We start from the raw sequence: 86,799 nt of genomic DNA on the forward strand, positions 1-86,799 counted from the left end.
GCGCCGCTACGTCGGTGGCAACCAGCACGTCCACCTTGCCGTGACGGAAAGCCCGCAAAGCCCGCTCTCGTGCATTTTGACCCAAGTCACCGTGAATCGCGCCGGTGGCGAAGCCCCGTTCGGAGAGATCGTCAGCCAACCGTTGGCAAATCCGTTTCGTGCGGGTAAAGATAATCGTCAAGCCGCGACCTCGAGCTTGCAAAATCCGGGCGACGACTTCTGTCTTGTTCAAGGAATGCACCCGGTACACGACTTGTTTGACCTGCCGCACGGTCTGTGAAGAATCAGTCGGATCGGCGGCACGGATATGTGTGGGCTGGAACATGTAACGCCGCGCCAGAGCCACCACCGGGCCGGGCATAGTGGCAGAAAACAGCATGGTGTGGCGGTGCGAGGGAATCTGGGAGATGAGTTTTTCCACGTCAGGCAGGAAACCCATGTCCAACATTTCGTCGGCCTCATCCAAAACCAAGGTCCGCACCCGCCCCAGTTTCAAGGTGCCCTGATTCATCAGGTCAATCAGACGTCCCGGAGTGCCCACCACTACCTCGACGCCCTGGCGCAGCGCGTCGACCTGGGAATCGAATCCGACCCCACCGTAAATCTCTAGGATTCGGGCAACTCGATGGGTCGCTGCTGCCCGGATCTCCGCCGCGACTTGCTTCGCCAGTTCGCGGGTGGGCAGAACCACCAAGGCTTGCGGGGCTCCAGAATCCGGAATCTCGTCCCAGCCTTCATCGCCGGGACCGATAATGTCGTGCAGGATCGGAATGGCGAATCCAAGAGTCTTACCGGTGCCGGTTTTGGCCTGACCGATAATGTCCTGGCGGTTCAACGCGACCGGCAAGGTCAGGGCTTGAATCGGAAACGGATGAATGATGCCTTGATCACGCAAAGCCGCAACGATTTCGGGTTCCACATCAAAATCGGCGAAAGTTTTGTCTTGGTTCGCTTCCAAGTCATTAATACCGGTGATGTCCGCCGCGGCTTCCTCGTCAGTTCCCGCGGTTTCCAAGGTATTTTCGCTCCTCAATGTGTATCTTCCTTATCGTTGTCAGTGCTCAAAAGTCGTTTGCCTATATCTTTCATTGTAAACCGAGCCGGCTGGAGGATGTGGTTTTCCTGCCTGGTTCACCATTTCGCAGGCAAAAGCCTAGAACTCGGTGACGTTGTGGTTGACATAGTCTGGCCATTCCAGCGCGCTGTGTAAGGTTTCTTCACAGATTGCGGCATATCCGCCCAGAGCAGTTACTTGGAAGGCGTTGAGTTTCGCCAAGGTGTGCATGGTATTTTTGTCCAGGGCTCCGCATCCGCGTGGCACCAGCAAAATTGGCCCGTTGTGCAGGTGCCCTCCCGAAACCGCGTCTGCAAACACGTCTCCGCGAGCTAGGTAGGCGTGGGTTGAGGGCTGCAGACGTGCGGATTCCAAAGCGATTTCCCGCGAGGTTTCGTAGCGGTTCTGGCCTCCCAGACGGGTTGTCGCTTTGCCATTGGCTACGTTTTGCAATACCGCGTCCGACACGGCCCCTGGCCCGCCCAGGGCCACTACCCGGTCTACCTGCAGGTCTGTCGCCAGTTGACGTATAGTGGCGATAGCGGGGGAGGACGAATCGACCAGGACGATAGGTCCGTCTCCCAAGGCGGCTCCGGTCAGTGCGTCCGGTGAGACACTGCCGCCCGGTCCGTAGGCGTTGGCAATATAGAGAGAATTTGCTTTTGAAAAGGCTCGGCGGGCAATCATCACGGAAGTATCGACTCGATTGGCTCCGCCAATCCTCAAAGCGGCGTGCCCCCCGGCGAGTTCATAGAGCCGAGCGTCCGAAATAGCGCCGGTTCCCCCCAAAGCCGCCACTTGCTTGGGTCCCAGAGCGCGCAGAGTCTCGGAAATGACCGGGGACACGGGAGAGGTGTCGGGAGGGACCAACAGTACCGGACCGTCCTTGAGAACTCCGCCAACCAGGGCATCAGCGAAAACATCAGACCGAGCCAGGTAAACCACCGCGGGGCGTGAGTTTGATAATTTGGCGATGGCAGCGGAAGTTTCGAATCGATTGGCTCCGCCAATCCGGTCAGCGTGCAGGTCAGGGATGTGCGGGTGGGGATCCAGCGAGTTAATCACCCCGTCTTGATCTGCGTCGCCGTTGGGGTCGGCGGGCCAATTGGAGTTAAACAGGTTTATCTGGTAGCTGGTTGAGGACGGGACCGGTTGACAGTTTGGAGCGGTGCGGATGTTAGAAATACTGACGGTATAGGGCGCCACATTGTAAAAGTCGGGAATAATCAGCTGATTCAGGGGAACTTTGAATAAAATCGTATCATATCCGCCGTATTCCCACGGCGTTAGATTGGGGTCGACCCCGGGTTCCGAACGGTGAATGACCTGCAGCGGAATATCTCCCGCGGGGCCGCTCACACGGACCTCGGCAGCCCGCAAATCGGCGCACTGACCCGAGTAAGACCAGCGGGACACGTTTTCGCCCGCTCCGGTAGGCAGGATACGGGAAGGGAAATACCCCGCCGCCGGCCACGCGATGCTCGGCGGCTGGTGATTCGTGGAATCCCAAAAACTGGGGTGGACGGGCCTTCCGGCGGCCTCATAAGTCGTGTCGAAAAGCTGGATAGAAGTGGCGGTAGGGCCGGAGGTTCCGATAGAAACCGCTCCGATAGCAGCGTTTGCCTGAACGGGCGAAAACATCTGGAGCCGATGCCCCAGGTTGTCATTGGTGTTCGCGGTCGAGGCTTCGGTGATATATCGCAAGACTTCCGTGGCCGGGGTGACGATACCGTCCAACCGGGCAATGACCCCCGAACGTGAGGCGAGTTTCACGTCCTCGTTGAGGCACACCACGCCCGGAACAGAGTCGGGGGCTCCTGAGGCGATTGGGCCGGCCGCAGCGGTGAGGGCTGCTGCTTGTGCTGGACCTTGTGGAGCGTAGTGGGCAGGCAAACTGACCGGGGCGAGGCGATTGAGCGAGCGGAAATAGTTCCAGGTCGAGAGCATTTTTTGGACAGCCTCAGGCTGTGCAGTGCCGGGGGTACACGAAGAGATGACCGTCCCGGAAGAAAAGGGGGTGACCTTGTCTGCTAAGTCCCACAAGGCCTCAAACTCGGAGCGAGCCACCGTCTCACTGTTCCCCGGTGCCGCTTGTGCCGCGGCAGGCTGGCCCGGCACAAAAGTTGCTTCGGGACTACCCGCTGCCAGCCCGGTCGCGGCCAGCCCCACAACTGCCAGCGTCACGCCGGCCCGCCGCCGCAGGCGGCTATCGCCCCAAAAGCGAGCGGCATACCGATGACGAGCCCCGGCTGGTTCCAAGTTCAGAAAAAAAGAAATCCCCATTCCCCTATTTTGACAACTTTTCTAGGCACTGTCTTGAGTTTCGCATACCCTACCGCAACGCAGCGCCTAGAATGAACCTATGGAAATTTCGGAAGAACGCACGGCACACATGCTGGGTTTGGTGGCTTTCACGCGAATTACGGCGTACGCGAGGCTGGCTCGGGATGTGTCCCAGACCACCGATTTTGCTGATCAGTTGGCGTTGGCGCGGATGGGGGTTTCGTTTGTGACCGCCATCGATGATTTGGAAGCGTTTGCTAACCGGCGGGGCTTAGATTTGGCGGATTTGACCCAGCCGTACGTGGGATTTTTTGACGATATGGAGCTGCGAACCCGCCCGCGTGACTGGTGGGAACGCATGGTGAAAAGCTACATTTTTGTGGGGATTTTAGCGGATATGGAGGATTTGGCAGCCCAGTTCGTCGGGGCTGATATGATTGAAATTTTGGGGGTTTCCGGGTCTGCTGGACTGACCCAATGGGTGCGGGCGCGGCTGCGTGACGGAATCGCGGCTGACCCGACGGTAGAGTCGCGCCTGTCAATGTGGGGGCGTCGCGTTGCGGGAGAGGCCGTAGCCGGGGTCAAAGCTATCCTGGATGCTTACCCGCTGCTCCTGCCCGCAGGCGTAGAGGTCAACGACAAGGTCGAGGAAATCCAAAAGCAGCATTCCCGCAGGATGGAAGACTTAGGTTTGACTTTCTAGAGGAAATCAGATGGCGAAGCCAATCCGGTTTTGACGCTCCGGAGCAAACTCGACATAGGCGATGCTGCCCGCATTGATGAGGGTGTGCGACTCGCGCTTGTCCACCAAATCAATGATTTCCCCTGTGGCGATGGCATCTTTGAGCAGTTTTTGCAGTTCCTCGGGGGATTTGTCAATATCGAGGGAGATTTCGCGGGCTACGGACTTCATTCCGATTTTGATTTCCATTAATTTTCCTTTCCGACTGTCCTTTCATTCTAGGGGTTTTGCCCGGCGAGCGGGAATTATGCGCTCGAAGAGAGAGCGAGTTTGATAGTCTCCAATTTTCGCCTTCGGGGGTGCTGATACTCTCAGGGTATGGAGATTATCGATGACTTATCGCGCCGAGTTCGCCACTCGCTTAATGACGGTGAATCTGTGCTTGTGGCAGGGGTTCCGGCTAGCGGGAAAACCACGCTTTTAGCCCAGATGCTAGTGGATAATCCCGGAATGTTGGTGTTGAGTCCGAACGCGGGTGCCGCCCGCCGGTTGAGCGAGCGAGCCTTGGAGATTCGGGCGCAATCTGAGAATCCGCACTGTCCCATGGGTGCCAGCAAAAGTTTCGTGGCGGAAATCTTTGCACGTTTCAATCAATGGCGTAGAGAGGGAGGACTGCCTGAGGTTAGACTGGCCACCGATGCTGAGGTGATGGTCCAAATCCAGGATTTTCTGGCTGAAATGCCCCTCGAGGAGGAACTGCGTTCAGCCCTGGAAACCCAAGGTTTCCGCAGCGATTTGGTGGACGGGATTTTCCGCGTCCGGGCGTTTGCTGGTGGAGCCTCATCAGACCCCGCACCACCGGCGGTTCATCCGCTAGTGACCCGGCTCATTCAGGCCATGCAAACCGACCGGGAGGCCCAACGCCTTCAGGCTCGCCAATCTGCTTGGCCCCTGGACACGGCTTCACTTTTTGAGGAATACCTATTGGCGGTGAATGCGGGAGCCCCGGTTCCAGAACTTGTGGGAGTCGATGATCTGCAAAACTTCAACGGGCTGATGATCGACATCCTGTCTCTCTGGGCGACGCATGGAACCGCCCTCGTGGCCTGTACCCTGCCGGAAACCTGCGTGAACACCTATCGCGGGGCCAGTCCGCACTTGTGCGAGAGGCTGTGGCAACAGTTAGAGACGATTCCCGGCAAACCCGTCACCGAGATTCTGCTGAACCGGGAACATGTCCCTGCACCGTTGCGCCGAGTGTGGCGTACAGCCGTGAACCGCTTGGGAGTACACGGCATCAGCGCACGCTTGTGGAACGCTGCGGGGGAGTCCTCCCCGGACTCGGCACAGCCAGAATCAACCTGCGTTTCGGACTGTCAAGACCACGTTATCTTGGTGGAAAAGCCCACCGACACGGCCCAATACCGAGAAATCGGAACGCTCCTGCAAGACGCCCATATTTTCTCGGCCCACCCTCTGAATTATTCTCAGATGGCAGTTCTGACCCGTTCTTCCCTGGAAGCCCGGCAAGTCGCGGAAGCCTTGGAGAACATGGACATACCGGTGGCAGTTCCGGGGGCCGGAGCCCAGCTCAATGAAGGGCGTCTAACCCGCTGCCTGCTTCAGATGATACAGGCAGTTTGTGTGGAAACCCCTGACCAGGTAGAGCTTTCGGACCTGGATTTGGTCGGATTACTTTCTTCTGCCCTCGTGGGCTGGGATGTGTGGCGAATGCGGCGACTCGACTCTTTCCTGCACGACCTGACATTGCTGCCTCCGGGGGAAGTCGGGGACGGTGAACAGCGGTTCCCCTCCGCAATGGAATCCGAGACTGTTGCTGATGATGAGCAAAGCGCGTCCGACACAGTTGGAATCCTGCCTTACATCCGTCAGTTTTTGCGTACGGTGATTTCCGGTCAGGATTTCGCGGGGCGCACACTGGCTGAGATTACTTCCGAATCTGCTGATGCGAACCAGCTTGTTGACCTGGGGCAAGCGCTCCAAGCGGGATGGCAGCAATGGAAAGCCGATCCGGGATCGGTGCAGCTGCTGCTGTGGAAACTGTGGGATGGTCTGGGACGTGCCGAAATCCTCCAGGCTCGAGCCCTGCAGCCCGGTTTGGTGCCCATGGTGCGTTCCACCCTGCAAATTGACCTGGATTTGGTGATGGATTTGTTCAAAGCGGCGGACTGGTTCGAGGCTCGAAATCCAGGCCAAACCGCGGCGGACTTCGCACAGGGGATGTTGGCTCGCGATCTTCCAACCGGCACCGTTGCTCCTCATCATCTGGTGCGAGACGCGGTCACTGTCATGTCAGCCGCAGCCGCTGTCTCACAGCACTGGCCCCTGGTGGCAGTGGTGGGACTGACCGACGGAATCTGGCCGACGTTGCATTGGCCGGGTTCAATTTTGGGTACTTCCATGTTCGAGCTGGATAATCACGGCGACCCCGCAAGCTCCAGCAGTGCCGGTTACCTGTGGAACTGGCAAAACGAATACCGGCATTTCTTTACTGCCCTGACACGTTGCACTGAACGTTTAATTTTGGGCACCACCGTTCAAGACGGAGTAGGACGTTCCACCTTCCTCACGCCGCTGGTACAAACTTTGCAGTTGGAGCCGAAACAGCATCGGCATCTGCCCACGAACCTGCGTGACTTTGTGGCTTACCTGCGCGCGGCCTGCTTGGGTGGGGAAACCAGTTGGGGAACTCCCACTATAGATGCCCCTACCGCCGCGGGGCTATTGGCGAAATTGGCAACGGGGGAATGTCCTGCCGCTCACCCGTACAATTGGATGGGCGTCTTGCCGGTTAGCGGAACCACTCCGGAATCCACCGAAGTTTACATCTATGCCTCAGGCCTGGAACGTGCCTTGGCAAATCCTTTGGATAATGTGCTGAGCTGGTCAGGCTACTCTAACGACGAAGATGACCCTTACGCGTCGAACAAAATCGGAAACATTGTTCACGAAGCAGCCGAAATTCTGGGACGCAGATACTGGTGGAAGGACCACGGGCCGCGGGACGATCTGGAGTATGACCAGGTCCTGACCGAACTGCGCGAGGAGACGCGTCGTCTGCTGGGACCCCTGACCGGAGACACCTGGATGGAATGGAACTTCCGTCGCCGAGTCGAAACCTGCCTGGTGCCCCTGGCGACTTTCTTGGTCAATCATCAGTATCCGTCTCTTTTTGAGGTGTGTTATCCCGGTCGGTTGCCAGCCAGTTCCGGGGCCGGCGCCCTGGTGTACAACGCCCGTATCGACCGGGTGATGTTTGCGCACGGGCAAGTCATCTTAATCGACTATAAGACCGGAGCTCATTCTAAATTCAGTGCTGCAAAGGTGGCCGGCAATCTGCAGTTAGCTCTCTACCAGGCGGCCTATAACGCCTCTGCGTTAGGCCAGCAGCATCCCTGTAATCTGGCGGAAATTGTCGCCCTCCTGGTGCCGCCGGACTCGAAAAAGCCGCTCACTCCCCAAGTCATTGAAGAGCCGCGAGACCCCATAATTTGGGTCCAAAAAGCCCTGGTGCCGGGAACAGAAACGATTACTCTCCCCAAACGGTTCTCCGCTGAACAGCGCCAGATTCTGCTCGATCCGCTGGCCTGGCTACGCGGTGAAGCTCCGGGAGCGCCCGATCCGGAAACCATGCTGTTGAAAGACTATTTACAAGACCGTGTGGACTTAGCGGTGGCGGCGTTCAGTGGACCGAATTTGTCCCGAGTTGAATTCCTCGACGCTTGGGGCGAAGGGGATCCTCTTGGAGTGGAAGTGAGAAAACAATGACTACGTCCAAACAAGTGAAAGAACTGTTCTCAGCGGCTGACCTGGCTGTTTTGACGGGGGCTAATCCGCCGACCGAGGAACAATCCGCGGTAATTACGGCTCCGCGGGGACAACTCCTGGTGGTAGCCGGGGCCGGCAGCGGGAAGACGGAAACCATCGCGAACCGGCTGGTTTACTGGGTCATCAACGCTGGTATTGTCCCTGAATCCATCCTCGGTTTAACTTTTACTCGCAAGGCAGCGGGGGAAATGGCGGCCCGTTTCGCGCTGCGTCTGGAACGCTTCGCGAATCTCATGGAGTCAGTGCAAAATCGGCAGCAAACTGCGGAGGTTACTGCGGTGTTAAACGCCGCAGACTTTGACCTTGACCAACTGCGCCAACGTTTCGATACCCTCGCTCAGCAGGGCATGACCCCAGAACTGCTGCGCCACCCGGTCAGTGTCTCGACCTACGATTCCTACGCGGGAACCCTCCTGACCGAATTCGGCACGTTAGTCGGGCGTGAATCGGGTTTCACCACCATAACTGACGCCGCCAGGTACCAAATCATGACTGACGTGGTGCAAAGCTGGACGGGCGCGCTGGGGGTGAAACGCGAAGGTGAAAACACTAAACATCTGATAAAAAATCTGCTGTCCCTGGCTAACGACACGAATTCGCATCTCGTAGATTTGGCTGAGATGAAACAGACCTACCGTTCCTATCTGTCTGTTGCCGAACACCTGCGTGATTCCGAAGGTTCAGAGCTCAACAGAACAGCGCTCGATCGTTTGAATGCCATCCTCAGCGCTATGGAATTCGGACGTAACGCCACAGGCGTCATCCAGGCTTTCAACGAACGCAAACAGGAACTCATGATGGCAGACTTTTCTGACCAAACTCGGGAAACGGTCCGTTTGGTCGAGCAACTGCCGGTCGTCGGGGAAAGCCAGCGGGAACGCTTCCAGCTGGTGTTCCTGGACGAATTCCAAGACACCTCGGTGGCTCAGATGCGTTTTCTCTCGGGAATTTTCCGCGATTGCGCGGTTACCGCAGTGGGCGATCCGAACCAAGCCATTTACGGTTGGCGAGGGGCTTCCGCAGCTTCGATGGAGGACTTTGGCGACATATTCTGCTCGAATCCGCAACAGCTGCTCACCCGAACCTTGTCGACTTCATGGCGCAACGACGAAGTCATCCTCAAAGTCGCTAACCGCATTTCTGCCGAACTGACCAAGGCCCCTTCCCCGGGCGCGAGTGGGAAAGCCCGCCGGAATCAGGGTCTCCAGCCCACCGCCAGTAAACCTCTGCGGGCCCGACCGGGAGCGAGCCCCGGCATCGTCTACGGAATCCAGACATTGACCGACATTGAGCAAAGTCAAGCGGTGGTGAACTTTTTTCGATTATGGCAAGCCCAGCGAGTCAAGCTGCAAAGTGAGGGGACACCCACCGAGAAGTTGCCTACTGCCGCCATACTATGCCGCGCGAAAAACGCTATTCCTAACTTGGCTGAGGCACTGCGCCGAGCTGGAATTCCTTATCAAACCAGAGGCATGCAAGGTGTCTTGGAAGATCCGGGGGTACGCTTGGTGCGGGCCGCTTTGGAAGTCACTGATGATCCTGAAAAAGGTGCCAGCCTGCTAATTTTACTCGATAGATACCGATTGGGATTGAGCGATATACAGGCGATGGGGCGAAATCCGCGCCATTTCACTCCTTACCAGATTGTGATGGAGGGCGGTGCTGAAGTCTCCGCTGAGGCTGCCATTCGATTGGAAAAACTGCGTGGAATTCTCACGGAACTCAAGGAGAACGCCGCGTTCGCAACCCCCTTAGTGTTGACGCGTTTGGCGCATCGACTGCTTGATTTGGATATTGAGCAACAGCTGCCTGGCTCCCCGTGCCAAGCTGGGGCTTATGTTGAGTTCTTAAACCTGGTTCGTGATTTTGGGCGGATTCCCGGGGCAACGTTGAGCGGATTCCTCAACTGGCTGAGTGCCGGTGAACAAGAGGAAGCCAGCTTCGCTGACCTGGACTTCGAGGTTGACAATGCGGCTGTTCAGATTATCACCATGCACGCCGCTAAGGGCCTCGAATGGGATTGGGTGGCCGTCCCGAACCTGAACAAAAACACTTTCCCCTCCAGCAAAGGCGAAATATGGGCGACACGACGCGACGTCCTGCCCTATCCGCTGCGCAGTGACCGGGCTCATCTGCCCGAGTTGGAACTGAAAACCCAAACTGTTCTGACCGCGAAAGGAAAAGTGTCATCGAAAAAAGGTCTGCTGGAGTCGTATCAGGAAGAGGCTGTCCAATACACCCTGCGAGAAGAGTCCCGGTTGGCCTACGTAGCTTTCACCCGCGCCAAATCACGGCTCCTGCTGGGACACTGCTGGTTTGAGCGGCAAACTAAGACAGAACGTTTGCCCAGCAAGTTTTTCCTGGTGCAACAGGATCCGCATCAACGCCTCTTCACCGATGATGATGTAGCGGGCGGGGTGGACGGGCCGGACGTCATCCGACAAGACCCATCCGCTGCGCCGGGCGTGCAGACTTCGGGGGAAAGCGCAGCTGAAGCCCAAAACCTGCTGACCCCATTCAACGCTGAGACGTTTGCACAGGAAGCCACCCGATTGGGAATTGCGCTCCCCAGCGTCGAATGGCCTGAAACCGAAGTCACGTCCATTCCTGAAAAATCCGAAAATCCCAATCGGGACCGGTTCGAGGGCGGCGTTTGGCCGGCCCTGCCGTGGACCCAGACTCGCCAGGACCTGGCTCATGCGTATCAAGTTACCGAGGATGCTTTGGCCAGCGGCAAATTTGCTGACGGAGTCAGTCAGGACGCCGCTGAAGAAACAGAACGCCGCTTGAGTCAACTGCTGCACCAGCCGCAAACGCGCCTGGGAACGGGCGATTTGCTGGGACGAATTTCCGCTACCGGGATGGCGCGTTTGGCACAAGACGGCGAGGGTTACCTGCTCCAACGTCTGCGTCCCCTACCGCAGGAGCCCAGTGCGGCGGCTCGTTTGGGAACCTATATGCACGCGTGGATTGCCAGCCAGCTCGAAAACGAAGACACGCTCATTTTTGATGCCGGAATGGAAGACGGGTTCACTCCAGACCAGCGCAAACTGCTGCACAAATGGCAACAGCATTACGCTGACCTGGAACTGCTACGCCGCCTGCGCCGTCCACAAGTCGAATTTGACGGTGAACTCTACGTTGGGGAAGGGGTTGGCGCCGTGATTCCGCTGCGAATCGACGCGCAGTTTGAGGAGGCGCAAACCGGGAAAATCTGGATTCTCGACTGGAAGACCGGCCGGCGCCCGACCCCGAAGGACTATTCTCAGTGGCTGCACCAGCTGGGAATCTATCGCCTTTACTGGTTACAGGCACATCCCCAGACCCCCGCGGAGGACATCGTATGTGCCTACGTGTTTCTCAATGAGGATGACCCGGAGCGCCAATTGCTCACCCTTCAGGACATCCTCGACGAGCTGGGCATAGCCGACTACAGTCAGAATCTCTTGGTCAGTAACTTGACGGACCGTGGAAAGGAGGCCGACGAAGTTTTAGAAAAGTTTGGATATTGAGGCCGCCGCCGGATTGCCCTAGACGCGTGCCGTCCCCGGCTTCGCGGAGGAGGGGACGGCAGAAGGGTGCGGGTCCGCCCCGGTCTCGTGCCACTCTGGGTATAATGCCACCTGAGAATGAGAAAGGGACGAAGTCCTGTCCCAGTCTCGCGGCGTTGAGGAACGGTAGAGAAAGGCTGGTCAGGACGGTGTCTAGGGCAGTTCGTCCCGGCGTTGCAGGAAAACCGAATTTACCCGGCCCTAGGCTTCATCCGGGGGCAGCGAGGAAACCTGGGTATCTGACTCCGCGGCAATCTCCGCGGTACTCTCGGAGGGGGTTTCGCTCCCTTCCGAGCTACGGTCAGGAATGCTGGTGGTCTGGTCCTCGTAGAGAGGGCGGCCCGTTAGTGACAAATCTCCCTCCAACCGCTCCAGCTGCTCGTTCAACAGGTCTTGGGCATCGGCAATTATCGAGGCATCTCCCTGGTCGACCCCCCAATTGAGCCAATTGACCAGAGCCAGTTCAATATACAGGTCGGTACGTTGACGCAAGAACGGGTCTGACCCCTCCGCGCGTCCCAAATGGTAGGCGTCAAAGACTAGGTCCACGGCCTCATCCGTCAGCTCAGAAGCTACCCAGGACAAATCCTGCGAGGGGTCGCCCACGCTGACCTCGGCAAATCCGGAAATCCCCAAAATTCGGGAATCCGCGACCAGGACATGCTGGGGCTCCAGGGAGCCGTGGACAAACGTGGGATGGAAATGCCACCAGGCATCTTCGTCAAGGGCTTGTTCCCAACGAGCCTGCAGAACCGGGGGAACCAAACCGGTCGCGACCGCTCGGGAAAGGTTTTTGCGCAGGTCCGCACGGATATCATCTACGCTGGGGGTGGGGAAGCCCACATGAGCAACCAGGTTGGCGGGAATCTCGTGTAGCGCCGCGATGGCTTTGCCCAAGGCGCGCAGCAGGTCCGGATCCTCTGCCAGCTCGTTGAACTCCAAGGGATTGCCCGGCAACTGGCGATAAACAAAAATAGAGGTCCCGTCTTTCGAGGTGGCGCTACCTTCGATACGGGGAACATCAAAAGGAAGTCGGTGCGCATCGCGGTAATTGGCCAGCATGGTTAAAATCTTTTGCTGCTTGTCCAGAGCCACCTCCGCATCCACATGCTTAGCGCCGACGATACTCCACCGGGCTGAGTGATTATCGAGGACACCGACCCAGCGAAAATCAGTGTCTTCGCCCAGCGGTGGGCACAGGGACTCAACCTCAAGGTCTGGAACTGCCACGGTGGCCAAAGCCGCCAAGGTCAGAAAATCGGTATCGCTCATCTCTCAATTTTATGTCACCCTGGGGGACAAACCGTCAGACCGCTCCGGAAAGCCGGAAATCTGGCCATTTAAAGCCCCGCCTGGGGCGGGGTGCGTGACCCAGCCGGGAAACCTACGTCGATTTTTGGCAAAACTATGGCAAACCTCAGAAAAACCTGAAGATTACATGAATGTAAGATGAGAATTTACCGTTTTGAACGGGGGCCCTTGCACTATAGCAGTAAAAAAAGCGTTTAAACTGACCGTAATTGTATTGGCTCTCAGACGCGAGGGAGTTGTCGACTTGGGCTTAAGTTACGGGAAGCTGCAGCCGCTGATGGACGATCCGGCGGTGGAAGAAATCTGGCTGAACAGTCCTTCCCAGGTGTTTTGTTCCCGCGATGGACAAGCCCACCTGACCAACCTGTTGCTGGCTGAAGACGAGGTGGAAGCCCTGGTGGAGAGGATGCTGAGAGCTTCGGGGCGGCATCTGGACTTTGTCAACCCCTGCGTGGACGCCACCTTGGAAACCGGAGAACGTTTGCACGTTGTCATTCCGCCCGTGACAGCCACCTGGTCTATCAATATCCGTAAGCACAGTGCGAAAGCGGTGCGGGTGCGGGACCTGGTCCGGCTCAACATGATGCCCGCGTGGATGGCTCGTTTTCTGGCCGAAGCGGTGCGCATCGGCCTGAATATCGTGGTGTCCGGGCCGACCCAATCGGGGAAAACCACCACGGTCCGCGCCCTGTGCGGGGAAATCCCTCCTGACCAGCGCGTCATCACTTGCGAGGAAGTGCTGGAACTGAATCTGAAAGCCCCGGACGCGGTGGCGATGCAAACCCGGAACGCTTCGATTGAAGGCCAAGGCGAGATTACTCTGCGAGATTTGGTTCGAGAAACCCTGCGGATGCGTCCCGACCGGCTCATTATCGGGGAGGTCCGCGGTGCTGAAAGCCTGGACATGCTCATCGCTCTGAACTGCGGAATCCCCGGCATGTCCACGATTCACGCCAACACCGCCCGCCAGGCGATTACGAAACTGTCGACTTTACCGCTGCTGGCGGGAGAGAATGTGACCGCAGCATTCGTGGTGCCGACCGTGGCGGGAGCCATCGACCTGGTAGTTCAGTTGCGCGGAACCTGGCAGGGCAGCCGGGCGGTGACGGAAGTGTTGGCTTTAGACGGGACCCTTCGCGATGGCCAAGTCGCGGTGCACCCGCTTTACAGTGCGCCACCCGATGGCGCTCAGCCAGCCAAGAACCCCGCGGATTTCGATTTTATTTCCGCCTTCGGTTCTCGAGCCAGCCAGTTGGCGGCTATCTGGCGGGAGGCTCCCCATGACTAGCCCCTTACTGACTCTGGTGGCAGCCTTCAGCGCGGTTTCCGGGATTTTCCTGGTGACGTTGGCACCGAGACGGCATTCGGCGCACCGAGAGAGCTCCCTGAAACGCTATTGGGCACAGTGCCGTACCCGCTTCAACGACATCACCGCGGTGAGCGGAACACGCATTGGGTTGGAACAGTTCCTGGCGCTGTCCCTCCTGGCGGGGGTGTCAGCAGGGATTTGCCTCACCTTGGTCACCGGACTGGTGATGGTTGGGTGGTTGGCTGGGCTGCTAGCCGCGTATCTGCCATTTTTGGGACTGCAGAGCAAACTGCATTCCGTGCAGGGTCAGCGCGGCAAAGCCTGGCCGAACCTGGCGGATAATCTGGTTTCCGGGGTGCGGGCCGGGCTGAGTTTGGGTGAAACGCTCCTGGAAGTCGCCGCGAGAGCCCCAAAGTCGCTGCGGGTGCCTTTTGCCCATTTCGCGGCCGATTATCGGGCGGGCGGCAACCTCGATGCCTCCCTAAAAATCTTGAAGCATGAACTGGCCGATCCGGTGGGGGATCGTATCGTCGAAGCACTGCGTTTAGCTGCACAAGTGGGGGGCAACGACTTGGTGGTTCTGTTGGAGGATTTGGGTGCTATGCTCCGTGCAGAGGAACGAACTCGTGGGGAAGTGCTGGCACGCCAATCTTGGACCGTGACCGGGGCGCGGCTGGCTGCCGCTTCTCCGTGGATTATCTTGGCACTGCTGTTGAGTCGTCCGGGTACGTTAGAGGTGTATTCCACATCGGTCGGCTCCATGATTTTGCTGGTGGGGGCGTTAGTTTCGGCGCTGGCGTACATTTTGATGCTGCGGCTGGGACGCCTCGAAGTCAGTCCGCGCACGATGCGGGAGTAGACCGTGGAGAACTCTTTGACCTGGATTATCGGCAGCCTCGCTATCATTGCTGGGAGTGGGCTTATCGGGGTATGTCTGGGGCCCTGGATTGGTCAAGGATCCTTTCCGACTTGGCGAATCACTCCTTATGTTCAGGCCGACCTGACTGTTATGGCGGCTTCTCGCGGTGATGGATTGCCGGATGGCCCTTTTCTCCATAACAGCATGACCAGGTTTCTCACGTTTATCAGCCCCTCCAAAGATTCTGTCGAGCGCAGGCTGCAACTGGCGGGTTTGCCCGGGGACGTGCGCGGATTTCGTCGCTCCCAACTGCGATGGACCCTGTCACTGGGAGGCGTGGCGGTGATTGTCAGCCTCCTGGGAGTTTTGGGGAAAACCTTGCCGATTTTTGGGGCTTTCGTGGTGTTGACCTGTTTTGTGTTGGCGGGATTGCTGATTCCCGATTACAGGCTTACGGGCGCGGCGCGGCGTCGCCAACTGCATTTGAATCAAGAACTGCCCGACGTCATCGAGCTGTTGGCGCTGGCGGTGGGAGCCGGAGAACCTCTCTATGGAGCTTTGCACCGGGTATCCGCCCGATGCACCGATGTCGCCGGTCAGGAGTTGGAAAAAATCTTGGCCGCGGCCGATAACGGAGATTCTTTGGCTCCCAGTTTGACTGCAGCTCGAGCCCGCAACGATTCCGAAATCCTCGCGCACCTCATTGATGCCATTGTTTCCGCGTTGGAACGCGGTTCTCCCTTGGCGGGCGTGCTGCGTTCCCAAGTGGCGGATTCACGAGCGGTGGCGCGAACCCAGTTGCTCACGGAGGGTGGGAAGAAAGAAGTCCTCATGATGGTGCCGGTCGTGTTCTTAATTTTGCCGCTCACCGTGGTTTTCGCCCTCTATCCCGGGTTGGTAGCTCTACAGCTGTAAATAGTCAAAATAACAATCGAAAGGAAAAAACATGCAAAAACTCCGCGCTTTGCGAAACTTTGTATACACCCGTCTGCAGGCCGAAGACGGCGACGTTCCCGGCTGGGTGATGGTGACCCTGATGACCGCGGGGCTGGTGGTGGCCCTGTCGGCGGTAGCCTTGCCCGCTTTAACGAATCTGTTTAACGATGCCATAGCCCATGTCTCGGCTCTCTGAGTGCCGAGTATCCCGCAGTCAGCACTTGTGGACGCGTTGGCGGGGGGAGTCCGGTTCGGAGCCGGCCAGTTTCGCTCTCGTCATGCCGCTGGTACTGATTCTGGTGCTGGGGTTGATGCAGCTGGCGTTGGCCCTGTGGGTGCACACGACTTTGATTGATGCGGCCGGGGCAGGGGCGCACGCGGCAGCGCTGGCGGGTGCCCCTGCGAGCGCCGCCGATGACACTGTGCGCAGTGTTCTGGCCTCGACTTTAGGTCCCGACTACGTGCATACGGTCAGCGCCGAGCGCGTGACTCTGACGACGCTCAGCGGCCCCTACTCCACCTCGGACCTGGAAGTAATGGAGGTACGGGTAAAGGCTCCTATGCCGGTTATTGGCCTGTTCGAAGCGGGGGACTTGACCGCGGTGGGTCACGCGGTAATAGAGGAGGGGCCGTGAAGCGCTCATCCAACCGAAACCGGCCGAAGTTCGTTTCTCGCTTGGCTCGTGAGGAATCTGGCGAGGCCACCTTGGAGTTTGTGGGTATCACCATGATGCTCCTGATACCGCTGGTGTACCTGATTTTGGCTTTCTTTCAGATTCAATCTGGTCTGTACGCGGCCGAGGCCGGAGCAGCCGGAGCAGCGCGTATCCTCACGTTGCATCCCGAAACGGGGGTTGACTCAGCCAGTTTGGCGGTGCAAATGGCGGCCGCTGACCAAGGTTTACCGGCGGGGCAGGCACAGTACACTCTGGACTGCGTGACTGGACCGTGCCCTGCCGCGGGTTCGCGCGGTATCGTCCACGTTAGTGTGGAAGTCCCCCTGCCGCTGGTGGGAACGACGCTGCAGGGTTCCTTTCCCGCTTCCTTGCCGCTGAGCGCGGATCATCCGATTCAGTGGGGCGAGCATGGGGCTTAGGAAATGGCACAAGGGAGGGACAAAGTCCCATCGATTTGCCCCCCGGTTCGACCGTCTTGGTGGTGAGGACGGCCGCATCATGCTGTTGGGGTTGGCCGCTTGCGTGCTGCTCTGTGTGATTATCCTGATGAGCATGGCGCTGTCCGGGGTGTATCTGGAACAGCGGCGCTTACAGCGTCTGGCAGACCAGACCGCATCGATGGCAGCTTCCAACATCGCGGATGCTGCCTACTATCAAAATGGAATTGTTGACGGCGTCCCTCTGGAAATCGAACCGGATCACGCCTCGGAACGCGCTGCCGAATACCTCTCAGGGGCGGCAATAGGCACGAACTCTGGCTTGCAGGGAATTGACCTGGTAGATGTCAACGTGGAATCGACCCGGGTACAGGTAACTTTGCAGGCCACCGGCAAAATTCCGCTGGTGGTTCCGCTCATCAGTTCCCTGACCCAGGTCGAACTCACAGCTACCGGGGCGGCCTCGCTGAAGGCCAGCTTCGGCTAGCCGCCCCACCTTCAGTCGTGAGCCAGCGCCTCGACCGGCGTGACCCGCGCTGCTGCCCGCGCCGGACCAATCGAAGCCAACAGCGCCACCACGATGGTCAGCGCCGCAGCCGCGATAGCTAACGGGGGTACCACAATAACTTGTGCGGAGGCCAGTTCCGTCACCGGCAGGGCATTGATGCCCGCTATGGCGTAACCCAAACCGGCCAATACGCCTACGACCAGTGCCCCGAGAGCCGTCAGCAAGGCTTCGATGGCGAGCATTCCTTGCAGGCGTCCCTTCGTCATGCCCAAGGCTCGCAACATCCCATTTTCTCGCCGGCGTTCCATCACCGAGAGAGCCAAAGTGTTCGCCACCCCAACCAGCGCAACCAACACGGATACTCCCAGCATCGCGAAAGCGCCCCACATCAATCCTTGTGTTATCTGGGTAAACATGGCTCGGTCGGGTGCGGAACCAGTGATGTAGGCATCCTGCTCAGAGGCAGCTGGAATATCCGAAGCGAGCTGCTCAATGTCAGAAAAGCTGCAATCCGGGGAAATCCGCATCAGCAGAACGCGAGGCGCCAGCACCGTGGCATTACGCTCAAGTTCCTGGTCAGCGTGGGTTTGTGCGGGGCGGACCACCTGGGTGGAACTGGCTAGGCCAGCCAAATCCTGAGGGTTCAGGGAGATGAAATCCAGGGGAGTTTTCTCAGCCGTGAGTTTCAGCACCTTATCCCCGCTACGGACGGCATAAGGCTTGCCTACTTCCTCATCGCTCAACTGCGGAATGCCTACATGACCTGGAGCAATTACCGGAATTTGACTGTGCGAAATGGCCGAGAAATCTTTAGATTCCAATAGAAGCTCCCGGTAATTTGCATCCGGTTCACAAGGTTCGCTCGTCGCGGCAATGACGCAGCCTCCGTTTTCATCCTGAGTCAGCTTTTCTGGCTGAGACAATAATTGCTGGGCTTTTTCGTATTCTCCCCAGGGGAAAGCGCTTCCCAACAGCCCATTTACGGCGATGGTGTGTTCCAAACCGGAAGTGGCTTTCACGTTGGCGATGGTGGTTTGACTCAACGGTTCGCCCTCCGAAACGAGCTGCAGGTCTACCGGAGTATGTTCGTCGATGAGTTTTTTGCCGGTAGCGTCTACCGAGGCCGCCCCGACCAGCAGCAGTACCATCAAGGTAATACCTAAGGTCAAGGCCGCGCCGGTAGCTCCGGTACGCCGCGGGTTACGCCCCGTATTCTCCGCCGCCAAACGCCACGTCACCGCCGCGGGGGAACTGAACACACCCAAAGCGGAAGTTACGTAGGGCAAAACGATGGAAGTCAGCATGACCAGCCCCAGGAAGGAAATCATTCCGGCAAACATAGCTGTCAGGAAGAAGTTGGAGGTGTAGGTATCCATGTCTCCCTGCTCTGAGACGCTCATCATCAACCGATGGTTCTGGAGGGTGGCGTAGACCATGGTGGCAGTGCCGCCAAAGAACAGAATGGAACCAAAAATGGCGCGAACCGTCCGGTGCTTGCGCCGCCGACTGAGCTTGTCCTCCGTCGCCAGAGCCTCAATCGGGGTGACCTGGGCGACCCGGCGGGACGGGGCAAACCCGGCCAGGAAAGAAATCACGGTACCACAGAGGAATCCCGCCAGCAGGCTTTGCCAGTTCAAAACGGTGAAAGCCTGACCCCAAGTGTCGGCGAGGTTGGCAATTCGGCACGCTATGGCCGAAAAAATCACACCTGCCAAGACTCCGAGAACCGCGGAAACGGCTCCTACCAGTAATGTCTCGCGGGCCACCAGGGAACGGAGTTGACCGGAGGTAGCACCGACCGCCCGCAACAGAGCCAGTTGGCGCCGTCGGCGGGCAAACAGCACGTTGTAAGTCACCGACACGACAATAATGGCGGTAACGCCAGCGATAAGCGGGAACACCAAGGCCAACACGAGCAGGACGTCCTGTCCGCCCACCATGGTATCCACGGCACGATCCAAGTATTGATCCGCGGTGAACACCTCATAGTAACCCGCGTCAGGAATGTGGGAGATCAACTCTTTCAGTTCGGCCTTGGCTGCATCCAGGTGTGTGGCGCCGACCCCCGAAATCAGCACAATATTAGCCAAATAATCGTCCCCAGCCCAAGCCTTCACCAGGGAATCGGTAACGTAGCTGGTGGGGAACGCGCCGGGACGGGCTTTATAGATACCGCTGACCTTGAGCGGCACCGTCCTGGTGTCATCTGTGGCAGAATCGTAAATTTCCGCGTTGAGCGTATCCCCGACTTTAACCCCGAGGGTCTTGGCATTGGACTGTTCGATACCGATTTCAGTTTCAGAGCTGGGCCGCTTTCCCTCCACGACCGAGCTGGGGTCGAACACGGGATTGCCCAGCCCCAATACCGAGGCAGACACGGTTTTGCGATTTGCGGACAAATCCAGGCTCATGGCGGACCGAGTCAGGATTTTCCACTCCGGGTGGGCCTTATGGGCTTGGTCCGCGACCTTTTGCAGGTAGTCCGGTTCGGGATCCTCACCGTCGTAGGGAACTCCGTTGGGAGTCGAGACAATCAGGTCAGCACCGGCAGCTTCCTCCGTAAGGTTGCGAGACAAAGTCATCTTGAGCCCCTCGGTCAACCCTAGGCAGGTCAACAGAAACGCTACGGCCAAGGCAATCGCCAAGGCAGTGGCGGCGTAGCTTTTCACGTTCTTGCGCAAATCTGCGCGCAGAATTCCTTTCATCTCTCACGCCACCTTCGCGATGTCTGCGGGTTCGGGGTGATGCAAATCGTGCACAATCATTCCGTCACGGACAATCAAGACCCGGTCCCCGGTCGTGGCGGCGTGCTGGTCATGGGTGACCATCACCACGGTTTGCCCGAAGTTATCGACCGCCGCGCGCAGCAGGTTCAGGACTTCAGCAGAAGACGCCGTGTCCAGGTTCCCGGTCGGTTCGTCAGCGACCAGCATGGCGGGGCGGGATAGTAGGGCTCGCGCGACTGCGACGCGCTGTACCTGGCCGCCGGACAGTTCGTAAGGCTTGTGGTTCAGTCGGGTGGTGAGGTCCAACCCGGTGACGATTTGGTCGAACCAGTGCCGGTCTATCGGCTTATTCGCCAGGCGTAGCGGCAGCTCGATATTGGCCCCCGCGCTCAAGGTCGGAACCAGGTTAAACGACTGGAACACGAACCCTACGTTGTCGCGGCGCCACAGGGTCAGGGGCTTGTCTTTCAGCTTCGTGATGTCCATGCGGTTGACCGTGATAGAACCGGAAGTGACCGCGTCCAAACCGGCTAGGACGTGCAGCAGCGTGGATTTACCGGAACCGGAGGGGCCCATGATGACCGTGAATTCGCGGGCGTTAATATCTACGTCGATCCCGCGCAACGCCTCAACTCGCGTGCCTTTTTCCCCGTAAACTTTCGTGACTTCACGCAGCTGAGCTACCGGGACAGTCGGGATGTTCATCTCGGCATTGGTCACAAGGGGGGAGGGGGGCGTCACCGGGGTGAACGGGGTGTCGGCGGGGCTATTCGGGGAGGACATAATCAACCTTTCGCTAGAGTTCTTAACTGAAATCCAGCGTAGCTAGGCCAAAACTAATAGGCTATGGGGGTTTACCCTGAAAAAACCCCGATGCGTCCCTGAGTCGGTTGAGGTCTCTAGGGTTCCGGTTTTTCCAGGTGGCTGCGCATACTGGACAGCACGCGGCGCATCGCGTTTAAATCTGATTGCGAAACCCGGCCAGCAAACAGTTCACGTACCACTTTCATCTGAACCTGCGCCGCGGCTTCGTAAGCGTTCAACCCTTTGGTCGACAGGCAAGCATTGCGGGTGCGTTTATCCGCACCTTGGCACAGCCGATTCAGCCAGCCCTTTTTCTCCATCTCACCGAGTCGATAGTTCAATCGAGAGGGCGAAAATACCGTTTGCCTGGCAAGTTCACCGAGTTGCAGTTTCTTTTCCGGAGCGTTAGCCAAAGCCGTCAAGATGGAATATTGAGGCAGGTCGAAGCCGCATTGTTCCTTGAGAGCATAGTCAATCTCTAAATTGAGCATTTGGGAAAACTTAAAAAAGTCTTCCCAGATTTCTTCGGGCGTAGCGTCCGGTGTGTATGGAGAATCGTTGCGAACCAACGTGAAGGCCTCTCGGAACTCGGTAATCCTAATGGTTGTTTTGTTATTGTTCTACAAACGGTGCAGTTTTCCAATCTTTTGATTACATATTTACTAATAATTGAATCTTTCTTTAGGATGGCCCTTCGCGAATGCGTCGTGCCCTTCCGGGTGGAAAACCTGACTGGAACTGACTTTTGCACAGGTTATGGCCATAGCTGCACAAAAATTTGAGAGGGGGGAACACCGAAACGATTTTGCGAAGTCACATCGCCTTTGGCGGCGCTAATCCAGGGTTGACGCAACGCTGACAGGGTTTGGTCTGGTGATTTTTTCGAGGCCGCGCCGGTCGGCGAAATGAGTTCGATAATCTTTAGGTGAGCCGCGAAAGCATCGGCATCAGCCTGATTGATGAGACGAATCGCGTCTGAGGTTGTCTTAATCTGGGAAAAATCCAAAGCGTACTGGGCGGCACGCATGTCTTCCACGCCCCCGTCCACCAGCGACTGCACGTCCCAAGCTAGGGAATCCGCCCTTTGCAAAGCCCACTGCCGGTCATTCCCGCTCAGATGAGCGGCCGCCACTTCCATACGGAAACGGGCAAAATCCAGAGCGGTCTGCGCTTCTTTAAGATTTTGCAGGTTTTTCCGGTCGGCTATCGGTTCAATGGAACCTTCGGGGTTCGTCCCTGCCAGTGAGTCTACCGGCACTGTTGGTTCGGGAAGTTTGTGTCCCGCGGCTCCCGCCACGTGAGAGGCATCCAGCTGCTGGGCGGCGCACAATGCCGTAAGGAGCTGCGCGTCGTTAGCGTGGGGAGCGCGTGCCCCCGCCTGGCAGGATGTTGCGGCCGTATCTACCAGGAGTTGTATCAGGTCCTCCACGCTGCCCGGAGCCGGGGAAGGTTGCGGTCCGGGGTCGGCTCCCTCCGGGGTTCCCTGCGGCCACGGTTGCCAGACCCCACCCAAGGCTGCTAGACGGGTCGCGGACAGGTAGCGTACCGTCCCAATCACTTCACGCACCCCGGGGGCTAATGAGGCGTCGTTTGCCATCTTTTCGCTGCCGATGCCGATGGCGGCTTCCGCGCGTGAAACGGCGGAAATCCCGGCTTGGCCGGCATCCAGTTCCGGCAGGGCATCGGGGGGAGTGTCCAGGCGCAGTCCACATCCAGTCAGCGCAAACCCCGCCACAAGCCATAGACTTAGTTTCAGGAAACGGGACGGGGATAAAAACATAAACCCATTGTTTCATACCCCGCCCCATCCACCCGCTCAGGCAACTCTGAGGGAATGAAAAAAGGGGAGACTATTGCAGATAAAGACAGAAGCTCAGCCGCATACCACGGCAGACCCCAGTGTCGCCGCAATTATCCAGGTCATCAGCCCGGTCATAGACTCTGCCGGATTGTATTTGGAAAAAATTGCCCTCACCGGCCCTAAACATCAGCGGGTCGTGGCGATTGGTTTGGATTTACCCGATGGGCAGGCCGATTTGGGTAGCGCGCAGCTGGAGGAAGCGAGTCGCGCCATCGGTGCCGCTCTGGATGCAAACGATCCTCTGCCAGGTGCCTATACCCTTGAGATTTCCACGCTTGGCGCCGAACACGCGCTGACGAATCTACGGCTGGCGCGCCGGGCTCTCGGCAAGGATGTAGAAGTGCGTATCGGCGGGAAGGTCCGCACCGGAATCTTGACCGATGTAACGCATACCGGGCTGAGTTTAAATGACGATGGAGACGTTACGGTTTATCCCTTTGAGGACATAGAATCGGTACGTACCGTTATTTTGTTTGGGAAGCCTCGGGGGTCCCAGCACAACGGGCGAAAAAATAAATAGCGACAAATCAATACGGAGGAATCATGCAAATTGACATGTCTGCATTGCGCCTGGTGGAAGCCGAAAAGGGCATGGATATGAACTCGCTTATCGACACGGTCGAGCAAGCGCTTTTGAAGGCATACCGTAATCAGCCGGGTGCTGAAAAAGATCATTCGCGGGTTGAGGTTGATCGCAAGACCGGTGAGGTGCGAGTTTTAGTGAAGGAGCTGGACGAGGACGGCAACGAGCTGGGTGAGTCCGAGATTACTCCTAAAGATTTTGGACGTACCGCCGCAGCCACGGTGAAATCCGTGATTATTCAACGTTTCCAGGAGGAAGAAGACAAAGCTGTTCTGGGAGATTTCAAGGATCGTGTCGGTCAAGTCGTTTCCGGAGTGGTGACTTCCGGGCGTGATCCGAAGTTGGTTACCGTGAATCTGGGAGATGTGGAAGGCATTATTCCGCCGGCCGAACAGGTTCCCGGCGAAAAATATCAGCACGGAGTGCGGCTGAGCGTATACGTTTTGACGGCGTCGCGTGGCTTGAAAGGCCCGCATATCGAACTGTCTCGAACCCATCCCGGCTTGGTGCAGGGCTTGTTTAAACGCGAAGTGCCCGAAATCGACAAGGAAGAAGTCGTCATCGAATCCGTGGCTCGCGAGCCGGGACACCGCACCAAGATTGCCGTGCGGGCGACCGAAAAAGGTATCAACTCCAAAGGGGCGTGCATCGGACCGAACGGTTCGCGCGTCCGGGCGGTTATGAACGAGCTAAACGGAGAAAAAATCGACATCGTGGATTGGGCTGAAGATCCTACGGTTTACGTGGCCAATGCTTTGAGCCCGGCCAAAGTCATTTCGGTACGGGTTATCGATGAAGCCAAGCGGCTGGCGCGAGTGGTGGTCCCGGACTTTCAACAGTCCCTGGCTATCGGCAAGGAAGGTCAAAATGCCCGCCTGGCTTCGCGCCTGACCGGTTGGGGGATTGACATACATTCCGACACCGAAAATGGTGGCGCACCGGCCTAGATTTTCAACCCCGCGAGGGGTTTTCCGCATCCAGCCCTCCGAGGTTCTTCCCGGAGGGCTGAATTGTCTGTGCACAAGGGCCGCGCCGGCGTTTCCGGGGGAGGTGCGGCAACGTTGGGGACCGCCCTTGTGAAGGTATATCCGCAGTTGACAGCCTTTAAAATCGCCAAAATGGACATGGTTGTTACCAAAACGTTATAATCAATCGTCGCGGCGTGGGGTCGCGAAACGTTCAATAAATGAGGAGGGCATTTGGCTGGGTCAAATGAGCCGGTCGAATAGGTCAATCATGAATATTTCTAAACTGATGGCAAGTTCATTTGCAATTGCTGGAATCGGAGTAGTGGGGGTTACCCCGATTGCCAATGCGGAAGATGGGGGTTCCGCAACCATTACAAATCAAACTGTCAGTGCCAGCGTTCGTTTGGCTGGTGTAAATCGTTATGAGACATCAAAAGCGGTGTCTGAGGCAACTGAGTTGAGTTCAGTGTTGGTCAGCGATAAGTCGCCTGATGGCCTCATCGGTTCACTGCAGGCAGCCAACGATGACAAATCCGCGGTCATGAGCCCGGATGCTCCCTCTTTGGGAGGAACTAACCGTTACGAGTCGGCCGCGAAAGTCGCTTTGGAAGGCGAAGCGGATGCTCCCGTGGTTATCGCCAACGGCAACTCGGAGGTAGACATTCTGGCCGCCACGTCCTACGCGGCCAATCTGGAAGCGAACCTCTTGTTGGCTGAGCCGAATCAGCTGGGCAAATACGGCTCTCAGGCTATTGCTGAGTTGAATCCCCAAAGCATCACAATCATTGGTGGCACCGCGGTCGTGAGCGAGGAAACTAAAGCTCAGGTTGAAGAATTGACCGGGAAAAAGGTTTCCCGGATAGCCGGAGATAACCGTTACACCACCGCGCTGGCCGCCGCGCAAGCTATCGGCTCGCAAAACTATCTGTTGGTCAATGGCAAGAACCCGGTCGATGCCCTGACTTTGGCTCCTTTGGCAAAGAAAAATAATGCTTCGGTAGTGTTGGTTCAGACTTCCTGTGCGCCCCAAGCGGTGCTGGAAGACCTGGGTGGAAAACATCTCACCGCTATTGGTGGCACCAGCGCTATTGCCGACAATTTCGCGGCGAAAACCTGTGAGCAGCAGGCGGCCGAGACAGCTGCAAAGGCCGCAGCTGAGAAGGCAGCCCAGGAAGCCGCGGCTCGGGCGGCTAATCCGTGGGGAGCCGGCACTGCGCAGGGTATCGCTTACGACATGCTGGGTCAGTTCGGTTGGGGACCGGATCAGATGCAGCCCCTGTTCAAGCTGTGGGCCCGTGAATCTGGATGGCGTACGAATGCCGGACGCCCCGGTGGTCCCTACGGGATTCCGCAGGCTAATCCCGGCCGCAAAATGGCTTCTGCCGGTGCAGACTGGGCGACGAACCCGGCCACTCAAATCCGCTGGGGATTGAGCTACATCAAGGGTCGCTACGGCAGTCCCGCTGCTGCCTGGGCGAATTTCTGTGCTCGTGGCTGGTATTGATTTCGAGAATCTGCCAATAACTTAGGGGTGGAGCCGCCACGGACGGTTCCACCCCAATCTTTTGCCCGGTAGTTTGCCGGGCTGGAGGTCCCGATTCAAATGCATAGAGAAAAGTCGGGTATAATCAGGAGCGGTGCTTTTCGCGGCTCTAACAGCCGCGTTCCAGCACATGAACTTATTAGCTGAGGATACTTTGCTACTGGTGGATTTCATTATCCCGCGGCACTGTGTTCGCAATGACCTAGGAGCGGGTTGGAAGATGTTGGGCACCCGATGAGTACCCGATGAGTACCAACGATTAATCCATTCTCACCCTTCGCCGGGTGGGGTGGCGAAGGACAGGAGAAAAGTGGCACGAATGCGCGTGCACGAGCTTGCAAAAGAGCTCGGTATTGAATCCAAAGAAATGCTGGCGTATCTGAAAGATGCCGGCGAGTTCGTAAAGTCTGCATCCTCCGTGGTGGAAAGCCCGGTTGTGAAGCGGATGATGGAACGCTTTGAAAAGGAAAAGCTGGGTAAGTTTAGCCCGGAAGCCGCCAAGAAAGCCGAAAAAGCGGCTGCGAAAGCGAAGAAGCCGGCTGCCAAGACAACCTCGAAAAGTCAGAAGTCGGCCGCGGAGCCTGCTGCAGCGGAATCGATGCCGCCAGCCAGCGCTACGGAGTCGCCGACCCCGGAAACTGCGCCCGCACCGGACGCTTTGGACGCAGAGACTCCCGCACCGGCGGATTCCTCTCCTGCTGCTTCCGCTGCTACTCAGCCAAAACCAGAGAAATCAGCACCGAGTCCCAGCCCTGCGAAACCGCAGGAGAAACCGAGTGCCCGCCCTGACATTCCCAAGCCGGGAGCCTCAATTCCCAAGCCGGGCGCTCGTCCGGGCAACAACCCGTTCGCTTCCGCTCAGGGAATGCCGCGTCCCGGCGGCACCAGTGGAATCAAAGCGAAGCCGGGTCCACGCCGGGGACGGCTGGGCAACAATCCGTTCGCTTCCGCCCAAGGCATGAGCCAGGGGATTCCCCGTCCGGGGCAGGGCGGCGGTCCGCGTCCCAAGCCGGGAGACCGCCTGGGTTCGCCCCGCGGTGACTCCGGTCCCGCAGGACGTGGTGGACGTGGCGGCCGTGGTTCTCGCACCAGTCCTGAGGCTTTGGCAGCCGGCGGCTTTGGCGGCGCTCCCGCATTTGGCGGTCCGCCTTCGCCGCCTCGCGGTCGCGGCGGGCGCGGCTTTACCCAGGGTGCTTTCGGACACGGCAAATCCCGGAAAGGCAAGAGCCGCCGGGCTAAGCGTCAGGAAATCGAGGAGCAAAATGCGCCCGTGATTGGCGGGGTCACCGTCCCGAAAGGCAATGGCCAAGAGATTCGTATCCGTTCCGGAGCATCTGTCGCCGATTTTGCAGAAAAGATTAACGTCAATCCTGCCGCGCTGGTGACCGTGCTGTTCCACATGGGCGAGATGGCCACAGCTAATCAGTCTTTGGACGAGGACACTTTCAAGTTGCTGGGGGCAGAACTCGGTTACGAAATTACGGTGGTTTCACCGGAGGACGAGGACCGCGAGTTGCTGGAATCCTTCGATATTGACCTAGAGGCCGAAGAACTCGATGACATCGAGGCTATGGAACCCCGACCTCCAGTCGTGACAGTGATGGGCCACGTCGATCATGGTAAAACCAAGTTGCTGGACGCTATCCGTAATACTGACGTCATTGATACCGAGTATGGCGGAATTACCCAGCACATCGGCGCCTATATGGTCACGCTGAAAAAGGCTGATAAAGGCCGCAAACTGACCTTCATCGATACACCGGGTCACGAAGCCTTTACCGCTATGCGTGCCCGTGGTGCCCAGGTCACCGACATTGCGATTATCGTGGTCGCCGCTGATGATGGGGTGATGCCCCAGACCGTGGAGGCTATCAACCATGCCAAGGCCGCAAACGTGCCGATTGTGGTGGCAGTCAACAAGATTGATAAACCTACCGCGAATCCGGACAAGGTCAAAGCCCAGATGTCCGAATACGGCGTGTTGCCCGAAGAATACGGCGGCGACACCATGTTTGTGCCGATTTCGGCTAAACAGCGGATGGGCATTGAGGATTTGTTGGATGCAGTGTTGCTGACAGCTGACGCGGTGCTGGATCTGCAGGCCAATCCACATGCTCCTGCCCGCGGCGTCGCCATTGAAGCGAACCTCGACAAGGGACGCGGCACGGTCGCTACCGTGCTGGTGCAGCGCGGTACTCTGCGTGTCGGCGACGCTATCGTGGCGGGAACTGCCTACGGCAGGGTGCGCGCCATGTTCAACGAGCGCGGCCAAAACGTGGAGGAGGCCACCCCCTCCACTCCGGTGCAGGTGCTGGGCCTGACCTCGGTGCCGCGAGCCGGCGATAACTTCCTGGTCGCCGAAGACGACCGGACGGCCCGCCAGATTGCGGACAAACGTGCGGCTGCGGAACGCGCGGCGTTGCTGGCCAAGCGCCGCAAGCGCGTCACCCTGGAATCCTTCGATGAAGCCCTGAAAGCCGGCAAGGTCGACATGATGAACCTGATTATCAAGGGTGACGTGTCCGGCTCGGTAGAGGCTCTGGAGGACTCCCTGCTCAAGATTGACGTGGGCGAGGAAGTCGGTCTGCGCATCATTCACCGCGGTGTCGGCGCGATTACCCAAAACGACGTCAACCTGGCGACCGTGGACAACGCCATCATTATCGGCTTCAACGTCCGTCCTGCCGAGCGCGTGGCGGAACTGGCCGACAGCGAAGGCGTGGAGATGAAGTTCTATTCCGTCATCTACCAGGTCATTGAGGACGTTGAGAACTCCTTGAAGGGTATGCTAAAGCCGATTTATGAGGAACACGAACTCGGTTCCGCCGAGATTCGCCAGGTCTTTAAGTCCTCCAAGTTCGGCAACATCGCGGGCTGCTTGATTAAGTCGGGCACCATCAAGCGCGGCTCCAAGGCCCGCTTGGTTCGCGATGGTGTGGTCGTCAACGGAGAGCTAGAGGTGCATTCCTTGCGCCGAGAAAAGGACGATGTCACCGAGGTTCGCGAAGGTTTCGAATGCGGTATCGGTCTGGAGTTCAAGGACATCCAGGTGGGCGACCGCATCGAAACTTGGGAAATGCGCGAGATTCCGCGCGATTAATATCCCTAACCAACCCGGGGTCCCTGGCCGGCCTGCGGCGGTTTACCGCCAGGCGTGGCCGGGGCGCCGGGACAACACACGAAGATGGGAGAAACCATGGATGACACCCGGCGGGAAAAAGTCGCCGCGAACATTTTGACCACGGTGGCTAGCATGTTGGCTGGCAAGATCAAAGACCCCAGATTAGGTTTCGTCACCATTACTTCGGTCGAGGTCACGGGTGATTTGCAGCACGCCAAAGTCTATTACACGGCCTATGGTAGCGACACGGAGCGAACCGCTTCCGGCGCGGCTTTGGAGTCTGCCAAAGGACTGATTCGCTCCCACGTGGGCAAAAATTTGGGCACGCGCCTGACTCCGACCTTGGAATTTGTGGCCGATCCGGTGCCCCAGCAGGCTGCGGCTTTGGAATCGGCGCTGGCGGAGGCTCGCGCGGCTGATGCCGAGTTGGCCGCCCGCAAAGGCACCCAGTATGCCGGGGAAGCCAATCCCTACAAAACTCCCCGTGAGTCCGAAGATGACCAGGAATCTTAACGCTGTCGGTCTGGCGCCTGATTGCGAGTGGACCCTCATCGAGGGCGTTCCGGGGGTTATCGATGGCGTGGGGTGGTTGGTTCATAAGGTTCCCCGGGCGGGTTGCAATGTTTGACGCCCCGGACTTCTTGCCCGACTGTCCCGAGGATTTGCCTCGGGGCGAAACCTGTCCGCCCGGACTGGTCATTGTGGATAAGCCGCGGGGGTTGAGTTCTAACGCGGTGGCGTCACGGATTCGCCGGTTAGCGGGGCAAAAGAAAGTCGGTTATGCCGGCACGCTGGATCCGCTGGCCACGGGAATCCTCATTTGCGCTATCGGCAAAGCCACGCGCCTCTTGCAATACTTGACGGCTCATGACAAGGTCTATACCGCCCGGGTGCGGTTTGGTATCTCTACGGATACTGACGATGCCCTGGGTCAGGTCACGGCCTGTTTGGGGGCTGTGTTGACCCCGGAGGACATCGCGGCGGCTCTGGTGCCGTGGCGCGGTCCGGTCAATCAAATCCCCGCCAAGTTTTCCGCCATTAAGATTGGCGGCAAACGTGCCTACGACCTGGCGCGTGCCGGGAACAACGTGGAAATCCAGCCTCGTCCGGTGACCATTCACCGGCTCGAACTGAGAGGCGCTCCCGTCGTTGAAACGGTGGTGGGAGATGACTCGAACCCCCCGGTGAGTGTTACCGATGCGGAACTTTTGGTGGAGTGTTCGGCGGGAACCTACGTGCGCGCCCTGGCTCGAGACCTCGGAGCAGACCTGGGGGTGGGAGCGCATCTGACGGCGTTGCGACGCATTTCTGTCGGGTCATACGGGCTGGACCAGGCGCGAAGCCTGTCCGAGCTGGGGACCGAAGTCGAGAGTCGCGGGATGCTGCGTCCGTTAGGGCTCGACGCGGCGATTTTGGGAATCTTTCCCGAATTGCCCGGTGACGAAACCCAGGTGCGGGCGCTGTCTTTCGGGCAAACCCCACAACTGGCCGGTTCGACCCGCGAGGCCACCGCCCTTCTGCAGACGACAAATTCGAACCCAACTGCGTCCGCCGGTTCGCTGCTGGCCGTCACCGAAGCGACGACCGACTCAGACGCGGGTAAAAAACGTGTCATAGCGCTGGCCCAGCTGGAAAACGAGCGGCTGAAACCGATTTGGGTGTTAAGACCTGCAAAATCTGGAACGTCTGGGACATACACTTAATGTAGGTCGGGTTTAGGAACACAGGAGAATCATGACTCGAAAAACGTATCTGAAATCTTGGTGGCCCCTCGTAGTGCTGGGCATGCTGGGGGTGTTGGGTCTGCTTTCTGGCCCCGGCGGCATTAGCCTGAACACTCCCGAGTTCCCCGGCCAGACCCCAACTGTCTCAACTACAGCCGCAGCCAGTGTTCCGCACGCTGAGGCCACGCGGAATGTGGTCCCGGCCCTTCCGCAGAGACTTTCCGCCCTTACTGAAACATTGCCCGAGGATTTCACCCCCCACACCGACCGGGAGATAGGTGAGTTGATGATTGGCGGGGGCGCTCCCGTAGGTGCCCAGGACGTGAGCTGGATTGGCTATATCGCCATTACTAACTGGAACGGGACCGGCTCAATCTGTACCGGGATATTAATACATCCTTCCTGGGTGCTGACTGCCGGTCACTGCATGGCGAATAAGCCTCGCTACGTTTCAGTCAAGTTCGGCTTGACCAGGGAGCTATCTGCTCAGGTTGATGACTATAAGCCTCATCCACAATATGACGCTTCTCTGCTGCACCTGCAAACTCCGATGTCCGGGATTACCCCGGCAGTGTTGGCAGCCGGTCAAGCCCCGGCGGGAACCGTGGCTTTGGAATACGGCTGGGGCGGGGCATCGAATACGCTGTTGTCCACTCCGCAAAGAATCGCGGCGACCTGCTACACGGTGGTGCAAGGGCCAACTCAGGGTGAATTTACGGCTAACTGCGGCGGGACGGTCGCTCCCGGTCAGCTCAGTTACAAGACCTCGTGGCCGGGAGTGATGACCGAGCACGGTGATTCCGGTGGGCCTCTGCTGGTATCCAATCAGGTTATAGGGACTTTGATTGGGGGCAATAATCAGGGAGCTTACTTTGGTTCCGTGATTCCTTTGGCTTCGTGGCTGAAAGAAATCGCAGGAGTGAGCTTGGGGGCATCTTCGGGGAATACGACGGAATATCCCTATGAATCTCGACTGAGTCGGATTGCCGGAGCCGATCGGGTCTCGACAGCTCTAGCGTTGCACTCAGCGAGTGGGACCAATGGGGACGCGATTGTGCTGACCACCGGGCGGCTCGCCCCTGACGCTTTGAGCTCCGCGGCTTTGGTGGGGGCGCGAGGAGCCACGGTTTTGCTCACGGTGTCCAATCCGGTGGAACCGGCTGTGATTTCTGCCATTAAGGCTTCCCCGCGCAAGACCCTCTACGTGGTCGGCGGGGGAGTGAAACTCTCGCCTGCCCAACGCGCTGAACTGCAGCAAGCCGGAATCTCCATCACCGACCTGGTGGGTCAAGATCGTTTCGACACGGCGGGTCGGGTCGCGGCCCTCGCGGCCCAGGAAAACGCTTCGGTCAGCGCCAATACGAAACTCCTTGACGTGTTCCTGGTCGATGCCACCAGTGACCCTAACATTCCCGATGCTATTGCTGCCGGTCCCGCCGTGGCCAATGCCCACGGTGTCATCCTCTTTACCCGCTCGAACAGCATCCCACCCACCACTCTCCAAGCGATTTCCACCCTGGCGAACACGGTGGCAAAGCAAGGGGGCAAGTTGCGCGTGTGGGGGATAGGCGGCAGGGCGGCTACAGCCGTTACCACCAACGCCGCCAATGCGGACATGGCCGGGAGCAGTGCCGTGAGCGAGGTAAAGACCATCGTGGGTATAGATCGTTTCCAGACTTCTACCCAGTTGGCCCAAAACTTCTTCCCCAATGCCCCGGGATACCTGGTGGTTTCCGGCACTGTGTTTGCTGACGGTTTGGCTGGCTCAGGCTACGCACACGCCAATAACCAGGCCATTGTGCTTAGTCGCCCGGCCTCTCTGGACGCGAACCTGCAGAGTTTCGTGCAAGCCCATCCGCAAGCTGCCTACACCATCGCCGGTGGGACCGGGGCGGTGTCACGAGGTGTGGCGAACCAAATTGGCGCCCTACTGACGGCGCGTTAATCGACCGGAAACGCCGCGCTCACAGACCTTATCACCCGTCTCAAATAGTGGACAATAGTGCCGAATTATGGATAACCGGGCTCACTCGCTACACTTGCCACAAGTTTGTATCCGAAAATACTGAGGCAATACACTATGGACAAGTTTTTTGAGGTTCTCAACGCGGTTGATGCTTTCGTCTGGGGGCCGTTTTTCCTAATCCCCCTGCTGCTAGGAACCGGGCTGTGGCTGACCATTCGCCTGACGGGAATCCAGTTTCGTAAACTCGGTCCCGCGCTGCACCTAGCCCTGCTGAAACGTGATGAAGGCGCCGGGGAAAGTACCGAGGGGACACAACCGCTCGATGACACTATCGAGGGTGATATTTCTCACTACCAAGCGCTGACCACCGCCCTGGCCGCTACCGTCGGGGTCGGAAACATTGCCGGTGTCGCCACCGCTATCCACATTGGCGGACCCGGAGCGGTGTTCTGGATGTGGGTAACCGGTTTAGTTGGTATGGCTTCTAAGTATTCCGAGGCTTTCCTGGCGGTGCGTTTCCGTACCAAAGACGCCAAAGGCGAGATGAGCGGCGGCCCGCAGTATTACCTGGAGCACGTCACGAAAGTGAAGTGGCTGGGGCGGGCACTGGCCATTGCCTTTGCAATCTTCGCGATTATTGCCTCGTTCGGTATCGGCAACCTGACCCAAGCGAACTCGGTTGCGACTCAGTTAGAGGCCTCTTTCGGGGTGAACCCGTGGATGACCGGCCTGTTCATGGCGGCTTTGACCGGCATCGTGCTGCTGGGAGGAGTGAAATCGATTGGCCGAGTGACCTCGGCTTTTGTTCCCATCATGATTATTCTCTACGTGGGAGCCTCGCTAATTGTGCTGGGTCTGTACGCTACCAAAATTCCCGCCGCTTTGGCCCTGATTTTCCACGATGCCTTTACCGGGACTGCCGCGACTGGTGGTTTCGTGGGCTCCACGTTCATGATGGTGCTCCAGTACGGGGTAGCGCGCGGGATTTTCTCTAACGAGTCTGGGATGGGGTCCGCGGCGATTGCGGCGGCTGCCGCGCGTACTCGCGAACCGGTCCGGCAAGGACTCGTCTCCATGACCCAAACCTTCATTGACACCATTATCGTAGTTTCGATGACGGCCCTGGTCATCGTCGTTACGGGAGCGTGGACAGTGACCGATGCCGACGGGCAGACGCTGGATGGTTCGCCTCTCACTGCGCAGGCTTTCAACATCGGTTTCCCCGGCGGCCAGGGACACTTTGTGGTCGCAATTTCCCTGGTGTTCTTTGCATTTTCCACCGTGCTGGGCTGGGCTTACTACGGGGAACGCTGTGTGCAACGTTTATTCGGCCTAAAAGCCGTCACCGTCTACCGCTTGCTGTTCGCCATAGTTGTTTTCGTGGGGTGTATCACGGAACTGAAAGTCGCGTGGACGCTGGCTGATGTCACGAACGGCTTGATGGCTTTGCCTAACTTGATTGGGCTCATCCTGGCTTCCGGTCTGATTGCCCGCGAAACCAGGGCATACCTGAAGCGCGACCCGAAACTGCAAGAATCCCAGTAACCTTTCCGCACCGGCCTCGTGCCAAAGCCGAAAAGCTATGCAGAAGCAATCGGGACGCCTACTGCTTAGGCAGTGCTTCAACTCTGGCGGGGGAGGGCGCTGCGGGCGGCTCGGTGAGTTCAGGAGTTTCGGGATCCACCAGGGATTGCAAAAACCCCCGGTACTGTGCAGCCTTGCTCGCGCTCATGGCACTGCCGGGGGGAATTTGCCCCTGCGCCGCCGCAGCTAGCGGAACCACCATATGCGAATCTGGTTCCAGCCCGATTGCCACCCACTGGGCAGAGATAACTTCGGCATTGCCCTGAGCCGGAACCCTAATCGTGGCCCAGGCGATTTGTTCCGAATCCGTGTGCATCGTGGTCAGGGGACGCATATCCGAGATGACATTCCCCACGCTCCAATACGTCCACATACCTTTGCCGTCCACGCCGCCGGGCAGCTTCTCAATGCCCTGGGGAACGTGCGGATGATGACCGATATAGAGATCAATCAGCCCGCTTGCGGCGGCTTCCTGTGCCCATTGGCGCGCCCAGCCGGAGGGCTGCAGCTCATATTCCAGCCCGTTATGGCCGGACAAAATGACCACATTGGCGCCCTCCTGGCGAGCCTGGGCCGCCCAGGTGAGGATTTCACTCATATTGTCCACGTTGACCAGCCACGGTTTCTCGTTGATGAAAGGCATCCCGCCCAGCTTTCCCCAAGCCAGGGACAGGTGAGCAATCTTGATGGTACGTCCGTCTTTGGTCAGGCTGTACATCTGATAAGGCTTTTCCTCCGCGCTGCGCCGAGAACCGGTGGCTCCCATGCCGGCTTTTTCCAACACATTGAGAGTCTGATAGACGCCTTCGATGCCCTGGTCGGTGGTGTGGTTGGAAGCGGTGGAACAGCCGTCGTAGCCCAAATCTTTCATATCCTGGGCCCAGCCTGTAGGCATAGCAAAATTGGGAAACCCTTGGTAAGGGGCACCGTCGGGGGCAAAAGCAATCTCTTGATGGCAAATCGCCAGGTCAGCTCCCTCGAGAAACGGTTTGATGCCAGCCATCAGATTCGTAAAGTGCGTGTTTCCCGCGGCGTCACGCGACACATCGGGCATGAGGGCATCGTGGGTCAGAGCATCGCCCGTGGCCGCAACGGTAAAGGTGATTTCCGAGGGCTGCGTTGCGGTCGGCTGTGGTTTGACGTTCAAAAGGGATGGTTTGGTGGGAATTTCCGTGGCAGCGGATTTTCCGGAGGCGCCCTCACAACCCGACAGCCCCCAGGTTCCGCCCATCACCAGCAGGGATGCGGCGACAATCTGGCAGACTCTGCGGGTGACGTCTCTGTGCTCCATGAAACTTTTATACCAAATCAACCTGATGATTCCGCCACACTCAGGCTGTGACTGCTCCGGGATTGATGCGTTGAGCTTTGGGAACCCCCAAGACCACGGCTGTTTCCAACAGGTCGCGATCCATACGCTCCAATAGTGCGTCCAATGAATGAAAAGCCAGGTTGTCACGAATTCGATGCACGAACTCGACCACGACTTCTTCCCCGTATAAATCCAAATCCGCACGCCCTAAAACGTGGGCTTCCACGGTACGCCCCACATCGCCAAAATGCGGGGAAGTTCCCACCGAAATAGCGGCGGGCACTACCTCTAGGGAAGTTGGACTTTTCGAGTGGGGCGGGTAAGGCATCCGCAGCCAACCTGCGTAAACACCATCGGCGGGAATCGCCTCCACGAACTCCGCGTCCAAGTTAGCGGTGGGAAATCCCAGTTTGCGCCCGCGCCGCTTGCCGTGAATGACCGTGCCGCGCACCGAATGGGCTCGCCCCAACACATAAGCGGCCTGGTCAACCCGGCCTTGAGCCAGTAGCTCGCGCACCCAAGACGAGGACCAGCGGCGTCCAAAAATCGGGTCGACAATGTTGGGGATTGTCTCTACTGCAAACCCGTATTCTCTCCCCAATTCCCGCAGAGTCTGAGCGTCTCCGCTGTTATTGGATCCGAAATGCATATCTTCCCCAATGACGACCACCAGGGGATGCAGGGGGTTGGCCAGGTAGTCGCGGACGAACTCGGTGGGGGGCTGGGCGGCAAAATCGAGGTCATATTGTTGGACCCAGGTCGTCTCCACCCCCAGCTGTTCGATGCGGGTCAGTCGGTCCGGCAGGGAACAAATCAACTTATTCTTGGGGTCGGGGTGGTGAACCTGGCGAGGCAATGGGTCGAACGTCAACACAACAGAGGTCGCCTCGCGCTCGTGAGCCAGCGCCACGACTTTCTCAATGATTCGCCTGTGTCCGGTGTGAACGCCGTCAAAAGTACCTATGGTCACGATACTCGGGCCGAAACTTGACGGTTTGTCACGAAGTATTTGCACTCCTCAACCTTAGCATGACGCTATCCGCTCCGACCTCGGCGCTGCGCGCCAACCAGGGAAGGGGCGGGGCTTTAACCCTTTTGGGTGTTCAGTTACCAAAAGTGCCTCAATAGGCTGAGTGGGTCACGACTGTTTCAACGGAAAAGTACAGACATGCAGACATGGGTAAAGCGCGGAGCCATTTCCGGCACCGTGGGAGCCTTGACTTTAGCGATGATGACCCTGGTTGCCGTCAGCGAGTCCCAGGCAGAAGGGTTGAACTATGAACGTCTGGCGGGGCCCAGCGGGGTGGAAACCTCCCTGGTGGTAGCCAAGCACACTTGGGGGACAAACTGGCCGGTGGTCTATGTGGCCGCGAACCGTAACCCGGTGGATGCCCTACCGGCGGCGACTATCGGAGACGGGCCCGTGGTGCTCACCGATGGGAAACAGCTGAACCTCGGCGGGGTCAAACCCGGCCACATCGTAATCTTGGGTGGACCGGGCGCGGTTCCCGACGCGGTACTCCAAACAGTCGCGAACGGTGCGGCAACCCAACGTTTTGCGGGGGCGAACCGTTATTTGACTGCCTTTGAAATCGCCAAGTTTGCCGCCACTGATCCTGCCCGAACGGTCACCTACGTAGCGTCGGGAACCGCCCTGAAAGACGCGATGGTGGCAGGGGCATCCAAGGACGGTTTTATCCTGCTGACACCCCCCGTGGTGGAGGTACTTTCCAGCAAATCGTGTCTATGGGCGCTAACACGATTGTATTTATCGGAGGAAATGGCGTGTTGCCTCAGAGCGCTGTAGCTAGGGCAGCCGGCGTTGGTTTAGGTGCGGACGGTCCCGGTAATCCGCATTACATCACCAATAACGTAGGTTTTCAGCTTGAAGGCCTCATTCGGATACTAAGTGCCGAGGAACTTATCCAGATGGAGAACCTCAAGAATGTGCCGGAGTTGTCCTAAGTATTCGCTGGCTACGGATACGCTGTGCTCATTTTGGACGAACCGGAGGTATTCGACATTTCCTATGCTTCGGATATTGGGCCAGGCGCTCCCACTAATCCGCGCGAGGCTGACATAGTCTCGCTCGCGCACACCTCCGATCCCAAGGCTGTCATGGACTCGTGGCGTGGATACGACGGTATGCGGGCGTCTGTCACCTTTAAGCCTTACAGTCTTTTCTGGCCCTGCGACGTGAGCCTTCCCACGACTGGAACGCATTCTACAGGAGCCTATATCGACCACGGCAAGGGATAACGCTCGTGGGGCTTCTTCGCTAACTTAATCGACCCCCTTGCCTTAGACTTAGATTCTGAGGCAAGGGGGTTTTCATGTGGAGCGTACAGGGCGTTGACGGTGTGCCGGTCCTGGTCGAGGCGGACCGTCCCCAGGTCGGTGCCGGCCAGATTCTCATTGAGGTGGCGGCCGCGGGAGTGAACCGGGCGGACTTGCTGCAGGTGGCGGGCCATTATCTGCCCCCTGCCGGGGCACCGCAGACGCTCGGGCTGGAGGTTGCCGGGACGGTCGTGGAGGTGGGGCCAGGCGTTGACTCGGCTTGGTTGGGTCGCGCCGCGGTGGCTCTAGTGGAGGGCGGCGCACAAGCGCAGTTCTGTGCCGCCAACGTGGATTTAGCTTTGCCGTTGCCTATAGCGGGGCGTCTCAATGGCTACATCGCGGGGGCTGCCCTCCTGGAAGCAGCGGTAACGGCCTGGCACAACCTGGTGGACTTGGGATTCCCGAGTGACTCCTGGGCAGGACGTTTCGTGTTGATTCAAGGCGGTTCGGGGGCGGTGGGTACCGTGGCGGTGCAGTTGGCCAAGGCTTTGGGGGCCACGGTGGGAACTACGGCTGGGGAACCCGACAGGTGCCACAAATTGACGCTTTTGGGTGCGGACGCGGCCGCGGACTATCACAATTCCGACGAACTGCTGGGGATGAAACAGGAACTCACCGATGGCCACGGCTTTGACCTGATTCTGGACGTATCCGGAGCCGGGGGATTGGAAAGGAACCTGGAGTTACTTGCCAAACATGGAATCCTCAACATTATCGGCTTGCAGAAGGGGCGTCATGCCCAGCTGGATTTGGGCCAGGTCTTAACCAAATCGGCGCGGATTCAAGGTTCAACCATTCGCGGTCTTGATGTTGAGGCCAAAGTCCGGTTGGTGCGTGCCGTAGGGGAACACGTGTGGCCCCTAGTCCAGGAGCAGCGGATTCGTCCAGTTATCGCCTATACGCTGGCGTTTTCCAAGGCAAAACGTGCCCATAAGTACCTGGCAAAAAGCACCGCCCGACCCTTGGGAAAAATAGTGCTGAGTACCGACGCGTGAAAACGCGCTTGTCCATGAACCTATGCCGCCCCGGGCTAGACTCCGAGTGGTGCGGACATATCTTATGAATCTGTAAAGCGCTGACGGCAGCGTCCGTCTAAAATCTGCGGAATTCGCGGGAGTTGTTGCTTTTTGCTAAACTTGTACAGCCGTCGTGTCGGCCGCGCTACCGATGCTCCAGGAAAAGCCTGGGCGCTGCGCGCAACGAGTTAACCTAAGGAGAACCTGTGGCACTGACCAAGGAAGAAAAGCAAGCAATCATCAACGAATACGCGACTCATCCCGGGGACACGGGTTCCCCCGAAGTGCAAATCGCCCTGTTGTCCAAGCGGATTAAGGACCTGACCGAGCACTTTAAGACTCACGAACATGACCATCATTCCCGTCGTGGTTTGATGCTGCTGGTCGGCCAGCGCAAGCGTCTGCTGGGCTACTTGCAGGACATCGACATCGAACGCTACCGCAGCCTCAAAGAGCGCCTCGGTTTGCGTAAATAGCAACTGAGCTGGCCGGATACCCGGTCAGCTTTCTTTTCATGCCGGTATTGTCCGGCTGGTATATGTAGGAAATCCAGCGCTAATCGGTCCTCGGTAGTGGCCTCCTGGACTGCCGCAAGTATCCCGGTTCGTCCGGTGAAGTTTGCGGAGAACCGGCCCAGTGGGCCTCGATCGATGACCGCCGCGCTGAACAAAGAGAGGGGGCTCCCTTGGAGGGACCCGAAATCACGGCGGCGGAAGCCGTCATCGACAATGGTAAATTTGGCAAGCGCGTCCTGCGCTTTGAAACGGGCCTTTTGGCTCAACAGGCTGCCGGTTCGGCAATGGTCACCCTGGATGGGGAAACCGTTGTGTTCGCAGCCACCACGGTTGGTAAGCAACCGAAAGATCAATTCGACTTTTTTCCCTTGACCGTAGACGTTGAGGAAAAGCAATACGCTGCGGGACGCATTCCCGGATCGTTCTTCCGGCGGGAAGGCCGCCCCGGTACCGAGGCTATCCTGGCGGCTCGCCTGATTGACCGCCCGCTGCGTCCGGCCTTCGTAAAAGGGCTGCGCAACGAGGTACAGGTCGTCGACACCGTCCTGTCAATCCATCCCGATCACGCTTATGACGTGGTGGCGATTAACGCCTCCTCGATGGCGACCCAACTGGCTGGCCTGCCTTTCTCTGGACCCATCGGCGGCACCCGCCTGGCCCTGATTGACGGGCAGTGGGTGGCGTTCCCGACCTACCCCGAGATGGAACAATCCACGTTCAACATGGTCATTGCCGGTCGCGTCGTCAACGAGGGAACTCCCGAAGAAGACGTGGCCATCATGATGGTGGAAGCCGGCGGTGGCGAGTACGCCTGGGACCTGATTCAAGAGGGCAAACAGGCTCCGACTGAGGACGTTGTGGCCAGCGCGCTAGACGCGGCCAAGCCCTTCATTAAGGAACTGTGCCGCGCCCAATCCGAAGTGGCCGCCAAGGCTGCCAAGGAAACCCAAGAATATCCGCTGTTCCCCGACTACGAGGACAATCACTATGAGGCGATTAAAGCTGAGGTAGAAACCGATTTGACCGCGGCAATCCAGATTGCTGACAAGCTGACTCGGGAGGACCGTGAGACCGAAATCCGCGATGCCGCCATCGAGAAACTCGCAGTGGAAGGCGGCGAGTTCGAGGAACAGGAAAAGGAACTGAAGGCCGCCTTTAAGGCTTTGGAAAAGAAGCTGGTGCGCGCTCGGGTGCTGCATGAAGGCAAACGTATCGACGGACGTGGGCTGAAAGACATCCGCTCCCTATCCGCTGAGGTCGAGGTGCTACCCCGGGTTCACGGCTCGGCTTTGTTCCAGCGCGGTGAGACCCAGGTTCTGGGTGTGACCACGCTGAATATGCTGCGCATGGAACAGCAGTTGGACAATCTGTCTCCGCTGACGCACAAGCGCTATATGCACCAGTACAACTTCCCGCCCTACTGCACCGGTGAGACCGGTCGGGTCGGTTCCCCCAAGCGCCGCGAGATTGGTCACGGACACCTGGCGGAGATGGCCTTGGAGCCGGTCATTCCGGCCCGCGAGGAGTTCCCCTACGCGATTCGCCAGGTCAGCGAGATTATGGGCTCGAACGGTTCGTCCTCGATGGGTTCAGTTTGCGCCTCTACGCTGTCCCTGCTGAATGCTGGCGTGCCGCTGCGCGCCCCGATTGCCGGCATTGCGATGGGTTTGATGAGTGAACCGGGCGAAAATGGCACCCAGTTTGCGACCCTGACTGACATCTTGGGTGCGGAAGACGCTTTCGGCGACATGGACTTTAAGGTCGCCGGCACTAAGGACTTCATCACCGCTCTGCAGCTAGACACGAAACTCGACGGCATTCCCGCCGACGTTTTGAAGGGCGCCCTGGGTCAAGCCCGCGACGCTCGCCTGAAGATTCTGGACGTGATGCACGCCGCTATCGACGGGCCTGATGAACTGGCTCCGACCGCTCCGCGTATCCTCACCGTGAATATTCCGGTGGACAAGATTGGTGAGGTCATCGGTCCGAAAGGAAAGATGATTAACCAGATTCAAGAGGATACCGGCGCCGAACTGACCATTGAGGACGACGGCACCGTCTACATCGGGGCGGATAACGGTCCGGCCGCCGAGGCTGCTCGTGACGCCGTGAACTCGATTGCGAACCCCCAGATGCCCGAGGTCGGCGAACGTTTCGTGGGTACCGTGGTGAAAACCACCACCTTCGGGGCGTTCATTTCCTTGACCCCCGGCAAGGACGGTTTGCTGCACATCTCCCAGATTCGTCGTCTGGTCGGCGGCAAACGTGTGGAAAACGTCGAGGACGTGCTCCAGGTCGGCCAACAGGTTCAGGTCGAGGTCGCCGAAATCGACCAGCGCGGCAAGCTCTCCCTGCACGCCGTGGTGGACGATGAGGACGGCGAAAACGCAGCGGATTCGGAATCTGCCCAAAGCGAAACTTCTGAGACATCCGACCCGCGTGACCGTGAACGCCGCGATCCGCGTGATAGCAGCGAACCACGCCGTCCGCGGGAGCGGGCTCGCCGGCGGACGCATCGTGCCCGCAGCGAGGACGATCGCGACTTCTCCTAGAGTCCCGCTGTTGAAAACTCTGGTGGCTCGGCGAGGGATATTCCCTCGCCGGGTCACCTGCTAAAGGAGATTATCAATGAACCCAGCTGGCACGTCTGGTGCGCCGTTTTTGCCGATTGTCCTCTCCGGCGACATTGGAACGTATGGTTACGTGCGCTCTTTTTATGAGAAATGGCACGTAAAGCCCCTAGTTTTCACCTCGATGGTGCTGGGGCCGATTCGTCACTCCCGACTGTTAAAGGTCATCCCTGTTGACGAGAGCGCTGCGGACCGGAACCATGCCGCATTCATTGAAAAACTCGTAGAGATGGGTCCCAAACTGGTGGCGCGTTACCCGGACACCCCGCTGGTATTGGTCGCGAACCAAGATACCCACGTGGTAAACATCCAGAGAAATGCCTCCCGTTTGGCTCCGTTTTATCGTTTTGCCTTCCCCAGCGTGGATGTCATCGAACTGACCAATGACAAGGCGCATTTTGCCCGTGCTGCGGAAAAGCACGGGCTGCGAGTTCCCACAACTCTGGAACTCAATCTTGATGCTGGAACGACCGCGCTGATGGATGCCATCACCGAAACCTTGGGGGACAAATACCCGCTCATTATCAAGCCGTGCCAGTCCTACGGCTACGAACGGCTATCTTGGCCGGGCAAATCTAAGGTTTATACAGCTGACAATCCGCGCCGGGCGCAAGCGATTCTGGAGGAACTGGAAACGCATACTGCCGGGAATCCGGACGCGCGTCGGTTCGTGGCCCAGCCGCGGGTGTCCGGAAATGACACGCACAACCTGTCCATTACGGTGTACGTGGATGCGGACAAACGGGTTAGTTTCCTGGGGTCGGCTCATGTGCTGCTGGAAGACCATGTCCCGACCGCCCTGGGCAATCCGGCTGCGATGATTACGGAAAGCTACCCGGATTTGTATCGTCAAGCCAGTGATTTCCTGACCGGCATCGGCTGGCACGGGTTCGCAAACTTTGATGTCAAGGTAGACAGTGCTACCGGCGAGGCCTATTTCTTTGAGGTCAACCCCCGTATCGGCAGGAACTTGTATTACAACACCGCTGCCGGAAATAATCCTCTACCAGCTTTGATTAATGACCTCATCTACCGCCAGCCCACGGAGCCGGCGACCCACTTTGACACGGTTCTCTATACCGTGTTGCCGATACGGCTGATTTTGAAGTACACGACGGGTCAGGTGCGCCGCCAAGTCCAGTCGCTGCAGCGGGTGGGCCAGGTCTTTAATCCGTTGCTGGCCCCGGCAGAAAGGCAGTTTTCCTTGCGATACCTGCGGCGTCGTCTCTATGTGTGGATTTCCACCCAGCGGCATTGGTCGAAGTTCAAGCATAACTATCCGCTGGAGGCGCTGCAGGCAGACGGGCGCGACTCTTTCGATACCATCGGGCTGCGCGCGCAACTCTAACCCCCGCTCTAGCGGCGGGATTCCGCCAGGGCACTGATGAGCAAGGCGACTCCAGAGGTCCCGAATATCAGCAAAATCAGCGCCCACAGCGACACCACGACGCCCAGGGCGGCCCCGAAAACAATCAACCCAATCAGGATAAATACCACGCTGAAAGCGATGGCAGCCAGGCTGCGATGTTCACGGCGGGGTTCCAAGGGTGGCTCCGGTGTTTTCTCTGGCTCCAAGTTGGGGGAGAGGGAGATGGTTTCTGTTGTGTTTTCCATAGTTGTCACCTGTTAATTGTTCTCAAGGTCGGGGGCGCGGTCCGGGGAGGGCGTCGTGGGTGAATCCGGAGGAATCGGCGTGGCGGGTATACCCGGTGTCCCGTTGGGCATTCCGGAAGAACGCGGGGTTCCGTTTACGGGGTCAAACAGGTTATCGCCGGGTTTCCACTTGCTACCACCGGGCTGGAACAGGTCGTTAAACCCGTCTTGGTTGATGTCCTTCCACGGACCAGCCTTGCCTTCATGAATGTCAGCGAGGGTTAATGTGTTGTCTATGTTCAGTTCAGACACGTCTTGTCCGCCCAGCGCTATGGGCTCACCCTCAACTCCGCCGGGCCTATTAATCTCGATAGTTCCGTTCCCGGATACGGCACGGCGGCGAAACTCTCGCAGTGCGGCGCTACTTTCGTTTTCAGAGCCGGCCTCGGTGCTGTTGTATTCTTCCAAATCGGCAGTCATCAAATCCCGGCCATTCAGCACATAGTTGACCAGGAAATGCCCGTCAGGCAGCACCGCTCCGTTCCATAAATCCACGGGGGGACGTTCATAGAGTGACACGGTTCCGTGTGCCAGGTTGATTTCGATAGTTTGGGGTTTCGTTTCGATGTTTCGCAATCCATCAGATAGCGTAACATCGCGGCGAATTTTTAGTTTCGTCACATCCGAACTGCCCAGGCTGATGTTTGCGGCCTCATATTTCTTGGTCCGATCCTCGAATTCCACGCGTTGATTGCCGTCCATAGTGAAGTATTGCGGACGGTGTTTTTCAATGGATGAGGACTGTAAAAAGGTTTCGCTCATGTCCCATTTGCTGTCTTTCAGGGTGGAAGTCGTTACGTTGCCCTGGGCTAAGTTGATTTCCAGGTCAACGTTTTGTTCTGGCAGCGTATAAATTGAGACATCCCCGTTGACCAGATTGACTGTGATGGGTTTACCCGGGTTCGTGTCACGCAGGTCGATGTTAGCGCTGCCGCGAACGGCGCTGAGCTCGTCTCCGGGGTGTAAATCGTTGCTCTGGTAGCTAAATGTTTCGGGAAAATCGTGCCAGTCAATGCTGGAACGCAGCTCACGCAGCTGGGGCATTACGGTCATTCCCAGCGTCGCTAGGGGCAGCGTCACGAACAAAATCACCAGCGGGGTGACGACGGCGAGCCAGCCTGTCCGCCGCTTTTGCAGAGCTGTCACCAGCATGCCGCCTCCCAGCACCATCGTCATCAGACCGACAACCAAAAGCCCAGAACTTAGCGGATCAAGTACCCCTAACAGGGGCAGCAGGATGCCGGTGAAAATCGACAGCAGGACTAACCCGCCGACCGTGAGACTGAGGGTGCGACTCGGTCCGGGTATGCGTGGCGTCAGAATACCCGCCGGCTGGGCAGATCCGGTCGAGGTGGTGCTGGAGGGAGTTGCGAAGCCAGCAGCGGGGACGGTAAAGCTCGGGTTGGGAACCGCAAAATTGGTGGGAGGAGCCGCGAAGTCGGTGGTGGACGCGGTGGGCGGCTCCGGGATATCGTGAAGGCCGTCCGCGGGGGCTGGACCGGCGGGTGTCTGGGGGGTGGAAACGAAGCCGGTGGGTCCGGGAACGTAAGCGCTCGCGGCTGGCGGGGTACCGGCCTTATTCCGGTTCGTAAAGTGAACGATGACCAGCACCACCACGGCTAGGGGAGCCAGCAGCAAGCACAAAACCAGAACTATGAAAAAGAACGCGAGTATATCTTCGAACCCGCCCCCACCGTCCCAAATGTCAAAAATGTTGAACAGGACAATGCCTTGGGGCAGCATCCGCATCGCCCCGAAACACATCAACAGGATTGACCCGGCAACGGCGCCGCCCTGGTTAGGCATGCCGGCGCGCCAATCGGTCCACAAGCTGCGCCCGGTGGTTTGGCTGGGCATCCACAACCACAGCGCCCCGTAAAGCAGGGGAATAAATCCAAAGAACAGCAAACCGACCACTGCCAAACCGCGGACAATTACGGGGTCGATGTTCAGGCGTGAGGCGATTCCCGCACAAACTCCGCCAATGACCCGGTTATTGGACCGCATCCACGCCTGTCCGGTGGGATCCGGGTAGCCTCCCATGCCCGCTGTTCCATAGTTCGTGCCATTGCTCGAGAAACTGCCCGAACCGGGGTAGCCCGCGGGGCCGTAGTTCGAGTTGCCCTGATACGGCGCTCCTGGGTTAGATGCCTGTGGATTAGGAGTTTCCTGGTAAGGAGCGCTAAATCCGGCATCACCGGCGCCATTGGGGTTCGCGGAACTATAGGCAGTTGCCCCGCCAGTCGTGTCTGCATTTGCAGTCTCGTTCCCGCCGGGAGTCTCACCACCGCGGGGAGGCTCACTTCCGGAGGGCAGAACTGAGTCTGTTGTTTGTTCTGGGTTCATGTTTTCGTCCATGTTTCCATCATTGCCGCTGTCGCGCCCGGCGGCCATGGGGGTTATCCCTGATTTGTCCCTGATTAATCCCTTAAGTGGGTCGAAACCCCGTGAAACCGTGGCAAACTGGATTTATGGCAATGTCTGATACAGCCCCTCTCGCGCGGCCTCCGCTGCGCCGCCCGCTACCCGGAACGGTCCCGTCCGGTAAAGACGGGGTTGTGGCTGGGGTCGCCGCGGGGCTGGCGCTGCATCTGGGAATGCCGCTGTGGCTGGTACGGCTCATCTTGGTGGTTTTAGCCCCCACCGGGGTCAGCATTCTGCTCTACGCCTGGTTGTGGATTTTTGTGCCGCGGGGAAATCCCGGGGTCCAGGCGGGTCTGCCGTTTCCCGGAGATTCCCGGCTGGCTAATCCTAATGCGCAGCTCAAGGGGCATTTTGGCAGCAATGATCGCTGGCAAAACGTGACGGTTCCGGCAATTTTGTTGGCGCTGGGGTTAATCACCATAGCCGTACTCGGCGCCTATTCCGGCCCGAAAATCATGAGTGATTTACGTCCCCTCATTGCTATCGTCATTCTCATCACTGGCATTACCCTCATCTGGGTCGGGGCTTCGGCAGGGGCATCTCTGAACGAGTTGCGAATGGGGCGATTCTTGGGTTTTGCCATTCCGGGAGCCCTCCTGGTGATTTTTGCGGTCATGCTGGGATTTTCCGGAACCATCAGCCTGGGGGACGCGCTGCGCGGGGGACTCATCACCCTAGTCGTCCTCGCGGTGTTGAGCTTGGCGGTTTTGCCGCTTTGGGCGCGGTTTTGGATGTCTTACAAGGCGTCTTTGGCCGAACAGACCCGCCAAACTGTCCGCGCCGATATGGCCGCTCATCTGCACGATTCAGTGCTGCAAACCCTCGCCCTGATTCGTGCGCGAGCCGACGACGCCCCGGAAGTCGCGAAACTGGCTCGTGCCGAGGAACGTCAGTTGCGCTCTTGGCTTTACGAAGATCGGGGCCACGCGGACGCATCTCTGTCCCAAATTATTAAGGAGCTGGCCGGCGAAATCGAGGACCGTTATGGGGTAGTTTTGGACACGGTCACGGTGGGTGACGCGGTTCCGGGACCGTGGTCTGAGCCGCTGGTGGCGGCGACCCGGGAAGCCTTGACGAACGCGGCTCGCCACGGAAAGCCCCCATTTTCGATGTATCTGGAAGTCGGGACGGACGCGGTGGAATGCTACGTGCGTGATCACGGTGCCGGATTTGACATTGCGGCTATCCCGCAAGGGCATCAAGGTGTGAAACATTCCATTATTGAGAGGTTGGAGCGCCACGGCGGCACCGCGACCATTCGGTCGGGACCCAGTGGCTGCGAGGTAGCGATGAAAGTGCCCCGCCAAACTGGGGAAAACTGAGGGAGGACAATCGATGAGTGACGGAAACGCGAACCCGGCCGCTGCGGGGGAACACCCGAAGCGTCCCATTTCGGTGCTGGTCATTGACGATCACGGACTGTTCCGGGCGGGAGTAATTGCGGAACTGAGTAAATATCCTGATGAAGTCCAGGTCACGGGGGAGGCAGAGAGCGTGGAGGATGCTATTGCCGCAGTGCGCCAGGGTGTTCCCACGGTGGCATTGCTGGACGTGCACTTGCCGGGCGGTCATGGCGGCGGGGGCGCAGAAGTCGCGGCGGCGTGCATGGGGGTGCCGACCCGGTTCTTGGCGCTGTCGGTGTCTGATGCCGCCGAAGACGTAGTGGCCGTCATTCGGGCGGGAGCTCGCGGCTACGTGACCAAGACTATTGCCACGCCTGATTTGGTTGATGCCATCGTCCGGGTAGCGGGGGGAGACGCGGCTTTCTCGCCCCGGCTGGCAGGCTTCGTGCTGGATGCATTCGGGGCGGCGCGCACCGACATGGTGGGCACCGATTCCGAACTCGATTCCCTCACGGAGCGCGAGTTTGAAGTCATGCGCCTCATTGCGCGCGGTTTCGCTTACAAAGAAATTGCTTCTGAACTGTATATTTCTGTGAAAACCGTCGAATCTCACGTGTCCTCCGTGCTGCGCAAACTGCAACTGTCCAATCGTTACGAACTGTCTAAATGGGCCCAAGACCGGCGCATCGGCTGAGGGGGCGGGGAATCTTCCCCGGGCGCGCCGCAAGGTGAAGCGAACGGCTGCGAGATGATAACGTAAAGGCGCAATTATTTTCGGGATAGAAAAGGAATTTTGATGCGCCGCACCGTGGTAGCCCCCCATGTTACCTCCGGCTTCACACAAGCCCGCTATCCCGCTATTGCCCGCACTTCCAGCCGGGTTTTGCTGATGATGTGGGAGGCGCTGCCCTCCGAGTGCGCCACCGCAACCAAGGCGGAGCTCGCCAGCGCGAACCCGGCCAGTCGGGAGGAACCTCACTATCGTCGGTTGTGCCCGACCAGTCTGTGCCTGTCGCGGTCTTTTGATAACGGTCTGACCTGGGAAGAGCCCCGCACCCTGGCGGCAGGCAACCCGCAGGAGTTCCTCGGATTTCATGTCCCGTCATTCCTGCATGACTGCGTGACCGGGCGCATGTTTTGTTTCTATACACGTTCCCTGGTGCCTGACTGGGACTTGCGCCAGGCCCAAACGGCGCTCTTTGTCGCGTGGACCGATGATGATGGCTTGACCTGGGAACATCAAGACATCACTTCCATGATTATTGCCGGGCGTGACTTTACGATGGCATATATTCCGCGTGGTCGCGGCACGCAGCTGACGACAGGGCAATGGGCACAGCGCCTGTGCCACGCGGGTGTCATCGTGGACGAATCGGGGGATCGCAAAGCGGTGTTTATCGGCTCGGATGACCACGGGGCCAGCTGGTGGTCCTCGCCCCCGGTGGGAGCGAATGTGGATTACTGTACGGCGGTGTCCAACAGTGACGGAACCGAAGTTATGCTGCTGATGAAAACCCAAGGTTCGACAGCGAAAACGTGGGCAAAATCGACCGATGGCGGCCGCACTTTTGGACAGCCCACCGCCGCGATGGACTCCCGTCTCATCAACATCATGAGCCCGCTGGAAGAAGTGTTTCACGGCGCTTGCCCCGGTACTCCTCATGCGGATGTGTTCAGTTATATCGGCGAACGCACGGTGTGCAATGGGGAATGCACGGTGTTGATGCTGTCTACCGATGGCGCGCAGTCTTTCCGGGAGGCGGCGATTTTCGATGTGAAAACCTACGGCGCCATCGACATCGTTTCGCTGGCAGACCAGGCTAAATTCGCCATAGCTTACGAAGGACCCGATGGTGTGGTCTGTGAAATCTTGCCATTCTCCAAACTCAGCAGCATCAAAGCATTAGCGGAACAGTGGGCCCAACAAGCATGAATGATTTGTTTTCTACCCTTGCCGAAGGTTCTAGCGGCGAGATTCCCGTGTCGGCGATTTTGCCGCGCGGGGCAGTCGCCCAGCCCGAAACCCCCGACGCATCCTCCGATTTTGCGCACTGGTCCGGGGTGGATGCGGCGCGCCGCGAGGACTGGAAGTCTCGCAAAGTTGCCGCGATTGTGGAGGGTTTGAACCCGGAACAGCAAGCTGCGGTGACCCACGAGTCCGGTCCGCTCCTGGTAATGGCAGGAGCAGGTTCGGGCAAGACCCGCGTGCTGACCCGGCGGATTGCGTGGCTGCTGGCGACCGAGCGAATCCGCCCTTGGGAAGTTCTGGCGATTACTTTCACCAACAAAGCGGCCGCGGAAATGCGTGAACGAGTCGAAGCCCTGGTCGGCAACGCCGCGAAATACATGTGGGTGTCGACATTCCACAGCGCCTGCGTGCGGATTTTGCGCTCCGAAGCTGACACCCTGGGGGTGACCCAATCCTTTTCCATCTATGACACCGCCGACACGAAAGCCCTGCTGAACCGCATCATCAAGGGCCGGGGACTGGACCCGAAACGTTTCACCCCGAAGTCTTTTGCAGCCAAAATTTCCCAAGCCAAAAATGAACTCATTACCCCCGAAGCGTTTGCCCTAGACGCTGGTATCGACAAAATGAGCCAGCTCACGGCCGAAATCTATACCGAGTATCAGCAGCTACTGCACCGGGCCAACGCGTTCGACTTTGACGACCTGATTGCGTCTACGGTTTATCTATGGAAAGCCCATCCCGACATTTTGGCGCGCTATCGAGCGAAATTCCGTCATGTTTTAGTGGACGAATACCAGGATACGAACCCGGCGCAATATGAGTTGATTCGCTTGCTTACGGTGGGCGCGGCGGGCGATACCCAGCCGCCTGCCGAACTGACGGTGGTGGGGGACTCGGACCAGTCGATTTATGCGTTCCGTGGTGCCACAATCCGCAACATCGAAGAATTTGAGTCGGATTTCCCCGGCGCCACCACGGTTTATTTGGAACAAAACTACCGTTCGACCGGCACGATTTTGTCGGTCGCGAACGCGATTATCTCGGAAAACGAGGGGCGGCGGAAAAAGCGTCTCTGGACCGAAGCCGGACAGGGCGTGCAGGCCGTGATGTATGCGGCTGACACCGACCGGGACGAGGCCGCTTTCATCGTCCGAGAACTGCTCACGCTGCGCCAGGAAGGCTCGTCTTGGGACGACTTTGCCGTGTTTTACCGGACCAATGCCCAGTCGCGTTCCCTGGAGGAAATGCTGACGCGTGAGGGCATCCCCTACCGGGTCGTGGGGGGCACCAAGTTCTATGACCGGCGCGAAATTAAGGACGCTATCGCTTACCTGTGTGCCGCGGCGAACCCGGCCGATGACGGCAACCTGCTGCGGGTGTTGAACGAACCAAAACGCGGCTTGGGGGACAAAGCCGTAGCGACTATTCGTGAAGTGTCGCAGCGTGAAAGCCTCGATTTTGGCCAGGCGTTGCGCCAATTCCTGCCGGGAGGAACCCATCACGGCGACTTGAGCGCGAAAGCCAGCGCGGGGATTGCTGAGTTTGTGGGCGTTTTGGATGCGATGCGGGCTCTGGACGCGGCGGGCGCCCCGTTGGATGAAATCTTGGACACGGCCCTAGAGGACAGCGGCTACCTGCCGAAACTGCGGAAGTCTAATGACCCCCAGGACGATGCGCGGGTGGAGAACCTTGCGGAACTTCGTAACGTGGCGCAGGACTTTTCCCTTTCCGAACCCGATGCCCGCCTGGCAGATTTCTTAGAGCGGATCTCCCTGGTGGCAGACGCGGACCAGCTACCTGACACCGCTGCCCAGCCCGAAAACCCTGCTGACCCCGCGTGCCCCGCCGCCTCGCCGGAAGTAACCCTGATGACGGTGCATACCGCAAAAGGACTGGAGTTCAACACCGTGTTCGTGACCGGGATGGAGGACGGACTGTTCCCGCACTCTCGTTCCTTGGAAAATCCCCAGGACGTGGCAGAGGAGCGTCGGCTCGCTTACGTGGCGGTCACCAGGGCGCGTCAGCGGCTGTATCTGACTCGTTGCGCCGCGCGTACGGTGTTTGGTGAGACGGTAACGATGCCGGCTTCACGGTTCTTGGACGACATCCCGGTCGAACTGGTCGATAACCGGCGCGAAGCCACCACTGTGGACTATTACGGTGGGCTCGCGTCCCGCGGTTACGGCGAACCGGCGAGTTCCGCTTACGGTTACGGCGGGCATGGCGGCCGCGGGGGAGCTGCGGGTGGCTACGGCACTTACCGTGGTGGTCGGGGACCGTCCGGGTCACGGGGCTCGAGCTCCGCGGGTGGGGGCAAGTTCGCCAACTCGCGGATTGGGCTCACCACGGCGCGCGACTTGGCCGGCGGCAAAGACTCGGCAGCTACACCGGCTAAAACCACGAAAGCGAAACCGGTGGGCAAAATCCCCGAACTTCACGTCGGTCAGCGAGTCCGCCACGACATTTACGGGGAGGGCAAAGTCACCGGCTTGGAGGGCCAAGGCAAAGGCACCATCGCCACCGTGAAGTTCCGCACGGGCACCGCTAAACGGCTGCTGTTGAACTTTGCCCCGCTCACTCCGGTCGATTAAACGTTGCAGACCGGCGGGTGTGGCCGGTCTGCAACGCAATTGAACTACTTCTTCTTTTTCTTCTTTTTCTTTTTCTTCTTCTTGTCGTCCTCGCCGTCCTCAGAACTGTCGGCAGCCGGTGACGCCGCATCATTAGGTGAGGAATCCAACGTCACAAACGGAATCTTCCCGGCTTTGGCGCGGCTCACCACTTCGGCGGCATGATTAGGCACGGAACGAACCGTATCGAACGACGTGCGCACGTACCCGCTCGAGGGCGGACGCTCGGGCAAGGTAATGGGGGCGGTATCGCTGGGCAAATCCGTATAGGGAATGGTGGACAGGAAGTGGGCAATCATATTGAGCCGCGCGGCTTTCTTAGAGTCCGAAGACACCTGATACCACGGGCATTCCGTCGTGTCGGTATGCACCAGCATCTCGTCTTTTGCCCGCGAATAGTCCTCCCACCGGGTGATTGATTCCAAGTCCATGGGCGAGAGTTTCCATTGGCGCAGCGGATCGTGCAAACGCCGGGAAAACCGCTCGTACTGCACTTTGTCGGACACTGAGAACCAGTATTTGCGCAGCATGATGCCGTCCTCGACCAGCATTCGTTCAAAAGTCGGGCACTGCTGCATAAACTTTTGTACCTGAATCGGGGTGGCGAACCCCATGACTTTCTCAACCCCGGCACGGTTGTACCAGGAACGGTCAAAAATTACGATTTCTCCGGCCGCGGGCAGGTGGGAAATGTAGCGCTGGAAATACCACTGGGTTTTTTCGCGTTCCGTAGGGGTAGGCAGCGCCACGACCCGAGCGACACGCGGTGAAAGGTACTCGGTCAGACGTTTGATGGTGCCGCCTTTTCCGGCGGCGTCCCGGCCCTCGAAGATAATCACAATCCGGGCTCCGGTCTGTTTCACCCACCTCTGCAGTTTTGCCAGCTCAGTTTGCAGCCGATACAGTTCGGTTTCATAGATTTTATTGGGTACCTTGAGGGGTGGTTCCGGTCTGGTTATCGACTCTTTCCCCGGATTACCGTGGTCTTGCATGGCGATGCTCCTTTGCTCCGCTAACGTCCTAAAAAGACACGCTTCCAGCATAGACGCAATTTTCGCGGCTGGCCCGGAGTTATCGGGGTGGAAAATTTGTTTTTTTTCGATACACTAGAAATATCTCGATGTCGAGACATAATTTCTAGAACGAAAGGAACAGCGTGGACCTCTACGAGTACCAGGCGCGTGACCTGTTTGATAAGCATGGAGTCCCGGTTTTGCCGGGCAAAGTCGCAAGCACTGTGGAGGAGGCCAAGGCTGCTTTCACCGCCTTGGGTGCTCCGCTGGCAGTAGTAAAAGCCCAGGTTAAGACCGGTGGTCGCGGTAAGGCTGGCGGCGTTAAACTGGCTCGCAGCGCGGAGGAAGCCGAAGCTAACGCCCAGGCGATTTTGGGTATGGACATTAAAGGCCACACTGTTTACCGCGTGATGGTGGCGGCTGGTGCTGACATCGACCGGGAGTTCTACTTCTCGATTCTGCTTGACCGTGCTAATCGCCAGAACCTGGCGATGTGCTCTGTCGAAGGCGGGATGGAAATCGAACAGCTCGCCAAAGAAAAGCCCGAAGCGCTGGCGAAGGTGCCGATTCCCGCTTCTGGCATGGACGAGGCCGTGGCTCGCCAGATTGCCGACGAAGCTGGATTCGACCCGCAGACTGCCGCGAAGGTTGTCCCGGTATTCCTGAAACTGTGGGATGTCTACACCGGTGAGGACGCCACCCTGGTGGAGGTAAACCCGCTGGTGGCAACCAAGCAGGGCGACATCATCGCTTTGGACGGCAAGGTCACTTTGGACGACAATGCCCGCTACCGTCACCCCGAACATGCTGAACTGGTCGACCACAAGGCGGCTGACGAGCGCGAACTCAAGGCGCAGGAGGCCGGGCTGAACTACGTTCGTCTGGAAGGCCAGGTCGGCATTATCGGTAACGGTGCTGGTCTGGTTATGTCCACCCTGGACGTGGTGGCTTACGCCGGGGAAAAGTACGGGACAAAGCCTGCAAACTTCCTGGACATCGGCGGGGGCGCCTCGGCAGAGGTGATGGCAAAAGGTCTGGATGTGATTCTGACTGACCCGCAGGTCAAATCCTGTTTCGTCAATGTCTTCGGCGGTATCACCGCGTGCGATGAGGTCGCGAACGGCATTATCGGCGCGCTGCGGATTTTGGGAGACCAGGCGACGAAACCCCTGGTGGTGCGCTTGGATGGCAACAAGGTCGAGGAGGGGCGTGCGATTCTGAAAGCCGCCAATCACCCCTTGGTCACCATGATGGAAACGATGGACGAAGCCGCCGACAAGGCTGCACAGCTGGCCGCGAAGTAAAGGAGAAGCACCACAATGTCGATTTTTCTTGATGAAAACTCCAAAGTAATTGTCCAGGGCATGACCGGTTCGGAAGGCCGCAAGCACACGACCCGAATGCTCGCTTACGGCACCAAGGTGGTCGCCGGCACGAACCCGAAAAAGGCCGGAACTACCGTCGAATTCGACGTCGTTCCCTACGGCCCGCTGGCTGACTCGGTCCAGGGCGGCACCGTCAGCGTCCCGGTGTATGGCACGGTTGCCGATGCCAAGGCCGCGACAGGCGCGAACACTTCGGTCATCTTCGTGCCCCCGGCGGGCGCGAAAGGCGCCATCATCGAAGCCGTGGATGCCGGCATGGAGCTGGTGGTGGTCATCACCGAGCACATTCCTGTCCAGGACACGAACGCCGCTTTCGCCTACGCGAAGTCCCACGGGGTGCGCATGATTGGCCCGAACTGCCCCGGTATCATCAGCCCCGGCAAGTCCAATGTCGGCATCACCCCCGGCGACATCACCCCGCGCGGAAAGCTCGGCTTGGTGTCCAAGTCCGGCACGCTGACCTACCAGATGATGTACGAACTGCGCGACTTGGGCTTCACCACCTGCATCGGCATCGGCGGGGACCCGATTATCGGCACGACCCACATCGACGCCCTCGAGGCCTTTGAAAAGGATCCTGAGACTGAACTCATCGTAATGATTGGCGAAATCGGCGGTGACGCCGAGGAGCGCGCGGCCGCCTACATCAAAGAGCACGTCACCAAGCCCGTAGTGGGTTACGTGGCGGGCTTTACCGCACCCGAAGGCAAGACCATGGGTCACGCGGGCGCTATCGTCTCCGGTTCTTCCGGGACTGCAGCGGCCAAGAAAGAAGCCCTCGAGGCTGTGGGGGTGCGCGTTGGCAAGACTCCGAGTGAAACCGCGCGCATTGCCCGGGAAATCATGCAGAGCAAATAAGGTTTTGCCCTAGCTTTCTATAGAGGCGCGGTCGGAACTGAGGTTTCGGCCGCGCCCTTTTTGGCTGATTACCCGGGTGTTCCGGCAGGGGTTGTTGCTAATTGGGGATTAAATCGGGGTTGGTGGTTATATAGGCCAGCAACGTCGATTTAATCGCGAATTTCTATCGCTTAAGCCGAACCCCTGCCGTGCCTTCGTGGGCGGACTCTTCGGCGCGGCAAGTCCGCGAGGTTCTGTGGGTTTCCTATACTTAGGTGGGACGAGGCGCGGCTCACGGCGCCGGGGAGGAGAGTTATGGACGCACGGTCTAACCGTCCTGGTCAGCGTCCCCCGACTCGTCCGGGGAGGCGTCAGCGTCGCGTCAACACCGCTCCTGACGGCCAATCTCTGCCGACCGACCCCAGCGAGGAACGCACAGGTTCGCCCGCGTCCCTGACCGGCGCCGGTTCTGCGGGACTGAACGCGCCAAAACGTTTTCGCCGCCTCGATTTCCGCTCTGTTTTCCGTTCTGTATTCCGCAAACCTACCCGCGCCGAACTGTTCCCTGCGGGAACTTGGCGCTCCCTGTGGCTGGGATTCCAGACTTGGGCGATAAACTGGGCGGTGCTGGTGCTTCTGGCGATTGCTGTGTGGATGCCCACAGCGACCACCCCTTCCGAAGAAGGGACGAAGTGGAGCGATGCCCTGGCGGTGGGCAATGCTATTTTTGCCGCCGCATTCCGCGCCGAGTTTTCCAGCGAAACGATGCGTTTTTCCCTCACTCCGTGGGGACTCACCCTGCTGATTGGGATGATGCTGGCAGCGAGTTTGCGGGCGGCAAAACCCCCGAACGCCGCGGCTTTGGCGTGGGGTCTGTTGGCCTTCCTGGTTCCGTGCTGGGTGTGTCTGGGGTTTGCCGCAGTTTCCCTGGTGGTGTGGCGCGCGTTCATTTTTTCGTTATTTTTCGCAGTGATAGTGTTCTTTGCCGTGGCCAGACATCTGACCTGGTGGAATGTGACCGCGTTCTTTCCTGAGGGTGAACCGTGGCCGTGGCTGAGTTTGGCGAGCCGCTGCCTGCGGGTACTCGCTGCAGGCGGCGCGGCTCTTTCCGCGGTTTTTCTGGTTGCGGCCATGTTTACCGGCTGGGAGCAAATGCACACCATCTGGACCGGGCTGAAACCGGACGCGCTCGGTTCCGTGGCGATGGTACTGGTCATCCTTGCTTACCTGCCGACTTTGCTGGTGTGGAGTGCCGCGTGGATCACCGGTCCGGGCATCAGCCTGGGTCAAGGGACAGTGTTTTCTCCCGGCCAGGTCATTGGGGGCGATTTGCCTCCGGTGCCGGTGTTGGCGTGGTTGCCGGACGTGCCGGTAGGGTGGTGGCCTCTGATTTTCCCGGTGGCACTAGCGATTGGCTTGGGTCTTTACCTTGGCGGACGTCATCGGCTCGGACTGGCTGACACCGCGTTGTCTCTGGCCCTGTTCCTGGCGGGATTGCTGCTGGGCGGGCTGCTCATCGTGTGGTTTGTCAGCGGTTCACTAGGGCCGGGCCGTCTGGTGAACGTGGGTCCTCTCGGCTCGACCCTCTACGCGGGGGTGCTGGCTTGGGGGGTACCTTTCGTGGTGACCGCCCTGCTGAATCATCCGTGGATCCGCGAAGCAACCCGGCGCTTCGCGGTGCGGGTCTCGGGCAAGAATCCGGAGGCCCTTCCCACTGCTAGAATCGACTTATGACGAAGCGAGTCTTAACGCTGCCCGGTGGCCGCCCCTCCCGCCTGGTGGTGCTAATTTCCGGGGAAGGTTCTAATCTTCAGGCGCTCTACAAAGCGACCGCGAACCCCGCTTACGGCGCGGAAATAGTGGGGGTCGTTTCCGACCGGGAAACAGCCGGGGGTTTGCAATGGGCACAATCACAAGGGGTTCCCACTGCCACAGTTTGTTTGGGGGACTTTCCCGATCGGGAAGCCTGGGATAGCGCGCTCACGGCAGCGGTGCAGTCCTGGGAACCGGATTTAATAGTCAGCGCCGGATTCCTAAAAATATTGGGTCCGAAATTCTTAGCTCAGTGGCCCTCCCGCGTGGTTAACACCCACAATTCGCTGCTGCCCTCTTTCGTGGGCATTCACGGACCGCGCGATGCGCTGCGAGCCGGAGTGAAACTGGCGGGGGCGACGTTGTTCATTGTCGATCCGGGCATGGACACCGGCCCAATCCTGGCCCAGGTGGCGGTTCCGGTTCACGACGATGACAACCTCGAATCGTTGACTGAGAGAATCAAAGTCGCCGAACGTGCCCAGTTAGTCGACAGCGTCGGCCGGATGGTGCAGCACGGCTGGTGGATAGACGAAGTTCGTGCCGGTTTTGAAAGTGACTAGGATTGAACCGTGAGGCTTCTTTTGCGGCATCGCGGTTGCGGCTCCCGAGAGAGGTCCGAATAACTGTTGATTTTTAAATACAAACGATGAACCCGATGAAGGAAGGCAAGGCAAGGTGGCGGAAACGACAAATCGGAATAGGGAAACTCAGATTCCCATCAAGCGGGCTTTGATTAGCGTGTGGGACAAAACCGGACTGGAAGAACTGGCGCAGGCTCTGGTCGAAGCCGGTGTGCAAATCATTTCCACCGGCTCCACCGCAAAAAAGATTGCGGCAGCGGGTCTCCCCGTCACCCCGGTAGAGGACGTGACGGGCTTTCCCGAATGCTTGGAAGGGCGGGTCAAAACCCTTCACCCGCACATTCACGCCGGTATCCTCGCAGATCGGCGCAAACCTGACCACGTCAAGCAACTGCAGGATCTGCAGGTCGAGCCGATAGACCTGGTGGTGTGCAATCTTTACCCCTTCGAGGACACGGTAGCCAGCGGTGCCGACTTTGACGCCTGTGTGGAACAGATTGACATCGGCGGGCCTTCTATGGTGCGCGCCGCAGCAAAGAACCACCCCTCGGTGGCGGTCGTGGTGTCACCCTACGCCTACGGCACCGTCATCGAAGCAGTCCGGGCAGGTGGCTTTGACCTGCGCGAACGCCGAATCTTGGCGTCTCAGGCTTTCACGCATACCGCTGAATATGACGCTGCCATTGCTACCTGGTTTGACGACCAGATTACTCGTTTCGCCATGGAAGGTATCGGTGCGGCGGCGTCGCAAGATGAATCGGATGAGGATTCCGTGATGTCGGAATGGGTGGAGCTCTCCGGGGATCGGATTGCCTCCCTGCGCTACGGGGAAAACCCGCATCAGTCTGCGGCTCTTTACGTTGACCTTGAACAGATCGCGGACATGATGGAAGAGAATCCCGACGGGGATTGCAACTGTCCCGCCTGCGCTCATCACCCCGAGTTGGACGATATCGAGGCTTGCGACCGAGCTGGTTCGGACCCCCAGTCCAAGCCCGCTCCCGGCATCGCCAACGCGATTCAGCTACATGGCAAAGCAATGTCGTTCAACAACTACACGGACGGGGACGCGGCGATACGCGCAGCTTATGACCACGCGGAGCCTTGCGTGGCGATTATCAAACACGCCAACCCCTGTGGCATTGCGGTAGCCGCTGATGTCGCTACCGCGCATCGCAAAGCCCACGCCTGTGACCCGGTCAGTGCCTTCGGCGGTGTTATCGCGGTGAACCGTCCGGTGACAGTGGAGTTGGCGAAACAGATTGCCCCGATATTCACCGAGGTAGTGCTGGCTCCGTCCTATGAGCCGGGGGCGGTGAAAGCCTTGGCGGCAAAGAAGAACCTGCGCGTGCTGCGTGTCACCCCGCCAGCCCGAGGGGCTCTGGAAGTGCGCCAGGTCAGCGGGGGATACCTGGCTCAGCAGCGTGATGACGTGGCGGAGCCAGGGGACCGTTCCAGCGGGTGGACCAAGGTGTGCGGTCCTGACGTTGACGAAGCGACCCTGCACGACCTGGAGTTTGCTTGGCAGACAATCCGCGCCACGAAGTCTAACGCCATTCTCTTGGCGCATGACGGGGCGACGGTCGGCATCGGCATGGGCCAGGTCAACCGGGTGGATTCCTGCAAACTGGCGGTGGAACGTGCCAACACCCTGGGCGGACGTGAAACCGGAGACGCCGCCGCGAGTCAAAGCGATGTGGCCGGGGGTGCTCGTGCCGAGGATTTGGCGGTGGCGGCTCCACCCGAGCGAGCTCGCGGAGCGGTCGCGGCTTCTGACGCGTTCTTCCCGTTTGCCGATGGGCCGCAAATCCTCATTAACGCGGGTGTGAAAGCCATCGTGCAGCCCGGCGGTTCTATCCGTGACCAGGAAACCATTGATGTGTGTGAAAAGGCCGGGGTCACGATGTTTACCACCGGGGTGCGTCACTTCTTCCACTAGAAGCACCGGCGGGAGCGGTGATTGGGCGATTGCCGGTCTCGCCGCCCCCTGCCTGATTACTGTAACCGACCCAGAAACCATCAAGGGAAACTGTTGAACACCCCTGACTCCCAAAACTCCGAACCCGCCGTGCCGGACTGGCAGTCGCTGGATTCAGTGACACCTGACCAGCCCGTCTTGGTGCCTGACTCGGGTCCGCATCCGTTCGATGCTCCCAGCCGTGTCCAAGTGCTGCTGTTGGGAGCCGCGGTAGTGGTCCTGTTGGTGTTGTCTGTAGTCGGATGGTGGCAAGCAGCGGTTTGGGGTCTGGTTGTGGCGCTGCTGGCGCTGGCGGTGTTTCGCCTGACTAACCGCCATGCTTGGACCAGGGCGCGGGGAACTATATTTGATGTCACGGTACTGGTTGCGGCAGCAGCGGGGATTACCCTGGTGATGCTGGTATTGCCGGAATGAACTGCGATAAACTCGATAACGGGATAATTTAGAAAGTTGGTAAGCTAACCCTATGGCTGATGAGAGACGAAACAATCGAGATGAGATTACCACGCGGGCACAAAATCCAATGGACAAGCCCGGATGGGTGGAAGTGGGCGGCGAGCGGTTTTGGCATTGCCCCCGGTTGTTTACTGCCGAGACGCACCAAACTTTACCTTGGACTTTAGAGGATCGGGTGCGCCGTCTGCCCAACGCGAAACTGTTAGACCGCAAGACCGAGCTCGGCGGGTGGCGGCCAATGACGGCTGTGGAGTTCAACGAGGATGTTCACTCGGTGGCGCGTGGCTTGATTGGGATGGGCTTGCAGCCCGGGGATCGCTTCTGCATCATGGGTCACACCTCGTATGACTGGATGCTGCTGGAATACGCAGGATTCTGCGCCGGACTGGTGCTGGTTCCCATTTATGAGACGGATTCCGCGGAACAAATCGCGTGGATTCTAGAGGATTCCGACCCCTCTCTGGTGGTGTGCGAAACGAACGCGATGCGTGAGCTGGTCAGCTCGAAACAGGATTGCGGCCGCAGTTTGAAAAACGTGTTGTGCCTGGAAGATTCCGCGGTAGTCAGAATCAAAAAGGCCGGTATGGACGTTCCCGATTTCCAGGTTGATGAGCGTTCTCATGCGGTGACCATCGACGATTTGGCCACGATTGTGTATACGTCGGGGACCGCCGGAAAGCCCAAAGGCGTGGAAATCACGCACGGGAACTGGATGGAACTGCTGGCCAACGGCATGAAGTGGATGCCAGAAATCGCGGGGTATCCGTCCTCTCGGCTGCTGGTGTTCCTGCCTCTGGCTCACGTTTTGGCTCAATACCTGCAGTTGATTCAAGTGTGGGGGGCGGGCACCCTGGGTCATGCTCCCAATATCCGCAACCTCATTACTGACCTGCAGGAATTCGCACCGTCCTACGTGATGGTGGTGCCGCGGGTGTTGGAAAAGATTTACAACACGGCTCAGGTCCAAGCCCGAGCGCACCGGATTTCGCGGATCTTCTTCTCTCGGTCGGTAAAGGTCGCCGAAGCGTATTCACGGGCTTTGGATACCGCGGAAGGTCCCAGCCGGCGGCTGCGGACGAAACGTTTGGTGTATTCCCAGTTGGTTTATCGCCGGATTTTGTCGCTGTTTGGGCCGAATCTAAAGTTTGTGATCTGCGGCGGGGCGCCGTTGAGCGAGGAACTCGGGCACTTTTTCCGCGGCATTGGAATGCCGGTGTTGGAAGGCTACGGATTGACCGAAACCTGTGCGCCGCTGTGTTTCAACAACATTAAGAATTACCGTATCGGGACGGTCGGTCCCGCCGTGGCATCTACTGACCTAAAGATTTCCCCCTCCGGCGAGCTGCTGGCAAAGAGCCCGGCCATCTTCCATCGCTACCACAACAACCCGGAACAAACCGAGGCGGCTTTTGAAAACGGCTGGTTTAAGACCGGCGATTTGGCGACTATTGACCAAGACGGTTTCGTGAAGATTACCGGGCGCGCCAAGGACATCATCGTCACTGCCGGGGGCAAGAACGTGGCTCCTTCCGTGCTGGAGGATCCGCTGCGTCAGTATGCCCTAATTAACGAAGTGTTGGTGGTAGGCGACGGGATGCCTTTCGTGTCCGCCCTGATTACCCTGGATACGGATATGTTGCCGACCTGGCTAAAGAACCACGGTATGCCTACGATGGACGCGCTGACCGCCTCCAAGGATCCCCAGGTTCTCCAGGCGATTTCGCGAGCGGTGGAACGGGTCAACGCCCGCGTGTCCCGCGCCGAGTCTATCCGCAAGTTTAAGGTCTTGCCGACCGCCTTTACCGTCGAGAACGGTCTGCTGACCCCGTCGATGAAAGTCAAGCGCAAGGAGGCTGCCGCAGCGTTTGCTGCCGAAATTGAGGAACTTTACGCTGACAAGCTGGTGAAGTAAGGCCGCTGAGTCTTCGCGGGAAGCCAATCGCAACTCCGGGGGAAACTTTCCTGGAAATTTATCTCGATATCGAGTAAAATTTCGGTGGTGGCGATAAGCCCAGAAAATTGACCTCTACAAGGAGTAAAAATGGCGAAGATCAAAGTGGAAAATCCGGTTGTCGAACTCGATGGCGATGAGATGACCCGCATTATTTGGCAACAGATTCGCGAAAAACTCATTTTGCCTTACCTGGATGTGGACCTGAAATACTACGACTTGGGTATCGAAAATCGTGACCAGACTGAGGACCAGGTCACTGTCGATTCCGCCAATGCCATTAAGAAGTACGGTGTGGGCGTGAAGTGTGCGACCATCACCCCTGATGAGGCCCGCGTGGAGGAATTTGGACTGAAGAAAATGTGGAAGTCCCCCAACGGCACTATCCGCAACATTCTGGGCGGTGTCATTTTCCGCGAACCCATTATTATGCAGAACGTTCCTCGATTGGTGAAGGGCTGGGACAAGCCGATTGTGGTGGCGCGTCACGCGTTCGGCGACCAGTACAAGGCGACCGACTTTAAGGTTCCCGGTGCCGGCAAGGTGATGTTGAGTTGGGTGCCTGATGATGGTTCCGCCCCGATTGAGCACGAGGTTATTCACATGCCTGAAGCGGGCGGTGTCACCATGGGGATGTACAACTTTAACGATTCCATTCGGGATTTCGCCCACGCCTGCTTTAACTACGCTCTGGTACGGAAGTATCCGGTGTATCTCTCCACGAAGAACACGATTCTCAAAGCGTATGACGGCCAGTTCAAAGACATTTTCGCTGAAATCTATGAAACCGAATTCAAGGCCAAGTTTGAGGCTGCCGGTTTGCTCTATGAACATCGGTTGATTGATGACATGGTCGCCAGCTCCTTGAAGTGGGAGGGCGGCTACCTGTGGGCTTGCAAGAACTATGACGGTGATGTCCAGTCCGACACAGTAGCACAGGGCTTTGGCTCGCTGGGGTTGATGACCTCCGTGCTGATGACCCCGGACGGGCGCACGGTTGAGGCCGAGGCGGCTCACGGCACGGTGACGCGCCACTACCGGGCTTGGCAGCGTGGGGAAAAGACCTCCACTAACCCGATTGCCTCTATCTATGCCTGGACGCGTGGGCTGGCGCATCGCGGCAAGCTCGATAACACTCCGGCGGTCATTGAGTTCGCCGAGACCCTCGAGGATGTCATTGTGAAGACTGTCGAGGGCGGTCAGATGACCAAGGATTTGGCGCTGTTGGTCGGCGGGGACACCCCCTGGTTGACCAGCGACGACTTCATGAATGCGTTGGACGAGAATCTGCAGGCTCGCTTGGGTTAGCAGGCTCCTGGGGAATTCCGCGGGCTTCCGCGGAATTCCCCATTTTTAGGGTGATTTTGCTACGGTCTGGTTTTGCTCTGGTAGTCTGAAGTCCTTTGTGGTGGGCGCTCCTCCCCAATTCGAGATTTGCCTGGTGCCCTGGTCTGAGGACGGATTTGCAGGTTACTACCCCGGTATGAGGTTTAGAGGACGCGGGCGGGGCCGCAGTTGCTTATGCTTACTGAGCAAATGAAATCACTATGCTTACGCTAAATCATTTCGACAGGAGGGAATCTATTGTAGTTTGTAGGAAGATCCTGGCGTTACGTCGCCCGGAAACGAATCAAAACCATCATCATTTTCGCTATTTTCCTGGCGATGTCTACGGTGCTGATGTCCGCTAACGCGGTGTCCCGCGCTACTGACGCCACTGCGGCGGAAATCGATGCGAAAACCGGGCAGGGCTTCGTGTTGGGGAACAACCCCCAGTTCAACACCGGCACCCCGCGGGGCGCGGGGAACGTGAAGCCCGCGGATATTAAAAAGATTGCCGGGATGGAACGGGGTAGAGAACTATGTCGCCCGCCAGAACGTCACCGCCTTTGTGCTGGCCGGGGCCATTTTGGCGCTGGTGCTGTGCCTGTGGCTAAACGAACGTAAGAAAGAGAGGGGAACCCTGCTGTCGATGTGGGTGACGAAAGCGAGCATTATGGCACAGTACGGCCTGGAGCTTATCTTTATTGCCTCCCTGCCCATGTTACGTAAAAGCCCGCGCGCTCTGTTGGTGGATAACAAATGAACGGGGTGTGGTCACGATCTTGGCGTTCGGTCGTCCGTCGGCCGCGGCGCAGCCTGCTGATGGTGGCGATTATCACCTTGGTGTTTACCGCCCTGGTGGCCCAGTCCGGGGTGAAATCAACCATGTTGAGTGTGCGTGATGCCATCAGTTCCAACGTTTTGGCGGGGTTTACCGCTACCAGCCAAACCGGTCAGCTCCCCGACCAGGCCCGCAAACAACTGGCTGATTTGCCGGGGGTGAAACGTCACGCTTATGAGGGCGAGGCGGCGGCGAAACCGGAGAATGCGAGCCTGGTCAGCGCCGCCGGGGGGATTCAGCTGGATCCCGAGTTCGGCGGGGATTTGCTGGGAATCAAAGGCACCAGTGATTCATCGTTGAACCCGGAGTTCTTGGGGAAAATCTATACCCTGGAACAGGGTTCTCACATCGGTAAACCTGGTGTCGAGGCAATGATTCACCGCGACTTCGCCCAGAAAAATTCTCTGCACCTGGGAGACGCCCTGGAACTGCGCCACGAAAACACGCTGGTGCGGCTAAAAATCGGGGGGATTTATTCCGGGAAAGCCGAAAACCCTACCGGCATGCCCTCGGGAAACTCCGAAAACCAGGTGTTCACAAACCTTGACTCCCTGCAAAAGCTCGGCGGTCAGGTCAGCACGGCCCGCTACTTTACCGAACGGGCTGACCAGTTGCCCCAGGTCCTGAAAGCGGCCCAGGCCACGGCCCCCAAGCTGAGCCTGGAAAATAACTCGGCGCAGTTCGCCGACGTACTCCAAGCCATTTCCGGGGTCGACCAGATGCTGGGAATGTTACTGTGGGGATTCTGCCTGGCAGGAGCCCTGGTCTTGGCCCTGGTGGCGACGTTCTGGGTACGCTCGCGACTGCCCGAGATTGGCATCCTGCTGTCCCTGGGCAAGACGAAACTGGAAGTCGGGTTGCAGTTCCTCCTGGAGGCGGTCCTGTTCGGAGTCATCGGCGCTGTGTTGGCAGTTATCCTGGGACGGCTGTTGTCAAACAGTTTGGGTCAGCTGGTGCTGTCCAAAGCCGGAAATGAGACGTTAGCGGCGTTAGCGCCCGCCAACGGAATCGCGGGGAATGCGATGTCCCTGGGCCTTGGTTTCCTGGTCATCATCATCGCGCTGGGGTTGGCGTTGTTCCCCATCATGCGTCAAACCCCGAAAACTATTCTTTCCAAGCTGAGTTAAGGAGAAAAAATGAGTATTTTACAGTTGGATCAAATCGATTACACCTACAAAGGGGCAGGAGCAAAAGTCCTGGACAACGTCAACTATGAGTTTGAGAAGGGCAAGTTCTATGCCATTCTGGGAGCCTCCGGGGCCGGCAAATCCACCATGTTGTGTTTGCTGGCCGGGCTGGATGCCCCGACCGCGAGCACGGTCCGTTTCGACGGGGAGGACATCGCGAAAAAGGGCTATTCCTACCATCGCAAGCACCAGATTTCCCTGGTGTTTCAAAACTACAACCTCATCGACTACCTGACCCCGCTGGAGAACTTGCGCCTGGTCAACTCGAAAGCCAGCACGGACATGTTGGAAAAGCTGGGCTTGGACGCGAAAGAAGCGAAACGCAACGTCCTGCTGCTTTCCGGCGGTCAGCAACAGCGGGTCGCTATCGGGCGCGCCCTAGTGTCCTCAGCGCCGGTCATTTTGGCTGACGAACCGACCGGCAACTTGGACGAGACGACCGCCGCGGGAGTGACGGAAATCCTCCAGAAGGCCGCTCACGAGCAAGGTAAGTGCGTCATCGTGGTAACCCACTCGAAAGAGCTTGCCCGCAACGCCGACGTGACCCTGCGGCTGCAGCGGCGCAAACTTGTGGAGTTGTAAAAGTTCTTGCCTCCGGTGAGTGACTCGCCGGAGGCAAAACTATATTTAGAAGCTAATAACACCAAACGTTTTCAGCACGCTGGTGATAAAGATGGCCACCAGCAGGATAGGAGCGATGTATTTAATCATCACGCTCCACAGCCCCGAGTGCTTGAAGTCCCCGGAGATACGCACCTCGTCGATGAGGACTTCAGGTTTGCGTATCCACCCAAAGAACAGGCACATCAGCAATCCGCCCAGAGGCATCATCACTGAGCTGGTCAGGAAGTCCAGGAAGTCTAGTATGGTCGAACCGGCCCCGAGAGGCTGGATAAAGGACAGTGAACTGTAGCCCAGGGTCACGATGATTCCCGTAGCGCTCAGAACTATAACGGTGACTAACAGCGCCTTGCGCCGTTTCCATTCCAAGGTGTCTTGCAGAATGGATACACAGGCCTCCACCAGGGAAATCATGCTGGTCAGGGCCGCAAACATGACCAGCAGGAAAAACACGAAACCGATGACGGTGGCGATGCCACCAAACATTTCAAACACCTTCGGGATAACCAAGAACATCAGGGATGGCCCCGAATTCTTGGCCACCTCGTCAGCGGAACCCAGGGTCGCGAACGTAGCGGGGATAATCATCAGCCCCGCTAACAGGCTGATTCCCAGCGTTGTGGTGGTCGTTTGGAAAGCCGAAGACGTAATGGAGACGTCCTTTTTCATGTAAGACCCGTAAGTGACCATCGTCGCCGCGGCCAGTGACAGACCAAAGAACGTTTGACCCAGGGCGGCGATGAGCAGCTCTAGTGAAAACTTGGAAAAATCGGGGACCACGAAGTATTTCAGGCCCTCCAGAGCGCCGGGTTGGGTCAAAGTAAAGATGCCAATCAACAGCGAAACCAGAATCAACGCCGGCATCATAATCAGGTTGGCCCGTTCCACCCCGCCGTTGACTCCCAGCGCCACTATGATGAACGAAATCGCTCCGAACAGCAGCATGAACGCCACGGACTGCGGACCGTCAGAGATAAACGCCCCGAAGCTCTCGCCCCCGTCAGCCAGCTCTTTTGTCATTCCGGCCGCGTAGGCGAACATATAGTGGGTCACCCAACCGCCAACCACCCCGTAAAACGAGGCGATGACGAAAGGAACCGCGGCGATAAACACGCCGATGAATCGGTACTTTTTCCCGAAAGAAGCGAAGGCAGCAATGATGGACTCACCCGTTTTTCGCCCAAGTGAAATTTCCAAAATTAGCAACGAAACGCCCAGGGTCAGCATAAAGATAAAGAACACGAAGATAAACGTGCCCCCGCCGTAGTGCGCCGCCAGGTAAGGGAAACGCCAGATAGTGCCCAGTCCGACAGCTGAACCGGCTGCCGCGAGGACGAAACCTAGTTTTCCTGACCACGAGGCTCTCTGCTCGGGAACCACACTGACATCTACCAAAATAATCTTCCTTTTTGTTCTCTCGATTTTCGGTGGGGACAGCCGGAGGCATTTCGGTTATTGAAACTCACCGCAGGTTCTCTCCGCAGAAAATCTTACATTCCAAAACCGGAAAGACCGTATTTCGGGTTTTGTCCGGTATGCGCACGAGGTACGGTCAGGGGCGCGTCAGTCTGGTAATCAGGGCAGTGTGTCACGTATTGATACGCTAACTTGCAGGGGATATGCCCGATTTGTAGGATAATCAAAAAAATTGTTATCTGAAAGTAAGGTCAATCAATGCAGCGCGTAGCAATCAACGGTTATGGCAATTTGGGTCGCGGCGTCGAAAAAGCTCTGGGGCTCGCCTCGGATTTAGAGCTGGCGGTGGTGTTTACCCGCCGTAATCCCCAGTCGGTGAAAACTCTTGGCGCGCCGGTGGCCAGCGTGGAGGATATGCCCGATTACACCGATGACATCGATGTTTGCATTAACTGCGGCGGCTCTGCCACGGACTTGATGAAACAGGGAGTCGCGACCAGCCAGTGGTTTCACACCGTGGATTCCTTTGACACCCACGCGCGCATTCCTGACTATTTTTCCCGCATTGATGCGGCGGCCCAGGCCGCGGGACACTGCGCCATCATCAGCTGCGGCTGGGATCCGGGGCTGTTCTCCATGTTGCGCGTGCTGGGTGACGCCGTTTTGCCCTCAGGGTGCACCACTACCTTTTGGGGACGTGGGGTGTCACAAGGGCACTCCGATGCGATTCGTCGCCTGGATGGGGTAGTGGATGCCCGCCAATACACCGTTCCTGTCCCCGATACCGTGGCGGCGGTGCAGGCGGGGCATGCCGGGGAACTTAGCACTCGCCAGATGCATACCCGTGAGTGTTTCGTGGTGGCCGAGCCCGGGGCAGATACCGCCCGGATTGAAGCGGAAATCAAAGCCATGCCCAACTATTTTGCCGACTATGACACCACAGTGACTTTTATCACTGCCGCGGAGATGGCGCAAAACCACAGCGGGATGCCCCACGCCGGCCGGGTCATTCGCACCGGCTGCACTTCGCCGGAGGTCCGGCAATCCTTGACGTTTAGCCTGGAACTTGATTCCAACCCCGAGTTCACCGGCTCCGTGCTGGTCGCAGCGGCGCGGGCGTGCGCCCGGAAAGCCGCCCGAGGCGAAACTGGAGCGTTCACCATGCTGGACGTGACCCTCAGCGATCTGTCTCCCCGTGATCCGGGGGAGTTGCGCCGCGAAATGCTGTAGGGGCAAGTACCCGGTGTCGGCCCGCCCTGGTGCGCCCTGCCAGGGCTAAATCCGTGGTGTTTTTGTGACCGTTGTGAAACAAGTGAATCCAAAGGGGAAAACACCGCGAAAAATTCGAGAATTGTTTGCTAACTCGCTGACAAATGCGCTAAATTTGCGTAGTCTCTAATGGAGGATTTCACCAAAGTGAAATCGACGATCTATCCGAAAGGAATCACATGTCTGTGAATCGTACTGAACTTGTTGCTGAGATTGCTAAGAAGGCTGGCCTGTCCAAGACCGAAGCTGACGGTGCGCTGTCTGCCTTCCAGGAAATCCTGATTGACTCCCTTAAGAAGGGTGAAACTGTCAAGGTGACCGGTTTGATGAACGTGGAGCGCGTTTCTCGTGCCGCCCGTACCGGCCGCAACCCCCGCACCGGCGAAGAAATCAAGATCCCCGCTGGCTACGGCGTTAAGATTTCTGCTGGCTCCACCCTTAAGAAGGCTGTGTCCAACAAGTAATCGACTCATCTCGTACAAAGTCGGCCGCCCCAGTGGCGGCCGACTTTGTTTTTATGCGGGTTTTCTGTTGGGTGGTGGTTTGAAATCTGCGATTAAATCGGGGTTGGTGGTTATATAGACCAGTAACCCCGATTTAATCGCAGATTAGCAACAACCGGGGTTGTGTCTCGCGAGTTGCCAGGGCGGTTACAATGGTGGCATGAGCGAAACAACTGCGGGCCAACCCCTGACTCAAGGCGGCACGGCGGTGCTGGAACGCACCGAAACCGAGCTGAAACGCAACCCTGGCGACAACGAACGTTACGCCCACTACGTGCGCAAAGACCGGATTACCGCCTCGGCGGTGACCGGCCAAGCCGTCATCGCCCTGTGCGGTAAAGTCTGGGTTCCGATGCGTGACCCGAAGAATTTCCCGATTTGTCCGGCGTGCAAAGAAATCATGAAATCCATGAATGGAGACCACAACGGTCAACCCGGCTGGCCTTTCTTTGGCGGCTCTGACAGTTAAAGATCCACGTATTCCGTGGGGATAGCCACTTCGCCCTCGCTGAGGCGCCACGCCTGATAAGGCAGCTCATTACGGGCCTCGATGTGCCGTTGCTGGGCGCGCTGCAGGGCATCGGGGCCGATCCAAGATTTGTCGATAGCCCCGCCAACCACGAAGTCCTTTTGCAGCGGGCGGGCATCGCGTCTCGCCAGGTATTCCGCGGCGGCCTCCCAGTTCGGAGCCGTCAGCAGCAACTCGGTAGTGGCGGTGTGATCCTCGATGGCACGTCCCGCCCACTTCAGTCCGCCCCGAGTCGATTTCTCAGCCGACTGTTTTGCCACAGATTCCAGATTTCCGTTTGCGTCCTCGCGGGCGACCAGTTTGTAAACCAGGGCGGCAGTCGGGCTTCCCGAACCGGTCACCAGTTTGGTGCCCACCCCGTAGGAATCGACCGGAGCCGCTCCCAAACCTGCGATAGCGTATTCGTCCAGGTCGTTGGTTACCGTAATCTTGGTGGAAGTCGCTCCCAAATCATCGAGCTGTTGGCGGACTTTAAACGCCCCCGCCACCAGGTCGCCCGAATCCAAACGGACCGCGCCTAGCTCCCCGCCGGCGGCTCTAGCAATCCGCACCGCTTTCTCGACTGCTGCGGTCACGTTGTACGTGTCTACCAGCAGCGTTGTGTCCGGACCCATCGACTCAATCTGAGCGGTGAAAGCGGCTTCTTCATCCTCGAACAGAAGGGTAAAGGCGTGGGCAGCGGTGCCGATAGCGCGAATCCCGTACCGTTTTCCGGCCTCCAAGTCAGAGGTGCCTTGAAAACCGCCAATTTGGGCGGCGCGGGCGGCGGAAACGGCTGCCCGCTCATGCACCCGGCGCGCGCCCATATCCACGCAGGGCCGACCGTGAGCAGCGATAGTCATCCGGGACGCCGCAGATGCTACCGCGCAGTCGAAGTTGAGAATCGACAGCAGGTAGGTTTCCAACAGGCAGGCTTCGGCAAAAGTCCCGCGCACCGTCAAAATCGGCGAGTTCACCATGAATACTTCGCCTTCGGGATAGCCAAAAATGTCGCCGGAGAACTCGTAATTTTCCAGGAACTTAATCGTCGTCGGTCCGACTATTTTGTTATCAGACAGGTACTTCAGTTGGGAGTCGTCGAAACGAAACCGCTTGAGCCCCTCCAAAATCCGCGCCACTCCGGCCATCACCAGGAAACGCCGGGAAGAGGGAAAACGCCGGGTAAAAATCTCGAACACGCATTGGCGCTGCCCCATCCCGTGTTCCAAAGCGGAGTCAACCATGGTCAGCTCATACATATCGGTCAGCAGAGAAGTCGTTTCGCGCGTATTCATAGGTATAACTATAGTAGCGCCTGCCCGGTTTTTCGTTTTCGCCTAGAAGCTCCCTGGCCCTCGGCGCCTTTGACGTGCCGCGAGGGCAGGTCCAGCCAGAATCTGTTAATGCCGGCCAGCGGCGGCGAGAGCCGGTAGCATAAAGCTATGAGCAAGGACGATGCTGCTTCTCGAAAAAACGTAGTTCCCCGAGTGTCAAACTCGCATAAGTTCGGTAGCGGCCGGGTAACCAGGGTCGTTGTCGCCCTCCTGGTGGTGCTGCTCCTGGCCGGTTTGGTAGGTCTGCTGGTGCTCTAGGGTAGCCCCGGCGTTTTTGCTTCGGGGCGCGGTAATCCTGCGCGCCTGGGAGAAAACCTTTAACCTTAAAACGTGAGTATTGTCGAACCCGGTACCGAATACGCTCCGTCCTCGGTCGCCCAGCTGGACCGGGTGCTTCCCGGTCAGTGGAACACGGTGGTGTGGAATGATGCCGTGAACCTGATGAGCTATGTGACGTGGGTGTTCAAAACCTATTTCGGGTACTCGCACGAGCGCGCTGAGCGGCTGATGAAGGAAGTTCACTTTAACGGTCGGGCGGTAGTCAGTGCCGGAACTCGTGAACAAATGGAGGCCGATGTGTTGGCCATGAACGAATACGGTCTTTGGGCGACGCTCGAACAGGAAGCCGATTGAGGGGAGCCGGACACGATGCGTGCATTTGCAGCGCTGAACGCGCCTTCAGAAGGGTGGTTCAGCAGGGTTGAACCGCATGAGGCGGCCTTGCTAGCGGGGATTTTCGAGGAACTGGCTGACGCGATGGAGGCCGAAGAAAAGCGCGACGTCCTGGACATGATGGGGGTGGACCTGGATCCCAGCTCCCCGAAAGAACACACTCTCATGTTTGAGAATCTCCTGGGCGTGGACACGGTATCTTCTATCTCGTCCCGTCCTGAAATGCACGACGCGAGCGAGGACCCGGAGACGGAACCTGAACAGCCCCGCGAACGCACTTCTGAACCCGCCTCTGCCCAGCGAGGAAACACTGGCTTTGAACCGAACTCATGGGGCATGACCGACGATCAAACCTTGGCGGCGCTGGACTTTGACCCCCTGGGTCCGCGTCCGCGCCCGGCAAACCCCTACATTGCGGCAATCTTGCGCCCGATGAGCCAAGATCCGGAGGAAGCGGCGGAACTACGCGCCTTGACCACCCCGGACTTGGCAGCGAAAAAGGCTGCCTCCATGCGAGTGGTCGCTGATAGTCTGCGGTGGGCTGCCAACGGCGACGGTGCGGTGGTGGTGAAACCGGAGACGTTGAAAGTGTGGGTTACCGCCATCAACGATGCGCGACTGGCTCTGGGGTGGTCCTTGGATATCGATAACGACACTAGGGCCGAAGAAGTCGAACTGATGGCTGAATCTGACCCGGAGGCAGGGGTTTACACGGCTTACGAAATCACCATAGCCAGCATCTATAATGCTTTGTCATGGTGGCTGGAAACGTTGATGCATGCCGTTGACGGTTGAAACACAAAGGAATTGATAGTGAATAACGCACCCATTGGGATTTTTGATTCCGGGCTGGGCGGGCTGACCGTGGCTCGTTCCATCATCGACCAGTTACCCGGAGAATCTGTGATTTATATCGGGGATACCGCCAACAGTCCCTACGGCACTAAACCCGTGGAACGAGTCAAAGAATTATCACTGAACGTCATGGACAAACTCGTGAAACGTGGGGTAAAAATGCTGGTCATCGCCTGTAACACGGCATCGGCTACGGCGGTATTTGCGGCGCGGTCAAAGTATGACGCCCTGGGGATTCCCGTCCTGGAGGTCATTTCGCCCGCCGTGCATCGCGCGGTTTCCGCCACGCGAAACGGACGCATCGGGGTCATCGCTACCCACACCACTATTGAAACGGAAACCTATCAACGTGCCTTGCACGCTTACCAGCAAGCGCAGGTCAGTGCGAAAGCCTGCCCGGCATTCGTGGATTTTGTGGAACGCGGTATCACCTCGGGGCCAGAGTTGTTAGCGGTGGCGCGAGAATACCTCGAACCGATACGCGACGCGGGGGTGGACACTCTGGTGCTGGGCTGCACCCATTATCCGCTGCTCTCCGGCGTCATCAGCTACGTTATGGGACCGGAGGTGACCCTGGTGTCCTCGGCGGAAGAAACCGCCCATGACGTCTATCGTCAGCTGTTGGACAAAGACTGGTTGAACACTGAGGACTGCGCGGGTACACCAAACCCCCGCTACCAGTTCTTGGCAACGGGGGACACACAAACTTTCACGCGGCTGGCTCGCAGGTTCTTGGGACCAGAGGTCACCGCGGTCGAGCGCGTGTGAGAATCAGATTACTGATCCTTAGGCGTAAACGTCGAGACCGCCTTGGGGATTCATGACCTTTAGTGCAGCGGCTGCCGTAGCAGCTTTTGTCGCGGTGGCTGTCTGAGCGGCAACCGCGGTCACCATCAAGGCTTTCATCGTTTCTGCGTCCATAATCGGCGCAGCACCAGAAATCGGGTTCATGGCTCCATCCGTTCCTTAGTACGTTGGATAGCCGTCACAGCATGACATCGAGGTTCGAATTCGATGACTTGTAGGTGTGGGGCAAATCCGCGTGGGTCGGTTGCGAGGCGCCAACGACGGGCTTGAACTCAGCAACATTGCCGTTCAACGCACCGTGAGTACCAGTAGCCGCAGCCTCGGTTTTAGAGGTGTTCGAGATGGGTTCTGGCTTGTCTGCTTTCGCGCTCGGCTCCGGGGCAGGGCGCGTGAAAGCCTGATTCGTCAATGTGGGGTTCAGAGCCCCGATAACATCAGTTGAAAGCATAATTTCCTCCTGAAACTCTGGCGAAGTTAAACAACTCCACGAGGGCAATCCTTTGCCCTCACTAATTATTGTGCCATTTCGCCCCGCGAAAGGCTAGACTTCGGGGGAAATCAAAGAAAAATTCCCCATCCTTTCAGGCGATTTTCAGACTTTGTCAGGACAATTGGGGCGATTGTGGTTTTGTGTTCCGCAGCGGGGTGCTTTCCCAGACCTCGCGGCGCAATCACAGGGTGATTCGGGTGCGGACTCCCAGCATGGCTTCGAGCTGTGGAGCTATCTGAATGAAGGCCTTGGCGCGGTGTGAAATAGTGTTCTTGGCCTCCTGGCTCAGTTCGCCATTGGTGACATCCTGGCCGTCCGCCATAAAAATCGGGTCGTACCCGAAACCGTTTTTGCCCTTCGGCTCCCGCACCAGGCGTCCGCCCATAACCCCGTTTCCCAGGTATGTTCCACCTCCCGGGACCAACAGCACCGCGGCACAGATGAATGCCGCCGTGCGATAGCCATCATCGATGTCCTGCAGCTGGTTCAACAACAGTTCCAGATTGGCCCGGTCGTCCCCGTGGTGTCCGCACCACCGAGCCGAAAAAATTCCGGGGGCGCCGCCCAAAATGTCTACGCTCAAACCGGAATCGTCAGCCAGAATCGGCACGTCCACCAAGCTGGCAAGGGCACGCGCCTTAATCAGGGCGTTGGCAGAAAAAGAGGTACCGTCCTCGCGCGGTTCAGGAGCCCCCAGCGTACCCGAGGCGACAATTCCTCCCGGGTGCAGGCTCGGCACCAAGGGACGTAAAATCTCCTCTACTTCCCGAACCTTGTGGGCATTGCCCGTAGCCATCACCACCTGTGCCTCCGGCGGCACTTTCAGTTTCTGAGCGTCCTTATCCCGTAAATCCGGCACAGAAGTCAAAATACTCACGCGATTACTCCATCTGTTAGCGTCAACACCGCACCGGGCGCACTGTCTACTGCCGCGCGCTGCAATCTGGTCAAATCATGGCAACCGGCCTGGGCCAAATCCAATAAAGCGTCCAGCTCGGCGCGGCTAAACGGCGCGCCCTCCGCGGTTCCCTGCACCTCCACCAGAGTTCCTGAGCCGGTCATCACCACATTCATGTCGGTTTCGGCACGGGAATCTTCCTCGTAGGGCAAATCCAGGCGCGGCGTGGAATCAATGATCCCCACGGAAATGGCACAAACCGAGTCGCGTGTGGGATTGCCGGGAATAAAACCGTTGTCCCTACCCACGGCGATGGCGCGCTGCAAGGCAATCCAAGCCCCGGTAATCGAGGCGGTGCGAGTGCCCCCATCGGCTTGCAAAACGTCGCAGTCTATCGCAATCGTGTTCTCACCCAACGCGGCGTAATCCACCGAAGCGCGCAGCGCCCGTCCAATGAGCCGGGAAATCTCTGAGGTGCGCCCGCTGATTTTCCCCTTGACTGACTCGCGGGTATTGCGAGTATCGGTAGCGCGGGGGAGCATGGCGTACTCAGCCGTGACCCAGCCCAAACCGGAGTCCTTGCGCCACCGGGGAACCCCTTCCGTCAAGCTGGCCGAACACAGCACTCGGGTGTTCCCAAAAGATACCAACACGCACCCTTCCGGGGCGCTGACCCAATCCATGTGTAGAGTCACTTCGCGGAGCTGGTCCACCCGGCGTCCGTCTGCACGCTCAATCATCTCAGTCATAATCCCAGTCTATTATTTCTGAGTCGGGAGAGTGCATTGGGGCAGTTCAGAGGTCTTTCCATCGCGTATCTTTTGCACCACGTCCAGCGCTTCGGAAAACGTCCCGATTTTCGCTACCGTCAGTCCTTTCGGGATGTTGCCAACGACTTCGTTGCAGTTCTGGGCCGGGGCCAGGAAAAACTTGGCTCCGTCAGCCTTCGCTCCCGCCATCTTTTGCTCAATTCCGCTGATGGGGCCGACTTTACCGGCCAAGTCGATAGTCCCGGTCCCGGCAATCACCGATTTTCCGGTTAGGTGTTCGGGCGTGAGCTGCTCCACTATCCCCAGGGCAAACATGGTGCCCGCGGAAGGTCCGCCCACGTCTTGAAGGTGAAAAGTGATGTCCAGAGGAACGTCCACGTCCGAAGCTAAATAGATGCTGAGCTGCGAGCCTTTCCCGATTTTGCCGTTCGCTTTCCTGACCGGAGCGGTTTTCATGCTCACCGTCTGGGCTTCGCCGTTGCGGATGATACCGAGTTCAACAGTGTCGCCGCTCGGCACTGTGTCCAAGAACTTGCGCAAGTCCTCAACAGTGTGGACGTTCAGCGGGGTTTGACCGGGACGGGCAATGGTTTGCACCACGTCTTTCTTACGCAAAATGCCGGCCGCGGGCGAGTCTTTGGCAATCTCGGCGACAGACCAGGTGATGTTCACGTCATACCCCAAGGATTCCAGCGCCACCGCTTCGGCGGAGAGTTGGGATTGGTCCATCTGTTGCACCCCGAGCTTCTTAATGTCTTTGCTGGAAACATTGTGGGGATAGACCATTTCTTCGGGCAAGATGGTGGTATTTGGGCTAAACGCCGCCACAATCAGGTCCCAACCGCTGACCATAGAGCCGGGTCCCCCCAGGGAGGAAACCGTGGTCATGCGCAGTTCTCCGTTGTTGTCTGGATAGGTTTTCGCGCCTTTCACCTCGATGAGAGGGGTTTGCTTATCGTCCTTGCCTAGCACGTCAAAGGTCGGTCCCGGATAGTTGATGACCACAGGATAAGAATAGAGGAACAGAAAATACCCGCCCAGGACGATGAGGGCAAAGCTCAGAACCCAACGGCTCAAAGACCATCGGGAGCGGGGGTGAGCGGGCGCGTCAGCAGGGGCTTTTGGCGGCGAATCAGTTTTGGATTCGAGCGTCGGTGAATCTTCGGGGCCAGGCGTATCCGCTCCCTTATCCAGCGCATCGGTGTTCATCACGGATACTATAGTCTCATGGATGAAAGTGAGATGCCTGACTGGGCCGAAATGCTGCGCCAGGTTTTTGGCGAGGAAAAAGCCCGTGAGATGGAGGAAAAGCTCCGTTCCGGCACCCCGTTCTCGGCGTTTTCCGGAGGGGAGGGTATTTTTGCTTTCCCGCTGCAGTCCCTACTGTCCAGCTCCGATGAGCCGGTGAACTGGGACTTGGCGCGTATGACTGCCCTGGGGCGTCTGGGCGGGGCAACCCGGGTGGTGACTGCCGCTGATGCCGACCGGGTGCGTCAAGCCCTGTCTCAAGCTAATTTGCGCCTAGACCCGGTCACTTCGCTCACTCCGCCGCCTGCCAGCTATACCGCCTTATCCGCACCGAAGTGGCTGGATGCCTCGTCCGAAGTCTGGAAAATCTTGGTTACCCCGGTGGCTGCCAAAACGTCTGAGTCTATGAAACAGGCGCTGTCTGCGCATATTGCCGACGGCGACTTACATATCGAGATTTCTTCCGGCCCGCCCGAACTACAACAGCTGATGGGGCTGTTTTCCAAGGATGGCGACCCGGCGTCGCTGAACCTGGATTCCCTGCTGGGGGTTTTGAGTTCAAACCTGTTCGGGCTGCAGTTTGGCCAGGCTTGGGGGAGTTTGGCGGCCGAGAGCTTTGGCTCGACCGACATCGGGCTGCCGGTTGCAGAGGTGAATCAAGCGGCAATAGTGCTGGAAAACGTGGAAAAGTTCGCTGCCGACATCAGCCTGGAAGTCGAGCCAGTGCTGGCTTTCCTGGCGACTCGCGAGGCCGCCTACGTGCGGCTTTATCACGCCGTGCCGTGGCTGCGGATGCATGTCACCAAGGCGATTGAGGACTACGCGAGGGACATCAGCTTCGATTTGCAAGCGATGGAATCGGCCCTGCAGGGCCTGGACCCGATGGATCAAGACGCCCTGCACAAGCTCATCGCGCAAGGCGTGCTGACTCCCAGTCAGACCAATAACCAAACCGCCGCGAAACAAAGCCTGGAGACCCTGCTGGCGATTATGGAGGGATGGGTCGACATGGTGACCACGCGCTGTTTGGCAGGGACGTTACCTCAGATGGGAGCCTTGCGAGAGATGATGAATCGGCGCCGCGCCACCGGAGGACCGGCCGAGAAAGCGTTCGCCGCCCTCATCGGCTTGGAACTGCGACCCAAACGGTTGCGTGAAGCCAGCGCCTTGTGGTCCAAACTGGTGGCCAAGCTCGGCGAAGCCGGCGCGGAAGGCTTGTGGGACCACCCGGACCTGCTACCGGAGGAAAGCGACTTCGACGCCCCCGACGAGTTCGTGGCGCGCCTGGCCGGAGAAGGCCCGAAAGACCAGCTGGAAGCTGATTTGGAGGCTATGCTGCAAGGGACTTTGGGATACGCCAAAGGGTTGGAGCCCGGCATTGATTCGGAAGGTGACGCGGAGGTGTCACAAGACCGTCCCGACGCCGATTCGCCCGACGGTTCCGGTCAACCGTGGACAGATCCGGACAGTCCGGAAAATCCCACTCCTGACGTCTAATCAGGCGGCTGTAACCGCGCGGGCTCGCTTCGCAAACGCCGGCTCCGGGGGAACGTCAAGCTCGACCGGAAGGTAACTGCAGTCGCATTCCGGGTGAGCCTCGAAGTGTCGCGTGGTGACGATTCCGTCCACCGAGATACGCGTGACATCACCGGGGTGCAGGGCACGGCAATCTAAGAATGCCAAGGCTTGCGCCGCTGCAATCGCCGCACCCGCGCCTGCCAATGCTGTTTCCACCCGCGGAAACGCTGCCCAGTGCAGGTTCGCGGCGCGTTCTGCCAGGTGTGCCACTTCTGTGGCCTGGTGCAGGGCGATACAGGACGTGCACGGGGTCAAACCGGGCACAACCAGCGGTCCGACCTCGACAAAATCATGACCTGCCACCACCGCCAGAAACGGCTGATTGGCCTGCATCGCTTTTTGCGCCGCCACCGGGTCGGGAATACCCCAGCTGAACTGTACCGCCAAGTCAGCTGGGATGCGCCGGGTCGTGACCGCGGCGTGCCGCAGGCGCTGTTCTACCAGGTCTTTCGTGGTGTGCCGCGTGTCAAGGGCGGTTTCCAAGTCCGGTTCGGGGCTGCGGGTGGTGGCGGGGACTTGAATCTTGCCGATACCGGCGGCGCCCAGTTCCAGAGCCAACAGTTGAGCCATACGGTCGGCCCGATTGAGTGAAACGCTCAGTTCCTGGCGATTCCGGTAGGCGCGACGCATCTTGGCGCCCCCAGCTCGTGACCAAAATCCGTCGTCAGGTCCGCCGTGTAGGCGGGGACTGCGCAGCTGCAGCAGTTCGACGTCAACCAAGGCTCGCAGGATTTCCGAGACTCTGGTCAAGGGAATGCGGCAGGCTTTGGCAAAGTCGGACAAGTCCGGGCGGGTACAGCCCGCCACCAGGCGTTGCAGTAGCTGGAATTCCTTTTCGGAACACTGCGGAAAACAAAACATGGTTTCCAGTCCGGCGCACAGCTCGACTGAACCATCGGGTAGCTTAACCAAGTGAATACCCTCATTTAGTTTCATAATCTCTCACCTCAATTCAAAGCATCTCAAATGTTATATAATAAACTCAAATGACGATCTGGTGCTTGTGGATAACTCGGTATCCGCGCTGGACAGGACCCCGGTTTCGTGCGGTGTCATCCTGCGTGGGAAACTTGGAGGAGTAAAGGAACGCGGAGTCGAGGGGAGGTAACCGTGAACGGTAAGCGTTACGCTGCGTCGCCCAGTGCGGAACTGAGTGCCGCCCAACTGCTGGATGAACTGGACGAACAGCAGCGCGAGGTTGCTCAGCACCAGCACGGGGCGCTATGTGTGCTGGCGGGGGCGGGCACCGGGAAAACCCGGGCGATTACCTATCGCATCGCTTACGGGGTGCGCAGCGGGCAGGTCGATTCCGAAAATGTGTTAGCGCTGACGTTTACCCAAAAAGCCGCGGCAGAGATGAAAACCCGACTGGAAGGCCTGGGGGTGGGACAGGTCTGGGCGCGCACCTTCCACTCCGCGGCGCTGGCGCAGGTCAAGCACTTTTGGCCGCAGGTCATGGGCGGAACCATGCCGACCCTGACCGGACTGAAAGCGACCCTGGTGACAGCAGCGGGGATGCGATTGGGGCTGAACCTCGGAAAAGCGCAGGTACGGGCGCTAGCCGGGGAAATCGAGTGGGCGAAGGTGTCGCTGGTGGACCCGCCGCATTACGCCGCGGCGGCGCGGGCGGCAGGGCGCGAAGCCGTAGCCGATTTGAGTACCGAGCGGGTTGCGGAGCTGCTGGACGCCTATGAGGATGCGAAAATATCAGCGGAACAGCTGGATTTTGAAGATATTTTGCTGCTGTGCGCGGGCATGATGGACGAGCGCGAGGACGTGGCGCGGACAATACGCAACCAGTACCGATATTTCGTGGTGGACGAATATCAGGATGTCTCCCCGCTACAGAACTACCTGTTGATGAGCTGGCTGGGACGCCGCCGCGACCTGGCGGTGGTGGGGGACGCGGCGCAAACCATCTACTCTTTTGCTGGCGCCACCCCGGAATATTTGACCGAGTTCACCCAGACCTATCCCGAAGCGAAAGTCGTGGAACTAATCCGGGACTATCGCTCCACCCCCCAGATTGTGAACTTGGCGAATCAGGTTTTGTCCCAGGCAAAAGGGGCGGACGGCAAGCCTTTGGGCGGTACCGTCCGGCTGGTGTCTCAACGCGAATCCGGCCCGGCGGTGTCTTGGTTCGCAACCCCGGACGATGAAACCGAGGCAAGGGAAATCGCGCGCCGTATTCAAGACCTGCTGGCGGAGGGCCTGAAACCCAGCCAGATTGCGGTGTTGTTCCGTACCAACGCCCAAGCTGCACTGTTCGGGGTGGCTTTGGGCGCGAAACGAATTCCTTTCGTAATCAAGGACCAGGTCACGAAACTTGCAGGAGGAACCGCGGATAGCGGGGCGCAGACGGAGGATGATGAACCCGGCGGCGTGACGTTAGCTTCCCTGCACTCGGCGAAAGGGCTCGAGTGGGAAGCGGTGTTTCTGGCGGGAGCCAGCGAAGGTTTGCTACCCATCAGCTTGGCCAAAACCCCAGCGGTTATCGAGGAAGAACGCCGCCTGTGCTATGTCGGGGTGACGCGGGCGCGCAGCCGGCTCATCGTGTCTTTTGCCAAAGCCCGCCGCGACGGCGCCGCCCAAGAACGCGAGGCGTGCCGTTTCTTGGCGCCGTTTTGGCCTCGCCGCAGTGAAATGCTGCGGCGTTCCGGTAGGCACTAGACCGGGTTTGGTCAGCTTTAGTGCAGGTCAAGAGGCAGAGTTCGGGTCGCCGTTGATGCCGTTGGTGATGAGTTGCAGCAAATCCGCGACCAAAGCCGGACCCTGTTCAATGTGCTCCGGGTCGGTGTCGAAGTGCGGGTGAACGATCGACCAGGCTTCGGTGCGGGTGGCGGCCACGACAAAACGGGATCGTTCCTGACCTGCCGTCTTTTTCTCTAGGAAGACTTGCCGTTCCTGGGGGTCAGCGGGGGCGTCAGCCATGTCTTCGGCGGTCACCATGGCGTCAGTTTCGTAGAGTACGGCCACGCCTTCGATTTCATCGCTCCACACCACGCGTCCCAGCTGGTGTAAGAAATCCAAACCATCGTCATGGGGTAGCTGGAAAGGTAGTGCTGTCAACGATTCGGGGTCTGACGCGGCGGTTTCGTGCATGGCGGCGACCAGCTCATCTGGGGCGTGTCCCGTCAGCATATCGGCGGCCTCCCCGGTCTTGTGCAAAGTAAAGAGTTGACCAGTTTGCAGCTCTGTCAGAGGCTCGGCGTGGGCGTCAATCTCCCATACCACCCGCACGATCGCGGGAATCTCAGCCGGGACAGGAACCTGTTCAGATGCGGAGGGCGTGGACTCGTCCCCGGCAGGGTTCGGACTGGCGTTCCCATCCGGGGTAAAGGACATCCCCATTACGGTTCCGCCGGGAAAATTCGTCAAAGGGTTGCTTGGTTCACTCATGTTTTCTATTATCTCATCAAAAGTTGAAACTTCGGGGAACCAGCTAGGCGAGCGGGGACTGGGGGTAAAAACTTCCCGAATGGAAGAACACCGGGGTTTTGTGGAAAGATGGCATCTGAGTACAAATTCGAGACTGAGGAGTTAAGTGAGTACAGGGCATCCCTCTAACGGTTCGTTCTTTGGCAATATTTTCGCCGGTCCTCCGGGGGGTGCCTCGCGCGGTCCGGGCGGAATGCAGCCGCCCCGTATGCCCCGTCCCGCCGCTGGTGGGGCGAATCCCGGTCCCCAGGGTGGAACCAAGACTTTGGGGATAGTTATCGCGATTATCGCGGTGCTCATCGCCGTGGTGGGATTCATGTCGCGGATTTGGGCGGAACTGGCTTGGTATCAGCAGCTCGGTCGGATTTCCGTGGTGTTGACGGCCTGGGGTTGGCGCATTGGCTTAGTGGTTGTGGCGATGCTGCTGGCGGCCGCCGTGACCTGGGTGAACTTGATGATTGCAGCGAAGGCGAGCCCCGATGCTTCGCAGCGCAGCAAAGCCAAGAAACGCCGCGGCGCGGAACGCAAGATGGACGCGGCGAAACGCAAGATTCAGCGTGAGAGCGACAAAACGACCCCGGATTCCGCTAAACAGGAAAAACCGGACCAGCAAAGTGACGAAACGCTCTATCCTGGGGAAAAGTCGGCAGGCAGTAAAGGCGCCGACAAGCCCTCCGATTCGGAAAAGATTATTGATCTGGACGCCGAGTTCGACACGGTCTTTGACACGGCGGATTTGGAAGAAGAATTCCGGCGTGCCACCCGCCGCTCCGAGCGTCCCGCGGTGGCAGCCCTGCACGATACTTTGCAGCCGTGGCGCAAGTTCCTGATTGTGATATTACCGCTGGTGGTGGGTCTGATGGTGGCCACCCCGTTGATTTCGCAGTGGGAGCTGTTCGCCGCGTGGTTCCACCGGAATGACTTTGGGGTCAAGGATCCCGTTTTCGCCCGAGATTCGTCATTCTTCGTGTTCTCGCTGCCGGTGTTTTCCGAGCTGACCACCCTGCTGTTCTACGTGGTGGTTACCGCTGGGTTGTTTACGTTGGCCCGCTACTACCTGCAGGGCAACCTGTCCACAAAAATTGCTGAGATTCCCGACCGCACCCGGATTCACATCTCGGTTTTGCTGGCTATCTTGGCTGCTATTATCGGCCTGCGCTACTACCTGGATCGGTTCGTGCTGCTTCTGGGGTCGCACGATAAGTTTTCGGGGGCGTCCTACACCGATATTCATGCCGTGCTGCCGGCCAAGAACATTTTGGTGGGGATTTCCCTGGTCATTGCCGTGTTGTTCATCATCGGGGCTTTTCGGAAGTCTTGGGTCATTCCCGCCACCGGGGTCGGCGTCATGGTGCTGTCCTCGCTGCTGGTGGGTAGCCTTTACCCGTGGCTGGTGCAGCGGTTCCAAGTCGATCCGTCCGCGCAGGAACTCGAAGCGCCCTATATCGCTCACAACATCAAAGCGACTCGTGACGCATTCGGAATCGCTGACGTAAAGGAAGAAACCTATAAGGCAACCACGGAGGCTACTGCCGGCCAGCTCCGGTCGGATAGCGAGTCTACCGCCTCGATTCGTCTGCTGGACCCCTCGGTCGTGTCCCGCACTTTTGGCCAGATGGAACAAAACCGGCAGTACTACCGATTCGCCTCTAACCTGGCGGTGGATCGCTACACCATTGACGGCAAGCCGCAAGACACCGTGATCGCAGTGCGCGAGCTCGATACGAACCAGTTGGGTGATTCCCAAAAATCCTGGGTCAACCAGCACACGGTGTTCACCCACGGCTTCGGGGTTGTCACCGCTTACGGTTCCAAAGTCGAAGGGGACGGCTCCCCGGCCTTCTGGGAAAAAGGTATCCCCTCCCAAGGTGAACTGGGCGAATATGAGCCGCGGATTTACTTCGGCCAGTTCTCACCGGACTATTCCATCGTGGGGGCGCCAAAGGGTGCGCCGAAACGGGAGTTTGATTACCCCTCCGACGTCACTCAGGACAAGGGCGTTAACAACACTTTCACGGGTCAAGGCGGGCCGAGCGTGGGTAACTTGTGGGAGAGGCTGATGTATGCCCTCAAGTTCCGTTCCTCCGAGATTTTCTTTTCTCAACAGGTCAATAACTCCTCGCAAATCCTGTTCTACCGTTCCCCCGAACAGCGCGTGGCGAAAGTCGCCCCGTACCTGACCTTGGATTCGCGGGCGTATCCCGCGGTTGTGGACATGGACGGCGACCCGAAAACGCCGAAACGAGTGGTGTGGATTGTTGACGGTTACACGACCTCGAACTCTTACCCGTATTCAAACCACATGGATTTGAACGCTTCCATTTCCGATTCGCGCAACATCGGCTCCGGCTACCAAGTCATGAACAGCGTGAACTACATGCGCAACTCTGTGAAAGCCGTGGTTGATGCCTATGACGGTTCGGTTCACCTGTACCAGTGGGACGCGAAAGACCCCATCGTCAACGCTTGGGGCAAAGTGTTCCCCGGTCAGATTGAGCCGCTAAGCTCGGTTTCCGGCGATTTGATGGCGCACTTTAAGTATCCCGAGGACCTGTTCAAGGTGCAGCGAAACCTCATCGCGCGCTACCACACGACCGATCCGCGGTCGTTCTATTCCGGTTCGGACTTCTGGAAACTGCCCGACGACCCGACTCACGAGGGCTCACAAACCGTCCTGTCGTCGCTGCAGCCTCCCTACTACCTGACCATGAAAGTTCCTGGCCAGGAATCGACCGAGTTCTCGCTGTACTCGACCTACATTCCTTACGGTCAGTCAGACCGAAACGTGTTGACCGGGTATTTGACAGTGGACTCGGAAACGGGGTCAGAGCCCGGCAAGGTGCGTGACGGGTACGGCAAGCTGCGGCTACTGTCCCTGCCTTCGGACCTAGCGGTCCCCGGTCCGGGCCAAGTATCCAACAAGTTCAAGACCACCGATACGGTTTCGCAAACGTTGAACCTGCTGTCCCAGCAGTCTACCGAGGTCGTTCGCGGCAACTTGCTGACTTTGCCGGTCGGCGGCGGCTTGCTGTATGTCCAGCCGGTCTATGTCCAGGCCCAATCCGGTACCACCTATCCGTTGCTGCGCTTCGTGTTGACGTCGTTCGGTGACAAGATTGGATTCGCGCCGACTCTGCAGGCTTCCCTCGATCAGCTCTTTGGCGGCGACGCCGGGGTACAGACTTCCGAAAATGAAGTGCCAGTAGCCGGTGCCGAGGGCAATGGCGAGAACCCTGCCGAACCGAGTTTGACGCCGCAGCAGCAGCTCCAGGCGGCTCTGCAAGGCGCACGCAAGGCGATGGATGACGCGGACGCGGCCATGAAAGCGGGCGATTGGGAAGCCTACGGCAAGGCCCAAACCGAGCTGAAGCAACAGCTGCAGCAGGCTTTGATCTTCGGCGGCGGACTGCCGGAGGCTCCCGACGCGACCCAGCCGGCGAATCCCGGCGACACGCCCAACGTCCAGCCGACTACCGAGCCCAGCGGCGCGGCGACCCCGGCGGCTAGTCCCAAGGCGAAAGCCTCCGCGGCAGCCAGTGCCCGTCCCCAACCCCGCAAATCCGCTAGCTGACACGGAAAGTGTCGTCCGCGGAAAACTGCCAGCTGGGGGGTGGACAGTGCCGGGCAGGGGAAACCTTCAGCGGACCAGGAAAGTGCCGCAACGTGCTTGTGAGCTCGACCCGTGGCGCCCTCCAAGTTGAGGTAAAACCTCAGAACTGGTAAAGTGTATGGGTCGCTTGACGCGGGGTGGAGCAGCTCGGTAGCTCGCCGGGCTCATAACCCGGAGGTCGTCGGTTCAAATCCGGCCCCCGCTACTGTTCCACGGTCCCTGGAAGCATTCGCTTCCAGGGACTTTGCTATTTCTACGGTGTCTTCGGGCATGAGTTCTGAGAGGGGAACGTCTAGGATGGCAGCCGTCTTTGCTAGCTCGGTGACTGTCCAAGTTACCTTGCCTGAAATCTTGCGCGAGACTGTTGCTCTAGTAAGTCCAAGCAACTTACCAAGTTGCGGTTGATTAATATCACGGCGGTACATCCAAAATCGGATAAGTTCACCGACCCGCTGGTCAACGGTCTGTGCGCTCATAGGAGCAGCTATCACTGAATTCATAGGTTCATACTGACACATGATTGCAAATCATGCAACATCAACACGCTTGACAATACATAAGTATCAGGATATTCTCAGTCATATAGTTACAGTAAACGTAACGATGAGAGGTTTTTGTGGGTGAGGTACTGAGTCCTAAGCAAGTTGCCAAGCTTCTGAAGTGACCACCGGAACAATCTACCGGTGGATAAGCGAGGGGAAGCTTGCTTACACGAGACTTCCATCTGGCTATTACAGAATCCCGGCTTCTGAGATTTCTCGTATTCTTACCCCCACCCCAGCGACCGAGAACACCAGTGCTGAAGTGGTCGATGATGTTGAAACCGAGTCTGACAATGCGGTGTTTCCTCCGGAGTTGTTTTAGGGGGTGGCTCGGTGAGTATTCAGGCGATGACGTGGGCGTTCGGAATTCAGAATTTGAAGCCTTTGGACAAGCTGGTTTTGGTATCTCTTGCTGACCAGGCTAACGATGAGGGGCTGTGTCATCCCTCTATTGATACTTTGGCGCGCATGGCTTCAACTTCTGTGCGGAGTGTGAAGCGGTCGGTTGCTTTTTTGAAGGGTAATGGTTTTCTGGAAGTCGTGCATCGGTCGAGTCAGGATGGCCTGAAGTGTCCCAGGTTTTGTTCCGTTTGAGTAGATGGGAAAATCTGGATTATGCCGAAGAAGTTTGATCAGGAATCGAAGGATCGGGTTGTGCGTTTGGTCGAGGATCGGATCCTTGCTGAGGGGCTTTCGATGCAGCAA

General features: G+C 58.4%; 74 protein-coding genes and 1 tRNA gene (1 of these 75 cut by a window edge). 51 read left to right on the plus strand and 24 right to left on the minus strand.

Annotation, left to right across the window (positions count from 1 at the left end):
* Together SPI05_RS05880 and SPI05_RS05885 are read right to left on the minus strand one after the other, a co-directional pair.
* Positions 1–1,033, minus strand: the 5' portion of a protein-coding gene (locus SPI05_RS05880; protein ID WP_414601969.1) for a DEAD/DEAH box helicase. The gene continues 563 nt to the left of window position 1, outside the view; 1,033 of the gene's 1,596 nt are visible here — the first part of the coding sequence; the start codon lies at positions 1,031–1,033; its stop codon lies off the left edge, out of view.
* Between the two features lie 120 nt (positions 1,034–1,153).
* Positions 1,154–3,337 (minus strand): cell wall-binding repeat-containing protein, encoded by a 2,184-nt coding sequence (locus tag SPI05_RS05885; protein WP_321077003.1) that lies wholly within the window; start codon positions 3,335–3,337, stop codon positions 1,154–1,156.
* A gap of 79 nt (positions 3,338–3,416) precedes the next feature.
* Between SPI05_RS05885 and SPI05_RS05890 the strand changes: the two genes are divergently transcribed.
* Positions 3,417–4,040 (plus strand): ferritin-like fold-containing protein, encoded by a 624-nt coding sequence (locus SPI05_RS05890; protein ID WP_321077005.1) that lies wholly within the window; start codon positions 3,417–3,419, stop codon positions 4,038–4,040.
* A 6-nt stretch (positions 4,041–4,046) separates the two neighbouring features.
* Here SPI05_RS05890 and SPI05_RS05895 read toward each other — a convergent pair whose 3' ends face one another.
* The gene (locus tag SPI05_RS05895) at positions 4,047–4,268 is read right to left on the minus strand and encodes a DUF3107 domain-containing protein (protein WP_321077007.1); all 222 of its coding nucleotides are present in this window, start codon (positions 4,266–4,268) and stop codon (positions 4,047–4,049) included.
* A gap of 129 nt (positions 4,269–4,397) precedes the next feature.
* Here SPI05_RS05895 and SPI05_RS05900 point away from each other — a divergent pair, with 129 nt between their 5' ends.
* Positions 4,398–7,808 (plus strand): PD-(D/E)XK nuclease family protein, encoded by a 3,411-nt coding sequence (locus tag SPI05_RS05900; protein ID WP_321077009.1) that lies wholly within the window; start codon positions 4,398–4,400, stop codon positions 7,806–7,808.
* Positions 7,805–11,380 (plus strand): ATP-dependent DNA helicase, encoded by a 3,576-nt coding sequence (locus SPI05_RS05905; protein WP_321077010.1) that lies wholly within the window; start codon positions 7,805–7,807, stop codon positions 11,378–11,380. Before SPI05_RS05900 ends, SPI05_RS05905 begins: the two co-directional genes overlap by 4 nt.
* A 240-nt stretch (positions 11,381–11,620) precedes the next feature.
* Here the strand turns inward: SPI05_RS05905 and SPI05_RS05910 are convergent, their stop codons facing one another.
* Positions 11,621–12,691, minus strand: coding sequence for a macrolide 2'-phosphotransferase (locus tag SPI05_RS05910; RefSeq protein ID WP_321077012.1), 1,071 nt, complete (start codon positions 12,689–12,691; stop codon positions 11,621–11,623).
* A 283-nt stretch (positions 12,692–12,974) separates the two neighbouring features.
* Between SPI05_RS05910 and SPI05_RS05915 the strand changes: the two genes are divergently transcribed.
* The 7 genes from SPI05_RS05915 to SPI05_RS05945 all read left to right on the plus strand — a co-directional run bounded on the left by SPI05_RS05915 (position 12,975) and on the right by SPI05_RS05945 (position 17,435).
* Entirely contained in the window at positions 12,975–14,018 is a 1,044-nt protein-coding gene (locus tag SPI05_RS05915; protein ID WP_414601970.1) for a CpaF family protein, read from the plus strand.
* The gene (locus SPI05_RS05920) at positions 14,011–14,898 is read left to right on the plus strand and encodes a type II secretion system F family protein (RefSeq protein ID WP_321077015.1); all 888 of its coding nucleotides are present in this window, start codon (positions 14,011–14,013) and stop codon (positions 14,896–14,898) included. The genes SPI05_RS05915 and SPI05_RS05920 overlap by 8 nt, the downstream gene beginning before the upstream one ends.
* 3 nt (positions 14,899–14,901) lie before the next feature.
* A complete protein-coding gene (locus SPI05_RS05925) occupies positions 14,902–15,813 on the plus strand; it encodes a type II secretion system F family protein (protein WP_321077017.1) in 912 nt (303 codons plus the stop codon).
* 31 nt (positions 15,814–15,844) lie between these two features.
* A complete protein-coding gene (locus SPI05_RS05930) occupies positions 15,845–16,030 on the plus strand; it encodes a hypothetical protein (RefSeq protein ID WP_282921928.1) in 186 nt (61 codons plus the stop codon).
* Between the two features lie 82 nt (positions 16,031–16,112).
* Complete coding sequence (locus SPI05_RS05935) at positions 16,113–16,469, plus strand: TadE/TadG family type IV pilus assembly protein (RefSeq protein WP_321077019.1); 357 nt, start codon at positions 16,113–16,115, stop codon at positions 16,467–16,469.
* A complete protein-coding gene (locus tag SPI05_RS05940) occupies positions 16,466–16,930 on the plus strand; it encodes a pilus assembly protein TadE (RefSeq protein WP_321077021.1) in 465 nt (154 codons plus the stop codon). The genes SPI05_RS05935 and SPI05_RS05940 overlap by 4 nt, the downstream gene beginning before the upstream one ends.
* Positions 16,920–17,435 (plus strand): pilus assembly protein TadG-related protein, encoded by a 516-nt coding sequence (locus SPI05_RS05945; RefSeq protein WP_321077026.1) that lies wholly within the window; start codon positions 16,920–16,922, stop codon positions 17,433–17,435. The genes SPI05_RS05940 and SPI05_RS05945 overlap by 11 nt, the downstream gene beginning before the upstream one ends.
* A gap of 11 nt (positions 17,436–17,446) precedes the next feature.
* Here the strand turns inward: SPI05_RS05945 and SPI05_RS05950 are convergent, their stop codons facing one another.
* From SPI05_RS05950 to SPI05_RS05965, 4 genes are all read right to left on the minus strand, one after another.
* Entirely contained in the window at positions 17,447–20,161 is a 2,715-nt protein-coding gene (locus SPI05_RS05950; RefSeq protein WP_321077040.1) for an ABC transporter permease, read from the minus strand.
* A 3-nt stretch (positions 20,162–20,164) separates the two neighbouring features.
* Positions 20,165–20,965: an ABC transporter ATP-binding protein gene (locus SPI05_RS05955; protein WP_321077042.1), complete on the minus strand. Its 801-nt coding sequence runs from the start codon at positions 20,963–20,965 to the stop codon at positions 20,165–20,167.
* A gap of 116 nt (positions 20,966–21,081) precedes the next feature.
* Positions 21,082–21,477, minus strand: a complete 396-nt coding sequence (locus SPI05_RS05960) for a MarR family winged helix-turn-helix transcriptional regulator (protein WP_321077043.1) — start codon at positions 21,475–21,477, stop codon at positions 21,082–21,084.
* 263 nt (positions 21,478–21,740) lie between these two features.
* The gene (locus tag SPI05_RS05965; RefSeq protein WP_321077045.1) at positions 21,741–22,766 is read right to left on the minus strand and encodes a hypothetical protein; all 1,026 of its coding nucleotides are present in this window, start codon (positions 22,764–22,766) and stop codon (positions 21,741–21,743) included.
* 73 nt (positions 22,767–22,839) lie between these two features.
* Here SPI05_RS05965 and rimP point away from each other — a divergent pair, with 73 nt between their 5' ends.
* From rimP to SPI05_RS06005, 8 genes are all read left to right on the plus strand, one after another.
* Positions 22,840–23,367: a ribosome assembly cofactor RimP gene (gene rimP, locus SPI05_RS05970; protein ID WP_321077047.1), complete on the plus strand. Its 528-nt coding sequence runs from the start codon at positions 22,840–22,842 to the stop codon at positions 23,365–23,367.
* A 23-nt stretch (positions 23,368–23,390) separates the two neighbouring features.
* Complete coding sequence (gene nusA / locus SPI05_RS05975; RefSeq protein ID WP_321077049.1) at positions 23,391–24,377, plus strand: transcription termination factor NusA; 987 nt, start codon at positions 23,391–23,393, stop codon at positions 24,375–24,377.
* A gap of 289 nt (positions 24,378–24,666) precedes the next feature.
* On the plus strand, positions 24,667–25,902 hold the full coding sequence (locus SPI05_RS05980) for a cell wall-binding repeat-containing protein (RefSeq protein WP_321077050.1): 1,236 nt from the start codon (positions 24,667–24,669) through the stop codon (positions 25,900–25,902).
* A gap of 358 nt (positions 25,903–26,260) precedes the next feature.
* A complete protein-coding gene (infB, locus tag SPI05_RS05985; RefSeq protein WP_321077135.1) occupies positions 26,261–29,041 on the plus strand; it encodes a translation initiation factor IF-2 in 2,781 nt (926 codons plus the stop codon).
* 96 nt (positions 29,042–29,137) lie between these two features.
* Complete coding sequence (rbfA, locus tag SPI05_RS05990; protein WP_295027438.1) at positions 29,138–29,575, plus strand: 30S ribosome-binding factor RbfA; 438 nt, start codon at positions 29,138–29,140, stop codon at positions 29,573–29,575.
* 107 nt (positions 29,576–29,682) lie between these two features.
* Complete coding sequence (gene truB / locus SPI05_RS05995) at positions 29,683–30,765, plus strand: tRNA pseudouridine(55) synthase TruB (protein WP_321077053.1); 1,083 nt, start codon at positions 29,683–29,685, stop codon at positions 30,763–30,765.
* A 31-nt stretch (positions 30,766–30,796) separates the two neighbouring features.
* A complete protein-coding gene (locus tag SPI05_RS06000) occupies positions 30,797–32,731 on the plus strand; it encodes a cell wall-binding repeat-containing protein (protein WP_321077055.1) in 1,935 nt (644 codons plus the stop codon).
* Between the two features lie 135 nt (positions 32,732–32,866).
* Positions 32,867–34,297, plus strand: a complete 1,431-nt coding sequence (locus SPI05_RS06005; protein ID WP_321077057.1) for a sodium:alanine symporter family protein — start codon at positions 32,867–32,869, stop codon at positions 34,295–34,297.
* Between the two features lie 58 nt (positions 34,298–34,355).
* Here the strand turns inward: SPI05_RS06005 and SPI05_RS06010 are convergent, their stop codons facing one another.
* Together SPI05_RS06010 and SPI05_RS06015 are read right to left on the minus strand one after the other, a co-directional pair.
* Positions 34,356–35,627, minus strand: coding sequence for a CapA family protein (locus tag SPI05_RS06010; RefSeq protein WP_321077058.1), 1,272 nt, complete (start codon positions 35,625–35,627; stop codon positions 34,356–34,358).
* Between the two features lie 40 nt (positions 35,628–35,667).
* The gene (locus tag SPI05_RS06015) at positions 35,668–36,663 is read right to left on the minus strand and encodes a bifunctional riboflavin kinase/FAD synthetase (RefSeq protein ID WP_321077060.1); all 996 of its coding nucleotides are present in this window, start codon (positions 36,661–36,663) and stop codon (positions 35,668–35,670) included.
* 153 nt (positions 36,664–36,816) lie between these two features.
* Here SPI05_RS06015 and SPI05_RS06020 point away from each other — a divergent pair, with 153 nt between their 5' ends.
* From SPI05_RS06020 to SPI05_RS06045, 6 genes are all read left to right on the plus strand, one after another.
* Positions 36,817–37,455 carry a cell wall-binding repeat-containing protein gene (locus SPI05_RS06020; RefSeq protein WP_321077061.1) on the plus strand — a complete coding sequence of 213 codons (639 nt, stop codon included), beginning with the start codon at positions 36,817–36,819 and terminating at the stop codon, positions 37,453–37,455.
* 182 nt (positions 37,456–37,637) lie between these two features.
* Positions 37,638–37,907, plus strand: a complete 270-nt coding sequence (locus SPI05_RS06025) for a hypothetical protein (RefSeq protein WP_321077063.1) — start codon at positions 37,638–37,640, stop codon at positions 37,905–37,907.
* A gap of 74 nt (positions 37,908–37,981) precedes the next feature.
* Positions 37,982–38,980, plus strand: coding sequence for a zinc-binding dehydrogenase (locus SPI05_RS06030; protein ID WP_321077065.1), 999 nt, complete (start codon positions 37,982–37,984; stop codon positions 38,978–38,980).
* Between the two features lie 227 nt (positions 38,981–39,207).
* The gene (gene rpsO, locus SPI05_RS06035; RefSeq protein ID WP_282921900.1) at positions 39,208–39,477 is read left to right on the plus strand and encodes a 30S ribosomal protein S15; all 270 of its coding nucleotides are present in this window, start codon (positions 39,208–39,210) and stop codon (positions 39,475–39,477) included.
* A 209-nt stretch (positions 39,478–39,686) separates the two neighbouring features.
* Positions 39,687–42,068, plus strand: a complete 2,382-nt coding sequence (locus SPI05_RS06040; RefSeq protein ID WP_321077067.1) for a polyribonucleotide nucleotidyltransferase — start codon at positions 39,687–39,689, stop codon at positions 42,066–42,068.
* 76 nt (positions 42,069–42,144) lie between these two features.
* Complete coding sequence (locus SPI05_RS06045; protein ID WP_321077068.1) at positions 42,145–43,494, plus strand: ATP-grasp domain-containing protein; 1,350 nt, start codon at positions 42,145–42,147, stop codon at positions 43,492–43,494.
* Between the two features lie 8 nt (positions 43,495–43,502).
* Here the strand turns inward: SPI05_RS06045 and SPI05_RS06050 are convergent, their stop codons facing one another.
* Positions 43,503–43,760: an MFS transporter gene (locus SPI05_RS06050; protein ID WP_282921897.1), complete on the minus strand. Its 258-nt coding sequence runs from the start codon at positions 43,758–43,760 to the stop codon at positions 43,503–43,505.
* Positions 43,761–43,772: 12 nt separating this feature from the next.
* Positions 43,773–46,157 carry a PspC domain-containing protein gene (locus SPI05_RS06055; RefSeq protein WP_321077071.1) on the minus strand — a complete coding sequence of 795 codons (2,385 nt, stop codon included), beginning with the start codon at positions 46,155–46,157 and terminating at the stop codon, positions 43,773–43,775.
* A 119-nt stretch (positions 46,158–46,276) separates the two neighbouring features.
* On the opposite strand from SPI05_RS06055, the gene SPI05_RS06060 reads away from it, so the two are divergent.
* The 4 genes from SPI05_RS06060 to SPI05_RS06075 all read left to right on the plus strand — a co-directional run bounded on the left by SPI05_RS06060 (position 46,277) and on the right by SPI05_RS06075 (position 52,129).
* Positions 46,277–47,545, plus strand: a complete 1,269-nt coding sequence (locus SPI05_RS06060) for a PspC domain-containing protein (RefSeq protein ID WP_321077072.1) — start codon at positions 46,277–46,279, stop codon at positions 47,543–47,545.
* A 13-nt stretch (positions 47,546–47,558) separates the two neighbouring features.
* Positions 47,559–48,260, plus strand: coding sequence for a response regulator transcription factor (locus SPI05_RS06065; RefSeq protein ID WP_321077074.1), 702 nt, complete (start codon positions 47,559–47,561; stop codon positions 48,258–48,260).
* A gap of 102 nt (positions 48,261–48,362) precedes the next feature.
* The gene (locus SPI05_RS06070) at positions 48,363–49,499 is read left to right on the plus strand and encodes a sialidase family protein (protein ID WP_321077076.1); all 1,137 of its coding nucleotides are present in this window, start codon (positions 48,363–48,365) and stop codon (positions 49,497–49,499) included.
* Complete coding sequence (locus SPI05_RS06075) at positions 49,496–52,129, plus strand: ATP-dependent helicase (protein WP_321077078.1); 2,634 nt, start codon at positions 49,496–49,498, stop codon at positions 52,127–52,129. The genes SPI05_RS06070 and SPI05_RS06075 overlap by 4 nt, the downstream gene beginning before the upstream one ends.
* Positions 52,130–52,173: 44 nt before the next feature.
* Here the strand turns inward: SPI05_RS06075 and ppk2 are convergent, their stop codons facing one another.
* The gene (ppk2, locus tag SPI05_RS06080) at positions 52,174–53,160 is read right to left on the minus strand and encodes a polyphosphate kinase 2 (protein WP_321077080.1); all 987 of its coding nucleotides are present in this window, start codon (positions 53,158–53,160) and stop codon (positions 52,174–52,176) included.
* A 164-nt stretch (positions 53,161–53,324) separates the two neighbouring features.
* Here ppk2 and sucC point away from each other — a divergent pair, with 164 nt between their 5' ends.
* The 8 genes from sucC (at position 53,325) to SPI05_RS06120 (ending at position 63,492) form a co-directional block, all read left to right on the plus strand.
* Positions 53,325–54,485, plus strand: coding sequence for an ADP-forming succinate--CoA ligase subunit beta (gene sucC / locus SPI05_RS06085; RefSeq protein ID WP_321077082.1), 1,161 nt, complete (start codon positions 53,325–53,327; stop codon positions 54,483–54,485).
* Positions 54,486–54,500: 15 nt separating this feature from the next.
* Entirely contained in the window at positions 54,501–55,424 is a 924-nt protein-coding gene (gene sucD / locus SPI05_RS06090) for a succinate--CoA ligase subunit alpha (RefSeq protein ID WP_297721972.1), read from the plus strand.
* A gap of 294 nt (positions 55,425–55,718) precedes the next feature.
* Positions 55,719–57,137, plus strand: coding sequence for a DUF6350 family protein (locus tag SPI05_RS06095; protein ID WP_321077085.1), 1,419 nt, complete (start codon positions 55,719–55,721; stop codon positions 57,135–57,137).
* Positions 57,134–57,778 (plus strand): phosphoribosylglycinamide formyltransferase, encoded by a 645-nt coding sequence (gene purN / locus SPI05_RS06100; protein ID WP_321077087.1) that lies wholly within the window; start codon positions 57,134–57,136, stop codon positions 57,776–57,778. The genes SPI05_RS06095 and purN overlap by 4 nt, the downstream gene beginning before the upstream one ends.
* Before the next feature lie 115 nt (positions 57,779–57,893).
* The gene (locus tag SPI05_RS06105) at positions 57,894–59,738 is read left to right on the plus strand and encodes a bifunctional phosphoribosylaminoimidazolecarboxamide formyltransferase/inosine monophosphate cyclohydrolase (protein WP_321077089.1); all 1,845 of its coding nucleotides are present in this window, start codon (positions 57,894–57,896) and stop codon (positions 59,736–59,738) included.
* Positions 59,739–59,831: 93 nt separating this feature from the next.
* Positions 59,832–60,191: an intracellular motility protein A gene (locus SPI05_RS06110; RefSeq protein WP_297346036.1), complete on the plus strand. Its 360-nt coding sequence runs from the start codon at positions 59,832–59,834 to the stop codon at positions 60,189–60,191.
* Positions 60,192–60,243: 52 nt separating this feature from the next.
* Positions 60,244–62,145 (plus strand): AMP-dependent synthetase/ligase, encoded by a 1,902-nt coding sequence (locus SPI05_RS06115; RefSeq protein WP_321077092.1) that lies wholly within the window; start codon positions 60,244–60,246, stop codon positions 62,143–62,145.
* A gap of 129 nt (positions 62,146–62,274) precedes the next feature.
* Entirely contained in the window at positions 62,275–63,492 is a 1,218-nt protein-coding gene (locus SPI05_RS06120) for an NADP-dependent isocitrate dehydrogenase (RefSeq protein ID WP_321077094.1), read from the plus strand.
* Between the two features lie 302 nt (positions 63,493–63,794).
* Here the strand turns inward: SPI05_RS06120 and SPI05_RS06125 are convergent, their stop codons facing one another.
* Positions 63,795–63,965 carry a hypothetical protein gene (locus SPI05_RS06125; protein ID WP_321077096.1) on the minus strand — a complete coding sequence of 57 codons (171 nt, stop codon included), beginning with the start codon at positions 63,963–63,965 and terminating at the stop codon, positions 63,795–63,797.
* Between the two features lie 53 nt (positions 63,966–64,018).
* Between SPI05_RS06125 and SPI05_RS06130 the strand changes: the two genes are divergently transcribed.
* The 3 genes from SPI05_RS06130 to SPI05_RS06140 are packed head-to-tail and all read left to right on the plus strand — an operon-like array spanning position 64,019 to position 66,117.
* Positions 64,019–64,270: an FtsX-like permease family protein gene (locus SPI05_RS06130; RefSeq protein WP_321077098.1), complete on the plus strand. Its 252-nt coding sequence runs from the start codon at positions 64,019–64,021 to the stop codon at positions 64,268–64,270.
* Entirely contained in the window at positions 64,267–65,475 is a 1,209-nt protein-coding gene (locus SPI05_RS06135) for an ABC transporter permease (RefSeq protein WP_321077100.1), read from the plus strand. The genes SPI05_RS06130 and SPI05_RS06135 overlap by 4 nt, the downstream gene beginning before the upstream one ends.
* 9 nt (positions 65,476–65,484) lie before the next feature.
* The gene (locus SPI05_RS06140; RefSeq protein ID WP_321077102.1) at positions 65,485–66,117 is read left to right on the plus strand and encodes an ABC transporter ATP-binding protein; all 633 of its coding nucleotides are present in this window, start codon (positions 65,485–65,487) and stop codon (positions 66,115–66,117) included.
* Between the two features lie 45 nt (positions 66,118–66,162).
* On the opposite strand, the gene SPI05_RS06145 is transcribed toward SPI05_RS06140, so the two are convergent.
* Entirely contained in the window at positions 66,163–67,551 is a 1,389-nt protein-coding gene (locus SPI05_RS06145; protein ID WP_321077104.1) for a sodium-dependent transporter, read from the minus strand.
* A gap of 279 nt (positions 67,552–67,830) precedes the next feature.
* Here SPI05_RS06145 and SPI05_RS06150 point away from each other — a divergent pair, with 279 nt between their 5' ends.
* The 3 genes from SPI05_RS06150 to SPI05_RS06160 all read left to right on the plus strand — a co-directional run bounded on the left by SPI05_RS06150 (position 67,831) and on the right by SPI05_RS06160 (position 69,813).
* Positions 67,831–68,802 carry a diaminopimelate dehydrogenase gene (locus tag SPI05_RS06150; protein WP_321077106.1) on the plus strand — a complete coding sequence of 324 codons (972 nt, stop codon included), beginning with the start codon at positions 67,831–67,833 and terminating at the stop codon, positions 68,800–68,802.
* Positions 68,803–69,020: 218 nt separating this feature from the next.
* Positions 69,021–69,305 (plus strand): HU family DNA-binding protein, encoded by a 285-nt coding sequence (locus SPI05_RS06155; protein ID WP_004008105.1) that lies wholly within the window; start codon positions 69,021–69,023, stop codon positions 69,303–69,305.
* A gap of 199 nt (positions 69,306–69,504) precedes the next feature.
* Positions 69,505–69,813 (plus strand): DUF3039 domain-containing protein, encoded by a 309-nt coding sequence (locus tag SPI05_RS06160; RefSeq protein WP_282921877.1) that lies wholly within the window; start codon positions 69,505–69,507, stop codon positions 69,811–69,813.
* On the opposite strand, the gene SPI05_RS06165 is transcribed toward SPI05_RS06160, so the two are convergent.
* On the minus strand, positions 69,810–71,147 hold the full coding sequence (locus SPI05_RS06165; RefSeq protein ID WP_321077109.1) for a nicotinate phosphoribosyltransferase: 1,338 nt from the start codon (positions 71,145–71,147) through the stop codon (positions 69,810–69,812). The genes SPI05_RS06160 and SPI05_RS06165 overlap by 4 nt on opposite strands.
* Positions 71,148–71,294: 147 nt before the next feature.
* Between SPI05_RS06165 and SPI05_RS06170 the strand changes: the two genes are divergently transcribed.
* The 4 genes from SPI05_RS06170 (at position 71,295) to murI (ending at position 73,481) form a co-directional block, all read left to right on the plus strand.
* The gene (locus SPI05_RS06170) at positions 71,295–71,444 is read left to right on the plus strand and encodes a hypothetical protein (RefSeq protein ID WP_321077111.1); all 150 of its coding nucleotides are present in this window, start codon (positions 71,295–71,297) and stop codon (positions 71,442–71,444) included.
* Positions 71,445–71,516: 72 nt separating this feature from the next.
* On the plus strand, positions 71,517–71,819 hold the full coding sequence (gene clpS, locus SPI05_RS06175) for an ATP-dependent Clp protease adapter ClpS (protein WP_321077113.1): 303 nt from the start codon (positions 71,517–71,519) through the stop codon (positions 71,817–71,819).
* 15 nt (positions 71,820–71,834) lie between these two features.
* Positions 71,835–72,653, plus strand: coding sequence for a DUF2017 family protein (locus tag SPI05_RS06180; protein WP_321077115.1), 819 nt, complete (start codon positions 71,835–71,837; stop codon positions 72,651–72,653).
* A gap of 18 nt (positions 72,654–72,671) precedes the next feature.
* Positions 72,672–73,481 (plus strand): glutamate racemase, encoded by an 810-nt coding sequence (gene murI / locus SPI05_RS06185; protein ID WP_321077117.1) that lies wholly within the window; start codon positions 72,672–72,674, stop codon positions 73,479–73,481.
* A gap of 18 nt (positions 73,482–73,499) precedes the next feature.
* Here murI and SPI05_RS06190 read toward each other — a convergent pair whose 3' ends face one another.
* The 5 genes from SPI05_RS06190 to SPI05_RS06210 form a co-directional block, all read right to left on the minus strand.
* Positions 73,500–73,664 carry a hypothetical protein gene (locus tag SPI05_RS06190; RefSeq protein ID WP_004008098.1) on the minus strand — a complete coding sequence of 55 codons (165 nt, stop codon included), beginning with the start codon at positions 73,662–73,664 and terminating at the stop codon, positions 73,500–73,502.
* Positions 73,665–73,698: 34 nt separating this feature from the next.
* On the minus strand, positions 73,699–73,968 hold the full coding sequence (locus tag SPI05_RS06195; RefSeq protein WP_321077119.1) for a hypothetical protein: 270 nt from the start codon (positions 73,966–73,968) through the stop codon (positions 73,699–73,701).
* Positions 73,969–74,191: 223 nt separating this feature from the next.
* Positions 74,192–74,887 (minus strand): RdgB/HAM1 family non-canonical purine NTP pyrophosphatase, encoded by a 696-nt coding sequence (rdgB, locus tag SPI05_RS06200; RefSeq protein ID WP_297346880.1) that lies wholly within the window; start codon positions 74,885–74,887, stop codon positions 74,192–74,194.
* Positions 74,884–75,657, minus strand: a complete 774-nt coding sequence (gene rph / locus SPI05_RS06205; protein ID WP_321077121.1) for a ribonuclease PH — start codon at positions 75,655–75,657, stop codon at positions 74,884–74,886. Before rph ends, rdgB begins: the two co-directional genes overlap by 4 nt.
* Positions 75,658–75,669: 12 nt before the next feature.
* Complete coding sequence (locus SPI05_RS06210) at positions 75,670–76,887, minus strand: PDZ domain-containing protein (protein WP_321077123.1); 1,218 nt, start codon at positions 76,885–76,887, stop codon at positions 75,670–75,672.
* Positions 76,888–76,920: 33 nt separating this feature from the next.
* Here SPI05_RS06210 and SPI05_RS06215 point away from each other — a divergent pair, with 33 nt between their 5' ends.
* Positions 76,921–78,423 carry a zinc-dependent metalloprotease gene (locus SPI05_RS06215; protein WP_321077124.1) on the plus strand — a complete coding sequence of 501 codons (1,503 nt, stop codon included), beginning with the start codon at positions 76,921–76,923 and terminating at the stop codon, positions 78,421–78,423.
* Here the strand turns inward: SPI05_RS06215 and SPI05_RS06220 are convergent, their stop codons facing one another.
* A complete protein-coding gene (locus SPI05_RS06220) occupies positions 78,424–79,440 on the minus strand; it encodes a hypothetical protein (protein ID WP_321077126.1) in 1,017 nt (338 codons plus the stop codon).
* Between the two features lie 174 nt (positions 79,441–79,614).
* Here SPI05_RS06220 and SPI05_RS06225 point away from each other — a divergent pair, with 174 nt between their 5' ends.
* Complete coding sequence (locus tag SPI05_RS06225) at positions 79,615–81,174, plus strand: ATP-dependent helicase (protein ID WP_321077128.1); 1,560 nt, start codon at positions 79,615–79,617, stop codon at positions 81,172–81,174.
* Between the two features lie 27 nt (positions 81,175–81,201).
* Here SPI05_RS06225 and SPI05_RS06230 read toward each other — a convergent pair whose 3' ends face one another.
* Positions 81,202–81,903, minus strand: a complete 702-nt coding sequence (locus SPI05_RS06230) for a hypothetical protein (RefSeq protein WP_321077130.1) — start codon at positions 81,901–81,903, stop codon at positions 81,202–81,204.
* 247 nt (positions 81,904–82,150) lie between these two features.
* Between SPI05_RS06230 and SPI05_RS06235 the strand changes: the two genes are divergently transcribed.
* Both SPI05_RS06235 and SPI05_RS06240 read left to right on the plus strand, forming a co-directional pair.
* Positions 82,151–85,513 carry a UPF0182 family protein gene (locus SPI05_RS06235; RefSeq protein WP_321077136.1) on the plus strand — a complete coding sequence of 1,121 codons (3,363 nt, stop codon included), beginning with the start codon at positions 82,151–82,153 and terminating at the stop codon, positions 85,511–85,513.
* Positions 85,514–85,683: 170 nt separating this feature from the next.
* Positions 85,684–85,757: transfer RNA gene (locus SPI05_RS06240), tRNA-Met, on the plus strand.
* On the opposite strand, the gene SPI05_RS08995 is transcribed toward SPI05_RS06240, so the two are convergent.
* Positions 85,717–86,070, minus strand: a complete 354-nt coding sequence (locus tag SPI05_RS08995) for a helix-turn-helix domain-containing protein (RefSeq protein WP_414601971.1) — start codon at positions 86,068–86,070, stop codon at positions 85,717–85,719. The two genes, SPI05_RS06240 and SPI05_RS08995, sit on opposite strands and share 41 nt — an antisense overlap.
* Before the next feature lie 372 nt (positions 86,071–86,442).
* On the opposite strand from SPI05_RS08995, the gene SPI05_RS09000 reads away from it, so the two are divergent.
* Positions 86,443–86,688 (plus strand): helix-turn-helix domain-containing protein, encoded by a 246-nt coding sequence (locus SPI05_RS09000; RefSeq protein WP_414601972.1) that lies wholly within the window; start codon positions 86,443–86,445, stop codon positions 86,686–86,688.
* Positions 86,689–86,799 lie beyond the last annotated feature (111 nt).

Origin of the sequence: Mobiluncus sp. (genome assembly GCF_034180645.1) — a bacterium.
In the GTDB taxonomy this organism is placed as follows: domain Bacteria; phylum Actinomycetota; class Actinomycetes; order Actinomycetales; family Actinomycetaceae; genus Mobiluncus.

Coding starts and splice junctions, on each gene's coding strand:
- SPI05_RS06065 (WP_321077074.1), top strand. CDS start 47,559: ATGAGTGACGGAAACGCGAACCCGGCCGCTGCGGGGGAACACCCGAAG.
- SPI05_RS05890 (WP_321077005.1), top strand. CDS start 3,417: ATGGAAATTTCGGAAGAACGCACGGCACACATGCTGGGTTTGGTGGCT.
- SPI05_RS05950 (WP_321077040.1), bottom strand. CDS start 20,161: ATGAAAGGAATTCTGCGCGCAGATTTGCGCAAGAACGTGAAAAGCTAC.
- SPI05_RS06055 (WP_321077071.1), bottom strand. CDS start 46,157: ATGGACGAAAACATGAACCCAGAACAAACAACAGACTCAGTTCTGCCC.
- SPI05_RS06190 (WP_004008098.1), bottom strand. CDS start 73,664: ATGAACCCGATTTCTGGTGCTGCGCCGATTATGGACGCAGAAACGATG.
- SPI05_RS06195 (WP_321077119.1), bottom strand. CDS start 73,968: ATGCTTTCAACTGATGTTATCGGGGCTCTGAACCCCACATTGACGAAT.
- SPI05_RS06020 (WP_321077061.1), top strand. CDS start 36,817: ATGCAGACATGGGTAAAGCGCGGAGCCATTTCCGGCACCGTGGGAGCC.
- SPI05_RS06235 (WP_321077136.1), top strand. CDS start 82,151: ATGCCCCGTCCCGCCGCTGGTGGGGCGAATCCCGGTCCCCAGGGTGGA.
- SPI05_RS06120 (WP_321077094.1), top strand. CDS start 62,275: ATGGCGAAGATCAAAGTGGAAAATCCGGTTGTCGAACTCGATGGCGAT.
- SPI05_RS05885 (WP_321077003.1), bottom strand. CDS start 3,337: ATGGGGATTTCTTTTTTTCTGAACTTGGAACCAGCCGGGGCTCGTCAT.
- SPI05_RS05930 (WP_282921928.1), top strand. CDS start 15,845: ATGCAAAAACTCCGCGCTTTGCGAAACTTTGTATACACCCGTCTGCAG.
- SPI05_RS06170 (WP_321077111.1), top strand. CDS start 71,295: ATGAGCAAGGACGATGCTGCTTCTCGAAAAAACGTAGTTCCCCGAGTG.
- SPI05_RS05960 (WP_321077043.1), bottom strand. CDS start 21,477: ATGCTCAATTTAGAGATTGACTATGCTCTCAAGGAACAATGCGGCTTC.
- SPI05_RS05980 (WP_321077050.1), top strand. CDS start 24,667: ATGAATATTTCTAAACTGATGGCAAGTTCATTTGCAATTGCTGGAATC.
- infB (WP_321077135.1), top strand. CDS start 26,261: ATGCGCGTGCACGAGCTTGCAAAAGAGCTCGGTATTGAATCCAAAGAA.
- purN (WP_321077087.1), top strand. CDS start 57,134: ATGACGAAGCGAGTCTTAACGCTGCCCGGTGGCCGCCCCTCCCGCCTG.
- SPI05_RS06155 (WP_004008105.1), top strand. CDS start 69,021: ATGTCTGTGAATCGTACTGAACTTGTTGCTGAGATTGCTAAGAAGGCT.
- SPI05_RS06060 (WP_321077072.1), top strand. CDS start 46,277: ATGTCTGATACAGCCCCTCTCGCGCGGCCTCCGCTGCGCCGCCCGCTA.
- SPI05_RS05905 (WP_321077010.1), top strand. CDS start 7,805: ATGACTACGTCCAAACAAGTGAAAGAACTGTTCTCAGCGGCTGACCTG.
- SPI05_RS06150 (WP_321077106.1), top strand. CDS start 67,831: ATGCAGCGCGTAGCAATCAACGGTTATGGCAATTTGGGTCGCGGCGTC.
- SPI05_RS05910 (WP_321077012.1), bottom strand. CDS start 12,691: ATGAGCGATACCGATTTTCTGACCTTGGCGGCTTTGGCCACCGTGGCA.
- SPI05_RS06180 (WP_321077115.1), top strand. CDS start 71,835: ATGCGTGCATTTGCAGCGCTGAACGCGCCTTCAGAAGGGTGGTTCAGC.
- SPI05_RS06160 (WP_282921877.1), top strand. CDS start 69,505: ATGAGCGAAACAACTGCGGGCCAACCCCTGACTCAAGGCGGCACGGCG.
- SPI05_RS06220 (WP_321077126.1), bottom strand. CDS start 79,440: ATGAAACTAAATGAGGGTATTCACTTGGTTAAGCTACCCGATGGTTCA.
- SPI05_RS05895 (WP_321077007.1), bottom strand. CDS start 4,268: ATGGAAATCAAAATCGGAATGAAGTCCGTAGCCCGCGAAATCTCCCTC.
- SPI05_RS06050 (WP_282921897.1), bottom strand. CDS start 43,760: ATGGAAAACACAACAGAAACCATCTCCCTCTCCCCCAACTTGGAGCCA.
- SPI05_RS06000 (WP_321077055.1), top strand. CDS start 30,797: ATGACTCGAAAAACGTATCTGAAATCTTGGTGGCCCCTCGTAGTGCTG.
- SPI05_RS05935 (WP_321077019.1), top strand. CDS start 16,113: ATGCCGCTGGTACTGATTCTGGTGCTGGGGTTGATGCAGCTGGCGTTG.
- SPI05_RS06230 (WP_321077130.1), bottom strand. CDS start 81,903: ATGAGTGAACCAAGCAACCCTTTGACGAATTTTCCCGGCGGAACCGTA.
- SPI05_RS06095 (WP_321077085.1), top strand. CDS start 55,719: ATGGACGCACGGTCTAACCGTCCTGGTCAGCGTCCCCCGACTCGTCCG.
- SPI05_RS08995 (WP_414601971.1), bottom strand. CDS start 86,070: ATGTGTCAGTATGAACCTATGAATTCAGTGATAGCTGCTCCTATGAGC.
- SPI05_RS06140 (WP_321077102.1), top strand. CDS start 65,485: ATGAGTATTTTACAGTTGGATCAAATCGATTACACCTACAAAGGGGCA.
- SPI05_RS05965 (WP_321077045.1), bottom strand. CDS start 22,766: ATGTTTTTATCCCCGTCCCGTTTCCTGAAACTAAGTCTATGGCTTGTG.
- SPI05_RS06165 (WP_321077109.1), bottom strand. CDS start 71,147: ATGAATACGCGCGAAACGACTTCTCTGCTGACCGATATGTATGAGCTG.
- rbfA (WP_295027438.1), top strand. CDS start 29,138: ATGGATGACACCCGGCGGGAAAAAGTCGCCGCGAACATTTTGACCACG.
- truB (WP_321077053.1), top strand. CDS start 29,683: ATGTTTGACGCCCCGGACTTCTTGCCCGACTGTCCCGAGGATTTGCCT.
- SPI05_RS06135 (WP_321077100.1), top strand. CDS start 64,267: ATGAACGGGGTGTGGTCACGATCTTGGCGTTCGGTCGTCCGTCGGCCG.
- ppk2 (WP_321077080.1), bottom strand. CDS start 53,160: ATGCAAGACCACGGTAATCCGGGGAAAGAGTCGATAACCAGACCGGAA.
- SPI05_RS06115 (WP_321077092.1), top strand. CDS start 60,244: ATGGCTGATGAGAGACGAAACAATCGAGATGAGATTACCACGCGGGCA.
- SPI05_RS06005 (WP_321077057.1), top strand. CDS start 32,867: ATGGACAAGTTTTTTGAGGTTCTCAACGCGGTTGATGCTTTCGTCTGG.
- SPI05_RS05945 (WP_321077026.1), top strand. CDS start 16,920: ATGGGGCTTAGGAAATGGCACAAGGGAGGGACAAAGTCCCATCGATTT.
- SPI05_RS09000 (WP_414601972.1), top strand. CDS start 86,443: ATGACGTGGGCGTTCGGAATTCAGAATTTGAAGCCTTTGGACAAGCTG.
- SPI05_RS05955 (WP_321077042.1), bottom strand. CDS start 20,965: ATGTCCTCCCCGAATAGCCCCGCCGACACCCCGTTCACCCCGGTGACG.
- sucD (WP_297721972.1), top strand. CDS start 54,501: ATGTCGATTTTTCTTGATGAAAACTCCAAAGTAATTGTCCAGGGCATG.
- SPI05_RS06070 (WP_321077076.1), top strand. CDS start 48,363: ATGCGCCGCACCGTGGTAGCCCCCCATGTTACCTCCGGCTTCACACAA.
- SPI05_RS06030 (WP_321077065.1), top strand. CDS start 37,982: ATGTGGAGCGTACAGGGCGTTGACGGTGTGCCGGTCCTGGTCGAGGCG.
- SPI05_RS05920 (WP_321077015.1), top strand. CDS start 14,011: ATGACTAGCCCCTTACTGACTCTGGTGGCAGCCTTCAGCGCGGTTTCC.
- SPI05_RS06075 (WP_321077078.1), top strand. CDS start 49,496: ATGAATGATTTGTTTTCTACCCTTGCCGAAGGTTCTAGCGGCGAGATT.
- rph (WP_321077121.1), bottom strand. CDS start 75,657: ATGACTGAGATGATTGAGCGTGCAGACGGACGCCGGGTGGACCAGCTC.
- SPI05_RS06045 (WP_321077068.1), top strand. CDS start 42,145: ATGAACCCAGCTGGCACGTCTGGTGCGCCGTTTTTGCCGATTGTCCTC.
- SPI05_RS06010 (WP_321077058.1), bottom strand. CDS start 35,627: ATGGAGCACAGAGACGTCACCCGCAGAGTCTGCCAGATTGTCGCCGCA.
- SPI05_RS06210 (WP_321077123.1), bottom strand. CDS start 76,887: ATGAACACCGATGCGCTGGATAAGGGAGCGGATACGCCTGGCCCCGAA.
- SPI05_RS05900 (WP_321077009.1), top strand. CDS start 4,398: ATGGAGATTATCGATGACTTATCGCGCCGAGTTCGCCACTCGCTTAAT.
- SPI05_RS06215 (WP_321077124.1), top strand. CDS start 76,921: ATGCCTGACTGGGCCGAAATGCTGCGCCAGGTTTTTGGCGAGGAAAAA.
- nusA (WP_321077049.1), top strand. CDS start 23,391: ATGCAAATTGACATGTCTGCATTGCGCCTGGTGGAAGCCGAAAAGGGC.